This is a genomic window from Demequina soli (assembly GCF_000971195.1).
GTDB classification, from domain to species: Bacteria; Actinomycetota; Actinomycetes; order Actinomycetales; family Demequinaceae; genus Demequina; species Demequina soli.
On record NZ_BBLZ01000001.1, the window covers coordinates 1 to 111,659 of the forward strand.

The following is a 111,659-nucleotide window of genomic DNA, read 5'->3' on the forward strand; positions in this document are numbered from 1 at the left end:
TGCCTCAGACAGCCACCCTCGACGCAGATCAAGGGAGATACCAGGGTGGATAACCCGAACAACCGCCAGGGGCTGGGGACATCAGCACCCACGCCAACTCACCAGGGACGATGCGCGCCGGCCCGGGCGCGCCGCCCGGGTGAGGCGTCAGCCCTGCTTGCGGAACAGCTCCGCGGCGTGGCGGAGCGCCCTGCGCGCCTCCGCCTTGTCCTTGACCGCGTCGTACGCGTAGGCGAGGTGGAACCAGGCGGTCCAGCTGTCGGGCTCGAGCTCGACGCCGGCGCGGGCGACCTCGTAGATGTCGTGGGCCGCCTCGTCGGTGAGCCGGCCGGTGGGCGTGCGCGCGCCGTCGTGGAGCGGCAGCCGCCCCTCGGCCTCGAGGCGCGTGGACATGCGCTGCACGGTCACGCCGGTGCGCCACTCGTGCACCAGGAACCACACCGCGATGACCGGCAGGATCATCACGAGCACGCCGAGGGCCTTCGCGATGGCGCCCGGCGCGCCCAGCAGCGCGATCGCGATGTTGCCGACGAACCCGATGAGCAGCGCGAGCAGCACGGTGGTGGCGACCGCCGCGAGGAAGGCGGGCCGGCGCATCACGCTCACAGCGACATGTAGCGGTCGAGACCGACGGTGAGCCCCGGGCGGCCGCCGACCTCGCGCACGCCGAGGAGCACGCCGGGCATGAAGCTGATGCGGTCGAAGCTGTCGGTGCGGAGGGTGAGCTGCTCGCCCGGGTTGCCCAGCAGCACCTCCTCGTGCGCGACCAGGCCGCGCAGGCGTACGGCGTGGATGTGGACGCCGTCGACCACGGCGCCGCGGGCGCCGTCCGGGTCGTGCGTGGTGGCGTCGGGCGACGGACCCAGGCCCGCGGCGGCGCGCGCGGCGGCGATCCCCGCGGCCGTGTGGACCGCGGTGCCCGACGGCGCATCGACCTTGTCGGGGTGATGCAGCTCGACGATCTCGACCGACTCGAAGTAGCGGGCGGCCGCGGCGGAGAAGCGCATCGCGAGCACGGCGCCGAGCGAGAAGTTCGGGGCGATGAGGACGCCCACCTCGGGCCGCTCGCGCAGGTGCTCCTCCACGCGGGCGAGCGACTCGGCGGTCCAGCCGGTGGTGCCGACGACCGCGTGGATGCCGGCGTCGATGAGCGCGTGGACGTTCGCCTCGGTCGCGCTCGGAACCGTGAAGTCGACGGCCACATGAGCGCCCACGCGGCCCGCCTCGGCGAGGTCGTCGCCGTGGTCGAGGGAGGCGACCAGCGCGAGGTCGGGGGCGCCGCCGACGGCGTCCACGACGTGGGAACCCATGCGCCCGGAGGCGCCCAGCACGGCGACGTTGATCATGCGTCGAGCGTACCGGGCGCCCCCGAGGGATCCGTCACGGGCGGGCCCGCGTCAGCCGTTCGGGCCGCCGGGGAACTGGCCCCCGCCGGGGAGCTGACCGCCGCCCGGGAACTGCATCTGCTGGTCGGACTGGGTGGACGACGAGTCGGAGCTCAGCCCGCCCAGGAGGCCGCCGGACGAGTCGCCCGGCGAGTCGCCGCTCGTGAGCTGCTGGGTGAGGTCCGCGAGGACCACCGCGTCGCCCTTCTCGAGCCCGGAGGTGACCTCGGTGTAGACGGCTCCCACGGCCCCGGTCTCGATCGGGGTCTGCGTCGCGGTGCCGTCCGCGCCCACCACCTGGACCGTCGCGGCGCCGCCCGCATCGGCGATCGCGGACGTCGGCACCACCAGCACGCCCTTCGCCGCGGCGACCGTGATCGACAGCCGCGTGGCGGCGCCGATGCGGATCTCGACGCCCGGGTCCGGCACGGCGACCGTGACCGTGTAGGCCTGCATGAACGAGTTGCCGGAGTTCACGTGGCTCACGCTCGAGACCGAGCCGGCGACGGTGGTCCCCGAGGCGGTGAGAGTCAGCTCCGCGTCCTGGCCGACCGCGAGCAGCTGCGCGTCCGTGAGGTCCACCGAGAGGGTCACCAGGTACGCGTTGTCCGCGACGATCGTGATGGCCGTCGTCGTGTCCCCCGCGGTCACCGCGTCGCCCGCCACGACGCCGACGGCCACGACGGTGCCCGCGACCGGCGCCGCCACCGTCGCGTACTCCGCCTGCTGCCGCGCCACGGTGAGCGCGGCCTGCGCGGAGGTGATGTCGGCCTTGTCGGCGAGGATGTCGGCGGCGCTGGGCGCGGTGGACGATGCGGTCGCACCTCCCCCGCTCGTCGCGCCCTGGGTGCCCGTCGAGGAGTCGCCGGTGCCGCCGAGGGCCGTGCCGTCGCCCGTGCCCGCGGCGCCTCCCGGCATCGTGGCGTCACCCGCGCCCGTGGCCCCGGTGTCGGTGCCGGTGTCGGTGCCGCCCATCGTGCCGCTCGGGGCCTGCGTCGTGCCGTCGCCGGTGCCGCCCGCCTGGCCGCCGGTGGTCCCTCCGGCGGATCCGGTGGGCGTGTCGGTCGAGCCGCCGGTCGAGCCGCCCGTGCCGCCGGATCCGTCCGTCGCGTCCGCCGCGACGAGCGCCTCCTGGAGCGCCGCGACGGCGGCGTCGACGTCCTGGGACAGGTCCATGAGCGTGGACTGCGCGTCGATCGACTCCTGCGACGCCGCGAGGGCCGCCGCGGTGGCCTCCTGACACGCCGCGAGGGCGGCGGCAGTGTCGCTCGTGCCCGTGTCGGCGGTCCCCGTGTCGCCCGAGTCGGTCCCGTCGGCCCCGTCCGACGCCGTGTCGGTGCCGGCGTCGGCGCTCGTGAAGGCGGCGCACGTCTCCTGCGCGTCGGCCGAGGCCTGCTGCGCGGCCTCGAGGAGCGTCTGGGCGACGTCGTACTGGGCGAGCAGCGCGTCCTGGGCGGAGACCAGCGCCGCCCGCGCCCGAGCGACGGGGTCCGCGTCCGTGGTCGTCGCGGCGACGGGCGCGGCGAGCAGGGTGACGGCCGCAACCTCGGTGGCCGCGACGGTCGCCATGGTGGCGTCCGTGGCATCCGTGGCTGTCGAGGTGGAGTACGACGCCGACGACGCGCTGGTCGACGAGCTCGACGAGCTCGAGGTGTCGCCGCTCTGGGCGTCGAGGTCGTCCGCGAGCGCCTGCTGGGCGTTCGCGAGCGCGTCCTCGGCCTCGCTCACCGCATCGTCGAGGTCGCCCGAGTCGAGCCGCGCGAGCACGTCGCCGGCCTCGACCGTGTCGCCCACGCCGACCTTGACCTTTGCGACGGTGCCGTCGACCTGGAACGTCGCGTCGTAGCGGCTGGCCGACTCGATGGAGCCGATCTCGCTGAGCGTCTGCGTGACGTCCCCGGTCGAGGCCTCCGCGGTGCGGTATGTCGCCGACGAGGACGAGGCGCCGCTCACCACGATGACGCCGGCCACGCCCGCGATCGCGACGGGCACGGCGACGAGCCGCAGCCGCGTGCGCCGGAGGGTCCCGCTCACGACTGCCCGCTCGTGTCGGTCGAGCCGCCCGGCATCGCGCCGCGGTCCCCGCCCCGGAAGCCGCCGCGGCCGCCGAAACCGGTCGTCGAAACGCAGCCGGCGTCGCCCGCGTCGAACACGTACACGGTGGTGGCGTCGTAGCCGCCGGAGCTGTCGGCCTCGCCGCCCGCCGTCATGCACATGCCGACGGTCACGGCGTCCGCGTCCGCCGCCTCGGTGCCGGTGATCGCGGTGTCCGCGCCCACCGTCACCGTGGTCGCGGTGCCGTCGGAGGCCTCGACCACCAGCGCATCGTCCTTCACGGAGGTGACGGTGCCCGCGACGATGCTCGAGGGGTCGAAGCCGCCCGACGGCATCGCGTCGCCCGTCTGCGTGCCGTCCCCGGCGAGCGCGGGTGCGCCGCTGGGCAGGTCCGTGGGCATCTCTCCGTCGGTCGGCATGCCGCTGGGCATGTCGGTGGGCATCTGCCCGTCGCCGCCGGGGCCGCCGCCCATGCCGCCGAGGCCCGTCGCGCAGGTGCCGTCGTCGGCGGCGTCGGTGACGGTGATCGTGGTGGCGGTGTCGTCGTCGCCGAGCATCGCGACCACGCACTGACCGCCGGCGACGTCCCCGAGCGCGAGGTCGACCTGCCGCGTGAACGCGGTGTCGGAGCCGAAGCGGACCGCCGTCTGCGACGATCCGTCCTGCACCTGAGCGGTGCCGTCGGAGACGTACGCGATCTCGCCGGTCACGCCGGAGGGCTGACGGTCGCCGCCCTGTCCACCGGGGACGCTGCCGAGCACGGCATCGCCCGAGGACGATGCGTCGGGCTGGCTCTCCGCCGCGCCGCCGGACGAGCATCCGGCGAGCAGCACCGAGCCGCACAGCGCCGCCGTGAGGGTGATCCGGGTCTTGTTCATGTTGGCTGCTTCCTGTTCCTTGTGCTTCACGTTCACTGGTCCCGCAGGGCGTCGATGGGCGCGAGCCGCGCGGCGCGGGCCGCCGGGTACACGCCGAACACCGCGCCGATCCCCACCGCCACCACGACCGACACCACGAGCGCGAGGCCCGAGATGACGATGGTCGAGCCGAGCACCCCCGGCAGGCCGAGCGCGAGCCCGACGCCGATGACGACGCCGACCGCGCCGCCGCTGAGGCCGAGGATCATCGCCTCGATGAGGAACTGGTTGCGGATGTTCGCGGGGGCGGCGCCGAGCGCCTTCCGCAGGCCGATCTCGCGCGTCCGCTCCGTCACCGAGACGAGCATGATGTTCATCACGCCGATGCCGCCGACCAGCAGCGCGAGCGCCGCGATGCCCGTGAGCAGCACGGTGAGCTTCTGGTACACCGAGGTGGCGGCGTTGATGAGCGAATCCTGGACGTCGACGGTGAAGTCGGCGTCGTCGGCGGACGCGAGGCCGTGCAGATTGAGCAGGAGCGAGGTCGCCTCCTGCGAGGCGGCGCCGAGCACGTCGGACGAGACCGCCTTGATGTAGATGGTGTCGACGGACTCGCTCGCCGTGGTGGCGAGCGTGTCGATCATGGTGGTCATCGGCACCACCGCGAGGTCGTCGAGCGAGGTGTCGCCGGAGGATCCCGCCTCGGACAGCACGCCCACGACGTCGAAGGTCTCGCCGTCGATGGTGACCTGCTGGCCCACCACGGTGGTCGCGCCGAACAGCTCGACCGCGGTCTCCGAGCCGAGCACGATGACGTGCGCGCCGGAGGTCACGTCGTCGTCGGTGAAGAAGCTGCCGTAGAGGAGCTCGCGCGAGCGGACCGTCGGCCAGCTGGTCGTGGTCCCCGTGACCGTCGTGGTCCAGTTGCTCTCGCCGTACTCGAGCGACAGGCTCGAGGACTTCTCGGGCGCCACCGCATCGGCGTCGGGCACCACCACCTCGTTGCCGAGCGCCTCGGCGTCCGACAGGGTGAGGGTCTGGCCGCTGCCGAAGCCGCCGCGGACGCCGCTGGAGTCCGTCGACGATCCCGGGGACACGATGAGCAGGTCGGACCCGAGCGCGGCGATCTGCTCGCTCACGTCCTTCTGCGTGCCCAGGCCGAGCCCGACGGTGAGCACCACCGAGGCGATGCCGACGACGATGCCGAGCATCGTCAGGGCGGAGCGCATCTTGTGGGAGCGGACCGCCCGCCACGAGCTGCTGAGGAGGTCGGCGGGCCTCACTTGGCGATCTCCGTTCCCGCGCCGACGAACTGGCCGTCGGTCACGTTGTAGACGGTCTGGGCGCGGCGCGCGACGTCGCCCTCGTGGGTGATGAGGACGATGGTGCGGCCCTCCCCGTGGAGGTCGTCGAGCATGCCGAGCACGTCTTCGGTCGAGCGCGAGTCGAGGTTTCCCGTCGGCTCGTCGGCGAGCACGATCGCGGGCTCCGTGACGAGCGCGCGGGCGATCGCGACACGCTGCTGCTGGCCGCCCGAGAGCTGGCCCGGATGGTTGCGCCACCGGTCCCCCAGGCCCACGCGCTCGAGCGCGGCGAGGGCGCGCTCGCGGCGCTCGGCCGGCGCGACGCCCGCATAGATGAGCGGCAGCTCGACGTTGCCGAGCGCCGTGAGGCTCGCGAGCAGGTTGAACTGCTGGAACACGAAGCCGATGCGGCGGTTGCGGGCCGAGGCGAGCGCGACCTCGTCGAGGGTCGAGACGTCCTCGCCGGCGAGGATGTAGCTGCCGCTCGTGAGCACGTCGAGGCATCCGAGGATGTTCATCAGCGTGGACTTGCCGGAGCCCGAGGGCCCGACGATGGCGACGTACTCGCCCGGGAAGATCCTGCAGTCGATGCCGCGCAGGGCCTCGAACTCGATGTCCCCCGTGCGGTAGGTCTTGCGTGCCCCGGTGATCTCGATCACCGGGGAGGCGCCCGCGAGCGGGTCGCGTGTCGTGACGGTCATGCGGTTCCTTGTCGTCGTCGATGCGTGGGCGGCTCGCTGGGCCTACTGGCCCGGCAGCGCGCCCATGCCGCCGGGGAGCTGACCGCCGGTGGGCATCTCGCCGCCTCCCGGGAACGTGCCGTCCGTCGGGAGCTGCCCGTAGCCCTGCATCGTCTGGTCGGACCCGCTCGAGCCGTTGGACCCGCGCCCGGTGGTGACCGTCATGACGATCTGGTCGCCCTCCGCCAGCCCCGAGGTGATCTCGGTGTACTGGCCGACCGTGTCGCCCACGGTGACCTCGACCTGCGACTCCGTGCCCTCGGCGTCCACGACGGTGACGGTCGAGGTCCCGTCCGTCGTCGTGACCGCGTTGGCGGGCACGGCGAGCACGTCGACCTGGCGCAGGTAGACGATGTCCGCCGTCACCGACGTGCCCTCGTACAGTCCCGCGACGTCGCCGGTGACCTGGAGGTCGACGTCGTAGGTCGCCGTGCCCCCGGTGGTGGTGGGCAGGTTCGCGATGTCGGTGACGATCCCGTAGAACTCCTGGTCCACGTCGTCCGACGTGAACGTGACCTGGTCGCCCTTCTCGATCTCGGCGACCTCGGTCTCGTCGAGGCTCACGGTCACGGTCCACTCGTCCTGGCCGACGATCGTCACGCCGGTCGACGTGGAGGTGGACGATGCGGCGGTCGAGGAGCCGCCCATCGACGCGCCCCCGGTGGCGCCGCTCGAGCCGGTCGAGCCGGTCGAGCCGGATCCGGAGGACCCGGACGACACCACGTCGCCCACCTCGTAGGGCTGCTCGGTCACGAGGCCGTCGATGTCGGCGACGAGCTTCGCGTCGCTCATCGCGTCCTTCGCGTCGGCGACGTTCTGCTTGAGGACCTTGACCTGCGCGGTCGCGGCGGCGATCTGCGCGTCGCTCGCGTCGGAGCCGTCGGCCGCGTCCTCGAGGTTGGACAGCGTCGCCCGGGCCTGCGCGAGGTCGGCCTGGGCGGACCGCAGCGAGGCGGTGAGCTGAAGGGTGTCGATCGTGGCGATCACGTCGCCCTTCTTCACCGTGTCGCCCGCCTCGACGTCGACCTTGGTCACCTTGCCCGAGGCCGCGAACGCGAGCGAGTCCGACTTCACGGCCGCGAGCGAGCCCGTCGCGGACACCGACTGCTCGAGCGTCTGCAGCCCGACCGTCACCGTCTGCTGCTGCGCGGCGCCGTCCATCGCGGAGGCCGCCTGCGCATCGTCACCCCCGGTGCCCCACAGGGCGAAGGCGCCGGCGCAGATGCCGGCTCCGCCGACCGCCGCGCCGAGAGGGATGCCCCACGTGCGTACGCGGGTCCACCTGGTCGTGTTCTTGGGCATCGTCCGTCCGTTCGATCATCAACGTGTCGATGCGAAGGTATGGACGGACCCTGGGAGTTCGCTGGGAGGTGTGTAAGGGCAGCATAAGCACCCGCCGGGACCCACCCCGGCGAGGCCGACGCCCCTGGTATCAGGCGGGGCCGACGCGGACGGAGACGCGCTCGCGGGAGGCGATGTCGGCGGCCAGCGCGCGCACCTGATCGGCGGTGACGGCGTGCACGTCGTCGAGCATCTCGGAGATGGACCACAGGTCGCCGAAGACCAGCTCGGCCTTGCCCAGCCGGGACATCCGCGAGTACGAGTCCTCGAGGCGCAGCACCATCGAGCCGGCGATCTGACCCTTGGCGCGCTCGTGCTCGCCCGCGGTGACACCGTCGGCCATGCGCTCGAGCTCCAGCGCCATGAGCCGCTCGACCTCGTCCGCCTTGGCGGACGTGCACGCGCCGTAGACGCCGAAGACGCCCGTCTCCGTGCTGGGCGAGCCGAACGAGTACACCGCGTACGTGAGCCCGCGCTTCTCGCGGATCTCCTGGAACAGGCGCGAGCTCATGCCGCCGCCGAGGATCGCGTTGTAGACCGCCAGGACGCTGCGGCGGTCGTCCGTCGCGGAGAAGCCGCGCGTGCCGAGCAGCACGTGGGCCTGCTCGAGCTCGTGGCGCGTGATGCGGACCTGCGGGGTGAGGGTGGCCTCGACCGGCGCGAAGCGGTCGCGCCGCCCGACCGGCACCGCGCCGTCGGCGAGGTCCCAGCCGCCGGCGACCAGCGCATCGGCCACCAGCCTGCACACGGCGTCGTGGTCCACTCCCCCGGCGGCCGTGATGATGAGCCCCTCGGGACGGTAGTGCTCCTGGTAGTGCGCCCAGACGGCGTCGCGCGTGACCGCCTCGATGATCTCCGGCGTGCCGCCGATGGGCCGGCCGAGGACGTGGCCCCCGAGGACCGCCTCGGTGAACCGCTCGTGGATGACGTCGCCCGGGTCGTCCTCGTTCATCGCGAGCTCCTCGAGGATCACCCCGCGCTCCATGTCGAAGTCGGCCTGGTCGAGGCGGGCGGAGGTGACCATGTCGAGGATGACGTCGATCGCCATCGGCAGGTCGGTGTCGATCACCCGCGCGTAGTAGCAGGTGTACTCCTTGCCCGTGAGGGCGTTGGACTCGCCGCCGACGCGGTCGAACTCCTCCGCGATGTCGAGGGCGCTGCGGCGGCCCGTGCCCTTGAACAGGAGGTGCTCGAGGAAGTGCGTGGAGCCGGCGTGCTCGGGGGCCTCGTCGCGCGAGCCGACCCCGACCCACGCGCCGAACGTCGCCGAGCGCATGCCGGGGATCTGCTCCGTGAGCACGCGCACGCCGCCCGGCAGGATCGTGCGGCGGATGACCGCGCCGTGGTCCTGCTCGATGGTGAGGTCGGAGCCGATCGCTCCGGCGTGCACGAGGGGAAGCATGTGAGGCATGAGGGCGAGCCTATCCGCGATTCGCAATGACGCTTGTGACGGATGTGACTGGGGCCACGCACGGTGGCGCGACCGCGGCCGGATCCCCAGCCCCGGTCTCAGCCCGCGCCCCGGCCCAATCACACCTGTCACATCTGTCATTGGGAATCGCCGAAGGGCGGCCGGGTCTCCCCGACCGCCCTTCGAGCGGAACTACCAGAAGCGCCTACGCCTCGACGGTCTCCTCGGCGGCGTCGGAGGAACCCTCCGCGCCCGCCTCCTCGACCACGCCGAGCGAGAGCTTGCCGCGCGGGTCGACCTCGGTGATCTCCACCTGGATCTTCTGACCCACGCCGAGCACGTCCTCGACGTTCTCGACGCGCTTGCCGCCGACGAGCTTGCGGATCTGCGAGATGTGCAGCAGGCCGTCCTTGCCGGGGCTGAGCGAGACGAACGCGCCGAACGCGACCGTCTTGACCACGGTGCCGACGAAGCGCTCGCCGACCTCGGGGACGTGCGGGTTCGCGATGGCGTTGACCGCGGCGCGCGCGGCCTCGGCCGACGGGCCGTCGGTGGCGCCGATGTACACGGTGCCGTCGTCCTCGATGGAGATGTCCGCGCCGGTGTCGTCCTGGATCTGGTTGATCATCTTGCCCTTGGGGCCGATGACCTCGCCGATCTTGTCGACGGGGATCTTCACCGCGATGACGCGCGGGGCGTGCGGGCTCATCTCGTCGGGCTCGGAGATGGCCTGCGCCATCACGCCGAGGATGTGGACGCGGGCGTCGTACGCCTGCGACAGCGCGCCGGCCAGGACCGAGGCGGGGATGCCGTCGAGCTTGGTGTCGAGCTGGATCGCGGTGACGAACTCGGAGGTACCGGCGACCTTGAAGTCCATGTCGCCGAACGCGTCCTCGGCGCCCAGGATGTCGGTGAGCGCCGCGTAGCGGGTCTCGCCGTCGACCGTGTCGGACACGAGGCCCATCGCGATGCCCGCGACGGGGGCCTTCAGCGGCACGCCCGCGTTGAGCATGGCGAGCGTCGAGGCGCACACCGAGCCCATCGAGGTCGAGCCGTTCGAGCCGAGCGCCTCCGACACCTCACGGATGGCGTAGGGGAAGTCCTCGCGCGACGGGAGCACCGGCACGAGGGCACGCTCGGCGAGCGCGCCGTGGCCGATCTCGCGACGCTTCGGGGAGCCCACGCGACCCGTCTCGCCGGTCGAGAACGGCGGGAAGTTGTAGTGGTGCATGTAGCGCTTGTGCGTCTCAGGCGAGAACGAGTCGATCTGCTGCTCCATCTTGAGCATGTTGAGCGTGGTGATGCCCATGATCTGGGTCTCGCCACGCTCGAAGATCGCGGAGCCGTGCACGCGGGGCACCACGGCGACCTCGGCCGACAGCGGGCGGATGTCCTTGAGGCCGCGGCCGTCGATGCGGACGCCGTCCTTGAGGATGCGCTGGCGGATGGTCTTCTTGGTGACCGCGCGGACGACCGCGGAGATCTCCTTCTCGCGACCGGCGAACTGCGCGTCGAACTGGTCGTGCGCGCCGTCCTTGATCTCGTCGAGGCGATTCTCGCGGGTCTGCTTGTCGGCGATCGTGAGCGCCTCGGCGAGGTCGCCCTCGATGGCGGGCGCGACGACCGAGTACAGGTCGTCCTGGTAGTCGAGGAAGCGCGGGAACTCCGCGGTCTCCTTGGCGGCCTGCTCGGCGACCTTGACCTGGGCCTCGCACAGGGCGCGGATGAACGGCTTCGCGGCCTCGAGGCCCTCGGCGACGACGGTCTCGGTGGGCGCCTGGGCACCCTCGGAGATGAGGTCGAACGCGTTCTCGGTGGCCTCGGCCTCGACCATCATGATGGCGACGTCGTCACCGACGACGCGGCCGGCGACGACCATGTTGAAGACCGCGTTCTCCATCTCCGACCAGCGCGGGAAGCACACCCACTGGCCCTCGATGAGCGCGATGCGCACGCCGCCGATGGGGCCCGAGAAGGGCAGGCCGGCGAGCTGGGTCGACATCGACGCGGCGTTGATCGCGATGACGTCGTACTGGTCGTCCGGGTGGATCGCGAGGACGTCGACGACGACCTGGATCTCGTTGCGCAGACCCGACACGAACGACGGGCGCAGCGGACGGTCGATGAGGCGGCACGTGAGGATGGCCTCGGTCGTGGGGCGGCCCTCGCGGCGGAAGAACGAGCCGGGGATCTTGCCGGCGGCGTACTGGCGCTCCTCGACGTCCACGGTCAGGGGGAAGAAGTCGAAGCCGTCGCGCGGCGCCTTGGAGGCGGTCGTCGCGGACAGCAGCATGGTCTCGCCGTCGAGGTAGGCGACGGCGGAGCCGGCGGCCTGCTTGGCGAGACGTCCCGTCTCGAACCGGACGGTGCGGGTGCCGAAGCGACCGTTGTCGATCGTGGCCTCGGCGAACTGGATCTCAGGACCCTCCATCAGGAGTTGCTCCTTGCCTATTCGTGGCAGGCAGGCGGATGCGGCTCACGCCGCGTCACTGATCGTCAGTCGAAACGCCCAGGACGATCCCCATCGAGGAGGGGGTTCTGGGGGTCACCACCGAGGATCAGCATCCGGCTGGCCTGCCAGGTTGTGTTGGTCGGCCCGGCGAACCGGACCGCGACAATCCTAACAGCAGGGAGGGACGATGCGGCGGTCGCGCGGGCGCGGCGGGCGACGTCCCCGCAGGGCCCGGGCCGCGCATCGTGCCCGGGTACGCGAAAGCCCGGCCGCTGCTACCCCTGAGGGGAGCGGCCGGGCAGACGCTGGGGTCGGCGTGCGCTGCTTAGCGGCGCAGGCCGAGACGCTCGATGAGCGAGCGGTAACGGTTGATGTCCGTCTTCGCGAGGTAGTTGAGGAGGTTGCGACGGCGGCCGACGAGGAGCAGGAGGCCACGACGCGAGTGGTGGTCGTGCTTGTGCTCCTTGAGGTGCTCCGTCAGGTCCTTGATGCGCTTGGTGAGGACCGCGACCTGGACCTCGGGAGAGCCGGTGTCGCCCTCGTGGGTCGCGTACTCGGCCATGATGGACTGCTTCACTGCTGCGTCGAGCGCCACTGTGATCTCTCTCTCGTTCGTTGCGCGGCGCAACCGGGCTTGTTCTCCGGTGCTCTGGGATCCGCGGCCGTTCTGACGGCGACTGTCAATGATACAGGAACGATGCGAGCCTCGCGAACGCGGGCCCCGGGACGATGCGTCGGCCGCCTACGCGTGCACGCCGAGCACGCCGCGGCACCAGTCGACGTCCTCCTCGAGCGCCGTGACGAGCGCGTCGAGCGAGCCGAAGTCGAGCATCGGCCGGCGCCACTCCACGAGGTCGAGCGCGACCTCCGCGTCGTAGAGGTCGATGCCCTCGCGGTCGATGACGAACGCCTCGATCCGCAGGTCCGTGCCGCCGACCGTGTAGTTCATGCCCAGGCTGATCGCCGCCGGCAGCCGCTCCCCCACGAGCGCCGCGGCCCGCGCGTTGCCGCCCACGTCGAGCACCGTGAGCCAGGCCGCGTAGACGCCGTGGCGCGGGATCATGCCCGCGGTGTGGTCGAGGTTGGCCGTCGGGAAGCCGATCTCCCGCCCCAGCTTGTCGCCGTGGATGACGGTGCCGCGGAGGCGGTGCTCGCGGCCCAGCACCTCGTTCGCGCCGGGCAGGTCGCCAGCCTCGAGCAGCTCGCGCACCCAGGTCGAGGACCAGCGGCGGCCGGACTCCGACACGGCGCACGCGTCGTCGATGATGTCGACGGCGAAGCCGAGGGCGTCGCCCAGCGCGCGCATCGTCGCCACGTCGCCGGCGTTGCCGCGCCCGAAGCGGGTGTCGCGGCCCACCACGACGCACGAGGCGCGCAGCCCGCGCACCAGGTAGTCCTCGACGAACTCCTCGGGGGTCTGGCGCGCGAAGTCCAGCGTGTAGCGGACCACGAGCACGCCGTCGAGCCCGGTCGCGGCGAGCCGCTCGAGCCGGTCGTCGAGGCCCGTGATGAGCTCGGGCCGGTGCGCGGGGTCGTGCACGGCCTTGGGGTGCGGGTCGAAGGTCATCGCGAGGGCGACGTGGCCGCGGGCGCGCGCGTCGGCGACCATGGCGCCGAGCACGGCCTGGTGGCCGCGGTGCACGCCGTCGAAGTTCCCCAGCGTCACCACGGACGGGCCGAGGTCGGGGATCTCCGCGAGCGAGCGCCAGACGTGCATGCCGGTCATTCTGCCGCAGGCGCGGCGGGGGACGATGCGGCGGCGGGCTCGAACACCACCAGCGGCTTCGCGCGTCCGGCCTTGGGCTCGACGATCGCGACGGCTCGGGGACCGGCGGCGATCGCGACGGTCGGGCCGTCCACGGACGCGTCGATCCACTGGCCGAAGCCGAGCGCGGCCGCCTCCCGATCGGACACCTCGACGACGGGAAGCGTCGCCGAGGCGGCCTCCGCGAGGCCCACGCGCGGCAGCTCCTCTCCCCCGTCGACGACGGCGCCGAGGTCCTCGAGCGTGCGCGCGAGGTCGAGCCCGATGCCGCCCACACGGGTGCGACGCAGCGCGGTGAGGTGGCCGCCGACGCCGAGCGCCGCGCCGAGGTCGCGGGCCAGGGCCCGCACGTAGGTCCCGGAGGACACCTCGACGCGCACGTCGACGTCGATGAGGCCGTCGTGGCGGCGGATGTCGAGCACGTCGAACGCGGCGACCGTGACGGGCCGCTCGGGCAGCTCGACGTCCTCGCCGCCGCGGACGCGGGCGTAGGCCCGCTTCCCGTCGACCTTGATGGCGCTGACGGCGCTGGGCCGCTGGAGGATGTCCCCCGTGAGCGGACCGATCGCGGAACGGATGGCCTCGTCCGTGACCGTGGACGCATCCACGGTCACGGTGACCTCTCCCTCCGCGTCGTCCGTCACGGTGGACTCCCCCAGCCGGACGGTCGCGTCGTACGCCTTGTCATGCCCGACGATGTACGTGAGCAGCTTGGTCGCACGACCGATGCCGACGACGAGCACGCCCGTCGCCATCGGGTCGAGCGTACCGGCATGGCCGACCTTCGACGTACGCGCCAGGCGCCGGACGCGCGCGACCACGTCGTGCGACGTCCAGCCCTGGGGCTTGTCGACGACGACGATGCCGGGCGTCGGCTCGGGGCCGCCGCGTCGTCCCATCGGCTAGCTCTCGTCCTCGTCCTGGTCCGCGTCCTCGGCGGGACGACGGTAGGGGTCGGCCTCGCCGGCGTAGTCCGCGGTCTCGCGCAGGCGCCTGAGCTCCTCGTCCCGCACGTGCGCCTCGTGGAGGGCACGGTCGAGGCTCGCCGCGGTCTCGGGGACCGCGTCGAGGTGGAACTCGAGCGTCGGCGTGAGGCGGATGCCGAGGCCCGAGCCCACGAGGGAACGCAGCCGGCCCTTGGCCTTCGCCAGGCCCTTGGCCGCGTCCTCCCGTGCAGCGTCGTCGCCCAGCACCGTGTAGAACACGGATGCCTGTTGGAGGTCGCCCGTCACACGGACGTCCGTGATCGTGACGAACTCCAGCCGGGGATCCTTGATCTCGGTCTGAAGCGCGCGGGCGACGATCTTCTTGATCGTGCCCGCGAGCTTCAGCGCACGTGCCTTGTCAGCCATCAGGACCTCGGGATCTCGACCATCTCGAAGGTCTCGATGATGTCACCGACCTGGATGTCGTTGAACTTGCCGAGCCCGATACCGCACTCGTAGCCGTCCTTGACCTCGGTCGCGTCGTCCTTGAAGCGGCGCAGCGTCTCGATCGTCGGCTCGCCGATGACGACGCCGTTGCGCACGACCTTCGCCTTGGCGTTGCGGCGGATCGTGCCGGTCCGCACGAGGCAGCCCGCGATGTTGCCGAACTTGGACGAACGGAAGATCTCCATGATCTCCGCGCCGCCGACCTGACGCTCCTCGAACTCGGGCTTGAGCATGCCCTTGAGGGACGCCTCGACGTCCTCGAGCGCGCGGTAGATGACCGAGTAGAAGCGCATGTCGACGCCCTCGCGGTCCGCGAGCTCCTGGACGCGCTCGGCCGGACGCACGTTGAAGCCGATGATGATCGCGTTGTCGACCGTCGCGAGGTTGACGTCGTTCTGCGTCACCGCACCGACGCCGCGGTGGATGATGCGCAGGTCGACCTCGTCGCCCACATCGATCTGGAGCAGCGCGTCCTCGAGCGCCTCGACGGCACCCGACACATCACCCTTGATGATGAGGTTGAGGGTGTCGACCTTGCCCTCCTCGAGGGCCTTGTTGAAGTCCTCGAGGGAGATGCGCTTGCGACGCTTCGCCAGCTGCGCGGCCCGCTCGGCGGCCTCGCGCTTCTCGGCGATCTGACGGGCGGTGCGGTCGTCCTCGGCCACCAGGAAGGTGTCGCCGGCGCGGGGCACCGACGTGAGGCCGATGACCATGACCGGACGGGCCGGGAGGGCCTCGGAGACCTGGTTGTCGTGCTCGTCGAACATCGCACGGACGCGGCCGTGGGCCGTGCCCGCGACGATCGCGTCGCCGACCTTCAGCGTGCCCGAGTTGACCAGGACGGTCGCCACGGCGCCGCGGCCCTTGTCGAGGTGCGCCTCGACGGCCACACCGCGGGCGTCCTTGTTCGGGTTCGCGCGCAGGTCCAGGCCCGCGTCGGCGGTGAGCAGGACGGCCTCGAGGAGGTCGTCGATGCCCATGCCCTTGAGCGCGGAGACGTCGACGAACATCGTGTCGCCGCCGTACTCCTCGGCCACGAGGTTGTACTCGGTGAGCTGCTGGCGGATCTTGGCCGGGTTCGCACCCTCCTTGTCCACCTTGTTCACCGCCACGACGATCGGCACGTTGGCCGCCTGCGCGTGGTTGAGCGCCTCGATGGTCTGGGGCATCACGCCGTCGTCCGCCGCGACCACGAGGATCGCGATGTCGGTGACCTGCGCACCACGGGCACGCATGGCGGTGAACGCCTCGTGACCCGGGGTGTCGATGAAGGTGATGGCGCGGTCGTTGCCCTCGTGCGTGGTGTGCACCTGGTACGCGCCGATGTGCTGGGTGATGCCGCCGGCCTCGCCGGAGATGACGTCCGACTTGCGGATGGCATCGAGCAGGCGGGTCTTTCCGTGGTCGACGTGACCCATGACGGTGACGACCGGCGGGCGAGCCTCGAGCTCCTCGTCGGTCTCCGCCGCGAGCTCCGCCTCCAGGTCGAGGCCGAAGTCCTCGAGCAGCTCGCGGTCCTCCTCCTCGGGGGACACGATCTGGATGACGTAGCCCAGCTCGCTGCCGAGGGCCTCGAACGTGCCCTCGTCGAGCGACTGCGTCGCGGTGGCCATCTCGCCCAGGTGGAACAGGACGGTCACGAGCGACGCGGGGTTGACATCGATCTTCTCGGCGAAGTCGCTGAGCGTCGCGCCGCGGCGCAGACGGATCAGGGTTGAGCCGTCGCCCCGCGGGATCTGCACGCCGCCGATCGACGGCGCAGCCTGCTGCTCGTACTCGGCCCGCTTCGCACGCTTCGACTTCCGGCCGCGCGCGGGCTTGCCGCCCGCACGACCGAACGCGCCTGCCGTGCCGCCGCCGCGACCGCGACCGCCGGGGGCCGGACGGCCGCCGGGGCCGCCGAAGCCGCCGGGACGGCCGGGACCGCCGGCACCCTGGCCGGGTGCACCGACGGGACGGGGGCCGAAGCCGCGACCCGGGGTGCCCGCGGGGGCACCGGGACGGGCGCCGCCGGGCGCGCCGGGACGACCCGGGGCACCGGCACCGGCGCCACCCGGGCGCGGGCCCGGACGGTTGGCCTGGAACGGGTTGTTGCCGCCCGGACGCGGACGGGGGCGCGGGCCCGCCGAACGGTCGCTGAACGGGTTGTTGCCCGCCGGGCGCGGACGCGGACGCGGCATGTCGCTGGGCAGCGGCACGTTCGGACGCGGGGCGCCGGGCTTCGGGGCGGCCTTGGCCGGGGCCTCGGATGCGGCGGCGGCCGCGGGGGCCTCCTGCTGCTTCTCCGCGGCGGGGGCAGGCTTGGGGCCGGGGCGGGGGGCGCCGGCCGGCTTGGCCGACGGCGCGGCGGGGGCCGCGGGGGCCTCAGCGGGCTTCTCCGCGACCGGCGCGGGCTTGGGGCCCGGCTTGGGCGCCGAGGTGCGCGCGGCTGCGGGGGTGGCGGCCGCGGCGGCAGGCTTGGCCTGGTCGCCGGCGGGCTTCGCCGTCGGGAAGGCGTCGCGCGCCTTGCGCACGACGGGGGCCTCCAGGGTGGAGGACGGACCCTTGACGTACTCGCCGAGCTCGTTGAGCTTGGTGATCAGGTCCTTGCTCGAGACTCCGAGCTCCTTCGCGATCTCGTGAACGCGGGGCTTTGCCACTTCTCTCCTGTCTCGGCTCGCCCAAGACAGGGTCGAGCCATCGTTACGGCTGGGTGCTCATCGTGAGATGCTCATCGCTGGGCCATGGGCTTTCATCCCGTCTGATTCGATGGTGGGCACGGTCCACGCTATCCGACCGCGAGGCCGGCGACGTCCAGGTCCTGCACCCGCAGCGCGCGTGGCAGGGCCCGTCGTCTCAGCGCCTGAGCGAGGCACTGGGGGTCGGGGTGCAACCAGGCTCCCCGGCCCGGCAGCCTGCGGGACTGGTCGACGACCGCACGGCCGTCCACCTGCACCACTCGCACAAGGACCGACCGAGACCCCCGTCCCCTGCAGCCGACGCACGTCCGCACCGGTCCCTGGGGAGCGGTGGCGGGGGCGCCGACGTCAACGGACGGATCTCTCGGCTCCACCATCTTAGCGGGTCCGGTCAGCGGCCGGAACCGGCGCGCCCGGGCACGTCCGGCTGCTCGTCGGAGCGGATGTCGATGCGCCACCCCGTGAGGCGGGCCGCGAGGCGGGCGTTCTGGCCCTCCTTGCCGATCGCCAGCGACAGGTGGAAGTCCGGCACGACCACGCGGGCGGCGCGCGCCTCCTCGTCCACCACGGTGACCGAGACCACGCGCGACGGGGACAGCGCGTTGCCGACGAACGTCGCCGGGTCGTCGTGCCAGTCGATGATGTCGATCTTCTCGCCGCGCAGCTCGCTCATGACGGCGCGCACGCGGGATCCCATCGGGCCGATGCACGCGCCCTTGGCGTTGACGCCCGGCACGGTCGCGCGGACCGCGATCTTGGTGCGGTGGCCCGCCTCGCGGGCGAGGCTCATGATCTCGACGGTGCCGTCGGCGATCTCGGGCACCTCGAGCTCGAAGAGCTTGCGCACCAGCCCGGGGTGCGTGCGCGACAGCGTGATCGACGGGCCCTTCTGCCCGCGCGAGATGTCGAGCACGAAGCCCTTGAGGCGCTCGCCGTGGACGTACACCTCGGTGGGGACCTGCTCGTGGGGCGGCAGGATCGCCTCGACGTCGCCCAGGTCGACGTGGACGTTCTTCGGGTCGGAGGACTGCTGGATCACGCCCGACACGATCTGGCCCTCGCGGCCGGCGTACTCGCCGAGCACCGCATCGTCCCCCGCCTGGCGCAGGCGCTGGAAGATGACCTGACGCGCCGTGGAGGTGGCGATGCGGCCGAAGTCCTTCGGGGTGTCGTCGAACTCGGGGAGCTCCATCGGGTCCTGGCCCTCCTCGACCTCCTCGCGGGCGAGGATCGTCACCTTGCCGGTGACGCGGTCGAGGTGCGCGCGGGCGTGACGGTACGCGCCGGGCGTCTTGTGATACGCGGAGACGAGCGCCTGCTCGATCGCGTCGACCAGCACGTCCAGACGGATGTCCTTCTCGCGCTCGAGGCCCCGCAGGGCCTGCATGTCGATGTCCATGTCCTACTACTCTCCCAGCCTCTTGAGCTCCACGACGATGCGACCGTCCGTCACCTGCGCGAGCGGCACGCGGCGCTCCTCGCCGTCGACGTCGAGCACGAGCTCATCGCCGTCGAGGTCGGTCAGGCGTCCCGTGAGGGCGCCCTCCGCGAGCCGCAGGTCGACCAGCCGCGTGCGGGCGCGCATGAAGTGGCGGCGCTCCGTCAGGACGCGGTCGGTTCCGGGGGTCGAGACCTCGAGGACGTACGGCGTGGAGGGCACGTTCGCCTCGTCGAGCGCGCTGCCGATCAGGCGGGAGGCCTCCGCGACGCGGTCGAGGTCGGCGCTGCCCACCTCGGTCTCGGGCAGGTCGACGGTGACGAGCACGCGCGAGCGCTTGCCCGCGGCCGTGACGTCCACCCCGTCGAGGACCAGCCCCGCGGCCTCCGCCGCCGGCGCGGCAAGCTCGATGATGCGGCTCGAGATGTCCATGGCATCGCCTCCCACGCGCGGCACGCGCTCCGTTACTGAAGTTCGGTCGGGAACATTCTAGGGCCCCTCCAGGGGCATGTCATGATGACGCCCATGGCGCCCCTCCCCTCCCGCATCGTCCGTGCCGCCGCGCTCGCCGGCGTCCTCGCCGTGGCGACCGCGGGCTGCGACGTGCGCCTCGAGACCCCGCCGATCGAGCGGCGCACGCCCACCCCGACCGTCGCGCTACGCGACGAGGCCGCGGTGCGCGAGCAGGCCGTCGCGGACGCCGCCGAGCCGGGCAGCGTCGAGGCGACGCTCGCGCCCGAGCGGCTCGCGGCGCTCGGCGGCGTGTACCTCGCGACCCCCGGGGCGACCCCCTCGCCCTCCGTCAGCCCGTCGGCGGCGCCCTCCCTCGCGGACACGGTGGAGGCCGCGATCACGGGTGCGCTCGACGGGGCGGACGCGGCGGACCAGGACGATCCGTCGCTCGCCGCGATGCTGCGCTCGATCGCCCTGTCGCACGCGGTGATCGCCGACGCCGCGGACGTCGCGGGCGCGGCGCCGCAGGAGCGCGCGATGCCGCACGTGGGCGACGATGCGGCCGGCCCATGGGCCCCCCATGACGGCACAGCCGTCTCGGCATCGCGGCTGGCCGAGCTCGCGGTCGCGCACGACCGCGCCGCGTTCGCGTACGAGGTCGCCGCGGCGAAGGCCTCGGGGAAGGAGCGCGAGCGGGCGCTCGCCCGCGAGCGGATCCATGCGCAGCGCGCCGCCGCGATCCTCGCGCTGCCCGGCGTCGAGGACGACCGCGCATCGCTGTACGACGTGCCGCCCGCCGGCATGGACACCCCGGCGGAGCGCGCGGCGAGCGAGATCGCGATCGAGACCGACCTGGCGGGCCGCTACGCCGCCCTCATCGACGGCGCCTCGACCGCGGACCTCGCGTGGATCCTCGACGCGTCCTACGACGCGTGGATGCAGGCCGCGTCCCTCACGGGATTCGACGCCACCACCATCCCGGCGCTGCCGGGGCTCGCGGTCCAGCCGTAGGGGTCGCCGAGCGGCCGTCCCCGCACGCAGCGACGGCCGCCACCCCCGAGGGTGACGGCCGTCGAGAACCAGGCGTCAGGCGCCCAGCGCCTCCCGGACGCGCTCCGCGACGGTGGCCGCCGCATCGTCCACGGGGAGCGCCTCGCTGGTGCCCGCGGCGCGGACCTTGAGCTCGACCTCGCCGTCCGCGAGGCCGCGACCGACCACGAGGATGAACGGCGCGCCGATGAGCTCGGCGTCCTTGAACTTCACGCCGGGCGAGACCTTGAAGCGGTCGTCGTAGCAGACCTCGATGCCGGCCGCCTCGAGCTCCGAGGCGAGGCGCGCGGAGGCCTCGAACACCGCATCGTCCTTGCCGGTGGCGACCACGTGGACCTGGTACGGGGCGACCTGGATGGGCCACGCGAGGCCGAGCTCGTCATGGTTGTTCTCGGCGAGCAGCGCGACCGCACGGGTCACGCCGATGCCGTACGAGCCCATCGTGACGACCTGCTGCTTGCCGTTCTCGTCGAGCACGCGCAGGTCGAGCGCCTCCGCGTACTTGCGTCCCAGCTGGAAGATGTGGCCGATCTCGACGCCGCGCGCGAGCTCGAGCGGGCCCGAGCCGTCGGGCGCCTCGTCGCCGGCGCGCACCTCGGCGCCCTCGATGACGCCGTCGGCGGTGAAGTCACGGCCTGCGGTGAGCTCGAACACGTGCCGGCCGGGCGCATCGGCACCGGTGATCCAGCGGGTGCCGGGGACGATGCGCGGGTCGAGCAGGTACGGGATCGCGGTGTCGTCCTCGTCGCCGCGGGCGACGCCCTCGGCGCGGGCCTGCGGGCCGAGCGCGCCGGGGCCGATGTAGCCCTTGACCAGCTCGGGGTGCTTGGCGAAGTCGGCCTCGGTGGCGGGCTCGACGGTCGCGGGCGACAGGGCCGCCTCGAGACGGGTCATGTCGGCCTCGCGGTCGCCGGGGATGCCGACGACGAGCAGCGTGCGCTCCCCCGTCGGTGACGCGAGCGCGAGCACGACGTTCTTGAGCGTGTCGGCGGCCGTCCAGGCGCGGTCGGCGCGCGGGTGCGCGACGTTCGCCACGTCGACGAGCGACGCGATCGTGGGCGTGTCGGGGGTGTCCTCGACGTGCGCCGCGGGAGCGTCGTCCCAGGTCAGCGCCGCGGGGACGGGCGTGGTGACGGCCTCGACGTTGGCGGCGTAGCCGCCGGGCGAGCGCACGAACGTGTCCTCGCCCACGACCGTCGGCGACAGGAACTCCTCGGACTTCGAGCCGCCCATCGCGCCGGACTGCGCCTGCACGATCACGTACTCGAGGCCCAGGCGGTCGAAGATCCGGATGTAGGCGTCGCGCTGCGCCTGGTACGACGCGTCGAGGCCGGCGTCGGAGATGTCGAACGAGTACGAGTCCTTCATGATGAACTCGCGGCCGCGCAGCAGGCCCGCGCGGGGGCGGGCCTCGTCGCGGTACTTGGTCTGGATCTGGTAGATCGTCAGCGGCAGGTCCTTGTAGGACGAGTACAGGTCCTTCACCAGCAGCGTGAACATCTCCTCGTGCGTGGGCGCGAGCAGGTAGTCGCCGCCCTTGCGGTCCTGGAGGCGGAAGAGGTTGGGACCGTACTCGGTCCACCGGTCGGTGGCCTCGTAGGGCTCGCGCGGCAGCAGCGCCGGGAAGTGCACCTCCTGGCCGCCCGCGGCGTCCATCTCCTCGCGCACGATCGCCTCGACCTTGGCGAGCACCTTGAGGCCCAGCGGCAGCCAGGTGTAGATGCCGGGGGCGGCGCGGCGGATGTAGCCGGCGCGGACGAGCAGCTTGTGCGACGCGACCTCGGCGTCGGCGGGGTCCTCGCGCAGCGTGCGGAGGAAGAGCGTGGACATGCGGAGCATGGGGTCAAGGGTATCGGGGACGATGCGTGACCCGCGCATCGTCCGGGCCGTCCTAGAACATCACCGTCGCGAAGGTGCCGACCTCGCGGAAGCCCACCGCGTCGTACGCGCGGATGGCGACGGGGTTGAAGTCGTTGACGTAGAGGCTCACGGTGGGCGCCAGCGTGGCCCGCACCGCGTCGATGACCGCGCCGAGGCCCGCGCGCGCGAGGCCCCGGCCCCGCAGGTCGGGGTGCACCCACACCCCCTGGAGCTGGGCCACCCCCCCGCCGAGCGCCCCGACCTCCGCCTTGAAGACCACCTGGCGACGGCCGTCGACCACGCCCATCTGAAGGTACGACCGGCCGGCGCGGATGAGGTGGCGCAGGCGCTCCTCGTAGCCGGCACGGCCGTGACGCATCGGGTCGTAGCCGACCTCCCCGATGAACATGTGGACGCACGCGGGCAGCAGCAGGTCGTAGTCGTCGAGGCTCGCCCGCCGCACGGCCTCGAGCGCGAGCCCGGCGCCGTCGATGCCGCCGACCCGGCGCGGCTCGCCGTCGATCGCCATCGACACCTGGCGGGCGCGCACCTCGCGGGCGGGCCCCCACCACGGCTCGACGCGGCCCCACAGGTCGAGCGTGACCTGCGCCGGGCCGACGAGCGCCGCGGGGCGCGTCAGCCGCGCGATGGCGGCGGCGGCCACCTCGGCGCGCAGCGCCTCGGCGTCCTCGTCGTCGTCCTCGGGCAGGACAGCCGTGAGGTTGGCGCCGTTCCACACGAGGCCCACCATCTCGGAGTGCAGGCCGGTGCGCCGGCGCACGGCCCACAGGGAGCCGGGCATGATGCCCGACGCCCGCGCGACCTCGAGATGCATGAGCGGCACCACGTGCGCCACCGGGTCGCGCCCGGCGAGCATCAGCGCGGCGTCGAGGTCGCGCCGCTGCAGGGGCGCGAGCGTGTGCTGCGCGCGCCTGAGCAGCGAGTCCGTCATGTCAGCTCGGGATCACCATGGGAGCGGCGCCCTCGACGGGCTCCATCGTCTCGGCGATCTTCATCGCCTCCTCGATGAGGGTCTCGACGATGTCCTTCTCGGGAACCGTCTTGACGACCTCGCCCTTGACGAAGATCTGGCCCTTGCCGTTGCCGGAGGCGACGCCCAGGTCGGCCTCGCGGGCCTCGCCCGGGCCGTTGACGACGCAGCCCATGACGGCGACGCGCAGCGGCACCTCCATGCCCTCGAGCCCCGCGGTGACCTTCTCCGCGAGCTCGTAGACGTCCACCTGGGCGCGGCCGCACGAGGGGCACGAGACGATCTCGAGCTTGCGCGGGCGCAGGTTGAGCGCCTGCAGGATCTGGATGCCGACCTTGACCTCCTCGACCGGAGGGGCGGACAGGGACACGCGGATGGTGTCGCCGATGCCCTGGCTCAGCAGCGCGCCGAACGCCGTCGCGGACTTGATGGTGCCCTGGAAGGCCGGGCCCGCCTCGGTCACACCGAGGTGGAGCGGCCAGTCGCCGCGCTCGGACAGCATCTCGTAGGCGCGCACCATGACGACCGGGTCGTTGTGCTTGACCGAGATCTTGAAGTCGTGGAAGCCGTGCTCCTCGAACAGGCTCGCCTCCCACACGGCGGACTCGACGAGCGCCTCGGGGGTGGCCTTGCCGTACTTGGCGAGCAGGCGCGGGTCCAGCGAACCGGCGTTGACGCCGATGCGGATCGACGTGCCGTGGTCCTTCGCCGCCTGCGCGATCTCCTTGACCTGGTCGTCGAACTTCTTGATGTTGCCCGGGTTGACGCGCACGGCGGCGCAGCCGGCCTCGATCGCGGCGAACACGTACTTCGGCTGGAAGTGGATGTCGGCGATCACGGGGATCTGCGACTTCCGCGCGATCGCGGGCAGCGCGTCCGCGTCGTCCTGCGTGGGGCACGCGACGCGCACGATGTCGCAGCCGGCCGCGGTGAGCTCCGCGATCTGCTGGAGGGTGGTGTTGACGTCGTGCGTCTTGGTGGTGCACATCGACTGCACGCTGATCGGCGCGTCGCCGCCCACGTCCACGGTGCCCACCTTGATCTTGCGCGTCTTGCGGCGCGGGTTGAGCACGGGTGCGGGCATGGCAGGCATGCCGAGTCCGATGGCTGTCACTGGTCCAGTATCTCCCAAGGTTGTGGCGGAACCGCCGTCACACCACGCTGACGGGCGCGACGATGTCCGCATAGATGAGGATGACGCCCATGACGAGGAGCAGGGCGAAGACGCCGTAGGCGAGGGGCATCATGCGGGCCACGTCCACCGGGGCCGGCCGCGGCAGGCCGCGCAGGCGCGCCCAGCCGTTCTTGATGCCCTGCCACACGGCAGAGGCCACGTGACCGCCGTCGAGCGGCACGAGCGGGATCATGTTGAAGACGAAGAGGGCGAGGTTGAGGCTGCCGACCAGCATGAGCATGTCGGCGACCCGGTCGACCATCGTGTAGCCCGAGACGTCCACCGAGGTGATGTCCCCCGCGACGCGGCCCACGCCCACGATCCCCATGACGGAGTCCGTGGTGCGCTCCTCGAGCCCGAGCGACGCGCGGGCGACGTGGTAGACGTTCTGCGGGAGGTGGATCACCACGCCGACCGTCTGGCTCAGCACGTCGCCGGTGTAGGCGACGCCGGCGCCGATGCCCTGGCGCTCCGTGACCGAGGTCGGGGCGATGCCGACGTAGCCGACCGTCTGGGTCTCGACGGTGCCGTCCGCCGCGGTGACCGGGTTGCCCTGGTCGTCGTAGACGGGGCGCTCGCGCGTGGCGGGCGTGAGCGGCACCTCGAGCGTCGAGCCGCCGCGGTCCACGGTGAGCGTGAGCTGCTCGCCCGCGCGGGGGGCGACGTACGCGGTGAACGCGTCCCACGTCGACACGGCCGTGCCGTCGACGGCGGTGATCGTGTCGCCGGCCTCGAGCCCGGCCTGGGACGCGGGCGAGGCGGGGTCGCCCGCCGCGCACGCGGTCGCGCCGGCCGCCGGCACGCAGTCCGTGACCTGCGCGATCGTCAGGGTCGGGTGGCCGGGGGTGCCGATGACGAACATCACGCCCGTGAAGATCAGCACCGCGATGAGCAGGTTGACGAGCGGGCCGCCAAGCATGACGATCGCCTTGCGCCACCAGGTGAGGTGGTAGAAGGCGCGGTGGTCCTCGCCCGGCAGGACCTCCTCGACGGAGGCCTCGCGGGTGTCGGCGATGAGCCGCGCGACGGCGCCGGTGCCGCGCACAGGCTTGACCGCCTCGGCGGGCGGGATCATGCCGACGAGCTTGACGTAGCCGCCCAGCGGGATCGCCTTGAACCCGTACTCGGTCTCCTTGCCGCGCCGCGACCACACCTTCGGGCCGAACCCGACGAAGTACTCGCTGACGCGCACGCCGAATCGCTTCGCGGGGATCATGTGCCCCAGCTCGTGCAGCGCGATCGAGATCAGCAGCCCCACGAGGAGCACGATCCAACCGATGACCTCAGCCACTGCTCCTACCTTCCCGCGCCCGTGATCGCGTCCCTCGCGCGTCGCCGAGCCCACGCCTCCGCATCGTCCACCGCCTCCAGTGTGACGGTGTCGGGGGCGTCGTACTCCTCCACAACGCGCCGGACGGTCTCGACGATCCCGAGGAACGGCAGCGCGCCGTCGACGAAGGCCTGGACGCACTCCTCGTTGGCGGCGTTGAACACCGCCGGGTGCAGGGACGATGCGGCCATCGCCGCGCGCATGAGGCGGATCGCGGGGAACGCGTCCTCGTCGAGCGGCTCGAAGGTCCAGGCCTGCGCCCGGGTCCAGTCGAGGCGCGGCGCGACGTCGGCGAGGCGGTCGGGCCAGCTCAGGCCGAGCGCGATGGGCAGGCGCATGTCGGGCGGGGACGCCTGCGCGATGGTCGCGCCGTCGACGAACTCGACCATCGAGTGGACGATCGACTGCGGGTGCACCACCACGTCGATGCGGTCCATGCCGATGCCGAACAGCAGGTGCGCCTCGGCGACCTCGAGCGCCTTGTTGACCATCGACGCCGAGTTGATCGTGACGACGGGCCCCATGTCCCAGTTGGGATGCGCGAGCGCGTCGGCGGGGGTGACGTCCGCGAGGGACGCGCGCGAGCGGCCGCGGAACGCGCCGCCGGAGGCCGTCACGACGAGCCGCCGCACCTCCCCATGGGCGCCGGAGCGCAGCGCCTGCGCGAGGGCCGAGTGCTCGGAGTCGACCGGAACGATCTGGTCGTCGCGCTGCTTCGCGGCGAGCACGAGGGCGCCGCCCGCGACGAGCGACTCCTTGTTGGCCAGCGCGAGGGTCGAGCCGGACTCGAGCGCCGCGAGGGTCGGGCGCAGGCCGACGGAGCCCGTCATGCCGTTGAGCACCACGTCGGCGCCGAGGCGCGCGGCCTCGACCACCGCATCGGCCCCTCCCCGCACCTCGATGCCGGGCAGCGCCGCGGCGATCTCGGCGACGGCCTCCTCGCGCGCGACGGCCACGTACCGGGGACGATGCGCACGGGCCTGGGCGATCACCGCGCCCGGGTCGTTGCCGCCGGCGGCGAGCGCGACCACGTCGAGGCGGTCGCCGTGGCGCGCGACGACGTCGAGGGCCTGGGTCCCGATGGAGCCCGTGGACCCGAGCAGGGAGACGGTGCGGGTCATCCCTCGGTGACGCCGAGGAGGATGTCGACCATGCGCGCGAGGAACGCGTCGACGGTCGCCTCGTCGTAGGCCTTCGTGCCGTGGGCGGTGCGGAAGGTCGCGCCGCGCACCTCGTCCGCGGTGAGCGGGGCGCCGCGGTCGAAGAACGCGGTCACGCGGCTCAGCAGGTCGTCGACGTCGCTCGCGCGGTAGCCGCTCGCCAGCGCGGACGGGTGCGCGAAGCGCTCGCCCACGGGGCGGCGCAGGCGCGGGTAGAGGGTCTGCGCGCGCTGCGCGAGCTCCTGCATCCAGGCGTCCGGCCCGTTGGCGCGGACGAAGGCCTCGCGCTGGCGGCCCACGAAGGCGCCCTCGAGGCGGTCGAGCGCGGCATCAACCGCGGCGGTGTCGTAGCCGCCGTGCTTGAGGTCGAACGCGGTGCGACGCACGTCGAGCGAGGCCATCTCCGCCTCGGCCTGGCCGGGGCCCTCGTACGCCGACCGGGCGTGGTCGAAGAACTCCTCGACCTGCTCGGGGTTGTAGCCCAGCTTGAGGGAACCCACCTTGGGGAACAGTGTCGTCATCACCTCTCCTTGATGGCCAGCTGGCCGCACGCGCCGTCGATGTCGCTGCCACGAGTATCCCTGATGGTGGTGGGGATCCCGTGCATCCGGAGGATGCGCACGAACTCGCGCTCGACCTTGGGATCCGACGCGGTCCACTTCGAGCCGGGCGTCGGGTTGAGCGGGATGGGGTTGACGTGGACCCAGCCGTCGCCGCGCGCGTTGAGCTTCTGCGCGAGCAGCTCGGCGCGGTGCGCGTGGTCGTTGATGTCACGGATGAGCGCGTACTCGATCGACACGCGACGCCCGGTCGCGTCGAAGTAGCGGCGCGCCGCGTCGAGCGCCTCGTCGACCTTCCAGCGCGCGTTGATGGGCACGAGGCTGTCGCGCAGCTCGTCGTCGGGCGCGTGGAGGCTCAGCGCGAGCGTGACGGGGATGCCCTCGCCAGCGAGGCGGTCGATGCCGGTGACGAGGCCCACGGTCGAGACGGTGACGTGGCGCGCGGACAGACCGAAGCCGTCCGGGGCGGGGCTCGTGAGCGCGCGCACCGCGGTCATGACCGCGTTGTAGTTCGCGAGGGGCTCGCCCATGCCCATGAAGACGACGTTGGACAGGCGGACCGGGTCGCCGCCGAGCTCGCCGTCGCGCGCCTGCTTGGCGGCGAGGCGGACCTGCTCGATGATCTCGCCCGCGGACAGGTTGCGGGTGAGGCCCATCTGGCCGGTCGCGCAGAACGGGCATGCCATGCCGCAGCCGGCCTGGCTCGTCACGCACAGCGTCGCGCGGTCGGGGTACTTCATCAGCACCGACTCGACCTTGGCGTTGTCGATGAGGTTCCACAGCGTCTTGACGGTCGCGCCGTCGTCGGCCGACAGCTGGGTGACGTGGCGCAGCAGCGGCGGGAACAGCTCGCCCGCGAGCGTGTCGCGCGCGGACGCGGGCAGGTCCGTCATGTCGGCCGGGTCCACCGTGAGGTGGTCGTAGTAGTGCGTCGCGAGCTGCTTGGCGCGGAACGAGGGCTGGCCGAGCTGCTTGAGCGCGTCCACCCGCTCCGCGGGGTCGAGGTCGGCGAAGTGCCGCGGGGGCTTGCCCCGACGCGGCGCGAGCATGGGCAGGGTCGGAAGGGTCATCAGGTCCCCAGGAGAAGTGCGAAGACGACGTAGGCGGCTGCCGCCGCCGGGAGCATCGAGTCGAGGCGGTCGAGCACGCCGCCATGACCCGGGATGGCGCTGGACATGTCCTTGACGGACAGGTCGCGCTTGAGGACGGACTCGGCGAGGTCGCCGAGCACCGCCGCGACGACGGCCGCGGCGCCGACCGCGGCGCCCACCCACCAGCGGCCGTCGAGCAGGACGAGGGCGAAGATCGAGGCGCCGGCGACGCCGAAGAAGGCGCCGCCGATCGCGCCCTCCCACGTCTTCTTGGGGCTCACGCGCTCGGCGAGCTTGTGGCGCCCGAAGAGCATGCCGGTGAACAGGGCGAACGTGTCGTTGAGGACCACCGCCGCGATGGTGATGAGGATCCGCTTCCAGCCCTCGCCGTCGTCCGCGCGCTCCATCAGCAGCATGAACGAGCCGAGGAAGGGGATCCACGTGAGGGTGAGGATGCTCACGAGCGAGTCGGACAGCGTGTTCTCGACGCGGTCGTCGACGATGCGCCAGGCCGCCACGCCCGCGGACGCGACGAGGAGCGCCACGACGAGGCCCTCTCCCCCGCCGAACCAGGTCGCGACGCCCATGCCCGCGGTGGCCATGAGGACGGGCGTGAGCGCGATGTGCATGCCGTGCTGCGCGAGGGCGTTGCGCCACTCCACCACGGCGGCCACGCAGAACCCGTAGATCGCGATGGCGAACACCAGCGGGTGCCACCACGCCGCGACCAGCGCGCCCACGGCGAGCACCACGCCCACCACGGTCGCGAGACCCAGGTTGCGTCCCGCGCGCGAGGCCGGCGCCGGCACCGCGTCCTCGAGGGGGACGCCGACGTCGACCGGGTCCACCGCATCGTCCTCACCGGCGGTGTGCGGCACCGCGAGGGACTCGGCGCGCGCGACCGCCGTCGCGACCTCGTCGGCCGCGTAGGAGACGGGCGCCGTCTCGGGCGCGTGCTCCACGGCGGCGTCGGCGGGACCCGCCAGCTCCACCTCGCCGGTCGCGAGGCCGGGGGGCCACACGCCCGTCGGGGCGTCCTGCGCGGGGTGCGCTTCGACCGCGTCGGCGTGCGCGCCCGGGTTCACGGGCGCGAAGAACTGCGGCGCGGCGGCGCCCTGGCCGACCGGCGTCGACGGGCGCTCGGAGGTGTCGGGGTCCGCCTCGTGGCGACGTCCCCACCTCATGAGACGCCCTGTCGCGCGGTCGCGTCAGGCATCAGACCGCGAGCAGCTCGCTCTCCTTGTGCGAGAGCAGGGCATCGATGGCGTCGACGTGCTTCTTGGTGAGCGCGTCGAGCTCCTTCTCCGCGCGCGAGCCCTCGTCCTCGCCGAACTCGCCGTCCTTGACGCCGGCGTCGATCGCGTCCTTGGCCTTGCGGCGCATGTTGCGGATCGTGACGCGGGACTCCTCGGCCTTGGTCTTGGCGAGCTTGACGTAGTCGCGGCGGCGCTCCTCGGTCAGCTGGGGCAGCACCACGCGCAGCACCTGGCCGTCGTCGGACGGGTTGACGCCGAGTTCCGAGTTCCGCAGCGCGGTCTCGATCTCCTTCTTGGCGCTCACGTCGTAGGGCGAGATCACGACGGTGCGGGCCTCGGTCACGTTGATCGACGCGAGCTGCTGGAGCGGGGTCGGGGCGCCGTAGTAGTCGACGGCGATGTTGGCGAACATCGCCGCGCTCGCCTGGCCGGTGCGGATGCCGGCGAAGTTGCTCTTCGCCACGTCCACGGCGTTGTCCATGTTCTCCTCGGCCTCGAGGAGGATCATCTCAGTCACGCTTGTCTCCTTACGGTGCGGCTCAGGCCGTCACCAGGGTTCCAATCCTCTCACCCAGGAGGGCGCGAGTCACATTTCCAGGGGTGTCGAGCCCGAACACCTGCATCGGCATGCGGTTGTCCATCGCGAGCGAGAACGCGGCGGCGTCCATCACCGCGAGGCGCTTCTGCAGCGCCTCCGCGTAGGTGACGGACTCGAGGCGCTGCGCGTCGGGATCCTTGCGCGGGTCGGCGGTGTAGACCGCGTCGACGCCGTTCTTGCCCATGAGGACCTCGGAGCAGCGGGTCTCGAGCGCGCGCTGGAGGGACACGGTGTCGGTCGAGAAGTACGGCATGCCGGCGCCGGCGCCGAAGATGACGACGCGGCCTTTCTCCATGTGACGGATGGCGCGCAGCGGCAGGTACGACTCGGCGACCTGGCCCATGGTGATGGCGGTCTGGACCCGCGTCGTGACGCCGGCCTGCTCGAGGAAGTCCTGCAGCGCGAGCGCGTTCATCACGGTGCCGAGCATGCCCATGTAGTCGGCGCGCGAGCGCTCCATGCCGCGCTCGGACAGCTCCGCGCCGCGGAAGAAGTTGCCGCCGCCCACGACGACGGCCACCTGGACACCCTGACGGACCGCATCGGCGATCTCGCGCGCGACGCGGCTGACGACGTCGGGGTCGAGGCCGAGCTGGCCGCCGCCGAACATCTCGCCGGAGAGCTTGAGAAGCACGCGGCGCGCCGCCGGGGCCCCCTTGCCTGTGATCAGATCGCTGGTCTCGGACAAGGGATTCCTCCTGACGGCGCGCCGCGCCTTGCTCAATATGTGGGGTTGCGGGGCAGGCTAGGCCTAGGCTCCCACACGGAAGCGGGCGAAGGCGACAACCGCGCCACCCGTCTCCGCGACGACCTTGCCGACCGTCGTCTTCGGGTCCTTGGCGAACGCCTGCTCGAGCAGGACGTTCTCCTTGAACCAGCCGTTGAGGCGACCCTCGATGATCTTCGGGAGCGCGGCCTCGGGCTTGCCCTCCGCACGCGAGACCTCCTCGGCGACGCGACGCTCGTTGGCGACGGTCTCCTCGGGGGCGTCCTCACGGGTGAGGTACGCGGGCGAGTAGGCGGCGGTGTGCATCGCGACGTCCTTGGCCACCGGGGCGGCCTTCTCGTCCGAGCCGACGAGGACGCCGACCTGGGCCGGGAGGTCCTTGTTGGTGCGGTGGAGGTACTCGGTCACGACCGGGGCCTCGATGCGCGCGACGCGGCGGAGCACGATCTTCTCGCCCAGCGTGCCGGCCGAGGCGTCGATGACGTCCTTGACGGTCTCGCCGTCGAGCGGGGCCGCGAGGGCCTCGTCGGCGTTCGAGGCGCCCGCGGCGACGACGGCCGCGAGGACCTTGTCGGCGAGCGCGAGGAACTTGTCGTTCTTCGCGACGAAGTCGGTCTCGGAGTTGAGCTCGAGGAGCGTGCCGACCTGGCCGCCGTCGACGTCCTGGATCGAGGTGACGACGAGGCCCTCGGAGGCCGAGCGGCCCTCGCGCTTCGCGACGCCCTTGAGGCCCTTCACGCGAAGGATCTCGACGGCCTTGTCGACGTTGCCGTCGGCCTCGTCGAGCGCCTTCTTGACGTCGAGCATGCCGGCACCCGTGCGCTCGCGGAGCGCCTGGATGTCAGCGACGGTGTAGTTCGCCATGTGATGCGTCCTTACTTCTCGTCGGCCGCGGCCTCGGGGGCCTCGGCGGCGGGGGTGGTGTCGGCCGCGGCCTCGTCCTTCGCACCGTCGAGGAGCTCCTGCTCCCACTCGGCGAGGGGCTCGGCGTCGGCGGAGTCCGCGGCACCGGCGTTGCCGCCGGCACGGAGGCGCAGGCCCTCGGCGACCGCGTCCGCGATCACGCGGGTGAGCAGGCCCACCGAGCGGATGGCGTCGTCGTTGCCGGGGATGCCGTACGAGACCTGGTCGGGGTCGCAGTTGGAGTCGAGGATGCCGACGACGGGGACGCCGAGCTTCTTCGCCTCGTCGACCGCGAGGTGCTCCTTGTTGGTGTCGACGATCCACACGACCGAGGGGACCTTGCCCATGTCGCGGATGCCGCCGAGGGTCTTGTCGAGCTTGTCCTTCTCGCGACGGAGGTTGAGCAGCTCCTTCTTGGTGCGGCCCGAGCCGGCGACGTCGTCGAAGTCGATCTCCTCGAGCTCCTTGAGGCGCGCGACGCGCTTGCTCACCGTCTGGAAGTTGGTGAGCATGCCGCCGAGCCAGCGCTCGTTCACGTAGGGCATGCCGACGCGCTTGGCCTGCTCGGCGATCTGCTCCTGCGCCTGGCGCTTGGTGCCGACGAACAGCACGGTGCCGCCGTGGGCGACGGTGTCGCGCACGAACGAGTAGGCCGCGTCGATCTTCGACAGCGACTGCTGGAGGTCGATGATGTAGATGCCGTTGCGCTCGGTGAAGATGAAGCGCTTCATCTTGGGGTTCCAGCGGCTGGTCTGGTGACCGAAGTGGACACCCGAGTCGAGCAGCTGGCGCATGGTCACGACGGCCATGGCACTTCCTTTCGCACGCGCGCCGCGCATGCTTGCTTTCGTGGCACCCGTGACGGGTGCCGGTTCGGTTGACGATGCGGGCCGGTCGGCTCGCATCCCTGGCGTCACCGCGGTCGGGCACCGATTGCTCGGACCTCGCCCTTCCGGCGCCTCCCTTGCGGGAGTCGTGTGACGCGCGACGTCATCCGGGCATGCCGGATGCGGGCTCAATCGTACCGGAGGGAGGGCCCCGTCGCGAATCGCGCCGATGTCCCCGACCCCGGGCGCCTGTCGGGCCGTCCACAGATCCCTCGCGGGGCCTCGCGGCGGGTCCCTCGCGGGGTCATCGTCGAGGCATGACACCAGGGTATCGGCGCGGCACGGCGGTGCTCGCCCTTGCCTGCGCGCTGCTCGGAGCGGCCGTCGGCGCGGCGGCCGCTCCCCTGCCGACGGTCACCCTCGCGGCTCCCGTGGCACCCCTGCGGGCCGTCTGGCTGTTCGACGCCCCGGCGCATCCGTGGTCCGCCGGCCATCGCGGGATCGACATCGCCGCGGATGTCGGACAGGAGGTGAGCGCGCCCGGCGCGGGCGTGGTGGCGTTCTCGGGGCGCGTGGTGGATCGCGGGGTCGTCACCGTCGACCACGGGGGCGGGGTGATGACGTCCCTCGAGCCGGTGGACGAGGCGCCGCCCACGGGCACCGTGGTCGCGCGCGGCTCTCCCCTGGGCGTGGTCGGGACCGAGCCCGGCCACTGCGCGCCGGAGACGTGCCTGCACTGGGGTGTGCGCGTGGACGGCGCGTACGTCGACCCGCTCGACCTGCTCGAGGGCTTCGGCCCGGTGGTGCTGCTGCCCCTGACAGGGGGCGGCGCGTCAGCCGGCGCCGCGGCGGGCGCCGACGGTCACGAGAACGCGCCCGAGCGGACCAGCGACTCGCGCAGCTTCTTGACGGCGGCGGAGTGGATCTGCGAGACGCGGGACTCCGTCACGCCGAGGATCTGGCCGATCTGCGCGAGCGTGAGGTTCTCGTAGTAGTACAGCCGGAGGACCTCCTGCTCGCGGTCGCGCACGCCCTGGACGGCGGCCGCGAGGAGCGTCACCGTCTCGCGGGCCTCGAGGCGCGTCGACGCGTGCGCCATCGCGGGCGAGCCGAGCGTCGGGATCGGCTGGGTGTCGGGCTCCGACGGCATGCCGTCGAGCGCCGCGACGTGCGACAGGGCCACCTGCGCGCGGACCGTGCGCACCTCGGACGTCGCCCAGCCGAGGTGGGCGGCGACGTCCTCGTCGGTGACGGGGCGCAGCAGCTCCTGCTCGAGGCTGCGGGTGGCGTGCTCGAGGATGCGGGCCTTGGAGCGGACGGACCGGGGCACCCAGTCCGACGCGCGCAGCTCGTCGATGATCGCGCCGCGGATGCGGGTCGAGGCGTAGGTCTCGAACTTGAAGCCGCGCTCCGGCTCGAACCGCTCGACGGCGTCGATGAGCCCGAACATGCCGTACGACACGAGGTCGCCGAGCTCGACGGTGTCGGGCAGCTTCGCGATCACGCGCGTGGCGACCTGCGTGACGAGCGGCGCGTAGTGCGTGATGAGCGCGTCGCGCGCCGCCTGACGGTCGGGGCCGCCGGCACGCAGCAGCTCCCACCAGGCGTGGGCGGCCGCGGACACCGCGGCGGGCGCCTCCGGCTCGGTCTCGGACAACAGGCTGGTCAGCTCGGACATGGTGGGCCCCCCTCTAGGCGCGCGGGTGTGCGAGGTGATAGGCGGCGCGAAGCCGCTCGGCGGAGACGTGCGTGTAGCGCTGCGTGGTGGCGAGGCTCGCGTGTCCGAGCACCTCCTGGACGCTGCGCAGGTCGGACCCGCCCGTGAGCAGGTGGGTGGCGGCGGTGTGGCGCAGCGCGTGCGGCGCGACCTCGTCGACGCCGGCCAGGCGGCACAGCTCGTGGACGGCCTCGCGCACCTGGCGCTGGTCGACGCGCTGGCCGCGGCGGCCGAGCATCAGCGCGGCGCCGGTCTCGGGCGAGACGAGCGCCGGCCGCCCGCGGGCGAGCCACTCGCGCATCGCGCCTGCGGCGGGCACCCCGAACGGCACGACCCGCTCCTTGTCGCCCTTGCCGACGACGCGCACGAGGCGCTCGTCGAGGTCGATGTCGGGCAGGTCGACGCCCGCGAGCTCACCCACGCGCATGCCGGTCGCGTAGAGCAGCTCGACGGCGGCCCAGTCGCGCAGGTGGATGGGGTCACCGTCGTCGGCGCGCGTGCGTGCCACGTCGAGCAGCGCCACCACGTCGGCCGCGGACAGCACCGTCGGGAGCACCGAGGCCGGGCGGGCCGAGGCCAGCCGCACGGCGGGGTTGGGCTGGATGCGGCCCGTGTCCGCGGCCCAGCCGAAGAACGCGCGGGCCGCGGCGCCGCGCCGGGCGAGCGTCGTGCGGCTCAGCCCCTCCCCGTCCATCGCGGCGAGCCACGTGCGCAGATCCGCGAGCGTGCATCGGGCGAGGGCCGCGTCGAGGCGACCCTCGGCGGCGCCGAGGTGGGCGGCCAGGCTCACGAGGTCGCCGAGGTAGGCGCGCACGGTGTTGCCCGAGAGGCCCCGCTCGTCGCGCAGGTGCCCCTCGAACGCGCCGAGCAGCTCGCTCGGGGAGGCATCCGTGGTGGCCATGGCGACACCTTGGCACCGTCACAGGAGTCAAATCAATACCTTGAGTCACATTTGTCACATCACCCCCATCAATCACTGACCCTTTGTACGAGATTGTCCGTTTTATCAGGGGTCTCGCGGGTCTCGGCACGGCTCCAGAGCCCTCGCGAGCGGGCCGCGAGGCCCCGGGCCGCGAGCCCCGCGAGGGCCGTCGCCGCCTCCGGGCCCGTGAGCCCCGACGCGAGCGCGATGGACTCGGCGGAGGCGCCGCGAGGCGGGATCGCCCCGTAGGCCTGACGCTCGGCAGCCGAGCCGAAGTCCGGGCCCTCGAGCGCATCGTCCTCCCCGAGCGCGTCTCCGAGCGACATCACCGCCTGAAGCACGTCGACGGGGGCGCTCATGAGGGTCGCGCCGGACTCGCGCACGAGCCGATGGCACCCCGCCGATGCCGCGGAGGTCAACGGCCCCGGGACGGCCAGCACGGGCCGGAGCATGTCGAGCGCGTGCCGCGCGGTGCTCAGCGCGCCCGAGCGCAGCGCGGCCTCGACCACCACGGTGGCGCCGGCCGCCGCGATCAGGCGGTTGCGGCTGAGGAAGCGCTGCCGGTGGGGCGCGAATCCGGGCGGCTGCTCGCTCACCACCGCCCCGGTGCGGATCACCCGCTCGAGCAGCAGGGCGTTGCCCGCGGGGTAGAGCCGGTCGACACCGCCGGCCAGCACGGCGATCGTCACCCCGTCGACGGCGAGCGCACCCCGGTGCGCGGCGGCGTCGATGCCGTACGCACCACCGCTCACCACCGCGATCCCCCGCTCGGCCGCGACCGCCGCCACGTCGCTCGCGACATGCTCCCCGTAGGCGGTCGCGGCACGCGAGCCGACGACCGCGACCGACCGCCCCCACGCCGCGTCCACGTCCGCGTCCCCGCGCACCCACAGCGCGTGCGGCTGCCGCGCCCCCATGACCTCGAGGGCGGCGGGCCAGCCGGGCGCGCCCCGGGCGATCACTCGCGCGCCTACGCACTCGGCCCGCTCGCGCAGCTCGGTGGGCCGCGCCGCGGCGAGGCGCGGCACCCACCGCTCGCGCGCCCGCAGGATCCGGTCGACGACGCGCGGCTCGCTCGCGAGCGTCGCGGTGGCCGCCACCGGGTCGTGCCCCGCCTCGCCTATCCATGCGAGCGCGCCCTCGTGGCCGAGCACGCTCACGAGCGCCCCGGCCTCCGCGTCGTCCGGCTCGGCGATCGCGCTCCACACCAGCGCGGCGTCGCCGGCGTCCATCACCGCACCCCCTCGCGCAGCCCGAGCGCCTGCGCGACGTGGTCGGTCCTCGGCGAGCCGGCGCCTTCGAGATCCGCGAGGGTCCACGCGAGCCGCAGCGCGCGGTCGAAGCCGCGCGCGGAGAGCGCGCCCCGGTCGACCGCGTGCCACAGCCCGGCGCAGGCCGCGCGGGACGTGACCTGCCGCAACCACGGACCGGGCACCTCCGCCGAGACCCGCCAGCCGTGAGGGGCGAGCCTCGCGGCTGCCGCCGCGCGCGCCCGGGCCACGCGTGCCGCCACCGCCGCGCTGCCCTCCCCCGGGCGGTCGGCTCGCGAGGCGGGCGGCACGTGCACCCGGATGTCGATCCGGTCGAGGAGCGGACCCGACAGGCGTCCGAGATAGCGCCGCCGCGCATCGGCCTTGCACGAGCAGCCCTCCCCGGTGCCGACGAACATGCCGCACGGGCAGGGGTTCGCCGCGAGCACGAGCTGGAAGCGGGCGGGGTACCGGGTGGCGCCGTGGGCGCGATGGAGCACGATCTCGCCGCGCTCGAGCGGCTGGCGCAGCGTGTCGAGCACACGCGTGGGGAACTCGGGTGCCTCGTCGAGGAACAGCACCCCGGCGTGCGCGAGCGACACCGCGCCGGGGCGCGCGAGCCCCGAGCCGCCGCCCACGATCGCGGCCGCGGACGCCGTGTGGTGCGGCGCCTCGAAGGGGGGCCGGCGCACGAGGCCCGAGGCGGCATCGAACGCCCCGGCGAGCGAGCGCACGGCGGTGACGCGCACCGCCTCGTCGTCGTCGAGGTCCGGCAGCACGCCGGGAAGGCGCTCCGCGAGCATCGTCTTGCCGGCGCCGGGCGGGCCCATGAGCAGCAGGTGGTGGCCGCCGGCGGCGGCGACCTCGAGCGCGAGCCGCGCGTCGTCCTGCCCGCGCACGTCCTCCAGGTCGGGCGGGACCTCGGGAGGCGTGCCCGCCGGCGCCCGGACCGTGACCTCCGACTCGGCGTGGGCGTCGGCCCCGAGCGCGCGCAGCACCGCGGCGAGCGCGACGGCGCCCGTGACGGCGGCGCCGGCCACCAGCGCGGCCTCGTCGGCGTTGCCTGCCGGCACCACCACGCGCCGGTGACCCGCGGCCACCGCCGCGGCGACCGCGGGCAGCACGCCGCGGACGGGACGCACGCGCCCGTCGAGCCCCAGCTCTCCCAGCAGCACGAGGCCGGCGGCGCGCGTCGCGTCCACCTCGCGCGCCGCGGCCAGCACCGCGACGGCGATCGCGAGATCCGTGGCCGGCCCGGACTTGGGCAGCGACGCGGGCGACAGGTTGACGGTGATGCGCTGCCGCGGCCACTCGACCCCCGACGACGCGACCGCCGCACGCACGCGGTCCTTCGCCTCGGCGAGCGACGCGTCGGGCAGCCCCACGATCGTGAACGCGGGCAGCCCGCGCGCCACGTGCGCCTCGACGTCGATCACGTGGCCGGCGAGGCCGGTGAGCACCACCGACCGGCAGCGGCCGATCATCCGACGCCCCGCACGTGCTCGATGACCGCGGCGCCGGCACGCGGGAGGGTCACCGCCACCACGTCGATGCGGACCGCAGGCCACGCGACGTCCTGGTCCGCGAGCCACTGTCCCGCGAGGAGCCGCAGCCGGCGCACCTTGGCCGGGGTGACGGCGGCGAGCGCGCCGCCGAACGCGTCCGACCGGCGGGTCTTGACCTCGACGAACACGAGCTCGCGGCCGTCGCGGGCCACGATGTCGAGCTCGCCGCGCGCGCACCGCCAGTTGCGCACCAGCACCTCCCAGCCGTCCTCGACCAGGCGTCTGGCGGCCACCTCCTCGCCGTAGCGCCCCACCGCGTCCTTGACCGCCATCGCGTCACCTCCGCGACCCACGCTGGACGATGCCCGGGTCCGGGTCACGCGCGGGCGACGGATCCGTGGAGGGCCGGGTGGGCGGCGGGGCCCGGGGACATCGGTGCGCCGCGCGCCCGACCCGGGCGCCGCATCGTCCCCGAGGACGGCGAAGGGCGGGGAGGATCGCTCCTCCCCGCCCCTGCGCGTGCGGACCGCGCTACGGACGCGCGGCGCCCGCCTCCTCGCACTCCTCGGCGCGCGGGTCGAGGAAGTCGGCGGTCGCGCCATCGACCTCGAGCGCCTCGGGCACGGCGTCCCTCGCGACGGTGGTGCGCAGCGGGATCTCCTTGACGAAGGCGAGCAGCACCACGCCGACGGCCGCGAGCGGCACCATGAGGAGGAAGGCCGGGGTCAGCGCGTCGTTGTAGGCGCCGACGATGACGTCGTGGATCTGGTCGGGCAGCTCGGCCACCACGGAGGGCGACAGCGAGTTGGTGCCGCCGCCGGACGCGAGGGCGTCGGCCGGCATGCGCTCGACCAGCAGGTCGAGCAGCCTCGTGGTGAACATCGACCCGACGATCGCGGTGCCGAGCGAGGCGCCCACCTGGCGGAAGTAGTTGTTGCCGGCGGTGGCCGTGCCGACCATGGTCAGCGGGAACGAGTTCTGCACCATGAGCACGATGGTCTGCATCGACATGCCCAGGCCGAGCCCCATGAGCGCGAGGTACGAGCACGTGATCCACACCGCGGTGTCGGCGGTGAGCGTCGAGAGCAGGTACTCCGAGCCGCACAGCACGGCCGCGCCGATCACGGGGTACCACTTGTAGCGGCCGGTCTTGGAGACGACGAAGCCGGTGGTGGTCGACGTGATGAGCATGACGAGCATCATCGGGGCGAGCAGCAGGCCCGCCTCGGTCGCGTTCACCGACGCGACCATCTGCAGGTACGTGGGCATGTAGCCGAGCACGCCGAACATGCCGATGCCGATGAACACGCCCGCGATGGTGGTGAGGTTGAAGGTGCGCGAGCGGAACAGGTGCAGCGGCATGACCGGCTCGGCGGCCCGGCGCTCGACCAGCACGAACGCGACGGCGGCGACCACGGCGGCCGCGATGAGCCCGATGATCTGGGCGGACGCCCACTCGTACGTGCGGCCGCCCAGGGACGTCACGAGGACGATGCACGAGGTGGCGACCGCGAGCAGCGCCATGCCGGCGACGTCGAGGCGGGGCTTCGCGCGGTCCGTGGGCGCGGGGTGGAGGAAGACCGCGGCCATGACGATCGCGAGGATGCCGAGCGGCACGTTGATCCACAGGCCCCAGCGCCACGTGAGGCTCTCGGTGAACCAGCCGCCGAGCAGCGGGCCGGCCACCGAGGCGACGGCGAACGCCGCGCCCATGATGCCCATGTACTTCCCGCGCTCGCGGGCGGGGACCACGTCGGCGATGATGGCCTGCGCGAGGATCATGAGGCCGCCTGCGCCGAGGCCCTGGATTGCGCGGGCCGCGATGAGCAGCGTCATGGTGCCGGCGAGCCCGCCCACGATCGAGCCCGCGACGAAGATCGCGATGGCGCCGATGAACAGGCCCTTGCGGCCGATGAGGTCGCCGATCTTGCCGTAGACCGGGATCACGATGGTCGACGCGAGGATGTAGGCCGTGGTGACCCACAGCATGTGGTCCACCCCGTCGAGCTCGCCCACGATGGTGGGCAGCGCGGTCGAGAAGATGGTCTGGCTCAGCGACGACAGCAGCATCGCAGTCATGAGGCCGATGAAGACGGGGATGACGTTGCGCGTGCCCGCGGGGGCCGATGCGCGCGTGTCCAAGGTGGCGGTCATTGATCACTTTCGGGTGGGGACGGGCACGGATCCCGACGCCTGCGGGTCGAGGACGACGCGGGCGCGAGCCGCGCCGTCACGTCGTGCATCGTCGGTATTCTTGCAGACTCTGCATTTTTGCGTCAAGTGCAGACGCGTGGTCCCCGGGTGCACGCAGGGGCCGGGACGGCGATCCGTCCCGGCCCCTGCGTGGATGCGGGTGCTACGCCTGCGTGGCGGCCGCCTCGCCAGCATCCGCCGCGGCGCCGACCGCGACCGGCCCGTCGGCGGGCTCGGGCGTCGGCGCGCCGGCGCCGCGGTCGAGCGTGGTGCGCAGCGGCACCTCCTTGACGAGCGCGAGGAGGCCGAGCGCGAGCAGCGCGAGCGGCACGATATAGAGGAACACCGGGGTGAGCGCGTCGTTGTACGCGCTCACGATGACGTCCTGCAGCTGCTGCGGCAGCTCCTGCACGGCCTCGGGCGTGAGGCTGTTCGCGCCGCCGCCCGCCGCCGCGCCCGCGGGCATGCGCTCGGTCAGCAGGTCCACGAGGTTGGAGGTGAAGATCGAGCCCACCACGGCGGCGCCGAGCGACGCGCCGATCTGGCGGAAGTAGTTGTTCGCCGCGGTGGCCGTGCCGACCATCGTGAGCGGGAACGTGTTCTGCACGATGAGCACGAGGGTCTGCATCTGCATGCCCAGCCCCAGGCCGAAGACCGCCAGGTACGCGCACGTCACCCAGATGGGCTGCGTCCACGACATGGTCGACAGCAGGAACATGCCCACCGCGATGATGCCCGAGCCGAGGATCGGGTAGACCTTGTAACGGCCCGTCCTGGACACGGCGCGGCCGACGATGATCGACGTGGGCAGCATCGCGCCCATCATCGGGATCATGAGCAGGCCCGCCGTGGTGGCGCTGACCTGCGCGACCATCTGGAGGTACGTGGGCATGTAGGCGAGCGTGCCGAACATCGCGATGCCGACGAGCAGGCCCGCGGCCGTCGTGAGGTTGAAGTTGCGCTCCGTGAAGAGCGTGAGCGGCATGATCGGCTCCGCGGCGCGGCGCTCGACCAGCACGAACAGCACGCCCGCGACCACGGTCAGCGCGATGAGGCCGAGGATGATCGGGTCGGACCAGTCGTAGGTGTTGCCGCCCCACGAGGTGAACAGCACGAGCGCGGCGGACGCGATCGCGATGAGCGCCATGCCCGCGAAGTCGACGCGCGGACGCGCGCGGTCCTCGGGGTTCGGGTGGAGGAAGACGATCGCCGAGAGGATCGCGAGCGCGCCCAGCGGCACGTTGATCCACAGGCACCACTGCCAGCCGATGGACTCGGTGAACCAGCCGCCGAGCAGCGGGCCGACGATCGAGGCGAGCGCGAACACGCCGCCCATGACGCCCATGTACTTGCCGCGCTCACGCGCCGGCACGATGTCCGCGATGATCGCCTGCGACAGGATCATGAGTCCGCCGCCGCCCAGGCCCTGGATGGCGCGGCCGACGATGAGCTCGGTCATGCCGCCGGCAAGCGCGCCCACGATGGAGCCGACGATGAAGATGGAGATCGCGGCGATGAACAGCGACTTGCGGCCGATGAGGTCGCCCAGCTTGCCGTAGACCGGCATCATGATCGTCGCCGCGAGGACGTACGCGGTGGTGACCCACAGCATGTGGTCCACGCCGTCGAGCTCGCCGACGATGGTGGGCAGGGCGGTGGAGAAGATCGTCTGGTCGAGGGCGGACAGCAGCATGGCCGTCATGAGCCCGACCAGGACCAGCAGGATGCCCCTGTGGTCGGTCGCGGGCGCGTGGGCGCGCGCGGACGTGGCGTCAGACATGGTCTCTCTTTCGGGGTGGGGACGGGGTGGCGCTCGCGCGCCGGACGATGCGAGGTGCCGGACGGGCGCGGGTGGCGCCATCGCGTCGGGCAACGGGACATCCTTGCAGACGCTGCAATTTTGCGTCAAGCGCACGCGAGGGGACGGTGCGCCGGCGCGGCGCGCATCGTCCCCACCCGTCCGCGGCGGGTCAGGCCTGCGCGGCCCCGCTGCGCTCCCCCACGTCGTCGCCGTCGTGGCGCTCGAGGTACGCGCTCGAGCCGCCGTCGACCTCGAAGGACTCGGGGACGGCGTCCTCGCGCGACGAGGTGCGCAGCGGCACCTCCGTGACGAACACGAGCAGCACCAGCGCGACCAGGGCGAGCGGCACGATCGCCAGGAACACGGGCGTGAGCGCGTCGTTGTAGGAGCCGATGATGATGTCCTGCGCCTGCTGCGGCAGGGTGCCGACGATCTCGGGCGTGATGCTGTTGGCCCCGTCGACCCCGCCCGCGGCGACGTCGGGCGGGATGCGCTCGGTGAGGAGCGACACGAGGTTGTTGGTGAAGACCGAGCCGACGATGGCCGCGCCGAGCGACGCGCCGATCTGGCGGAAGAAGTTGTTCGCCGCCGTCGCGGTGCCCACCATCGTGATGGGGAAGGTGTTCTGGACGATGAGCACGAGCGTCTGCATCATCATGCCGAGCCCCATGCCGAACACGGCGAGGTAGACGCACGTGAGCCACAGCCCCCGGTCGGGCGTCATGGTCGACAGCAGGAACAGACCGACCGCGACGATCGCCGAGCCGACGATCGGGTAGCGCTTGTAGCGCCCTGTCCGCGACACGGTGTTGCCCACGATGATCGAGGTGGGCAGCATCGCGCCCATCATGGGGATCATGAGCAGGCCCGCCTCCGTGGCGCCCACCTGGCCGACCATCTGCAGGTAGGTGGGCATGTAGGCGAGCGTGCCGAACATCGCGACGCCGATCATGAGGCCCGCGGCGGTCGTGAGGTTGAAGTTGCGCTCCCGGAACAGCAGCAGCGGCATCACGGGCTCGGCGGCGCGGCGCTCGACCAGCACGAACAGCACGCCGGCGACGACCGTGAGCGCGATGAGGCCCAGGATGACGGGGCTGGTCCACTCGTAGTGACCGCCTCCCCACGAGGTGAACAGCACGAGGGACGATGCGGCGATCGCCAGCAGGATCATGCCCGCCACGTCGAGCGTGGGGCGCCCGCGGTCCTGCGGGTTGGGGTGGAGGAAGATCGACACCGACAGGATCGCGACGAGGCCCAGCGGCACGTTGATCCACAGGCACCACTGCCAGCCGGGCCCGTCGGTGAACCAGCCCCCCAGCAGCGGGCCGACCACGGACGACACGGCGAACGCGGCGCCCATGAGCCCCATGTAGCGCGCCCGCTCGCGCGCCGGCACGATGTCGGCGATCACCGCCTGCGACAGGATCATGAGGCCGCCGCCGCCGAGGCCCTGGATCGCGCGGCCCGCGATGAGCTCGGGCATCGCCGTGGCGAGGGCGCCGACCACGGACCCGACGATGAAGACCGCGATCGCGCCGATGAACAGCGACTTGCGGCCGATGAGGTCGCCCAGCTTGCCGTACACGGGCATCATCACCGTCGCGGCGAGGATGTACGCCGTGGTCACCCACAGCATGTGGTCGACGCCGTCAAGCTCGCCCACGATGGTGGGCAGGGCCGTGGAGAAGATCGTCTGGTCGAGGGCGGACAGGAGCATGGCGGTCATGAGGCCGACCATGACGAGCAGGATCTCCCTGCGATCGGCCACGTGGGGCTGGGCGTGCTCGGGCGTCATACCAGCCATCCTGCGGCATGCGGCGCCATCGCGCCTGGTGAGGGCGCCGCGGCCGCGCGGTCCAGGCGCGCGCTACATCTGCACGATGCGGCGCACGCGCGCGAGCACCATGGCGATGGCCTCGTCGATGCTCGCGTCCGCGTCCTCGCGATCGAGCCACACGCGGCTCGCGATGGGGAACGCGCCGGTGACCACCGCGACCACGAGCTGCGCCTCCTCGGCGCGCTCCGTCGGCGCCGTCTCGGGGTGCTGCGCGGTCAGGCGACGCTCGACGATGCGGGTGAGCGCCTGGCGCTTGCCCGCCACCCTGGCGAGCTGGAGGCCCTGGAGCTCGGGCTCCTGCGCGAACAGGCGTCGGCGCATGAGGAAGATCTCGCGGTCGGGGTCGCTCGCGACGAAGCCCGTGGCGATGAGGTGGAGCAGCCCGTCGACGACGGACCCTCGCGCCTCGACGAAGGCCTCGATGTCGGCGTCGAGCAGGGGCGCCTGCGCGAGGCCGAGGAGCGCCCCCTCCTTCGTGCCGAAGTAGTTGAAGTACGTGCGCGGCGAGATGTCGCTCGCCTCGCAGATCATGTCCACCGTGACGTGGTCGACGCCGTGCGCGAGGGCGAGCTCGAGCGCGGCGCGCTCGACGCGCCGGGTGCGGCGCGCGCGGTTGCGCTCGCGCAGGCCCGTCACGGGGGCGGAGGAGGACATGGCTGCATCATTGCAGACTCTGCACTTTCGCCTCAAGCGTCATAGGCCCGCCTGCCGCGTTCGCGGCACGGCTGCCGCCGCGGCTCAGCGGCCCCGCAGCTGGCGGATGTCGGGGAGGTCGTCGTCGCGGGCGAGCTCCTCGATGTTGACGTCCTTGAACGTCACGACGCGCACGTTGCGCACGAGGCGCGCGCTGCGGTAGACGTCCCAGACCCAGGCGTCGGCCATCGTCACCTCGAAGTAGATGTCGCCGCCGGACGCCTTGACCTGGAGGTCCACCTTGTTGCAGAGGTAGAAGCGGCGCTCGGTCTCGACGACGTACTGGAACAGCCCCACGACGTCCCTGTACTCGCGGTAGAGCGCGAGCTCCGCTTCGGTCTCGTAGTTCTCGAGGTCTTCGTGGCTCACCCGTCAATGATGGCGCGCGATGCCCCGGATGCGCCAATGCCGCGCCGGATCAGACCGCCCGGAACGGCAGCTTCCAGGAGACACGATGCAGCGGCGACGGCCCATGCGCGCGCAGCGCCTCGAGGTGGGAGTTGGCGCCGTAGCCCTTGTTGCTGTCCCACCCGTACTCGGGGTGGTCGACGTGCGCGAGCGCCATCATGGCGTCGCGCTCGACCTTGGCCAGCACGGACGCGGCGGCGATCGACGCGCACGCCCGGTCGCCCTTGACGACCATGGTCACCGGGGGCGCGGCCCAGTCGTCGGCGTGGTCGGAGAACAGGTCCGCGGGCGGCGGGGTGAGCCAGTCGTGGGTGCCGTCGAGCAGCACGGCGTCGACGGGGACCGGGATGGCGTCGAGCGCGCGCCGCGCGGCGAGGCGCAGCGCGGCGACGATGCCGACCTCGTCGATCTCGGCGGCGCTCGCGTGGCCGACGGCGCGCGCGGCACCGAAGGCGCGAAGAGGCGCGATGAGCGCCTCGCGGCGCGCCGCGCTGAGGAGCTTGGAGTCGGTGAGGCCCTCGGGCCAGGCGTCGCAGCGCGTGAGCACGACGACGCCGACGCTGACCGGCCCGGCGAGGGCGCCGCGGCCCACCTCGTCGATGCCGGCGACGGCGTCGAGGCCGGCGTCCCACAGGGCGGCCTCGTGAAGGAGCGAGACCGTCATGTCAGGACCCGGTGGTCGCGGCCTGATCGCCGAAGGGGTTGCCGACGCCGCCGAAGCGGTCGAGGGGCCACACGATCGCGAACGTGGTGCCGACGACGTTGGCCTCGGGGACGGTGCCGCCGCCCGGGTCGCCCATGTGGGCGCGCGAGTCCAGGCTGTCGTCGCGGTTGTCGCCCATCACCCACAGGTAGCCCGCGGGGACCTCGACGCGGAAGGTGGTGCCGCACGGGCGCGCGCCGGGCGCGATGTAGTCCTCCTGGAGCGCGACGCCGTTGACCGTCACCTGGCCGTCGGGGTCGGTGCACTCGACGATGTCGCCGGGCAGGCCGATGACGCGCTTGACGAGGTGCTCTCCCGCGTCCTCGGGCAGCAGGCCGGTCCACGTGAGGACGTCCTTGACCACGAGGTGGAGGCCGGTCGCCTGGTCGGCGGGCTCGCCGAGCCAGTGGGCGGGGTCCTTGAAGACGACCACGTCGCCGCGACGCAGCGGCAGCGGGTCGGGGCGCCACTTGGTGACGAGGATCCGGTCGCCGACGTCGAGGGTGGGCACCATCGACGCGGACGGGATGAAGAACGACTGGAAGAAGAACGTCTTGATGAGCAGCGAGAGCAGCAGCGCGCTCACGACGACGACGACGATCTCCTTGACCCAGCCCCATGCACGACGGCCGGCGGACGGGGAACCGTCCGCCGGCGCGTCAGCGCTGGTCGCGATCTTAGTTCTCGCGCTTCTCGCGGATGCGAGCCGCCTTGCCGCGCAGGTTGCGCAGGTAGTACAGCTTCGCGCGGCGCACGTCACCACGACGCTCGACCTCGATCTTCTCGATGGTCGGGGTGTGGATCGGGAAGATGCGCTCGACGCCGACGCCGAACGAGATCTTACGGACCGTGAAGGTCTCGCCGATGCCCTGGCCCGCGCGGGCGATGACGACGCCCTGGAAGACCTGGACACGGGAGCGGTTGCCCTCGATGACCTTCACGTGCACCTTCACGGTGTCACCGGCGCGGAACGCCGGGACGTCGTCGCGGAGCTGGCCCGCGACCACGTTGTCAAGCTTCTGCATGACTGTCTCTCCTCGCACATGCCACAGGTCACGCGCGGTATCCGCCTTGCGGCGATCGTTGATGACCGGTGCGTCACGTGGTGCGCCGAACCCCCTGTGGCAGGTCCCGGCGCCGCACGCACCGAGGATCTATTCTGCCACACCGTGCCCGGACGATGCGAGGGCCCGGTGGTCCCGGCGCGTCACCAGGCGCCGTCGTCGCCCGAGGGCAGCAGGTCGGGCCGGCGCTCGCGCGTGCGGGCGAGCTGCTGCTCGTGGCGCCACTCGGTGATCCGGGCGTGGTGCCCGCTCAGCAGCACGTCGGGCACGTCGAGCCCGCGCCACGACTGGGGGCGCGTGTAGCTGGGGTACTCGAGCAGGCCGTCGGAGTGCGACTCCTCGACGATCGACTGCGCGTTGCCCATGAAGCCAGGGATGAGCCGCGTCACGGCCTCGATCATCGCGTAGGCCGCGACCTCTCCCCCGTTGAGCACGTAGTCACCGAGGCTCACCTCGAGCACCCGGTAGCCCGCCTCGAGGTAGTGCTCGGCGACGCGCGCGTCGATGCCCTCGTAGCGGCCGCACGCGAACACCAGCTGCTCGGCGTGGGACAGGTCCTGCGCGAGCGCCTGGGTGAAGCGCACGCCGGCGGGGCTGGGGACCACGAGCACGCCGGCGGGCCGCAGCACGTCGTCGAGCGCCTTGCCCCACACATCCGGCTTCATCACCATGCCGGCGCCGCCGCCGAACGGCGCGTCGTCGACCGTGCGGTGCACGTCGGCCGTGCCGTCGGCCTTGAACGCGGCGTAGTCGCGCAGGTCGTGGACGTGGGTCTCGACGAGCTCCGCCTGGCGCGCCTTGCCCAGCAGCGACACGTCGAGCACGCCGAAGAACTCCGGGAAGATCGTGACGACGTCGATGCGCATCCTCATGCCGACGTCTCCCCCGTGACCTCGGGCTCCTCGCCCGCGAGCAGGCCGTACGGCGGCGTGAGGACCACGCGGCCCGCCTCGACGTCGACCTCGGGCACGAACTCCTCGACGAACGGGATCATCGCGCGGTGGCCGCCGGGCTGCTTGACCACGAGCAGGTCCTGCGCGGGCATCGACAGCAGGTCGACGACCTCGCCGACCGCGGAGCCGTCGGGACGCACCGCCGCGAGCCCGACGAGCTGGTGGACGTACCAGGCGTCCTCCTCGTCGGACTCGTCGCCGTCGATGGTGAGCTCGACGCCGCGTGCCGCCTCGGCGGCCTCGCGGGTGGCGATCTCGGCGAAGCGGACGTACCAACGGCCTCCCTGGACGCGGACGTGGTCGACGGTGAGGGGCCCTGCGGCGGCGGGCTCGGTGTCGAGCACCTCGCCGGGAACCAGGCGGTCCTCGGGGATGTCGGTGCGCAGCTCGACCGACACCTCTCCCTTGAGCCCGTGGGCGCGGCCGATGCGGGCGACGGTCAATCTCATGACACCAGGGTACTTTCACCCCGGAGGTCGCCCTCCCCCGCGCTAGCGTGGAGCCACGTCGACAAGGGGAGCATCGCATGGCCGAGACCGCGGTCCGCCCGCCGGCGGTGCTGTTCGCCGTCATCCTCACGTGGGTCGCGGCCATCTCCGACCTCGCGACCGGCGCGGCGCTCGTGTGGCTGAGCCTCCACATGGGCGGGGTCGACCTGACCCTCACGGACTCCGAGCTGCGCGCGTACGCGTTCGCGCTCCTGGGTGTCGCGCTGCTCACGTGCGCCTTCGCGCTGGGCCTCGCGGCCGGCTCGCAGCTGTCGCGCGTGGTGGTCATGCTCATCATGGCGGCGCGCCTCGCGGGCGGTGTCTACGCGTCGAGCGTCATCGGCGACGCGCTGCGCTGGCAGACCAGCGGGCAGATGGTCGGCTCGCTGCTCATCATCCTCGCGCTCGCCACGCCGCGCGCGTTCGCCTACTTCCGGTCATCCTGAGAGCAGGCGCGATGCGCCTCTGACCGCGAGGGGGCGGCGATGGCCGGCAAGCGACCCGGATCCGTGACGTTCGTGGCGGCGCTCACCTGGCTGGTGGTGGTGGCCGACCTGGCGGCGGGCGTCGCGATGATCTGGCTGTACTACCACCCTGACCAGGTCGGCGGCTCGGTCGACTCCGCGAACCTGCTCTGGTACGGCATCACGACGCTGGTGATGGGCGCATTCACCGCGGCCGTCGCGGCGGGGCTCGCGATGGGCTCCCAGGGAGCGCGCTGGATCGTCATCCTGATGATGCTCGCGCGGATCGCGGGAGGCGCCTACGCGCTGAGCAAGGTGGGCGGCACGTTCGCGTGGCAGGCGGCGGGAGAGATCGTGATCGCGGTCGTCGTGATCGCGCTGCTCCTCGGCGCGCACGCCCGCGCCTGGTTCCGCGCCGTCCCCGCCTGACCCGCGCATCGTCCCGGCGCCCGGGAACGGGAAAGGCCCCCGCCCGACCAAGGTCGGGACGGGGGCCTCACGGCGTATGCCAGCGCTTATGCGACGTCCACGATGTTGACGCGGACGTCGTCGCGCGCGATGGCCTCGACGACCGTCCGGATCGCCGTCGCGGTGCGACCGCGGCGGCCGATGACCCGGGGAAGGTCGTCGGGGTGCACCACCACGTTGAGGGTGGTGCCGCGACGCCCGGAGCGCTCGGTCACGCGCACGTCGTCCGGGTTGCGGACGATGCTGCGGACCAGGAACTCGAGAGCGTCGACGACCATCGTCAGTTCTCCTCGGCGGGAGCCTCGGCGGCCTCGTCGGCGACCTCGGCGTCGGCGGCGGCAGCGGCGGCCTCCTCAGCCTTCGCGGCCTCCTTCTTGGCGGCGGCGTCGGCCTTCGCCTTCTCGGCGGCGTCCGCGTGAGCCTTGATGGCGTCGGCGGCGTCGGCCTTGGCGGAGGCACCCTTGACGGTGCTGACGCCCTTCTCACCCTTGAAGGTGGCCCAGTCGCCGGTCAGCTTGAGCAGCGCGCGGACCTGGTCGGTCGGCTGGGCGCCGACGGAGAGCCAGTGCTGCGCGCGCTCCGAGTCGATCTCGATGACCGAGGGCTCCTCGGTGGGGTGGTACTTGCCGATCTCCTCGATCGCACGGCCGTCGCGCTTGGTGCGCGAGTCCATGACGACGACGCGGTAGAACGGGGCGCGCTTCTTGCCGAAGCGCTTGAGGCGGATCTTGACAGCCATGGCTGTTCTCCTTCTGAATTCGGTGTGAGCCGGATCGCCGCCCCCGGGGAATCACGGGAGAGCCGACCTGACAAGACGAATCGATGACGCGCGGGTAGAGGGCCGCGGTCACCAGCGACCCATTGTGCCAGACGGGACGATGCGCGACCAACCACGCGCCGGACGGCCGCGCCTCACCGGACGCTGGGCCACCCCGGGCTGGTCTGCGCATCGTACGTGCCGTCGTGGCGCCCGCCCGTCACGACCAGGACCTCGAGGCCGCGCTCGAGCGCGGGCGTGATGACGCGCGGCCCTCCCCCGCAGATCGCGGTGGCCCACGCGTCGCACTCCGTGAGGTCCCGGCCCGCGACCGAGACCTGCAGGTAGTGGCGCGCGACCTCGCCCGTGACGGGGTCCCAGATGTGGTCGACCACCTGCGCGCCGCCCGACGTGGCGAGCGCCGTGAACGCGCCGCCGAGCTCGACGACGTCGATCACCGGGGTGCCGGCCGGGTCGCCGGCGACGTGCGGGTCGGCGATGCCGATGCGCCGCGTGCGCGCGCCCGCGACGAGGATGTCGCCCGCGGCGCCCACCATCCAGTCGCTGGCCCTCGCCGCGCGCAGGTGCCGGCTCGCGTGGGCGACGGCCCAGCCCTTGACCAGGCCCGTCGGGTCCAGCACGCCGTCCTTGCGGCGCGCGTCGAACCCGCCCGCGGTGGCCTCGCGGTACCACTCGCACGCCTCGAGCACCTCGCGCAGCTCGTGCGGGGCCTCGTCGAGCGTGACGTCGCCGCGCAGGTAGCCGCTGAGGTACGAGTCGTCCTTCCACAGCGAGAACACCTCGTCGGCCCACACGAGCGCGCCGTGGAACTGCGCGACGGCGCCGTCGACCTCGAGCGGGTCCGGGTCGTCGAGCTCGATCACGAACGGCATCGCCATCGCGTGCACCGTGGTGCGGTACGTCTCGGTCGTCGTCACAGCCCTGCCTCCTCGAACGCGCCGCGCAGCGACTCGGTGAACGCGGGGGACGTGAACGACGCCCCCGAGACGGCCGCGACGTCCCACGTCTGCGCGGCGAGGACCTCGTCGCGCAGCGCGGGGATCGCGACCGCGTTGATCTGGACCGACTGGGCGTCGGGGGTGCCCGCGACCACGGCCTGGACGTCCGTCACCTGCCCGTCGGCGACGGTGATGCGGGCCTGGTAGTCGCCGCGCGCGTTGGTGACCACGGGACCGTCGTAGGTGGACGATGCGCCGGTCGCGCCCGCGGTGGCGCTCACCGTGGGCGTGGGGCTCGGGGTCGCGCCGGGCGTCGCGGACGCCGCGGGGCTCGACGGCGCGACGAGGTCGAGCGTGGGCAGCTCCTTGGGGGACGCGGCCCAGCCCGCCCCCACGATCGCGGCGCACCCGCCCGCGACCAGCACCGCCCTCGACCCGCGCATCGTCTAGCCCTTCGCCGCCTGGTCGAGCGCGCCCTGGATGGACTCCAGGAACGCGGGGGACGTGAACGAGGAGCCGGACACGGCCTCGACGTCGGCGCTCTGGGCCGCGAGGACCTTGTCGCGCAGCTCGGGGATCGCGCGCGTGTTGATCCGGGTCGACTCGGGGTCCTGGGTGCCCGCCTCGATGGCCTGCACGTCGGTGATGCGCCCGCCCTCGATGGTCACCTGGGCCTGGTAGCCGCCGCGGATGTTGGTCACGCGCGGCCCGTCGAACGTGCCGTCGCTGTAGTCGACGGCGGGCGCCGCGTCGCCCTCCGCGGAGGCGTCGCCCCCGCACGCGCTCAGCGCGGTCGCCGCCACCCCCGCGAACGCGAGCGCGCCCACCGTCCTGGTCATCGTCCTCATGCCCGTCCCCTCACCATCCGAACCTCTCGCGGTGGATCGCGCCCGCGGGCACGCCGGCCGCGCGCGCGTCGCGCTCCACCGCGTCGGCCCACGCGACGGGGCCGCACACGTACACGTCGCGCGCGGCGACGTCGGGCACGATACCGGCCAGGGTCTCCCCCGCCGCCGTGCCCCAGCCCGGGCCGCGCGGCCCCTCGAGGATCACGAGGCGGGCGCCGCGCTCGGCCGCGAGCGCCTCCACCTCGTCGAGCAGGGGCGCCTCGGCGCGCGAGCGCACGCGCCAGACGACGGTGCACGCGGGGTGGGCCTCGTCGAGCATCGCGCGGACCGGGGTGATGCCGATCCCCGACGCCACGAGCACGCAGCCCGACGCGGTCCGCGCGACCTCGGAGAACACGCCGAGCGGGCCCTCGACGAGGACCCGCGTGCCGACCTCGAGCCCGCGCACGGCTGCCGAGGCGTCGCCCGACGGCTTGACCGTGATGCGCAGCGCGTCGGGGCGTGGCGCGCGCGACAGCGACCACGGGTGGGCCTGGGTCCACCGCTCGCGGTCGAGGAAGCGCCACAGGAGGAACTGCCCGGGCCGGGCGCCCAGCCGGTCGAGGCCGCGCCCGCGCATCGTCACGCTCGTGGAGCCGTCCGGGTGGGTCTCGACCGCGGCGACGCGCAGGTCGTGGCGGCCGAGCAGCCACAGGGGACGGACGATGCGGAACGCCACGAAGGATCCGACCGCGAGCGCCCACAGCGCGAGCCAGAACCACCACGCCGCTCCCCCGGACCGGAATGTCGAGCCCTCGAGGAACTGGTGCGGCACCACGAGCGCGATCGCGGCGTAGACGAGCAGGTGGACCGCGTGCCAGCGCTCGTAGCGCCACCGCGAGCGGATCGCGACGAGGGACGTGGCGACCACGATCGCGAACAGGCCCAGGCCGGCCTGGGCGGCGGGGATGAACCACCCCAGCTGCCACAGCGCGGTGGTCTCGGCGAGGATCGAGCGGCCGTCGTAGCGGGCGCTCATCGCGAGGATGAGCCCGACGTGGACGAGCATGAGGACGAACGCGACCTTGCCCAGCCGCATGTGCACCGCGGCGGCGCGGTCGTGGCCCACGACGCGCTCGACGTAGGGCGCGCGCGAGATCAGGGTGATCTGGCTCAGCACCAGCACGGCGGCCACGATCCCGGCGACGCGGCCGAGCCCGTAGAGGTGGTCCACCGGCGCGGTCGCGAGCAGCCCGCCCGAGGCGACGAAGAACGCGACGCCCACCGCCGCCACGAGGTAGATCGCGGCCTCGAGGCCGTCGCGCCACCATCCGCGGCGGGCGGTGCGGCGCGCGTACGCCTCGACGGTGCTCACGGGGCCTCCGGGGGCTCGGGGACGGGTCTGCCGATGACACGAGGGAGCGCCGGCGTCGGTTCACGCCGGCGCACTCGCATCGTACGGCCTACCAGGCGAACTCCTCCGCATGCCGGCGGTCCTTGGGCACCCCGGCGCGCGCCGCATCGTCCATCACCGCGTCGACCCACGGCAGCGGGCCGCACGCGTAGACGTCGGCGTGCGCGATGCCGGGCACGAGGTCGGCGAGGCGGACGGGCATCGCGGCGGGCGACCAGCCGTCCCCGCGGCGGCCGGCGAGCACGTGGAGCGTGGCGCCGCGGGCGGCCGCCACCTCCTGGAGCTCGTCGAGGTGGGGGATCTCCGCCTCGGTGCTGGCGCGGACCACCACGGTGCAGCCGCCCGGGCGGATGTCCGCGCTCTCGAGCAGGGCGAGGATCGGGGTGATGCCGATGCCGGCGCCGGCGAGGACCAGATGGTCGCCGCCGCGCGCCTCATCGGTGAACACGCCGAGCGGACCCTCGACCATCACCCGGGTGCCGGGCTTGAGGTGGCGCAGCGCGGCCGACGAGTCGCCGAGCGGCTTGACCGTGATGCGCATCCACCCGTCGCGGGCGGCGCGGGACAGCGAGTACGGGTGCGCCTGGCCCCACATGCCCGGGGTGAGGAAGCGGAACAGGAAGAACTGGCCGCCCTTGCTGCCGAGCCTGCGCAGGTGACGGCCGTGCATCGCGATGACGGTCGAGCCGTCCGCGAGCGTGCCCACGGCGGCGACGCGGACGCGGTGGCGCAGGAAGCGCGTGAGGGGGCGCACCACGCGGTAGCCGATGAGGCCGACCACGGCCACGGTCCACAGCGTCATCCAGTACCACCACGCGAACCCCATGGTCATGAACGTCTCGCCGGAGGTGAGCTGGTGCGGGATGGACAGGCCGACCGCGACGTAGCTGAACAGGTGGACGGCGTGCCAGTCCTCGTACTTCCAGCGGCTGCGGACGATCGCGTAGGACGTGACGACCACCGCGACCAGCACGATGAAGCCGACGCTCGCCATGAACATGGGCCCGCCGTAGTGGATCGCGAACGTCCAGATCTGGTCGAGGATGCCGGTCTGCGTGGGCAGCGCGTAGCCCGCCACGAGCGTCGCGATGTGGGCGATGATGACGATGAAGCCGAGCCGCCCGAGCTGCGAGTGGATGCGCGCGGCACGGTCGTGGCCGACGCTGCGCTCGACCAGCGGGATGCGCGCGATGAGGATGAGCTGGGCCATGATCATCGTGGAGGCGGCGATGCCCGTGATGCGGCCGAACGTGATGAGCACGCCGGACAGGCTGCCCACGTCGACCGTGCCCGAGGCGAGCATGAGCGACACCCCGACGACGCCGGCGAGCCACGCGGAGGCCTCGAGCACGTCGCGGCGGCGGCCGGCCCGTGCGGAGCGGTCCTGGCGGTGCGCGACCTTGGGGTCGAGCGGACGGTGCGCCACGGCGGTCACGCGAGCCCCGCGGCCTGCATCGCGCTGGTCACCGCGTCCTCGACGGCCTGGGACGTGAAGCTCGCGCCCGACACGTAGCCGACGTTGGTGTCCTGCGCCTTGAGGATCGCGTCCTGGAGGACCGGGACCGCATAGCTGTTGATCTGCTGCGAGTGCGGATCGCTCTCGCCCTCCTGCAGCCAGGTGATGTCGGTCATCTGGCCGTCCGTGACCGTGATCTCGGCCTGGAAGGTGCCGTACCGGCTCGAGACGGCCTGGCCGTCGTACGTGCCCGACGCCGCCGCGCTGGAGGAGCTCGAGGACGAGCCGGAGCTCGACGAGCCGGAGCTCGACGACGTGTCGGGGCTCGAGGAGCTCGAGCTCGACGATCCGCTCGACGACCCGCTGGACGAGGAGCCCTGGCTCGCTGACGAGGACGTGGACGAGGACGAGCCCGACGACGTGGAGGCGTCCGAGGCGGTGCTCTGCTGGGTGGACGCGGACGACTGCGCGGTGGTGGTGTCGGGGTTGAGGAACCCCGACCCCATCACGGCACCTGCGGACAGGAGCGTCGCGGAGAGGCCGGTGACGATGATGCCGGAGGATCGCTTCATGGTCCTCATCTCACCGGGGCCGCCTGGGATGCCCCCCTGGGGATGCTGAGAGTTCGCTGAGAGCCGCTAGACCGGGTCGCCGCGCAGCACGATGTGCCGGGGCTCGGCGAGCGCCCGGATGTCCTCGCGCGGATCGCTCGCGTAGACGACGAGATCCGCGGAGGCGCCCTCCTCGAGGCCCGGGACGCCGAGGAAGTCGCGCGCGCGCCACGACGCCGACGCGACCACGTCCGCGGCGGGGATGCCGGCGGCGACCATGAGCGCGGCCTCGGCCGGCAGCGCGCCGTGGCCGATGGTGCCGCCCGCGTCGGTGCCGACCAGCAGGGGCACGCCGGCCTCGTGGAGGGCGCGGGCGTGCGCGAGACGCCGCTCGTGCATCGGCCGCATGCGCGCCGCATACGCCGGGAACCGCGCCTCGCCCTGATCCGCGTACGCCTCGAAGCGGGCGACCTGGAGCAGCGTCGGCACCACGGGGATGCCGCGGCGCGCGGCCTCGGCCATGTGGTCGGCCGTCATGCCGGTGCCGTGCTCGATGCAGTCGATGCCGCCGTCGAGCAGCGCGTCGAGCGTCTCGGTGGCGAAGGTGTGCGCGGTGACGCGGGCGCCCGCCTCGTGCGCCGCGGCGATGCCCTCGGCGAGCACGTCGGCGGGCCACAGCGGGGTGAGGTCGCCCACCTCACGATCGATCCAGTCGGCGATGATCTTGACCCAGCCGTCGCCCTTGCGCGCCTCCTCGGCCATGACGGCGGGCAGGTCGGCCACCTCGATCTCGCGGGCGTAGTGGCGCAGGTAGCGCTTGGGCCGCGCGATGAAGCGCCCCGCGCGGACGATGCGCGGGGCCGTGAGCACGTGGTCGAGGAACCGCGTGTCGGAGGGCGAGCCCGCGTCGCGGATCAGCAGCGTGCCGGCGTCCCGGTCGACGAGCGCCTGCTTGAGCGCGAGGTCCTCGTCGACCGCTCCCCCGCTGTCGAGACCGACGTGGCAGTGCACGTCGACCAGCCCGGGTACCACCCAGCCGTCGAACGTGTGCCGCGCGGCCTCCGCGGGCGCGTCGAAGGTGACGCGGCCGTCCACCACCCAGGCCTCGTCCCGCACGTCGTCGTCGCCGACGACCACGGGGCCCGAGAGGTGGATCGCCACGTCAGCGACCGAGGTACTTGGACAGGTCCGCGTTCAGCGCATCACGGTCGACGTCCTGGCCGCCCTGCTGCCCCAGCCCGAAGGCCGAGCCGGACGGGGCGGGCGCCGCCGCGGGGCGGTTGCGCGCATCGGCCTCCTGCTGGGCGCGCTTGGCCGGGTTGCCCGACTTGCCCTTCACCTTGCGCTGCGGCGCCTGCTTGCCCTTGGACTTCTTGCCGCCCGGCAGCCCGCCGAACGCGCCCGGGGCGCCGCCGCCCATGCCCGGCATCTGCGGCATGCCGCCGCCGCGGGACATGGCCCGCATCATCTGCTGCGCCTGCTCGAAGCGCTTGATGAGCGAGTTGATCTGGGCGACCTCGGTGCCGGAGCCGGCCGCGATGCGCGAACGGCGCGAGCCGTTGAGGATCTTGGGGTTGTCGCGCTCGGCGGGCGTCATCGACTGGATGATCGCCTCGGTGCGCACGAGCTCGCGCTCGTCGAAGTTCTCGATCTGGTCCCGGATCTGACCCATGCCCGGGAGCATGGTCAGCATCTTCTTCATCGAGCCCATGTTCTTGAGCTGCTGCATCTGGCTGAGGAAGTCCGCGAGCGTGAAGTCCTCGCCCTTGGTGACCTTCTCCGCCATCCGCTCGGCCTCGGCCTTGTCGAACGTGCGCTCGGCCTGCTCGATCAGCGTGAGGATGTCGCCCATGTCGAGGATGCGCGACGCCATGCGGTCCGGGTGGAACACCTCGAAGTCGTCGAGCTTCTCGCCGGTGGACGCGAACATGATCGGGCGGCCGGTGACCTCCGCCACGGACAGCGCGGCGCCGCCGCGCGCGTCGCCGTCGAGCTTGGTGAGCACCACACCCGTGAAGTCGACGCCCTCCTTGAAGGCGGTCGCCGTGTTGACGGCGTCCTGGCCGATCATCGCGTCGATGACGAACAGGACCTCGTCGGGATCGAGCGCGGCGCGGATGTCCGCGGCCTGGCGCATGAGCTCGGCGTCGATGCCGAGGCGGCCGGCGGTGTCGACGATCACGACGGAGTGCTGGCGGTGCTCGGCCTCGCGCATGCCGCCCTGGGCGACGGCGACGGGGTTGCCGCGCGGCGTCTCGTCCTCACGGGTGACGCCGGGCTCCGGGGCGTACACGGGCACTCCCGCACGCTCGCCGACCACCTGGAGCTGGGTGACCGCGTTGGGTCGCTGGAGGTCCGCCGCGACGAGCAGCGGGGTCTGGCCCTGCTGCTTGAGGTGGTGCGCGAGCTTGCCCGCGAGCGTGGTCTTGCCCGCGCCCTGGAGGCCCGCGAGCATGATCACGGTGGGGCCGGTCTTCGCGAGGCGCAGCTGACGGGCCTCGCCGCCGAGGATCGCGACGAGCTCCTCGTTGACGATCTTGACGACCTGCTGGCCGGGGTTGAGCGCGCCCGAGACCTCGGCGCCGAGCGCACGCTCGCGGATGTTCGAGGTGAAGGTGCGGACCACCGGGACGGCGACGTCCGCATCGAGCAGGGCCCGGCGGATCTCGCGGATGGTGCCGTCGATGTCCGCCTCGGTGAGGCGGCCCTTGCCCCGCAGGCTGCGGAACGTCTCTGTCAGGCGATCGGAGAGGTTGGCGAACACACTTATCCCTTCACAACGTGCCCACCAGACTACCGTGACGCGGGAGGCTCGCCGGAGGCCAGCGCCTGCCGCGCGCGCTCGGTGAGCGCGTCGACCAGCTGGGCGCGCCACGCGGTCCAGACCTTCGGGCCGGCGGCCTTCGAGTCGGCCTCCGTGAGCGCGCGCAGCACGTCGAGCAGCTCGCCGCGATGCTCGACCGCGTCCAGCAGCGCCGCGACCGTCGCCGGGTCGTCGGGGTCGCGCGTGGTCGCCAGGATCGACAGCGTGAGGTGCTCGCGCACGAGCAGCTCGACGTCGTGCGCCGTCTCGTCGGACAGGCCCATCCGGGCCGCGATCGGGGGGATGAGCGCCGCGCCGTCCGTGGAATGGTCCGTCGCTCCGGCGCGCTTGCCGATGTCGTGCACCAGCGAGGCGAACAGCAGCAGGTCCGAGCGGTGGACGCCGCGGCGATGCTTCGCGGCGATCGTCACGGTCTCGAGCATGTGGCGGTCCACCGTGTACACGTGGATCGGGCTGCGCTGCGGACGGTTGCGCACGCCCGCCCACTCGGGGATCCAGCGCACTGCGAAGCCGTGCAGGTCGAGCGCCTCCCAGACCGGCACGAGGTGCGCGCTCGAACGCAGCAGGTCGCGCAGGTAGGTGCGCGCCTCCGGCGGCCACGGCTCGGGCAGGTCGGGCGAGCGCTGCAGCGAGTCGAGCAGCGTCGGGGTGAACGTCAGCCCGGTGCCGGCGGCGGTCGCGGCGGCGCGCAGCGGCAGCAGCGCGTCCGACTCGGGCGCGTACCCCGGCGCGAGCGCGAGCTCGCCGTCGACGTCGATGAGCCCCTGGGCCACGGGGACGTGACGCGGGGCGGCCGCGCGGCGGCGCGCGAGGAAGGCGCGCGAGCCCACGCCCGAACGCTCGAGGGCGCGCCGCGCCCCGCGCTCCGTGGTGTCGAGCGCGAACGCGATGGTGCGTCCCGCCTCCGCGATCGCGGCGAGCAGGTCGTCGGGGTCGTGGTGGCCGAGGCGGGCCGCGACCTCCGGGGCGACGTGGCGGCCGAGCACGTGGACGCCGCGACCGGTCTCGAGCTGGAGCGCGTCGCGCACGTCCATGAGCAGGTCGCCGGCCGCGTCGACCCTCCCGTGCGGGCGGTCGGTGAGCCACGTGGCGGACAGCGCGGTGAGGCTGACGTAGTCGCGCAGCCCTCCCCTGGCCTCCTTGAGGTGCGGCTCGATGAGGTAGGCGAGCTCGCCGTGGCGCTCCGCGCGGGCGCGTGACGCGGCCAGCAGGTCGGGCAGGCGCTTGCGCGCGGCCGCCCGCCAGTCCTGGTAGATGTGGGTGCGCGCCTGCAGCAGCAGCTGCTCGTCGCCCGCGATGAGGTGGAGGTCGAGCAGGCCGGCGGCCGCCGCCAGGTCCTTCGAGGCGACCTGGCGGCACTCGGTGAGGGTGCGCGTCGAGTAGTCGAGCTCGAGGCCCGCGTCCCAGATGGGGTACCAGAGGCGCTGCGCGAGCTCCGCGACGGCCTCCTTCGAGTGCGTCGAGCCGTCGTGGAGGATCACGAGGTCGAGGTCGGACGCCGGCCCCGCGTCGCCGCGGCCCACGGACCCGACGGCGCCGAACGCGACGCCCTCGATCATGCCGTGGCTGTGGTCGTCCCAGTGCTCCTTGAGGTGCGCGAACACCAGGTCCGCCATCGCCTGGCGGCGCTCACGGCCGGTCAGCCCGCTCGTCGCGAGCTGCTCGGCCTGCTCCCTCCTCAGACGCTTGAGGTCCCGCACCCCACGGGGGTGCGGGACCTCAGCGCGGGAGCCGTCGCGGCTCTCCATATGTCCGGCGGTCTCCCTGCTTAGAGGGCGTCCGCGCCGTGCTCGCCGGTGCGGACACGGGCCACGTCGTCGACGGGGACGACCCAGACCTTGCCGTCACCGATCTTGCCGGTCTGCGCGGCCGAGACGATCGCCTCGGTCACGGTCGCGGCGTCGGCGTCGTCCACGAGGACCTCGAGACGCGTCTTCGGGACCAGGTCCACCGTGTACTCCGCGCCGCGGTAGACCTCGGTGTGGCCCTTCTGACGGCCGTAGCCGGCCGCCTCGGAGACGGTGACGCCCTTGACGCCCGCGGCCTCGAGGGCCGCACGGACCTCGTCGACGCGGTGGGGCTGGATGATCGCGGTGACCAGCTTCATTACTTCGCCTCCTCGTAAGCGGTCTCGCCGTGCTCGGCGAGGTCGATACCCTGCACCTCGACATCCTCGCTGACGCGCAGGCCGATCGTCGCCTTGAGCGCCCAGCCGATGATCAGCGTGAGGACGAACGAGTAGACGATGGCCACGAGCGCGCCGATGATCTGCGAGCCGAGCTGGGTCCACCCACCACCGTAGAACAGGCCGTTGAGGGCGCCGTCCGGGGCCCACGTGGTGCCCTCGTCGAGGTTCGCGAAGAAGCCGATGAGGACCGTGCCGAGCACACCGCCGACGAGGTGGACGCCCACGACGTCGAGCGAGTCGTCGTAGCCGAACTTGTACTTGAGGCCCACCGCCATGGCGCAGACGACGCCGGCGAGGAAGCCGATGACCAGCGCGCCCCAGGTGTCGACCGCGGCGGCGGCCGGCGTGATGGCGACGAGGCCGGCGACGACGCCGGACGCGGCACCGAGCGAGGTGGCGTGACCGTCACGGATCTTCTCGACGAGCAGCCAGCCGAGGATCGCGATCGCCGGGGCGACCGTGGTGTTGAGGAACGCGCGACCGGCGGTCGCGTCCGCACCGAACTCCGAGCCGGCGTTGAAGCCGAACCAGCCGAACCACAGGAGCGCCGCGCCGAGCATGACGAAGGGCAGGTTGTGGGGCTTGAAGGGCTCCTTGCCGAAGCCCTTGCGGGTGCCGAGCAGGAGGGCGAGCGCGAGACCGGCGATACCGGCGTTGATGTGGACGACCGTTCCACCGGCGAAGTCGATCACCGTGCTGGGCTCGAAGGAGCCGAGGAGGCCGCCGCCCCAGACGCCGTGGGCGATGGGGGTGTAGACCAGGGTGACCCACAGGACCGTGAAGATGGTCCAGGCCGAGAACTTCATGCGGTCGGCCACCGAGCCCGAGATGAGCGCGACGGTGATGATCGCGAAGGTCGCCTGGAAGGCGGCCATGACGAGCGCCGGGACGCCGGTGCCGGCGCCGAGGCCGTCACCATCGGCGAAGCCGTTGAGGCCCACCAGGCCCGACGGGCTGCCCACGAGGCCGCCCAGCGTGTCGGAGCCGAAGGCGAGGCCGTAGCCGTAGACGACCCACACGACGGCGATGGTGGCGATGCTGATGAAGCTCATCATCATCATGTTGAGCACGGACTTCGCGCGAACCATGCCTCCGTAGAAGAACGCCAGGGCAGGCGTCATCAGGAGGACAAGAGCGGTCGCAACGATCATCCACGCGGTGTTGCCGGTATCCAGCGCGAATTCCATTGTTTCTCTCCCTCCGCTGACCCCGTGGCCAGCGATGGAGCCAGACTTGCCGACAACTGTTTCCCCTGGACGACCCCCGTGTTTCGGGACGGTTACATCAAAGGGGCTCAGGTAAAAGGTGCGTTGCGCAGGCGGGACAAAGGGAACGATGCGCGCGCCGGGCACGTACCGGCGGCCCCGGCGGCGATAACGCCGTCAGTCGCCGAGGAGCGAGTCGACGAAGCCCTCCGCGTCGAACGGCGCGAGGTCGTCGGCGCCCTCGCCGAGGCCGACGAACTTCACCGGGACGCCCAGCTCGCGCTGGACGGCGAGGACGATGCCGCCCTTGGCGGTGCCGTCGAGCTTCGTCAGCACGATGCCGGTGAGCGGCGCGACCTGGCCGAACACGCGGGCCTGCGTGAGCCCGTTCTGGCCGGTGGTCGCGTCGAGGACGAGCAGCACCTCCGACGGCGGGGCGACCTTCGACACGACGCGCACGATCTTGCCCAGCTCGTCCATGAGGCCCTGCTTGTTCTGCAGGCGGCCCGCGGTGTCGACCAGCAGGATCTCGGCCTGGTCCGCGCGGGCGCGGTCGGCCGCCTCGAAGGCCACGGACGCGGGGTCGGCGCCGTCGACGTGCGAGCGCACCACCGGCACGCCCACGCGGGTGCCCCAGGTCTCGAGCTGGTCGGCGGCCGCGGCACGGAACGTGTCGGCGGCGCCGAGCACGACGGTGCGGCCCTCGGCGACGAGCACGCGCGCGAGCTTGCCGACGGTGGTGGTCTTGCCCACGCCGTTGACGCCGACGACGATCGCAGAGCGCAGCTCGCCGTCGCCCGCCTCGCCCAGCGCGAGGGAGCGGTCGAGCGACGGGTCGACCACGTCGAGCAGCGCCGCCTTCAGCAGCGCGCGGGGGTCGGCGTCGGGGTCGGCCTTGACGCGGTCCTTGAGGTCGTCGAGCAGCGCGTCGGTCGCGCCGGCGCCCACGTCCGCCATGAGGAGGGTCTCCTCGAGCTCGTCCCAGTCGTCGGCGGACAGCGAGCCGCGGCGGAAGATCGCCAGGAGGGACTGCCCGAAGCCCGTGCCGACGCGGCGGCGCAGGCGGCCGAAGCGGTGATCCACCGCCTCCGGCGTCTCGACGGCGGGCGCCTCCTCGACGGGGGCGGCCTCCTCGACCGGCGCCTCGACCGGCGCCTCGACGGCCTCCGCCACGGCCTCCTCGACGGTCGGCGCGGGGGCGACCGGCGCATCGTCCGCGCGCGGCGGCGCCTCCTTCGGCGGGGCCTGACGGCCCTTGCCGACGAGGGCGGCACCGACGCCGCCGAGCACCACGAGGCCCGCGACGATCGTCACGAGCAGGTCGTTGTCACCAGGGATCCACGAGATGTCCACGGGCACAGTCTGTCAGGTGGCCGGGCGCCGCGGGGAGGCCCGGACCCTCGCTCAGGCGCGGTGGCGGGCGGTGTGCGGGGTGACGACGTGGAGGGCCGCGGTGTCGCGCGCGAGCTCGCCGACCACGTCGAGCGTGGGGGCGGGACGGTCGACCTCGTCGTACAGGTGCTCGGTCACGGGCCTGCGCTCGTCGGCCCCGAGGATGAGGCGGACGACGCGGCGGCCCCGGCCCTCGGCCGCGAAGGCGGCGACGAAGACGATGGCGGCGACGAGGCCGCCGACAAGGAGGGTCCCCTCCATCGCGCTGAACATCAGGTGCTCTCCCGGCTCCCCGGCGCGGCGGCCGGACAAGTCATGACAAAGAGGGACAGGCGTCCCACGGGGAGAACGTGTCGGGGCGGCGGATGTTCCCGCCTCCGCGGCGAAGGGTGGTCTGCCAGGCGGGTCAGGCCGCGTCGTCGTCACGCAGGCGCTGGCTGATGACCGTGGTCACGCCGTCGCCGCGCATCGTCACGCCGTAGAGCGCGTCCGCGATCTCCATCGTGCGCTTCTGGTGCGTGATGACGATGAGCTGGGAGTCCTCCTGCAGCTCCTTGAAGATCTCCAGGAGCCGGCCCAGGTTGACGTCGTCGAGGGCGGCCTCGACCTCGTCCATCACGTAGAACGGGCTGGGGCGCGCCTTGAAGATCGACACGAGCAGCGCGACCGCGGTGAGCGAGCGCTCGCCGCCGGACAGGAGCGACAGCCGCTTGACCTTCTTGCCCGCGGGGCGCGCCTCGACCTCGATGCCCGTGGTGAGCATGTGCTCGGGGTCGGTGAGCACGAGCCGGCCCTCGCCGCCCGGGAACAGGCGCGGGAACACGCGGTCGAACTGCGCGGCCGTGTCCGCGAAGGCCTCCGCGAAGATCACCTCGACGCGCTCGTCGATCTCCTTGACGATCGTGAGGAGGTCCTCGCGCGAGCGCTTGATGTCGGCCAGCTGGTCGGTGAGGAACTTGTGGCGCTCCTCGAGCGCGGCGAACTCCTCGAGCGCGAGCGGGTTGACGCGGCCCAGCTGGTTCATCGCGCGCTCCGCCTGGCGCAGGCGCTTCTCCTGCTGCTCGCGGACGAACGGGACCGCCTCGGGCGCGGCGTCCGGGTCGTCGTCCGCCCCCTCCCCCACCACGGGCACGCCGAGGTGCGGGCCGTACTCCTCGACGAGCCGGTCGGGGTCCATGCCGAGCTCGTCGACCGCCCGGCGGCGCAGCTGCTCGAGGCGCACGTTCTGCTCGGCGCGCGCGACCTCGTCGCGGTGCGCGTCGTCGGTGAGGCGGGCGTGCTCGGTGGACAGCTCGTCGACGCTGCGGCGCACCTCGGCGAGGCGCGTGGTGCGCTCGGCACGCTCCGCCTCGACGGCGGCGCGCGCATCGTCCGCCTGCTGGACCGATGCGTCGATGAGGGCCAGGGCGTCGCGGCTGCCGGCGATGACCTCGCGCGCGGCCTGCGCCTGACGCTCCCGGCGGGCGGCGGCGGCCTCCGCGCGCACGCGCGCCTCCCGCTCCGCGATCGCGGCGCGCTCGAGGCTCTCCGCGCGGGCGGCGAGCGCGCGGGCGCGCTCCTCGGAGGTGCGCAGCGCGAGGCGCGCCTCGGTCTCCTTGGCACGGGCGGCGCGCGCGTTCACCTCGTCCTCGTCGCGGCGCTCCTGGGCCGCGCGGGTGTCGGCCTCGAACTGCTCGGGCTCCGCCTGCGCGGCGGCGAGGCGCTCGGCGAGGCTCTGCAGCTCGTCCTCGTCGGCCTGGAGGCGGCCGTGCGCCTGGTCGAGCTGGTCGGTGAAGCGCTCGGCCTCGGCCTTGGCGGCGCGCGTCTGGGCGCCCAGCTGGTGGAGCCGCTCGGCGACGGACGCCATGCGCGCGTCCGCCTCGTTGAGGCGCGCGAGCGTCCGCTCGTGGTGACCGCGGGCGTCGGCGTCGGCCGCCTCGGCCTCGCGCAGCCGCTGCTCGGTGCGCTCGACCTCGATCGCGGCGGCGTCGCGCTTGTCGCGCGCGTCGTCGAACGCGGCCTGCACGTGGATGACGCTGGGCGCGTCGCCGGCGCCGCCCGAGGCGGTGCGGCCGCCGAGCACGTCGCCGCGGCGGGTGACGGCGGTGACCTCGCGATGCGCGGTCACGAGCGCGCGCGCGGCGGCGAGGTCCTCGACGACGGCGACGCCCGCGACGAGCGCGCGCACCGTCGCGAGCAGGCCGGCGGGGCCGTCGACCAGGTCGGTGGCCCAGGCGGCGCCCGCGGGCAGGTCGATCGGCGGGTTGGTCGCGGTCGCGGCCGGGTCGGACACGAGGAAGCGGGCGCGCCCGGCGTCCTCGTCGCGCAGCCACCGGATCGCGTCGACGGCGTCCTCGACGGAGTCGACCGCGAGGGCGTCGGCGAGCGGGCCGAGCGCGGCCGCGATGGCGTCCTCCGCATCGTCCCTCACCTCGACGAGCGAGGCGACCGTGCCGACCACCGCGCGGGTGCCGCTCGCGAGGAGCGCGCCGGCGCCGTCCTTGCGCACGAGCGACAGCTCGAGGGCCTCGCCGCGCGCGGCCCAGGTGTCGCGCTCGCGCATGGCGGCGTGGAGGGCGTCCTTGAGCTCGGCGACCGCGGCCTTCGCCTTCTCCCATGCCTCGGTGGCGGCCTCGTGCTGGACGTCGAGGCCCTCCTCCCCCGGGTCGACGGCGGCGACGGACGTCTCGACGTGCTGGAACTCGGCGTTCGCATCGTGCGCGCGCTTCTCGGCGGCGGCGAGCTGGTCGCGGAGGCGGCCGATCTCGGCCTCGCCGGACTCGACCCGCGAGCGCTTGGCGGCGACCTGGCCGGCGAGGCGGGCGACGCCTTCGCGGCGGTCCGCGACGGAGCGCAGGAGGTTGGCGTGGTGGCGGTCGGACTGGAACGCGGCGTCCTCGGCGTCCTTGCGCGCCGCGATCGCGGCCTCGAGCGCGTCGGCCGCGGCGGCGACCTCCGCCTCGAGCTCGGCGCGCGCGACCCTGGCGCGCTCGACCTGCTCGTCCAGGTCGACCAGGTCCGTGGGCGGCGCCTCGCTCTGCGTCGAGCCGAGCATGCGCACGCGCTCATCGGCGAGGGTGGTCAGGTTGCGCAGCCGCTCGCGGATGGCGCTGAGGCGGTAGTAGATGTCGTTCGCCCGGGTCAGCGCGGGGGCGGCCTCCGCGGACTGACGCTCGAGCTCGGCGAGCATGGCGCGCGCCTCGGTGAGCGCCTGCTCGACGGTCGCGCGGCGCTCGAGCAGCGCCGTCTCGTCGGCCTGATCCTTGGACATGGACTCCGACAGCGTCGCGATGTCGTCGGCGAGCAGGCGCGACCGCGCGTCGCGGACGTCGATCTGGATGCGCTGGGCCTGACGCGCGACCTCGGCCTGCTTGCCCAGCGGGCCCAGCTGGCGGCGGATCTCCCCCGTGAGGTCCTGCACGCGGGTGAGGTTGGCCTGCATCGAGTCGAGCTTGCGCAGCGCCTTGTCCTTGCGGCGGCGGTGCTTGAGGATGCCGGCGGCCTCCTCGATGAAGTGGCGGCGCTCCTCGGGGGTCGCGCGCAGCACGGCGTCGAGCTGGCCCTGGCCCACGATGACGTGCATCTCCCGGCCGAGCCCCGAGTCGGACAGCAGGTCCTGGATGTCGAGCAGGCGGCACGCCGAGCCGTTGATGGCGTACTCGGAGCCGCCCGACCGGAACAGGGTGCGGCTGATCGTCACCTCGGTGTAGTCGATCGGCAGCGCGCCGTCGGTGTTGTCGATGGTGAGCGACACCTCGGCGCGGCCCAGCGGCGCGCGGCCGGACGTGCCCGCGAAGATGACGTCCGCCATCTGGCCGCCGCGCAGCGTCTTGGCGCCCTGCTCGCCCATCACCCACGCGAGCGCGTCGACCACGTTCGACTTGCCCGAGCCGTTCGGGCCGACCACACACGTGACGCCCGGCTCGAACTCGAGGGTGGTCGCCGACGCGAAGGACTTGAAGCCTCGCAGCGTCAGCGTCTTGAGATGCATGGGGCGAGTGTAGGGGAGCCGCTCCCGTGCTCGGGGGAGGCGCGTGGGCCTCCCCTCAAGAGGCGCGAGGCCGGCGCGGGACCATGCCCGGCCGGCCGTCGCATCGTCCCCGGTGAGGTCAGAGGCCGGGGAACCAGATCCCGATCTCGCGCTCGGCGGACTCCACCGAGTCGGAGCCGTGCACGATGTTCTGGATGACCGGCAGGTCCCACGTGCGCGCGAGGTCGCCGCGGATCGAGCCGGGCGCGGCGGTGGTGGGGTCGGTGGTGCCGGCGAGGACGCGGAAGCCCTCGATGACGCGCTGACCCTCGGCGACGACCGCGAGGACGGGGCCGGACAGCATGAACTCGACCAGCGGGTCGTAGAACGGCTTGCCGACGTGCTCGGCGTAGTGCTCGGCGAGCAGCTCGGGGGTGGCGAGGCGGAGCTCGACCGCCGCGAGGGTGTAGCCCTTCGCCTCGACCCGGCGGAGCACCTCCCCCGCGAGTCCGCGCTTCACGCCGTCGGGCTTGACCAGGATGAGGGTGCGTTCCGTCATGACCCGGAGCCTAGCGGGCGTGATCGCTCCGGCAGCGGATCGTGCGATCCTCGCGGCGGATCTCGGTCTACGGCTGCACCTGGTGCGACCTCGCGCATCGGCCCCGGGGCGGGCGCCCGGCGCCGATCGCATCATCCGATGCCGTCGACGCCGATGACCCCCGCGAGCCCGCACGATCCGATGCCGCGGGCCTCGGCACCCTCGTCACGGCGCCGCCGCCCACGAGCGTGACACCATAGGACCCGTGATCACGCTCGACGACTTCGACACGTACCCGGACTTCCCCCTCGAGGGGATCCTCTTCTACGACATCGCCCCCATCCTCGCGAGCCCCGAGCGCTTCCGCGAGGCGTGCATCCAGCTGATGCCGCCCACGGGGGCGCCGGTCGACATCGTCGCGGGCGTCGACGCGCGCGGGTTCATCTTCGCGCCGGTGGTCGCGCAGACGCTCGACGTCGGCATGGCGATGGTGCGCAAGAAGGGCAAGATGCCCGGCGTCGACCTGCTCGAGTCCTCCGCCACGATCGAGTACGGCGCGCGCGACCTCGCGGTCAGCGCGGGCTCGGTCGAGGGCCGCCACGTGCTCGTGATCGACGACGTGCTCGCGACCGGCGGCACCGCCCGCGCGGTCGCGGAGATGCTCGAGCGCGGCGGCGCCACCTCGGTCCGCTTCAGCTTCCTCATCGAGATCGGCGGGCTCGACGGCCGCGCCGCGCTCGAGGGCTACGACGTCACCTCGGTCGTCGTCGTCTGAGGGGACGATGCGCCGACCGGGTCCCTAGCGGCGGTACCCGGTCGCCCAGCGCACGCCGAGCAGGACCAGCGGCACGAGCGCGAGGGTCGCGAACGACACCTCGTACGCGATGAAGCCCTGGCTGATCTCCATCGGCACCGGGTCCTGCTCGCGCAGGTAGCCCGCGTGGACGGCGATCCCCGTGACGAGGGCCGCGCCGGAGAACACGATGATCGCCACGAGGAACCACGGCGGCAGCTGGCGCGTCTCCGGGTGCGCGTGCAGGAACCGTGACCAGCGGGTCAGCGCGTAGAACAGCGACGCGTAGAGCAGCAGCAGGCCCACGAACATCAGGCCGTACACGGGCAACGACGGCCGCCCGAGGCCCGCGGACGCGTTGAGCGACGCGTGCTCGAGCTGCCAGAAGATGAGGCCGAGGCCGAGCACGCCCAGCGCAAGCGCGGCGCCCATGCGCCACAGGAAGCCGCTCACGCCGGCTCGCCGCCGACGGCCTCCCCGCCGCCCGCCTGGGGCGCCTCGGCGGCGGCCCGCTCGGCCCGCTCGCGGTCGATCCGGGTGCCCAGCCGCAGGCCCACGATCCACGTGAGCAGGAAGCACACGCCCACCACGCCGATGGTCGAGTCGAGGAACCAGCCGAGCACCATCGGGACCTGCAGCGCCCACCCGAGCCACCGGCCCCAGCGCGTGGCCTGCTTCCCTGCCGCGTAGCCGAAGCCCACGATGAGCAGCAGGCCCCCACCCCACAGGACGGCGCCCGGGATGTCGACCTCCCCCGCGCGGTCGAGCCCCCACAGCGCGAGCAGGGTGAACAGCGCGGCGAGCGCCTGCAGCCCGAGCACGGCCTGGCAGAAGGTCAGCGTCGCGGAGCGCTGCGGTCGCGCGCCCGTGGGCTGCGGCTGCGGCTGCGCGGTCATCGGGCGCGCCCCTGGCCCTTGCGGCGGTCCGCGCTGGTGAGCATGCGTGCCTCCGCGACGAGCGTGATCGAGCCGACCACGAGCACGCCGGCGCCGAGGTCGTTGTCGCGCTCGGAGCGCTGGACCGCGGCGTCGAGCGCGTCCGGCAGCGAGTCCGCGGCGGTGACGCGCTCCTCGCCGAAGATCTCGGCGGCCAGGCTCGCGAGCCTGTCCACGGGGATGGCGCGCGGGGAGGACGATGCGGTGATCACCACGTGCGCGAGCGCGGGCTCGAGCGCGGCGAGGATGCCCTCGGCGTCCTTGTCGTCGAGGATGCCGACCACGCCCACGAGCGTCTCGAAGGCGAACGACTCCTCGATCGCGTCGACCATCGCGTCGATGCCGTGCGGGTTGTGCGCGGCGTCGACGAGGATGAGCGGCGACGTGCGGACCGCCTCGAGGCGGCCGGGGGAGGTCACGGCCGCGAAGGCCGCCTCGACGGTGTCGCCGGCGAGGGACATGGGTGCGCCGTCGCCGAGCAGCAGCTCGGTCGCGGCGAGCGCGAGCAGCGCGTTGTGCGCCTGGTGGGCGCCGTAGAGCGGCACCAACAGGTCGGCGTAGGTGGCGGCCGGGGTGCGCAGCGTGACGAGCTGACCGCCCACGCCGGGCTGGCGCTCGACCACCTCGAGCTGCGAGCCCTCCCAGTACGCGGACGCGCCGCGCTCCGCGACGGCAGCCTCGAGCACGGGCAGCACCGCGGTCGACTGCTCGGAGATCACGACGGCGGCGCCGTCCTTGATGATGCCGGACTTCTCGGAGGCGATGTCGGCGAGCGTGTCGCCGAGCCACTGCTGGTGGTCCAGGCCGATGGGCGTGATGACCGCGACGGCGCCGTCGGCGACGTTGGTCGCGTCCCACACGCCGCCCATGCCGACCTCGATCACCGCGACGTCGACCGGGGCGTCCGCGAACGCGGCGTACGCGAGCACGGTGAGGACCTCGAAGAAGCTCATGCGCGGGCCGCCGGCCTCGACGGAGCGCGCGTCGACCAGGTGGAGGATCGGCGCGACCTCGAGCCACAGACGCACGAAGGCCTCGCGCGAGATGGGCTCGCCGTCGACCTGGATGCGCTCGCGCACCGAGCTGAGGTGGGGCGACGTGAACAGGCCGGTGCGGAGCCCGTGCTCGCGCACGAGCGCCTCCGCCATCCGCGCGGTCGAGGTCTTCCCGTTGGTGCCGGTGAGGTGGATCACCTTGAAGGCGTGCTGTGGGCTGCCCAGCAGGTCGCACGCGTCGCGGACGCGGTCGATCGTGGGCTCGAAGTCGTGCTCGGGGTTCCGGGAGACGATGTGCGCGTAGATCTCGCGCTCGGCCTCCTCGAGGCTCAGGCCACCGAGGTCAAGGTCGGTCATGGCTCAAGTGTGTCATGTCGCCGTGAAGCGACGATGCGGCGGTCACCCCCGCTCGGGCGACCGCCGCATCGTGCTCGGACGGGTCAGGCGGGGACGGCCCCGGCGCCGCCCGCGTCGTCGACGCGCCGGCGGTCGTCGGCGGCCTCGACCGGGGCGTCCGCGGCGTCCGCGGCGGCGACGACGGTCTCCGCGTCGACGGTCACGGGCATGTGGGTCGCCTGCAGGTGCTGGCGCGCCTCGGCCACGAGGGTGATCGAGCCGGCGATGAGCACGCCCGCCTCCCCCTCGGCCTCGCCCGCGAGCGTGGTGGCCATCTGCACCGCGTCGGGCACCGACGGCGCGACGCGCACGCGGTGGGCGCCGAAGATCGCGCGGGCCCGCTCGGCGAGCTCCTCCGCCTCCGAGGCGCGGCGCGACCGGGTCTGGGTGATGATCACCTCGTCCATGAGGCCGGCGAGCCCCGCGAGGATGCCGTCGGCATCCTTGTCGGCGAGCACCGCGACCACGCCGTACAGGCGGTCGAAGGTGAAGGTCTCGCGCAGCGTGTCGGCGAGGGCCGCGATGCCGTGCGGGTTGTGCGCGGCGTCGACGACCACGGTCGGCTCGGCGGACACGACCTCCATGCGGCCCGGCGAGGTGGCGCCCGCGAAGCCGCGGGCCACGGCGGGAAGGCTCAGCGCGCGCGGCACGCCGGCGCCCATGAACGCCTCGCACGCGGCGAGCGCGATGAGCGCGTTCTGCGCCTGGAACTCGCCGTGCAGCGGCACGAATACGTCGACGTAGTTGCGCGACGCGGTACGCATCGTCACGACCTGGCCGCCGGGGACCACGCGGCGGGACGCGACGGACATGTGCGCCCCCTCCCAGAACACGGAGGCCTGGCGCTGCGCGGCGGCGGCGACGATGATCTGCGCCGCCTCGTCCTTCTGCAGCGCGCTCACGACGGTCGCGCCGGGCTTGATGATGCCCGACTTCTCGTGGGCGACGCCGGGCAGGCCGCCGACGAAGTACTTGTCGTGGTCGCGCGCCATGGGCGTGAGGACGGCGACGCGGCCGTCCGCGACGTTGGTGGCGTCGCGCAGGCCGCCGATGCCGACCTCGAGCACGAGCGCGTCGACGCCGGCGTCCGCGTAGGCGACGAAGCCGAGGACCGTGAGGACCTCGAAGAAGCTCATGCGCGGACCGCCGCGCTGGAGCGACGCCTGGTCGACGGCGTGGATCGCGGGCGACACCTGCTGCCACAGGCGCACGAGGGCGTCCTGCGCGAGGGGCGCGCCGTCGATCATGATGCGCTCGCGCAGCGTGGTGAGGTGCGGCGACGTGAACAGGCCCGTCGAGAGGCCGTGGGCGCGCAGGACCGACTCGATCATGCGGCTCGTGGAGGTCTTCCCGTTGGTGCCGGTCACATGGATGATGTCCAGCCCGCGATGGGGGTCGCCGAGGAGCGAGAGCGCCTGCGTGACGCGTAGGAGCTTGGCCTCATGGTCGGCCTCGGGAATGCGGGCGAAGATGTGCGCGTCGATCTCGCGCTCGGCCTCGGTGAGGCTCAGTTCGGGGAAGACATCCGTTGTCACGAGAAGCAATTGTGCGGCACGTTCCGGGGTGCTCGTGACACGTTTTTCCACGCACCTCCCGGCATCCGATGACACGCGAGGATACCAGGCATATCACCGCTATTTCGGGCGTGTTTCGCGACACTTCGCGACACGCCGGTGCGCGACACGCCGCCCCGGGCGCCGGGACGGCCTCCGGACGGCCCCGACGGGGCCCCGCGCCGCCGCACGGGGCCGCCCTCGCCCATGCACGGACCGCGCCCCGCGGCGGAAAAACGTGACGAACCCCCGAAGCGGTGCGATACCAGGCATCACGATCGCGTAAGCACGCACGGAAATGCCGTGACAGGGGCCGCCGGGCGCTGTATGTTGTCTCGACGGTTGCCGCACATGCTGAGGGGGATTGCGTGACCGAGTCGATGGAGCCTGCGCGCGACCAGCCGGTCGCGGGGTGGTACGTCGACCCGTTCGATGCGGGTGCGACGCGCTACTGGGACGGCGCCGCCTGGACCGCCCACACGCGGCCGCTCGAGGTGGAGCCGGAGCCCGCGCCTGCCCGCAAGCACCGCATCGGCCTCGCGGCCGTGCTGGGCGTGATCGCGTGGGTGCTGCTGCTGGGCATCGCGCTGGTCGCGATCGCGGCGATCGCCCAGCGGGACCAGATGCGTGCGCACGACTCGTCCGACGGCGCCGGCGAGGTCGTGACGTCGGCCGCGGCTCCCGCGCGTTCGGCGGCGGGCGTCGACCTCGCCGCGCTCGGCGCGCGGGTGTCCGCCCCCATGGCCGCGTACGCGGACGTCACCTGCTGACGGCGCCCTCGGCCACGGGGGCGGGAGCCGCATCGTCACCCGCCTCGAAGAGGCGGGTCGAGAGGTAGCGGTCGCCGCGGTCGCACGCGATGAACACCACGGTCGACCCCGGCTCCTCCGCCGCGATCTCGAGCGCGATCGCGGCCGCGCCTCCCGAGCTCATGCCCACGAGCAGGCCCTCCCGGCGGGCCAGCGCGCGCGTGGTGGCGACGGCCCGCTCCTCGGTGACGGTGCGCACCTCGGCGATGTGGGTCGGGTCGTACACGCGCGGCAGGTACTCGGCGGGCCACGCGCGGATGCCCGGGATGCGCGCGCCGTCCGCGGGCTGGACGCCCACGACGCGCACGTGCGGCGCGAGGGCATGCAGACCCCGCGACAGGCCCGTCACGGTGCCCGTGGTGCCCATCGACGACACGACGTGGGTGACGGTGCCGCGGGTCTGCTCCCAGATCTCCGGGCCGGTGCCCACCTCGTGGGCGCGCGGGTTGGCGGGGTTGGAGAACTGGTCGAGCCGCACCGCGCCCGTCTCCGCCGCGATCCGCTCCGCGGTGTCGCGGGCGAGCTCCATGCCGCCCGCCGCATCGGTCTCGACCACCTCGGCGCCGTAGGCCGTCATCGACAGCGCCCGCTCGCGCGACGAGCCCGCGGGCATCACGAGCACCATGCGGTAGCCCTTGACGGCGGCCGCCGCCGCGAGCGCGATGCCCGTGTTCCCGCTCGTCGCCTCGACCAGCGTCGCCCCGGGGACGATGCGGCCGTCGCGTTCGGCGGCGTCGATCATCGAGAACGCCGGCCGGTCCTTGACGGAGCCGGCGGGGTTGTCGCCCTCGAGCTTGGCGAGCACCATCCCGCCGCCGGCGACGGGCAGCCGCTGGAGGCGCACGATCGGCGTGCGGCCGACCAGCTCGGCGAGGGTCGGGGGCGCGAAGGGCGTGTCCATGCGCACCATCATGCGGCAATACCCCTGCTCTCCCCGGATCCTCCCGCGCGCGCTACGGTGGCCGAGGAGGTTCCCATGCCCGCTCTCGTCGTCTGCCGCGGCGCCGCCGCCGGCCAACCCGGGGGCGGCGCGCGCCTCGTGGACCCCGACAGCGCCATCGTCACGGCCACCGACGCGGGGCTCACGCGCGGCGACGGCGTGTTCGAGACGGTAGGCGTGCACGACGGGCGCATGCACGACCTCGAGCCTCACCTCGAGCGCCTCGCGCAGTCGGCGGCGATGCTCGACCTGCCCGCGCCCGACACCGGCGAGATGAGGGACGCGATCGCGCTCGCGGTGCGGACCCTGCTCGAGTCGCTGCCCGGCACGCCGCCGACGGCCCTGGCGAAGGTCGTGTACACCCGCGGCCCCGACCACGGCCCGGGCGCCGGGCGACCCACGGGCTTCGTCTATGCCGACGTGTTCCCCGACGTCTCGCGCGAGCGCGCCGAGGGCGTCGCGGTCATCACGCTCGACCGCGGCTACCCGCGCGGCGTCGGCGAGCACGCGCCGTGGCTGCTCGCGGGCGCGAAGACGCTGTCCTACGCGATCAACATGGCAGCCGAGCGGCACGCCAAGGCGCGCGGCGCGCAGGACGCGATCCTCACCACCACGGACGGGTACGTGCTCGAGGCGCCCCGCGCGAGCGTGCTGGCGCGCCTGGGCGATTCGCTGGTCACCCCCGCCACCGAGGGCGGCCTGCTGCACGGCACGGCGCAGCGCGCGGCCTTCGCGTCGTTCGGCGCGCGCGGGCTCGCGTGCTCCTACCGCGACCTCACGGTGGCCGAGCTCGAGTCCGCCGACGCCGTGTGGCTGACCGACTCGGTGCAGCTGCTGCGCCCGGTCCGCGAGCTCGACGGGCGCTCGCTCGTGGTCGACGCCGGGCTGACCGCCGCCGTCAACGCCGACCTGCTCGCGGGCGGCTGAGCCCGAGCGATCGCACGGTGCGCGCGGCCCTCCTCCACACGGATTCTGCACCTCTCGGCCAGCGACCAGGGACGATGCGCGCGAAAGGTCACGATTCGCGCCGCCCGAGCGCCTCGTGTGTGGGCCAGCGCATCGGCGCGCGGGGCGGCTACTCCCCCGTCGCCACCGGGCGGCCCTGGTGCGACCACGCGGACCACGAGCCCGCGTAGAGCGCCGCGGGGATGCCCGCGATCTCGAGCGCGGCGATCTGGTGCGCCGCGGTCACGCCGGAGCCGCAGTACGTCGCGACCTGCGTGTCCGCGCCGACGCCAAGGCCCGCGAAGCGGACCACGAGCTCCTCGCGCGACAGGAACGTGCCGTCCGCCGCGACGTTCCCCGTGGTGGGCGCGTTGATCGCGCCCGGGATGTGCCCGGCGACGGGGTCCATGGGCTCGACCTCGCCGCGGAAGCGCTCGCCCGCGCGCGCGTCGAGCAGCGCGCCGTGGCGCGGCCACCCCTCCGCGCCGTCCGCGTCGACCACCGGCATGCCGCCCCAGCCGAGCGTCACCGTGCCGAGCGCCGGCTCGACCGTCCCGGCCTCGACCTCGAGGCCCGCCGCGGCCCACGCCGCGAACCCGCCGTCGAGGATCCGGACGTTGGCGACGCCGGCGTGGCGCAGCAGCCACCAGGCGCGCGCCGCGCCGAAGCCGTGGCCGGCGTCGTAGACCACCACGTCCTCGCCGTCGCGCATGCCCCAGCGGCGGGCCGCCTCCTGGAACGCCTCGGGTGTCGGGAGCGGGTGGCGACCCTCGCGCGGGTCGCCGATGTCGGCGAGCTCGGTGTCGAGGTCGACGTAGACCGCGCCCGACAGGTGCCCGGCCGCGTGATCGTCGAGGCCGTTCGGCTTGGCGAGCGACCAGCGGACGTCGAGCAGACGCGGGGGCGCGAACGATGCGAGCGCCGCGGCGAGCTCGGACGGCGAGATGAGCACGGTCATGGGTTCCTCCTCCGGTCCGGACACTACCGACCGGATCTGCTGGGCACGGTCTCGACCCCGACACGCCGGCGGTTCGGGGCGACACGCCGGTCATCACCGGCGTGTCGCCCGCGAAACCGTGCGGAGCGGATCGGGGGTCGGGGATTGGTCGCTGGCTAGGCCTTCGCCACCGCGATGGCCTGCTCGCCCTCGCGGACCTCGACGGAGACCGCGAGCACCTCGCCCGCGATGAGGGCCTCGTGCGTCGCGACGGCGGCGACGCGCGCGGCGGGCACCGTGAGCGACAGCACGATGCGGTCGGACACGTTGAGCCCCGCGCTCTTCCTCTCGTCCTGGATCGCGCGGATGAGGTCGCGGGCGAAGCCCTCGGCCTCGAGCTCGGGCGTGATGGCGGTGTGCAGGAGCACGAACCCGCCGCCGGGCAGCACCGACGCCGCCGTCTCGCCGTCGGCGTCACCGCCGATCACGGTCGCGAGCTCGTACTCGCCCTCGACCAGCGCGATGCCGCCGGAGACCACCTCGCCGGAGGCGGACTCCGACCAGTCGCCGGTCTTCGAGCCCTTGATCGCGGCCTGCACGTCCTTGCCGATGCGCGGGCCGGCCGCGCGGGCGTTGACGGTGAGGCGGCGCTCGACCGGGTTCGCGGCGGTGAACGCCTCGACGGTGACGGACGCGACCGCCTTGACGTTGAGCTCGGACGCGATGAGGCCCACGTATGGGCGCAGCTCCTCGGGCGACGGCACCGCGACCTCGAGCGCGGTCAACGGCTGGCGGACGCGGATCTGCTCCTTCTTGCGCAGCGCGTGGGCCGAGGACACGACCTCGCGCACCTGGTCCATCACGCCGCCCAGCGACGAGTCCGCCCACGCGGCGGGCGCGACCGGGTAGTCGGTGAGGTGCACCGAGCGCTCGCCCGTGAGGCCGCGGTAGATCTCCTCGGAGATGAGCGGCAGCAGCGGCGCCGCGAGGCGCGTGAGCGTCACGAGCACCGTGTACAGCGTGTCGAACGCGTCCTGGTCCTCCTCCCAGAACCGGTCGCGCTGGGTGCGCACGTACCAGTTGGTGAGCAGGTCCATGTAGACGCGCAGCGACTCGGACGCGCCGGGCACGTCGAACGCCTCCATCTGCCCGGTCACCTCGGAGACCAGCTCCGCGGTCTTGGCCAGCACATACCTGTCCATCACGGGCAGCGACGCGACCCGCGCATCGTCCACGTGCACGCCCAGGACCCCTTCCCCGCCGCGAGCGGCGCCCGCGTACAGCGTGAAGAAGTAGTACGTGGACCACAGCGGCAGCAGCACCTGGCGGACGCCCTCGCGGATGCCCTCCTCGGTGACGATGAGGTTGCCGCCGCGCAGGATCGGCGACGACATGAGGAACCAGCGCATCGCGTCGGAGCCGTCGCGGTGGAACACCTCGTTGACGTCCGGGTAGTTGCGCAGCGACTTGGACATCTTGCGGCCGTCCGAGCCCAGGACGATCCCGTGCGAGACGCACGTCTTGAACGCCGGGCGGTCGAACAGCGCCGTCGCGAGGACGTGCATGACGTAGAACCAGCCGCGGGTCTGGCCGATGTACTCGACGATGAAGTCCGCCGGGTTGTGCGTGTCGAACCAGTCGCGGTTGTCGAACGGGTAGTGCACCTGGGCGAACGGCATCGACGCGGAGTCGAACCACACGTCGAAGACGTCGCTGATGCGGCGCATCGTCGCCTTCCCGGACGGGTCGTCGGGGTTGGGGCGAGTGAGGTCGTCGATGAAGGGACGATGCAGGTTGGGCTCGCACTTGTCGTCCAGCGGGAGCGTGCCGAAGTCGCGCTCGAGCTCCTTGAGCGAGCCGTACACGTCGGTGCGCGGGAACGCCGGGTCGTCCGAGACCCACACCGGGATCGGGGTGCCGAAGTAGCGGTTGCGCGAGATGGACCAGTCGCGCGCGCCCTCGAGCCACTTGCCGAACTGGCCGTGCTTGATGTGCTCGGGCACCCAGGTGATGTCCTCGTTGAGCTCGACCATGCGGTCGCGGAACTCCGTGACGCGGATGAACCACGAGCCCACCGCGCGGTAGATCAGGGGGTTGCGGCAGCGCCAGCAGTGCGGGTAGCTGTGGTCGTAGGTCTCGTGGCGCAGGACGATGCCCGCCGCCTTGAGGTCGGCGATCACGTGCGGGTTCGCCTCGAACACCTGCTGGCCCTCGTACTGCGGGAACTCCGCCGTGAAGCGGCCCTTCGAGTCGATCGGGATGACGGGCTCGATGCCGGCCTCCTGGCACACGGCCATGTCGTCCTCGCCGAAGGCAGGCGCGAGGTGGACGATGCCGGTGCCGTCCTCGGTGGACACGTAGTCCGCGGGGAGCACCTGGTGGACGTTGTCGCGGTCCGCGTAGGTCGCGAACGGTGCGGCGTAGCGCAGCCCCGCGAGCTCGCGGCCGAGCACGTCGCCGACGATGCGCGCGTGGTCGGGGGTGGCCTCCTCGCCCGGGGCGGGCAGCGCGCCGAGCTCGCGGGCGTAGGACGCGACGCGGGCCTTCGCGAGCACGATGCGGCGGCCGGCGAACGCCGACGCCTCGCCCGGCTCGACGATCACGTACTCGATGTCCGGGCCCACGGCCGCGGCGAGGTTGGACGGCAGGGTCCACGGCGTGGTGGTCCACACGATCAGCGACGCGCCGTCCAGGTCCGCGGACACGGACTCGCCGTTCAGCAGCGGGAACAGCACGGTCAGCGCCGGGTCCTGGCGCATCGCGTAGACGTCGTCGTCCATGCGCAGCTCGTGGTTGGACAGCGGGGTCTCGTCGCGCCAGCAGTACGGCAGCACGCGGAAGCCCTCGTAGGCGAGGCCCTTGTCGTACAGGGACTTGAAGGCCCAGATGACGGACTCCATGAAGGTCACGTCGAGCGTCTTGTAGTCGTTCTCGAAGTCGACCCAGCGCGCCTGGCGGGTGACGTACTGCTCCCACTCCTTGGTGTACCTCAGCACCGACTGCTGGCACGCGTCGTTGAACGCCGCGATGCCCATCTCCTCGATCTGGGACTTGTCGGTGATGCCGAGGATGCGCTCCGCCTCGAGCTCCGCGGGCAGGCCGTGCGTGTCCCAGCCGAAGCGACGCTCGACGCGCCTGCCGCGCATCGTCTCGAAGCGCGGGACCACGTCCTTGGCGTACCCCGTCAGCAGGTGGCCGTAGTGCGGCAGGCCGTTCGCGAAGGGCGGGCCGTCGTAGAAGACGAACTCGTTGTTGCCCTCGTCGGTGCGCGCGGGACGGTTGTCGATCGACGCCTGGAAGGTCTTGTCGGCCTCCCAGTACGCCAGCACGTCCGTCTCGATCGACGGCAGGTGCGGCGACGGCGGCACCTCGGCGTGGGCGCCCTGCTCGGAGCTGCGGTGAAGGGGGTAGCGCGCGGCGGTCATGAGGTCCTCGTGTGGTGGTCCTGGCGTGTCTCTCGTGCGAGGACGCCCCGCCCCGAGGGACGATGCGCGGTACCACCCCGCTTGCCTCCCCACCCGGGCGGGCGGAGGGGCCTCTCATGATCGCTGTGACGGGCTGCCCGTGCGGGTCTACTGAGGCCGAGGCCTGTTCTTCCGCAAGCTCTCCGGTGATGGCCGGGTCGACGCTGCTGCGTCCCAGTGTAGGGCAGGCGTCCCGCGGCTCACAGCGGCCCGAGCGCGGCACGGACGGCCTCGCGGAGGGACGATGCGTCGGGCCGCCGGAGCACGGCACCGACGTGCCGGTCGGGGCGCACCACCGCGACGTCGCCGCGGTAGAGGCGCGTGCCGGGCGGCGGGCTCTCGACGCGCACGGCCGTCGGGCCCGCGGGAGGCGCGGGCGGGTCGCACGCGACCGCGAGCACGAACGCCCGACCCGGCTCGAGGGCTGTGGCTCCGAGGTCCGGCACGCGCCGGCCCACGGGACCGGTGCGCTGGCCCGCGCGCAGCCGCACGACGTCCGCGGGCCGGTACCGCAGGTCGCGCATCGTGAGCCGGCGCGCGAGGGCGCGCGTGAACCACGGCAGCCGCGTGGCGGCGCGCAGCGCGAGGAAGGCGGGCGGGCGCAGCCACGGCGGGGTGCGGAACTCGAGCAGCCCGTTGAGGCGCGCGCGGCGGGCCACCGTGTCCGCGATCCGCTCGCGCTCGCGCGCGTACCCGTCGAGCATCGCGTCGGCGGCGGCGTGGTCGCCCGTGTCCTCGGCGCGCAGCGCGGCGGCGAGGGACCACGCGAGGCACTCGGCGTCCTGAAGGCCCTGGTTCATGCCCTGCCCGCCCGCGGGAGACACGAGGTGCGCGGCGTCACCGGCCAGCAGCACGCGGGGCGCGGCCCGGAAGGACGGCACCCGCGCCTGGTAGGCGGCGGTCCGGCTCTCCCACACGACGCGGACCGGATGGTCGCCGAAGATCGTGCGCGCCAACTCCTCGGCGGGCTCGGGGACCGTGCCGCGCCGCGCGGCGATGACGCGCCAGCGGCCGCCGTCGAGCCGGATGGCGGCGAGCAGGCCGGGGCGGTCGGCCGCGAGCAGCACCGGCGGCAGGTGCCCGCCGCCGTCGACGTCCACGTCGCACACGAGCAGCGCGACGTCGAGCGCCTCGCCCTCCTGGCGCGCCCCCACCGCCTCGCGCACCCGCGAGCGCGCGCCGTCGGCGCCCACCACGTACGCGGCGCGCATGCTCAGCCGGTCGCCGTCGGGCCACGCGAGGCCGACGGTGACGCCCGCATCGTCCGCCCGCACCTCGACCACCTCGCCGCGCACCGTGCGGATCAGGCCGGACGCGGCGACGGCGGCGCGCAGGACGGCCTCCGTGGCCGGCTGCGGCAGGACCACGAGGCCCGGACGCGCGCCCCCGGTCCCTTGCGCGCGGAGGTCGACCCGGAAGATCGGCCGGCCGGTCGCGACGGCCACCGGCGCGAGCACCTCGCGCGGCTCGCCCGCCGCGACGACGGCATCGGCGAGGCCCCACGCGTCGAGGGCGTCGAGGGTGCGCCCCCAGGCGCCGAACGCCTTGGACTCGGCGGACGGCTCGGCCCGGCGCTCGACCAGCACGGAGCGCACGCCGTGGTGGGCCAGCCCGAGCGCGACGGCCATGCCGACGGGCCCCGCGCCCACCACGATCACCCGCTCGCCGTCCGCCGTCACCCGCCGACCACCTCCCCTCCCCATTGAGCCACGGGCGGCCGCGCCGGACCGGTCGGCTCGCCCGGCACGCCGGGCGTTGCGGGGGCACACTGGTGGCGAGCGGCGCCGCCCATGCGCGCCGGACGCCGCACGTCCCCCCAGGCGCGCAGGAGGCGATCATGCTCAAGGACAGCACCGCGACGGCCTGCTTCTCCACGGACTCCAAGGCGCGAGCCAAGGAGTTCTACGTCGACACGCTCGACATCCCGCTCTTCATGGAGACCGACGACACGATCGTGCTGCAGTTCGCGGACGGCACCCGCGCGCTCATCTACGAGAAGGAGGACCACGTCCCCGCCGCCCACACCGTGCTGGTGCTGTCGGGCAAGGACGTCGAGGACGAGGTCGGCCAGCTCAAGGCGCGCGGCATCGAGATCGCGGACCTGGACTTCACCGACCCCGACGGGATCGCTCGCGACGACGCGATGCCGCCGACCGCGTGGTTCCAGGACCCCGCGGGCAACTGGATCGCCGTCGGCGAGATGCCGGCATGAGCGGCGACGGCTCGGCGCTCGGCGGCGCGGCCGCGTTCGGGAGCTTCTCCACGGACTCGGTCGAGGCGGCGCGCGGCTTCTACGCCGACACGCTCGGGCTGGACGTCGAGCACCACGACGACGAGGGCATGGGGCCGATGCTGCGCCTGCGCCACCCGGGCGGCGGGTCGACGCTCATCTATCAGAAGGACGACCACCAGCCCGCGACGCACACGGTGCTCAACTTCGCGGTCGACGACTTCGAGTCCACGATGGAGAGGCTGCGCGGGCGCGGCGTCGCGTTCGCGCAGCTGCCGTGGACCGACGAGGACGGGGTCGCGCGCGACCCCGAGGGGCGCTCCCCCACGATCGCCTGGTTCAAGGACCCCGCCGACAACTGGATCGCGGTGATGGAGGCCGACGGGGAGTCCTGACCATGCATCGACCCTGGTGATGGGTAGGTTCGTGGCATGACCGACCTGACCGCGCTCGCCGACGAGTACTACGCCTACGTGATGGGGCTCAGCCCCCTGGGCCTCATGTGGGACGGACGCCTCGAGCACCTGGCCGAGTGGGACGACGTCTCGGTCGAGGGCCGTGCGGCCGCTCACGAGCGCCTCATGGCCTTCGCGAGCGCCGCCGAGGCGCTCGACCCGGGCGAGGACCTCCAGGTGCTCGCGCTGCGCGACTCGATCGCCTCCCACGCCCGCTCGACGGCGCTCGAGCTCGCGTGGGCGCCCGAGCTGCGCCACCTCAACCCGACCATCGGGGCGTGGGAGGACGTGCTCTCGTTCATCGACGCGTTCCCGCTGCGCACCGCCGAGCACGGCGCCGACTACCTCGCCAAGCTCGAGGGGCTGGGGAGCTTCCTCGACTCGCTGCTCGACGTCGCCGAGGCCGCGGCGGACGAGGGCCGCGTCGCGCTCGCGCGCCACCTGCGCGACACCGCGGCGTCCGCCACCGCGTACCTGACGGCCGCGCGGGGCGGCGACGACCGGATGTGCGCGCAGGCCGCGCCGACCGCACTGGACGATGCGGCGCGCGCCGCATGGTCCGACGCGCGCGACGCGCTGGTCGCCTCCGACGTGCATCCCGGGGTCGAGCGGTTCGCGGCGCGGCTGCTGGCGCTGGCCTCGCGCGGGGCGTCGGACGAGGCCCCGGGACTCGTGCACGTGCCCGGCGGCGCAGCCGTCTACCGGGACCGCATGTGGGCGCACCTGCAGCTCGACGTGACGCCCGAGGAGGTCCACGAGCTGGGGCTGCGGCAGGTCGCGGCGCTCGAGGACGAGTACCGCGCGATCGCGGGGCCGCTGCTCGGCACCACCGACATCGCGGAGATCTACGCGCGCCTGCGCGACGACGAGTCCCTGCGCTACGCCTCCGCGGACGCCGTGATCGCGGACGCGACGGCGGCCCTCGCCCGGGCGACCGAGGCGGCGCCCGCGTGGTTCTCCCGGCTGCCCCACGCATCGTGCACCGGGCATGCGACGGACTTCGGGGCGATGGCCTACTACTCCGCTCCCGTGCCCGAGGCGGGCAAGGGCGGCGACTTCTACTTCAAGACGTCGGACCCGCACGCGTGGGCGACGTACGAGCTCGAGGCGATCGCGTTCCACGAGGCCGTGCCCGGCCACCACCTCCAGTGCGCGCTGCACGCCGAGGACGAGTCGCTGCACCGCCTCCAGCGCGAGCTCGGCAGCACCGCCTACGGCGAGGGTTGGGGGCTGTACACCGAGCGGCTCGCCGACGAGATGGGCCTGTACTCCTCGGAGCTGTCGCGCGTGGGGATGCTCAGCGCGGACTCGCTGCGCGCGTGCAGGCTCGTGGTCGACACCGGCATCCACGCGCTCGGCTGGAGCCGCGACCGAGCGATCGACTACTGCCTCGCCCACTCCCCCCTCGACCGGCACCACGTCGAGCAGGAGGTCGACCGCTACATCGGGCTGCCCGGGCAGGCGCTCGCCTACATGATCGGGCGGCTCGAGATCCTCGCGATCCGGGCGGAGGCCGAGCGCCGGCCCGGGTTCGACATCCGCGACTTCCACGCGGCCGTGCTGGGCTACGGCGCGGTGCCGCTCACGACCCTGCGGCGGCTCGTGCTGGGGTGAGCGGCGCATCGTCCCGCGACCGCCCGCACTTCCTTAGCGGTGTGCCAACTTTTACAACTAGGCGGAGCATGCCTACGCTTGACGCCTCATGTCGTTCCGTACCCGTCTCGCCGCGCTCGCCGTCCTCGCCCCCCTGTCGCTGACCGCGTGCGCCCAGGGCGCCGCGAGCGACCCGTCCTCGACGCCCGAGCGCATCGTCTCCGGCACCACGTCGACGAGCGAGCCGAGCCCCTCGGCGACGCCCGAGGACGTCGGCGGGCCCGCGACCGCGGCGGTCACCGACCAGTCCGTCGTCGCGACCGGGCTGAGCTCGCCGTGGGACCTCGAGCTCCTGGCAGACGGGTCGTTCCTGGTGTCGGAGCGCGACACCGCCGCGATCAAGCACGTGCGCGCGGGCGTGGCGACGGCGCTCAACGGGCCGGGCGCCGAGGCGCTGCGCGGGATGGTCGACGCGTCCGGTGAGGGCGGCCTGCTGGGCATCGCGGTGCTCGAGGGCGACACCTCGTACCTGTACGCGTACGTCACGCGCGCGGACGACAACGCGGTGGTCCGCATGGCGCTCAACGGCGACCTCCTGGGCCAGCCCACCACCATCATCGACGGCATCCCCAAGGCGAAGGCCGACAACGGCGGCCGCATCGCGTTCGGCCCCGACGGTCACCTCTACGTCGCGACGGGAGACGCCGGCCGCGAGGAGCGGGCGCGCGACAGCTCCGCGCTCGCGGGCAAGATCCTGCGCGTGGTCGCGAACGGCGGCGACAAGGACGGCACGGCCGCCAAGGGCAACCCGTGGGGCAACCGCGTGTGGTCGCTCGGGCACCGCAACGTCGAGGGCCTCGCGTGGGTCGCCGACGGGCGCATGTACGCGAGCGAGCTGGGCGCGGACGCGTGGGACGAGCTCAACCTCATCGAGTCCGGCGCCGACTACGGCTGGCCCGCGTCGGAGGGCCAGGACGGGCTGCCGATCGACGGGGTCACCGCGCCGGTGGTCTCGTGGTCGCCCAACGAGGCGTCGCCGTCGGGTGTCGCCGCCACCCACGAGGCCGTCTACGTGGCGTCCCTCAAGGGCGAGCGGCTGTGGCGCGTGCCGCTGACCGCGGAGGGCACCGGCGACCCGCAGGTGATCCTCGACGGCCTCGGGCGCATCCGCGATGTGGCGGCCGCCGCGGACGGCAGCCTCTACGTGCTGACCGACAACACCGACAGCCGCGGCAAGCCCACCCAGGGCGACGACCGCGTGGTGCGCATCACCGTCGGCTGATCCTCCGACGGGTCCGCGGGCGGGTTCCGCCTAGATCGGTTCCGGCTAGATCGGTTCCGGGAGCAGGCCGGCGAGGTCGTGCGTGCCGTCCTCACGCATCGGCACGCGTGTCGCGGCGACCACCGCGGCGCGCTGAAGCGGGCCGTAGAGGTGCGGGAAGTCGTCGTCGGCGTCGGGCACGTGGTCGAACTGGATGCGGGAGTCGACCCGCGCGGGGTCGACGCGCAGCAGCACGACGTCGCGGCCGCGATAGAACGAGTCGGCGACGCCCTGGGCCTGACGAGCGAGCGACATGTGGATGAACCCCTCCTCGGCGAGGGTCCTTCCGATCGTCGAGACCGTGTACGGCTCGTCGGGGTGCGCGTCCCAGTCCTCGGCCAGGGCCAGGTGGTAGACGTGGGGGATCTCGAGCATGCCCCCAGGTTGGCACGGGGCGGGGCCGCGTGCAGGGCGTCGATCGTGGCTCAGGTGAGCGGGCCCTCCACCAGGTGCGCGCGCGGGTGCAGCACCTCGAGGTCGATGCCGGGTGAGACGGTCGCGATCGTGGTGTCGAAGTCGGCCCACGCTCCCCCGGCGACGCGCCACTGCCCCGACCAGAGCGTCTCGAGGATGACTGTCGCGCTGTCGAGCGCGCGGCCGTAGGCGTGCGTGATGGTCGCGTTCGGGTAGGCGGCGCCGGGGTCGTCGGTGGTGGTGCTGTCGCCGTCGCCCCACGACCAGGTGAACCGCGACGGCGTCGCGCGGATCTCGACCTGCGCGCCCAGCAGGACCGCGGCGTGATCGCGGACGGCGGCGTCGGCGAAGGCGATGGTGGGGACCGTCGCGATCACCTGGCCGGTGCCCGGCTGGAGCGTGACGGCGGGGGCGTCGAGGTGGAGCGAGGTCCACTCGTGCTCGATGAGCGCGAGGAGGTCGGACTCGGCGGGGCAGGTGTACCAGGTTGCCAACGCCCATGGCCCCCATGTCGCATCCGACAGGAGCGTGCGGTACCAAAGCGGAAGAATCGGATTCATGCCCGCGGGGCATGCGATGGCATCGGCCGCCATCGGCGTACAGGCCCCTTCCGATTCCATCGGTGTCGACATATTGCAAGCTGGCGCTCGAAGATAGTCGACCGCGACCGGCGCGGAAATGGGTGCCACCGCACCGCCAGAGTCTGTGCCAGAACTCGCAGTGCCATCGGCGGTGAACGTGTCGTTCGACTGCGATCCGCGCCCGCCCCACTCAGCACCGTCCACAACGGACGGAGACGGGCTTGGCTCCGTTACCTCGCCGACGACCGGAGTTGCCAAGACTGCGAGCCCAAAGGCGACAAGGGCGCCAATCATGATTCCTCGTTCACTGCGACTCCGGTGACGCGCCAGGCCTCGCCGACGCGCTGCAGTTCAAGAGCAAAGACGGCGGGACCCGCAACTTCAGCCACCGACTCAGCACCGGACGCGTCGACGAGCAGTGCTGCTGCAACGTCCGCGGTGGCTTGATAGACAGCACCATGGCCAGTTAGGTGCGCTCGGATGGTGGGCTCACGAACCTTGATTTCTCCACCCTGCGCGACGAAACCCTGGTCTTGAACGCGGCCTTGGTTCACGAGCGCATCCGCGCAATAACCGCAACTATCGCCAGAGAGCGCGTTCCAAGCGCGCGTGTCTCCCGTCTGAAACATCACTGCGTACTGCTCAAGAAAGAACCGTGCGGTCACCATTGCTCCGACGAGATCTGACCGGTTCGCACCCTCCGGCATGAGCGCGAACAGCTCCTCATTCGTGAGCGGCTCCATCGCAACCTGCGACACCGATGCCACGGGCGAGGGCGACGCCGACACCGACGCCACCGGAGTGGCTGACACGGTCGGCACGTCCGTCACGATCGGCCCCGGCTCCCCCGTGCACCCGGCCGCGAGCACGACTGCACCCGCTGCCATGGCCGCCGCGACCGCGCGGCGCGCCACCCGCCCCCCTGGGATGAACCGCATGAAAGGCAAGTTATCGGACAAAACCGCCTGGCAGAAGAGCCTGCCCAGACTTTGTGGACGAATCGCTGAACATCAACTTTGAGATCCGACCCCGACAAACCCGTCGCGTTCCGCGGAATTCCTCAAAGTTGAGCTCGAGGCAGCCCGAGGCCGCCCGCCGGCCCCCTAAGCCGACCGCCGCTTCCCCACCCCGGGCACGAACTTGCCCGTGCGCTCCGCGTACTCCGCGTAGCCTGCATAGGTCCGGGCCAGGTACGCCTCCTCGATGCGGGTCTTCGCCTCGAAGAACGCCCCGAGCACCACTGTCGCGACCAGCGCCCACAGCTTGCCCGTCGCGACGGACATGCCGAGCGCGATCGCCATCACACCCGAGTACATCGGGTGGCGCACATAGCCATAGATGCCGCCCGCGGCCAGGCCGGCCCCGTTGGGCGTGGGCATGGGGGTGAGCGCGCGGCCCAGGTCCTTGCCGGACCAGAACATGCCCAGCGCGCCCAGCAGGATCAGCGTCGTGCCCGCCCACCACGAGCCCTGCACATGCGGGCCGTCGAGGAACGCCGTGAGCGCCACCGCGAGGAACAGCACCCCCTGCAGCGTGACCAGGACAAGCCCGAGCAGGCGTCCGTTCTGAGGCGTAGGCACCGCGCCAGGCTACCCGTCGCGCCGCTGGCGAACGTAGGACTCGGCGGCCTCCGCGGCATCGGACACCACCGGCTGGTGCGCGTCGATCCACGCGTCGACGGTCTCCCACCACTCGTACAGCCACCGCTCGCGGGCCTCGCGCCCCTCGGGCACGGTCGCCATGTCCGCGGTCCAGCCCTTGAGGACGATGCGCTTGTCCACCGGCAGCTCGCGCCACACGTCCGCGACGGTCGACAGGCGCTCGAGCCCGGTGTGGGCGACCACCATGACCACGGCGTCCGGCCGGGCCTCCATCGCCGCGAGCACGCCGCCCGGGTGCGGCGGCATGACGTGCGGCATGGCCTCGGCCCGGTCGGCCAGCTCGTCCAGCCCGGACGAGCGCAGCGCCGCGATCCGCCGCGCGCGTCGGCGCGGGGTCGCGTTGGCCCCCTCGGGGAAGATCAGCAACGCGCCGCTGTCCCCCAGCCGGCCCGCGAGCGCGGCGATGGCCTCGGTGCCGCCGGGCGCGCCCACCGCGCGGTGCCGCCGCGGCGTGAGGAACTGCGACGGGATGCGGTGGAGCAGGATGTCGATCGCGGGATCCCACTGCAGCGTGTCCTTGAGCACGATCGCGGGCGCCCGCCCGAACCGGTTGAGCAGCGCGTCCACGATGATGAACGAGTCCCCCGGCCCGGCGTGCCGCGACACCACGATGAGCGGATGGCCGAGCCCGATCCGGTCGAGGTCGGCGTCCTCCATCTCGATCTCGAGCCGCAACGTCCACCGCCCCTGCGAGAACAGCACCCGCATGGCGGTGCGCGCGAGGGCGATGTGGTTCCGCTGCGACGCCTCCGAGCGGATCCGCGTGCCGAACCCGTGCCACACCCATAGCCCCGCAAGCGCAAGCACGCACGCGGCGTCCCACAGGAGGTAGAAGCCCGCGAGCCACACCACGCGCGTGATCCGCAGCCGCCCCGGGAGGGCGAGGCTCACCACCGCCGCGATGATCACGAGGTACCAGACCGCCACCGGCAGCCACACGAACGCGAGCAGCACGATCGCCGGCGCGAGCACCACGCGACGCACCCAGCGCGGTGGGAGCCTCCACCAGTGGGTGCGGCGGCGCGGCCGGGCCTCCTCCCCCGACGCGGGGGACGATGCGCCGCTCACGTTCCCGTCCTGACCCCGGCGAGGTAGTCGGCCGTGGCGGCACGCGCGGCCTCGATGCGCGCGTGGGTGCGGTCGAGGCTGCGGTAGGCGCTCAGGCGCTCGTCGCCGGGCTGGCGGCCGCCGTACGGCAGCACGTGGAGCTCGACGGACGGCGGGACGGACGCGCGCTCGCGCTGGAAGCGGTGGCGGCGCGAGATCTCGAAGGCGATGCGTGCGACGTCGGCGGGCTTGCGCGGCGGCTCGAGCGGCTCCTCGATGCGGCCCACCTGGAGGACGTAGATGGTGGTGGCGCCGCGCGCGACCGCCTCGCCCACCGGGATGGAGTTGACGATCCCGCCGTCGACGAAGTGCTCGCCGTCGATCACGGTGGGCGGCAGCGCGGCCGGGACCGAGGCGGAGGCCATCACCGCGTCGACCACGGAGCCCGTGTCGAACCAATGCTCGGACGCGCGCTCGATCGACGCGGCGCACACCGCGAGCGGCACCTCGAGGTCCTCGAAGCGCGTGCGCGCGCCGATCACCCCCGCCACGAGACCCCGCAGCGCCTCGGGATTGTTGAGGTGCGTGCGGTGCTTGGCGAGGCGCCGCAGCTGGCGGTACAGCGACTCGCCGTAGATGGCGCCCGCGGTGGGGGACGCCCACGTCTGCTCGAGCCGGTCGACCACGCGCAGGGTCGGGTCCTGCGCGACGGCGGCGCCGTTGATCGCGCCGATCGAGGTGCCCACCACCAGCTGCGGGACCACGCCCGCCTCGAGCAGCGCGCGCAGCATGCCCACCTCGGTGGCGCCGCGCACGCCGCCGCCTCCCAGCACGAATGCGACGGTCATGGCCCCAGGCTAGGCCCCTGATCCCGCCCGGGTGGGAGCACGCCGCCCCATCCCCGCGCATCGTCGCTCCGAACCCGGGGCATGATCACCCTCATCGTCGTCGGCCTCGTCTCGGGCGTCATCACCGCGATCAGCCCGTGCGTCCTGCCGGTGCTGCCCGCGATCCTCACCAGCTCGATCCAGGACGGGGCGCGCAACCGGCGCCGCCCGCTCGTCGTGGTGGGCGGGCTGGTGACGAGCTTCGCCGTGTTCACCCTGCTCGGCGGGATCCTGCTCGCGAGCCTCGGGCTGCCCGACGACCTGCTGCGGTGGATCGGGATCGGCGTGCTCGCGCTCGTGGGGCTCGGCCTCGCGATCCCACCGCTGGGCGAGCTGCTGCAACGGCCGTTCGAGCGGGTGCGGCCGGCCAGGATGGACCGCGACGGCAACGGGTACGTCATGGGCCTCGCGCTGGGGCTCGTGTTCGTGCCGTGCGCGGGGCCCATCCTCGCCTCGATCACCGTGCTCGCCGCGACCAACGGCGTGAGCTGGGGCCTCGTCGCGCTGACGCTCGCGTTCAGCGCCGGCATCGCGATCCCGCTGCTCGCGTTCGGGCTGGCGGGTCAGGCGATCTTCGGGCGCATCAAGGCCGTCCGCGAGCGCCTCCAGCTCATCCGCATGATCTCGGGCGTGGTGCTCCTCGCGACCGCGCTCGTGATCGCGACCAACGTCGCCGAGCCGCTGCAGCGCCTCGTGCCGTCGTGGCTCGCGGGCGTGCAGACCTCGATCGAGGACAACAGCGGCGTGCGCGGCCAGCTGGACACCCTGGCCGGCCGCTCCGACGCGACCGCCACGGGCGACCAGCTCACCTTCGACCAGTGCTCCCAGGACCCGTCGACGCTCCACGACTGCGGCCCCGCACGGGACCTCACCGGCATCACCGCGTGGCTCAACACCGACGGCGGCCAGCCGCTCGACCTCGCCGACCTCAAGGGCCGCGTGGTGCTCGTCGACTTCTGGACCTACAGCTGCATCAACTGCCAGCGCACCTTCCCCTACCTCGAGGCGTGGGACCAGCGCTACCGCGCGGACGGGCTCACGATCATCGGCGTGCACACCCCGGAGTTCGCCTTCGAGAAGGTCACCTCGAACGTCGCGAGCGCCGCGAAGCGCTACGGGATCGCGTACCCGATCGCGATCGACGACAAGTACGCCACATGGAACGCGTGGGACCAGCGCTTCTGGCCCGCGCACTACCTCATCGACCAGACGGGCGAGGTGCGGCAGGTGCACTACGGCGAGGGCTCGTACGCCGAGACCGAGAAGCTCATCCAGCAGCTCCTCAAGGCCCCGGCCCAGGCCCCGGTCAGCGTCGACACCGGCGGCCACACGTCGGGCCGCACGCCCGAGACCTACCTCGGCTACGCGCGCGGCGGCCCGGCCAACGCCGACTACCCGCGCGACAAGGCGCACGACTTCGGCACCGGCATCGCCCCCGCACGCGACGAGGTGAGCTTCTCCGGCACCTGGACCATCGCCGACGAGCACGCGACCGCCGGCGCGGGCGCGAGCCTCGACCTCAACTTCTACGCGTCCGACGCGCACCTCGTGCTCGCGGGCGAGGGCACCGTCACCGCGACGCTCGCGGACGACCCGTCCTACCGCAAGGTGATCCACGTCAGCGGCACGCCGGACCTCTACACGCTGTGGTCGGGCACCCCGCTCGAGCACACGCTGCACCTCGAGCTCTCGAAGGGCGTCGAGGCCTACGCCTTCACCTTCGGATGACCCATCCGCGCCCCGTCACGCGCCGAACCAGCACCGACGGACCCCGCCCCGGAGGTCCGCGACAAGGGAGGAATCATGAATCGGATGCGCACCCTCGCCGTGCCGGGCCTGGCCCTGCTCGCCGCGACCGCCCTCGCCGCGTGCGGCGACACGACCCCGTCCTCGTCGACGTCCCCGACGGGCGACACGATGATGGAGCACAGCACGTCCCCGTCGCCGATGATGTCGGACGACTCGAGCATGAGCGGCGACGACATGATGAGCACGTCGCCGAGCCCCGACACGATGATGTCGGACGGCTCGACGATGATGGACGACGAGGGCTGACGGGCCCGGGGACGATGCGGAGGTCCAGGTGAGCGCACGGCGGCGCGACCCGCTGCGGGCGGTGCCCGCGGACGGTGACCCGCACGCCCCCGACGCCGACGGGCTCGACCCGCTCGGGTCGGCGCTCGTCCGCGCCGGGCGCGGCGATCAGGCCGCGTTCGAGGAGGTCTACGACGCCCTCGCCGGCACGGTGCACGGCCTGGCCCTGCGCATCGTCCGCGACCCGCAGCTCGCGGAGGATGTCGCGCAGGAGGCGCTCGTCGAGGCGTGGCGCCTGGCCGCCCGCTTCCGGCCCGACCGAGGCTCGGCGCGCGCCTGGGTCCTCACCATCGCCCACCGCCGCGCCGTCGACCGGGTGCGCTCCGAGCAGTCCCACGCGGACCGCCTGCTCGCCCACGGCGCACGCCACACCGCGACCGTGGAGGAGCCCGAGACCGTGGTCGAGACGATGGACGCCCAGTGGCGCGCAGCGCGCGTGCGCCGGGGCCTGGCGACGCTCACCCCGCTCCAGCGCGAGGCGCTCGAGCTCACGTACTTCAAGGGCTACACCAACCGGCAGCTGGCGGAGTCGCTCGGGATCCCCCTGGGCACCGCGAAGGCGCGCATCCGCGACGCCGTGATCCGGCTGCGCGACACCTGGGAGGCGACGCGATGACCGACAACGTGCACGCCCTCATCGGCGCCTACGCCGTGGACGCGGTGACGCCCGCCGAGCGCGCCGAGTTCGAGGCGCACCTCGGGGGGTGCGAGGACTGCAGCCTCGAGCTGACCGGCCTGCGCGAGGCCACCGCGACGCTTGCCGGCGCCGCCGACGCCCCCGCCCCGGCCGGGCTGCGCGCCCGCGTCCTCGAGGAGGTCGGGCGCACCGCGCAGGTCCCGCCCGCGGTGGACGATGCGCCGGCGGCCGAGGCGCCGCCCGCACCCGCGCATCGTCCCTGGTGGACACGCATGGCGGTGGCGGCCGTCGCGGCGCTCGTGCTCGCGGTGGGCGGGCTGGTCGGCTCGACGCTCGTGAGCGAGCGCCAGCACCAGCTCGCGCTCGAGAAGGACGTGATGATGGTGACCACGGCGCCCGACGCGCACGCGATGGACCTGTCGCTGGGCGCGTCGCACCTGGTGATGAGCGACCGCATGGGCTCGGTGGCGGCGATGGGCGACCACGTCCCGATGCCCGACGCCGGCATGGAGTACCAGCTGTGGGCCGTGATGGACGACGGCTCGATGCACGCCGGGCCGACGTTCATGCCCGGCTCCGACGGGTCGTTCATGACGGTGATGGACATGTCGATGGACGGGGTCGCCGCGTTCGCGGTGACGGAGGAGCCGCACGGCGGCTCGACGGAGCCGTCGTCGGACCCGATCGCGGAGGTCGCGCTCTAGGGAGGGTCAGTCGTCGCCGTCGGGGTGCGCGCCGCGCAGCTGGACGGAGATCTGCTCGGCGTCGAGGACGCGCATCGCGTCGCCCAGCGCCTCCGAGCCGTACGTGCCGACGGCGCGGACCTCGAGCAGCCGCTCGCGCTGCGCCTCGATGATCGCGAGGCGCAGGTCGAGGAACTGGGCGCCGTAGTCGAGCGTCTCCTGGTCCTCGGCGCGCGCGTGCACGATCGCGCGGCGCACGGCCGCCGTGATGCGCGGGTCGAACTCGTGCCCGTCGCGGTCGCGGCGCGACTCGTCCGCGAGGACCTCGTCGGCGACGCCGGCGAGCAGGTCACGCAGCTCGACGCGGTCCCGCTCGTCGTGCACGGACTCCCCCGTCACGCCGAGCCTGCGCGCGACCCACGGCAGCGTCGCGCCCTGGAGGATGAGCGACCCGGCCGCGACCACGAACGCCACGAGCACGAGCGTGGACCGCAGCGGCGTGTCCGAGGGCAGCGTCTGCGCGGCCGCCACGGTGATCGCCCCGCGCATGCCGGCCCACACCAGCACGCCGCCCTCGCGCCACCCCAGCGGCCGGTTCTCCAGGTAGTCGGCGTACGCCGTGTGCTGCTCGACGCGGCGCGCGAACGCCTCCCGCTTCGCGGGGTCCGGGTGCGCCTCGGCGCGCTCGACGAGCCCCTCGACGCGCTCTTGGCGTGCCCGGACCGTGCGGGCGCGGCGGCCGACCGCGAGGATGAGCGGCGCCACGTAGAGCACGCGGATGACGAGCACCGCGGCGAGCGCGGCGACACCCAGCGCGACCGCCTTCCACACGGAGCCGTGGGTCTCGTGCACGTCCGTCACGAGGGTGGTGAGCTCGAGGCCGAGCAGGAGGAACACCACGCCCTCGAGGATCAGCTCCGCGGTGTGCCAGTTGGCGCGCTCCGAGATCCGGTCGGCGGGGCGCAGGTACAGGGGCGCGCGGTAGCCTGCCACGAGTCCGGCGACCACCGCGGCGACGAGGCCCGACGCGCCGAGCAGCTCGGCCGGCACGGCCGCGAGGAACGGCGCGACGAAGCTGATGGCGGTGCTGTTGGCGGCGCCGGGCACCCAGCGGCGCAGCCGCACGTTGAGCTCGCCCGCGACCAGGCCCACCACCACGGCGACCACGACGGCGCTCGCGAAGTCCCAGGTCGCGGCGCCGATGCTCATGGTCGCGACGGCCGCGGCGACCATCGTGCGCATGAGCACGAGCGCGGTCGCGTCGTTGAACATCGACTCCGCCTCGAGCACGGTCACCACGCGCGGGGACACCCCGAGCTTCTTGATGATCTGCACGGCGACGGCGTCGGTGGGGCTCACCACCGCGCCGAGGGCGCCGCCGATCGCGAACCCGATGCCGGGGATGAGCGCCATGAAGAAGAAGCCCATGAGGATCGCGCTCACGAGCACGAGCGCGATCGAGAGGCTGCTGATCGAGCGGAAGTCGCGGCGGAACTCGGTGGCCGGGAGCGACACGGCCGCCGAGTACAGCAGGGGCGGGATGATGCCCAGGAGGATCAGGTCCGGGTCGACCTCGACCTCGGGCACCGCGGGGATGAGGCTGACAGCGACCCCGAGCAGCACGAGCAGCAGCGGCGCCGCGACACGCAGGCGGGGCGCGATCGAGTTGACCCCCACGATCGCGATCACCCCGATCACGGCGAGCAGCAGCACCTCATCCATGCGACCTCCCTGGCAGCGGGCGACCGCCCGTGCCCCCAGCCAACCATCGACGGCACCCGTCGCGCGAGCGGCGCGACGGCCTCGGGTCGCGCGGGGCGGTCGGTGGCGAGAGGATGAACCATGGCCGAGATCCTCCTCTTCCACCACGCCATGGGCCTCACCGAAGGGCTCCTCGCCTTCGCGGACCGCCTGCGTGCGGACGGCCACACGGTCCACTGCCCCGACTGCTACGCCGGCACCACCTTCGACAACCCCGATGACGGCGTGAAGTTCGCCCAGGCCGTCGGGCACGATGCGCTGCAGGAGGCCGCGCACAGCGCGGCGCGGCGTCATCGCAGCGCGGACGTGGTGATCGGCTACTCGCTGGGGGCCATGCAGGCGCAGCTGCTCGCGCAGGACCGCCGCCGCTTCCGGGCATGCCTGCTGGTCGGGGGTGCGCTGCCGCCCGCCGCGCTGGGCGGCGTGTGGCGCCACGAGGTGGCCCTCCAGGTCCACCTGGCCGACCCGGACGAGTGGATCGACCCCCACGAGGTCGAGGCGCTGCTCTATCACGCGCCCCACGCGCGCATCTACCGCTACACCGGCAAGGACCACCTGTTCATGGACCGCTCTCTCGCGGACTACGACGCCGATGCGGCGGACCTGTTCGAGGCGCGCACGACGGCGTGGCTGGCCGACCTCGACGAGAACCTCCGCGCCCGCCAGATGGTCTGACTCAGGCGCTGCGGAGCATCCTTCTCACGCGCTCGAGGGCCGCGTCGAGCACCGCCTCGCGCTCCTCGCGGGTCCACAGGCGCATCGGCTCGGGCTCGGGATCCCACAGGCCGTCGATGTCGTCGCGGCGCGGCGGCCACGGCAGCCAGCGCTCGCCGTGGCGCACGCGCTGGCTCTGCTTGAGCGCGTCGATGCGCTCCTTGTCGGCGGCGTGGCGCGGCTCGCGGCTGTAGTTGGCGGCGGCGCCGCCCACGATGGTGATCTCGATGCCGTCGGTCCATGAGTAGCGCTCCTGGAAGCGGCCGTCGACCACCGCGAACACGAGGTCCTCGAGGGCCTGCGCGCTGTCCGCGAGCGTCTCGTCGCACGCGTCGCAGCCGCACTCGGGGGCCCGTGCCTCGCCGGCGGCGCCCATGGCGACGACGATCGACGGGAACGTCGTCTCGGCGATCACGAGCGGCGCGCAGCCGGCCAGCCGCGGCAGCAGCGTGACGGCGCGCACGACGCGCACCTGGCCCTGCTCGGCGCTGCGGACGGTGTCCGGCGCATCGTCCGGCAGCCCCTCGGTGCGGCGCACGTCCACGTCGTACGTGCGCTCGAGGTGGTCGACGATCGCGTCGGCGACGTCGACGAGCGGCGCGAAGCGCTCGGGATGACGCGTGCGCGAGTAGGTGCGCTCGGGAGGCCCGTCGACACCCCAGCGGGAGCCGTACGGGATCGCGTTGCCGTCCGGGTCGGTGAAGACCAGATCCGGAAGCTCGGGTCTGACGTACACGTTTGCAGGCTACAAGGCGTCAGGCGCCGCGAGGCGTGAGCGGCTCGGTGACGTCGGCGATTCGCGCGTCGAGCGCCTCGACCAGCTGCTGCGTGTCGACGGTCGCGGCGACGCCGTGCGCGCCCGCGCCGATCGACACCGGGCCCTCGCGGGACACGATGAGCGCGTCGGCGATGACGGGCCACGGCCGGCCCGTCGCGGGGTCGCCCAGCGAGCCGAACGGAGTGATGGTGCCGCGCTCGTAGCCCGTAACCTCGCGCGCGACGCCCTTGTCCGGCATCGAGATGCGGTTGACGTCGAGCAGGGCGCGCATCTTGGGCCAGCTGATCTCGCGGTCGCCGGGCACCAGGACGAACAGGTACTGGCCCTCGGCGCGTCGCACCACGAGCGTCTTGAGGATCTGGCGGGGGTCCAGGCCGCGCACCTCGGCGGCCTCCTCGAGCGAGCGGACGGGCCCGTGGACCGTGACCTCGTGCTCGAGGCCCAGGTCCGCGAGCGCACGCAGGGCCGGGGTGTCGGGGGCGGCCATCAGTCGCCCACGTACTTCGTGCCGGTCGCGTCGGGCCCCTGCGGGGAGACGAACGCGAGCCGGGCGATGCCCCTCACGGCGCCGATGAACCACTCGGCGATCATCTCGTCCGCCTCGCCCTCGACGCCGGAGAACGCCGCGACCATGCCGTGGCGGACCACGCCGCCCGGGTAGACGATGTCGCCCGCCGTGTACAGGTGCGGCTGGTCCATCCGCACGCGGGACGTGTCGAGGCCGGTGCGCTCGGCCACCTTCGCCTTGGCGACGGCGTACCCGTAGGTCTTCGCCTCGGTGTCGCCGATGCTCCCGGTCCACAGGATCGTGCCCGGCCTCGCCGGGTCCATCACCACCAGGTCGCCGACCGCGTCGCGGATCACGCCGGTCGCGGCGGCCCTCTCGATCGCGGGTCGCACCAGGTCCCAGGCCTGGGCGCACAGCTCGGGGGTGAGCCCTGTGAACATCGTGAGTCCCTTCTCGCGGTGCCCCCACGCTAGCGCGACGGGACGATGCGGGGGACGGGTCGGGCGCTCAGCCCCCGTACTGGGCGAGGTAGTCCATCGCGGCGGGGCCGTTCCACGTGAGGGAGGCCGGCGGCTCGGGGCGCGGCGCGAAGAAGCCGTTGGTGAACTCGCTGCCCACCAGCACCGGCGAGGTGCCGGCGGCGAAGCTCGGCGCGACGTCCGTGACGTACCAGTGCGAGAACGCCTCGACGCCCTTGTGGAACACCCCGAAGGTGACCACCCACCACAGCGCGTAGAGGATCGCGGCGCCCATGAACAGCTGGATGACCACGTCGATCCAGGCGATCCCGGTGGCGCCGACCGCCCGGCCGCGGGTCCGGGCGTGCGAACGCGTGCGAACGGGCCTGCGCCCGCCCAACGGGACGGGGTGTCGCAGGCCCCAGGTGCCGACCGAAATGTGCGGAACTGTCACGATTTACCCCCATCTCCCATGGGACGCCATGGCCATGATTCGCGCAACCGGAGCACGGTTACGGTCATTCCAATCACAGGTAAAGACGCGGAAAACACGCGGGGTGTGGAGGCGGCCCCGACGATTCGCCCGCGGACCGCTGGCGCTAGGCTCGGCGGGTCGGATGGAACGCGGAGGGGGCCGGGGCATGGACATGGACAAGGGCGTGGACGTCACGCCGGTGATCCCTCTCAAGGACGCCCCCGGCGAGCGCGCGGCGTGGGGGCGGCCCGCGTGGCAGGTCGCGGCGTGGATGCTCGCGGAGTGGCTGCTCGTGACCAACGCGGTCCAGCCGTCGTCGCGCCTGAGGGTGGCGACGCTGCGGGCGTTCGGCGCGACCATCGGCGAGGGCGTGATCTTCCGTCAGCGCACGCGCGTGAAGTTCCCGTGGAAGCTCACGGTCGGCGACGACTGCTGGATCGGCGAGGGCGTCTGGATCCACAACCAGGACGACGTCACCATCGGCCACGACGTGGTGGTGTCGCAGGACACCATGATCACCACGGGCAGCCACGCCCACCGCCGCGACATGGCCCTCATCACGCGCCCCGTGGTGATCGAGCCGGGCGCCTGGGTGACGTCGCGGTGCATCGTCACGGGCGGCGTCACGCTCGGCCGCTCGTGCCTGGTCTCCCCCGCCTCGGTGGTGATGCGCGACGTCCCGGCCGGGCGCATCGTCTCCGGCAACCCCGCGCAGGACTCCGGACCGCGGTTCCGCGACGGGGACCGCCCGGCGTAGTCAGCCCTCGACGTCCTCGTCGACCCAGTCGAGCGAGCGGGCGACGGCCTTGCGCCAGTTGCGGTAGAGCCGTTCCGACTCGCGGCGCGGCATGGTCGCGTGCCAGCGACGCGCCTCGTGCCACTGGTCGCGCACCTCGTCCTGGTCGGCCCAGAAGCCGACCGCGAGGCCCGCGCAGTAGGCCGCCCCGAGCGCCGTCGTCTCGGTGATCGCGGGTCGGACGATGTCGATGCCGAGCACGTCCGCGAGGAACTGCATGAGCAGCTCGTTCGACGTCATGCCGCCGTCGACGTTGAGGGCGCGCAGCGGCACGCCCGCGTCCGCCTCCCCCGCCCGGACCACGTCCCGGGTCTGAAACGCGGTGGCCTCGAGCACGGCGCGCGCGAGGTGAGCCTTGGTCACGTACTGCGTGAGGCCCGTGACGGTGCCGCGCGCGTCGGGCCGCCAGTAGGGCGCGAACAGGCCCGAGAACGCGGGGACGATGTACGCCCCGCCGTTGTCGGGCACCGTCGCCGCGAGCGCCTCGATGTCGCCGGCCTCCTGGATGGTGCCGAAGTTGTCGCGCAGCCACTGCACCAGCGCGCCCGTGACCGCGATGGAGCCCTCGAGCGCGTAGTGCGGGCGGCCGCCGCCCAGCTGGTACGCCACGGTGGTGAGCAGGCCGTGATCGCTGCGCACCGGCTCGTACCCGGTGTTGACCAGGAGGAACGCGCCGGTGCCGTAGGTGCCCTTGGACTCCCCCTCGTGGAAGGCGGCCTGGCCGAAGGTCGCGGCCTGCTGGTCGCCGATGATGCCCGCGATGGGGACCTCGCGCAGCAGGGAGTGGCCGCCGACGTGGCCGTAAACCTCGGACGAGCTGCGGATCTCGGGCAGCAGCGCGCGCGGGATGTTCAACATGTTGAGCATCTCGTCGGACCACTCCAGGGTGCGCAGGTCCATCAGCAGGGTGCGCGACGCGTTGGTGACGTCGGTGACGTGGACCGCGCCGTCGGTGAGCTTCCACGCGAGCCACGTGTCGGGCGTCCCGAAGGCGAGCTCGCCGGACTCGGCGGCGTCGCGCGCGCCGGGCACGTGGTCGAGGATCCACGCGATCTTGGTGGCGGAGAAGTAGGTGGCGAGCGGCAGCCCGGTGATGTCGCGGAACCGGTCGACGCCGCCGTCGTGCGCGAGCGCGTCGACCATCGGCTGCGTGCGGGTGTCCTGCCACACGATGGCGGGGTGGATGGGCTCGCCGGTCGCGCGGTCCCACACGATGGTGGTCTCGCGCTGGTTGGTCAGCCCCACCGCGGCGATGTCGTGCCGCGTGATGTCGGCCTGCGAGAGTGCCTCGCCGACCACCAGGCGCGCGTTGGTCCAGATCTCCTCCGGGTCGTGCTCCACCCAGCCGGCGCGCGGCAGGATCTGGCGGTGCTCGCGATTGCCCTGGGAGACGATGCGCCCATCGTGGTCGAACACGATCGCGCGGGTCGACGTGGTGCCCTGGTCGATCGCGATGATGTGCTGCGCCATGCTGCTCAACCTACGCGCTCGCCGGGCGAACGTCCTGCTAGGTGAGGCTCAGTGGCGGCGCGCCCGCACCGCCCGCACGAGGCCCACCGCCCACAGCGGCAAGATCACGCCGAGCGTCACCGCGAGCTGATCGAGCCCGTCGTCCGAGCCCGGGAGCCCGCGGAAGAGCCACATGAACCACGCCGTGACCGCGAGCGCAAGCAGCGCCACGCCGTTGACCATCGCCACCGAGCGGTTGTGCCCGTCCATCGTCGCCTCCCGCGTGCGGTCCCGTCCGCCGTCGAGACTCCCTCGCCCGCGGGCCTGTCTCAAGACCTCACTTGTGGGGGCAGCGGAGCGTTTGCCGCGCATCGTGCCCGGGCGGACCATGGAGGGAGGTCCCCACTCCCATCCCCCCGGAAGGAGCGGATCATGACCGGCATCAAGGAGGCCGCCGAGGCCTTCCTCCAGCACACGCGGATCGCCGTCACCGGCGTGTCCCGGACCCCCGGATCGCATGGCTCGAACGCCGTGTTCCAGCGGCTGCGCGAGCGCGGCTACGAGGCCTTCCCCATCAACCCGAACGCCGAGACGGTCGAGGGCGTGCCGGCGTACGCGTCGCTCGCGGCGGTGCCCGGCGGGGTCGAGGCCGTCGTCATCGGCACCCGCCCCGAACGCGCGATGGACTCCATGAAGGAGGCGCACGCGCTCGGCATCACCGACGTGTGGATGCACCGCGGGCCCGGCGGCGGCAGCGTGGACGATGCGGCGGCGGCCTGGGGACGCGAGCACGGCATCCACGTGATCGACGGCGGGTGTCCGTGCATGTTCGGCCCCACGGCCGACGGCGGCCACAAGGTCATGTGCACCTTTCTGAAGATGTCGGGCAACGTGCCCCGAAAGGTGTGAATCCGGGCGCGAAGGTGCAGGTATCGCTGCGATCTCCCCCATAAATGGGGGCATGCGCGGCTGCACGCGGCGTCGCTACGGTCGAGGCATGCGCGCGCTGAAGGACGACATCCAGCTGGACCTCGGTGATGAGAACGTGTGGATGTGGGCGTGGGTGTTCGCGGCCATGCTCAGCACCGGGATCGTCGCGGGCAGCATCTTCGCCGTCGACGGCCTCAACGAGTGGGGCGAGCCCGCGCGGCTGTTCCACTGGGGCGCGTTCTTCATCGGCGCGCTCGCGGGAGGGGTCGGCGCGATCCCCGTCATGGTCGGCTTCCGCGTCGCGGGCGGCATCATGGTCAACCTCGGGCTGCAGGCGCGGTACTCCAAGCGCATCGCCCGCGCGATCGAGGACGACGACGTCCCGGCCCCCGCCGCTTCGGCCGCCGACACGGACGGCGGGGACCTCCCCCGCGTCTGATTCTCGGGCGCATCCCTTGTCCCGCGCCGCGTGCGGAGCGAGACTCGTGGGCGGGAGGCGCATCATGGCTCACGGCGACATCACCCACATCGACATCCCGGTCACCGACCTCGCGGCGGCGCAGGGCTTCTACTCGACGCTCTTCGGATGGCAGATCTCGGCGCCGCCGGGCTTCGAGGACTACCCGATGTGGCGAGCACCGAACCAGATCAGCGGGGGTGGGCTCGCGCCGCGCGACGGCGAGTTCACCCAGCCGCGGTCGTACGTCGAGGTCGACGAGATCGACGACACGCTCGCCCTCGTGGTCGCCAACGGCGGCACCGTCACCCGGCCGAAGTCGGAGATCACCCCGACGAGCTGGTGGGCCGCGTTCCGCGACCCCGACGGCAACGATGTGGGGCTCTACCAGGGCATCACCGAGGTCTGAGGCGCCGGGCCCCGCCCCGGCGCTGCACCTCTCCACACAGGAATGGCAGTCGCCCTCCCTCAACTCCCGGTTCGCGACGGGAAGTGCAGCGGAGAACGTTCACATCGCGCGCGTCGTGTGGAGAGGCGCAACGGGACGATGCGCGCCCCGGTTCAGGCGAGGCGGCGCGGGCCGCTGCCCGCCATCAGTCGGTGCAACGCCAGCACGGCGCCGGGGGTCGCGACGGCCACGCCGAGCGCGACGACCACCACCGGCATGCCGTGCAGCAGGAGCGAGCCGAGGGTCGCGAGCACGATCGCGCCGACGAAGACGGCGATGACCGCGAGCACGGCGCGCAGCAGCTCCAACATGACGACTCCCGAGGGGTGGAGGACTCCGTCCACGGTCGCCCCGCGGAGCCGGGCGGACAAGCCACCACTTGTGGGGGCGGCGGGCTGTGGACGACCGGTGGGAGGACGGATCCCCGGCGTAGGTTCGTCGCGAGGGCATCGGCACGAGCCGTGCGCCGGCGGGAGGGGGTTCGCACGATGCCGACGGGACGCGAGCACGACGACGGCTGGGTCTCCGTCGAGCTCCTCGGCGTGGAGCACGACGTCTGGTCCGGGGGCTGGCCCGCGCGGTCCGACGCGCCGACTGTGGTCTTCGTCGGCTCGACGCTCACCCCCGACGAGCTCCTGCCCGTCGCACGTCTGCTGGCCACGGATGGCTCCCTGCGCATCGCCTCCTACCGCCGACGATCACTCGGCTCGATCCGCCACGAGGCGCGCGACGTGGTCGAGCTGCTCGACGAGCTCTGGGTCGAGCAGGCCACCGTCGTCGGGGTCTCCTACTCGGCCCTGGTCGCGCTCCAGGCCGCGGCCGATGCGCCCCATCGGGTCGAGCGCGTCGTGGCGATCGAACCGCCCGCGCTGCACGGGCAGTACGTCGAGGACTTCCGCGCGGCATGCCGCGACGTCGTCGCGGACACGGAGAGCGATGGCGTCGCCGCGGCCGGCGCGCGGTTCATGACCACGCTCATGGGACCGCTGTGGAGCATCGACCTCGAGGAGCTGCTCCCCGGCTCGCACGACAGGTTCATCGCGGACGCGGCGCAGTTCCTCACGTGCGACATCCCGACGCTGCTCCGCGCCGACTTCGACGAGGACGACGCCGCGCGGATCACGATGCCGACGCTTCCGCTCGGCGGCGGCGCGAGCACCCCGTGGTTCGCCGACGAGATCGAGGCGCTGGCCGCCTGGCTCCCGAGGGCGACGCGCGTCACGATCCCCGGCGCGGACCACTCGCTCGCCCTCACGCATCCGCGCGAGCTCGCGGACGCCATCCGAGAGTTCCTCACGGGCTGACTCCCGTCTCGCATCGTCGCCGCCGACCGCTGTCACACCCCGCCGCTAGTCTCGCGGCATGCGCCTGCTCCACACCTCCGACTGGCACATCGGCCGCACGTTCCACGGACACTCGACCGACGAGCACCTCGCGATCGTGCTCGCCGCGATCGCGCGCGCCGTCGAGGAGCACCGCATCGACGCCGTGATCGTCGCCGGCGACGTGTTCGACACCTCGACCCCCAAGGGCGAGGCCTTCACCATGCTCAATGACGCCGTCGCGGCGATCCGCGAGGCGGGCGCGACGGTGATCCTCACGTCCGGCAACCACGACGGGCCCGCGCGCCTGGGCCACATGGCGCGCTTCGCGGCGTTCGGCGGCGTGCACGTGCTCGCGGACCTCGGTGCGCTCGCCACGCCGGTCGTGATCCCGGACGCCGACGGCGACGTGCTCGTCTATGGCATCCCCTACCCGCATCCCGAGTTCCTGCGCGCCGCGTTCCCGGCCTTCACCGGCACCACGCAGGCGGCCGCGCACGCCTTCGCGATGGACCTGATCAGGGACGATGCAGCGGCCCGGACCGCGGGAGCCCCTCCCCGGTACGTGGTCGCGGCGCACACGTTCTGCTCCGGCGAGGCCGGCGAGACCCACGACACGGTCGAGGACTCCGGCCGCGCCGAGGAGCGCGACATCTCCCGCGGCGGCCTCGACGTGGTGCCGCCCGCGACGTTCGACGGGCCGGACTACGTCGCGCTCGGCCACATCCACTCGCGCGCGGCCCTCGCGCCGCGCCTGCGCTACTCGGGCGCCCCGCTGCGCTTCTCCTTCGGGGAGATCGCGAGCGCCAAGGGCGCGTGGATCGTGGACATCGGGGCGCCCGGCACCGAGCCCGCGGTGGAGTGGCTCGAGCTGCCGACCCCGCGCGCGGCCGTCCGGCTCGAGGGGACGCTCGACGACCTCCTCGCCCCGGGCGCCCACCCCGAGGCGGTCGATGCCTGGGTCGACGTCGTGCTCACCGACGACCTGCGCCCCCGCGACGCGATGCGCCGCATCCAGGAGGTGTACGCGCACGCGGTGACGCTCACGCATCGTCCCGCGAACGTCGCCGACCACGGCACCGCCACCTACTCCGAGCGCACGCGCGGCAAGTCCGACGCGGAGCTGGTCGAGGCGTTCCTCGAGTTCACGCGCAACGGCCACGGGGCAAGCGAGGGCGAGGACGCGCTGATCGCCGACGCCCTCGGCGCGCTCGAGGCCAAGGAGGCGACCCGATGAAGGCGATCAGCCTCACGCTCGAGGGCTTCGGGCCCTACCTCGCACGCCAGGACGTCGACTTCACGGCCTTCGACGCCGACCGCCTCTTCGTCATCACGGGCAAGACCGGCGCCGGGAAGTCGACCATCCTCGACGCGATCACGTTCGCGCTGTACGGCGACGTGCCCCGCTACGACGGCACCAGGTCCACCGCCCGCAGCCACTTCTGCACGCCCGACGACCCGACCGAGGTGACGCTCGTGTTCGAGGTCGGCACCGCGCGGTACAAGATCACGCGCTCCCCCGAGTTCGAGCGGCCCAAGGCGCGCGGGACCGGCACCACCACCGAGAAGCCGGCCGCCAAGCTATGGCGATGGGAGGGTGGCGACTGGGACCCGATCGCGATGGCACCGCGCGAGGTCGGGCACGAGATCGGCGGCATCATGCAGCTGACCTCCGACCAGTTCCTGCAGGTGATCCTCCTGGCACAGGGCCGGTTCGCGGAGTTCCTGCAGTCGTCGACCGACTCGCGGCTGAAGCTGCTGCGCTCGCTCTTCGGCACCCAGCGCTTCGAGGACCTCACCGCGTCCCTTCGCGACCTCGCACGCACGCGGTACCGCGCGATCGAGGCCGCCGACGCCGAGCTCGAGGTGGTCCTGCGCAACGCCGCGACCGTCGCCGGAGTAGAGGCGCCCGGCACCGGCGAGGGCGACGCGTGGCTCCTCACGGTGGACGATGCGCTGCGCGCCGCCGCGGCTACCCTCGCCGAGGCGTCCGAGACGGCGGGCACCGCCGCGTCGGCCGCGCGCGAGGCCCTCGTCGAGGCGCGTCGCGTCGAGGCCGAGCGCACCCGGCTCGCGACGGCCCGGGCGCGGGTGACCGAGCTCGAGGCGGGCGCCGAGGCGCACGCCGACGACGTGACCCGGCGGGACCTCGCGCGAAGGGCGGCACCTGCGGCCGCGCCGCTCGCGGCCACGGCCCGCTCCGCCGGCGCCTTGTCGGACGCCCGGGCCGCCCGCGGCACGGCCCTCGCGGGTGCGGACTCGCTGACGGACGCCACGATCGACCAGCTGCGCGAGCGCGCGAGCGCCCTCGCCACCGAGCGCGGATCGCTCGCGACCGCGCTCGAGGCCGAACGGTCGCTGCCCGCGCGGGCGGCCGCCGCGACCGCCGCGACCGCCGGTGCGGCCTCCGCGACGGCGGCGCGCGACGCCACCCAGACCCGGATCGACGCCCTGCCCGAGCGCGAGCGCGAGCTCCGCGAGAGGCTCGGCGCGGTGGCGACCGCCGCCGCCCGACTCGAGGACCTCGAGGCCGCGGTGACGCGCGCCAGCAAGGCGGTCGCGGCACACGAGCGGCTCGTCACGCTCGACGCGGCCCTCGCCACCGCTCGCGAGCGCGAGGCGACCGAGTCCGGCGCGCGGAAGACGGCGGTCGACCTCCACGACGCCCTGCTCCAGCGCCGCGTGCGCTCGCAGGCGGCGCACCTGGCGGCGACACTCGTCGACGGCGAGCCGTGCGCGGTGTGCGGCGCGACCGCCCACCCCTCGCCCGCCCGACCCACCGACGAGCATGTGACCGACGACCAGGTCGAGGCCGCGGACGCCGCCGCCAAGGCCGCGACCGCGACGTTCGAGCGAGCGCAGGCGGCAGCCGCCGAGGCGCACACCGCCGCCGAGGTTGCCCGCACCGAGGCCGGCGAGGGCACCCGCGACACAGCCGCCACGGAGCTGACCCGCGCACGCGAGGCGGTCGCGCTCGCCTCCGAGGGCGCCGCCACGCAGGCGAGCGTCGAGGCCGAGCTGGCGTCGCTCGACGCGCTCGCCGTCACGCTCAAGGAGGATCTCGCGGTGAAGGCGGCCGGCGTCGAGTCGGCGCAGGCGCGCGCGGCCGAGGCGGGCGCCGCACTCGAGGCGGCCCGCGCATCGTCCACCGAGGCGCGGGGCGAGCACCCGACGGTGGCGGCGCGCGCGGCCACCCTGGACGCGGAGGCGGCGACCGTGGACGCGGTCGCGCGCGCGACGGAGACCCTCGACGCGGCCGAGCGCGCCGACGCCGACGCCCGCGCGGCGCTCGCCGCGGCGCTGGACGAGGCGGGCTTCGCCGAGGCCGACGAGGCGCGGGCGGCGACGCTCCCGGCGGGCGAGCTCGCGGAGCTGGAGGCGCGCATCGTCGCGCGGGAGTCGGATCTGGCGGGTGCCAGGGCGGTCGTCGCGGAGCTGGCGAGCGCCGACCTGCCGGCCGAGCCGGCCGACCTCGCGGCGCTGGTCGCCGCGTCGACGGAGGCCGACGCCGCGGCGAAGGAGGCGGCGCGCACGCACGCCGCCGCCGAGAGCCGGGCGACGCAGTTCGCGGCGCTCGCCGCGCGCTACCGCGACAAGGCGGCCGAGACCGCGGAGGCGCGCGAGCGGCACGCCGTGGTCGAGACGCTCGCGGCGACGCTCGAGGGCAACCCGCCGAACGAGCGGCGGATGCGGCTGGAGTCGTTCGTGCTGGCGGCGCGGCTGGAGGAGATCGTGGCGGCCGCGAACGCGCGGCTCGTGGTCATGTCGAACGGCCAGTACCTGCTGGAGTACGACGACTCGGCGCAGTTCCGCAATCGGCAGACCGGGCTCGAGCTGCGCGTCGCGGACGCGCACACCGGGCAGTCGCGGTCGACCCGCTCGCTGTCGGGCGGCGAGACGTTCCTCGCGTCGCTCGCGCTGGCGCTGGGGCTCGCGGAGACGGTGACGGCGGCGGCGGGCGGCATCCAGCTCGACACGATCTTCATCGACGAGGGCTTCGGCTCGCTCGACGGGGACACGCTCGAGATCGCGATGTCGACGCTCGACGACCTGCGGGACGCGGGTCGAACCGTCGGCCTCATCTCGCACGTCGAGGCGATGAAGGAGGCCATCCCGGCCAAGCTCGAGGTGACGAAGGCGGCGGACGGGTCGAGCCGCGTGGCGGTCAGGACCGGCGCGGAGGGCTAGAGCTCGCCGAAGGGATAGCGCACCGTCGCGAAGGGCCACGAGCGATCGAGCCACGCGGGCACGAAGGCGCGCACCGCATCGTCCAGGCCGACCGGCGCGTTCACGCCCACCCACCACGAGACGTCGGCGGCGGGCGCCTCGAGATCCGGGCCCGGTTCGGCGGGATCGATGTAGAGGCAGCCCCACAGGCGTGACTCGTCGGCCGCGAGGATCGCGTAGTTGAAGGACTCGTGACGGACCGTCTCCTCCGCGTGGCGCGCGAGGTCGGCGCGGTCGGCCTCGGCGCTCATGTCGGCGGGCGGCCAGCCCCACGCGGCGCCGTACTTGGCCCACAGCATCGCCTGGCTCCCCATGACGGCCGGCATGTCGATCGCGAGATCGTCGGGGCTGATCGGGCGCGCGTGGGCGTCGGAGGTGAGGGACACACGCAGCGGGTGCTCGAAGCCCTCAGGCAGCCATCCGGTCATCGGGGGTCCTCTCGCATTCGGCTCGACGCGGGTCACCCTGTCGCCGCCGGCGGCCCGCGTCAAGCGCTGACGACGGACGAGATCCCTGCCAGACTCGAGGTGACGGGTCAACGGTGACGGGGTCATGGACAGGCATCTCTACTCGGACGAGTCGAAGGTCGACGGCTTCCGCTTCGCGGGCGCCGCGGTCGACGTCGACGACCTGGCCCGCGTGCGCCGCGAGGTCCTCGACTGGCGGGTCGGCGACTCCCGCCGCTGGCACACCTCCAAGGAGCGGCCCGACGCGCGCGAGCGCGCGCTGCGGCGGCTCATCAGGCTGGCGGGGCGCGTGGACATCGTGATCGTCGAGCACGCGAAGACCCACCCCGAGTTCGTCGCGCGAGAGGCGTGCGTCGACGCGCTCGCGCGGTGGGCCTCCGCGCACGAGGTCAGCGAGTGGGTGCTCGAGCAGGACGCCCCGGTCGAGTACCGCGACCGGCGGACCGTCGCGGGGTTGATGCGGGCCGGACAGATCCGCCGCTTCGCGTACCGGCACGCGGCGGCCGTCGAGGAGCCGCTGCTGTGGATCGCCGACTTCGCGGCCTGGCTGTGGACCAAGGGCGGCGCGGACCGCGCCGCGATCGAGCCGCTCGTGGTGCACCACGAGGTGCTCGCGCCGAACCTCGCCGACGCGGCGTGACCGGCGCGGGAACCGGCCCGGACAGCGTGAGACCCGGCTGACCGACCATCCGGACGGCTACCGGGTCCACTGCTTGGAACTACTGCCCCTCGCTACCTCCATTGTCCCACCGGCGCGAGGGGCGGGCAACGATGCGCCGGTCACGTCCACCTAGAGACGCGCGACGTGCCCGGCGACACGCTCAGCGAAACGGTGGCAGCCGGCCGAGCGGAAGCGCCCGGGAAGGTCGCTCGCGGGATCCTTGCCCCGCCAGTACTCCCATTGGCGCGCCACCATGCGATGCACCCCGGCGGGCGCGGAGTCGTCGGCCAGCATCAGGAAGTCGTCGGCCGAGAGGATGTCGTATGGGAGTCTGTCGACGATCGACTCAGGCAGCTCGAGGAAGTCCCGGTCGTCGGTGACCAGCAGGTCGACCCCGCCGGCTACCGCGGCCGCGTGCACGTGAAGGTCGTCGGCATCGGTCAGCCCCTGAAGAGGGACGATCGGATAGTCGGAGATGCGCTCGGACATCGACGCTGCAAGCAGGTCGCGCAGCCTCGCGACCACCGTGCCGTTCAGGCCGGGGTTCGACCGACGCACGTGGTACAGGGCCTCGGCCAGGATGTCCTCGGTCCAGCAGGTGGAGAACATCCCGGGCTGTTCGACCTGGGCGATCAGGATCGCATCCCGCAGGGTCCGCGACACCAGGATGTTGGCGTCGAGCAGGACCCGGGTAAGCATGCGCGCACGCTATCGCGCGCATCCGACATCACCCGATGTCGAGGTCATCCTCCAATGCCAGCAGATCGTCCAGCGCGCGTCGCTGGGCACGCAGACGGCTCTTGCGAAGCGCGACCACGTCGGCGGTCATGACGCGGGTGTGCGTGCCCACCTTGTGCGACCGTAGCTCGCCGGACCGCACGAGCTTCATCAGGCTGGTGCGGCTGATCCCCAGCTGCTCCGCCGCAACCGTCGTCGTCAGCTCGGGCGGCATCGTCCCGACCGTCACCGTGTGGCCCTCCGCCACCTCGCGCAGCACCGTCGACAGGAACCGCGCGAACGCCGGGGTGAGGTCCGGAGCGCCGTCGACCGCATCCGGACGCGACGACAGGGACTCCTCCAAGAACGTCACGAGCCTCTGCGCCTCGACGCGCTCGCTCTCGTTCGCGAATACCGTAGTGCTCCCGGGCTCGGTCATGATGCACCCCTCCTCGCCGCTACAAGTTGCAAGTGTCCTACACGACACTTATAAGTGCAACATCAGACATCGCCCGGGAGTCTCAACCCAACGCCTCCAGGTCGCCGTCGAGCACGTGGACCTGCCGGTGCCCGACGCCCAGGGTGTCGGCGTGCCACCGGGCGCGGGCACGATGCGCCGCCCACCCGAGCGCGACCGCCACCAGAGCGCCGGTCACCGCACCCTCGAGCACCGCCCACGCCACGTAGTGCTGCGCGAGCGCACCGAAGGAGACTCCTGCCAGCGCGCCGGGTGCGCCCAGCGCGTAGATCCCCATCAGCACCAGGGACGACGCGATCACGCTCGCGACGCCCGCGAGGCCGGCCGCGCCCGCACGGAGGGCATCGCCGGGCGCCGCCCCCCGCAGGCGCCCGGCGAGCACAACCGCGCCGCGGTACGCGCACCAGCCGGCGAGGATCCCCACGACCCCCATCACCAGCACGTTCGCGCCGAGCGCCGTCACTCCCCCGTCGCCCCACAGAAGAGCCTCCGCCACGAGCGCGCCCGCCATCGCGATCAGGGCGAGCCAAGGTCCGAGCGCGATCGCCAGCAGCGTGCCCCCGATGACGTGGCCCGTGAGCGAGCCGCTGGAGTTCAGCGGGAGGTCGAGCAGGTGCGCGATGAGCACCCCGCCCGCGCCCGCGACGGCCGCGCCGAGACGCGGCCGGCCGTGGCGCATCGTCCACCCGGCATATGTCACCGCGCCGAGGGCGGCCACGCCGGCGCCGATGGTGATCGTGGGGTCGAGGACCCCGTCCTGGATGTGCATGATCGTCTCCTCTCAGGAGAGCACGGCGCCTATGACAGGACCGCCGCGGGGCCCGAGAACGCGAGGCGGTTGACCGTCTCGAGCTGCTGGGCGGTGGCCTGACGCAGCCTGGCCAGGCGCGTGGACCCGATCCAGTCGCAGATCCAGTCCCAGTGCATGGCGACGTGGTCGCCGGGGCGGACGGCGGGCGCGAGCGCACGGCCGTCGCGGCGGATGCGGACCGGGTCGGCGGTGGGCGGGGCGAGCGTGAGCTGGCGGCCGTCCCACGCGAGGTGGCGGCTCTCGACGATCGCGATGTCACCGTCGATCGCGAGCACCTCTCCCCCGCGGATGCGGCACCTGTCGAGGACCGTGAGCGGCCCCTCGACGTGGCCGTGGCGCAGCAGCCCGACCCACGGGTACACGGCGAACACGTGGAAGTTGTGGTGCGGGGTGCCGCCGGCGGCGACGCCTGCGACCAGGCGTTCGAACTCGAGCCGGGTCAGGCGCGGCCGGAACCGCTCCTCGAGGCTGCGCGCGAAGGGCGCGCCGCCGCAGTGGTCGAGCACGGGCCCGCCGAGCCAGTACGCCTCGACGACCACCGGGTCGAGCGGGGCGCGGCCCAGGCACTCCCCGATGAGCTCGAGGTACGGCCACGCACCCTCGAAGGCGCGCGCGACCTCCTCGAGCTCGGGCCCGGAGTCGCGGGCGTCGACGCGTTCAAGGAGCTCGTCGGCGCGGTCGGGGCCGCAGTAGCCGAGGTCGTTGGGCGGGAAGGCATACCTCCCGAACATGAGCGCTCCGGCCTCGGGCGGCAGGGCCTCGGGGTGCGCGGACGGTCGACGATGCTGGGTGTCGGTCATGTGACGGCCCTCCCGGGCAGTCGGGGGGCGAGCCACACGAGCAGCCCGCCCGCCGCGAGGAGAATCAGCCAGGGCGCCTGGGCCGCGAGGGGTGCGGCGTCGAGCGCTCCGGCCAGGATCGCGGTCACCAGCGCCCCCAGCACGAGGACCGCGGTGACGTCGACGGCCGGCGCCAGCGCGAGCGCGTGGTGCCAGGTGGCGACGTAGCCGGCGAGGAGCACGCCGGTGAGAAGGACCCAGCCCCACTGGGACGCGGTGGCGGGCAGCGCATCGTCCAGGCGGCCGGTGAGGCCGCACCAGGCGAGGAGCGCGACCGTGCCGCCGCCCATGCGGGCGAGGGCCGTGGTCCACGGGGTGAGGTCGGCGAGGAGGCGCTTGGTCACGACCACCTCGACGGCCCAGAGAAGGGTCGCGGCGGCGATCATGGTGGTGCCGGGGTCGGCGACCAGGCTGACGCCGCCCCCGGCAAGCCCGAGCTGCGCGACGACCAGCAGGCCGATCGCGCCGAGGTGCCACCACGTGAGCCGCTCCTTGAGCACCACGACGGCGATGAGCGCGACCCACACGACCAGCGTCTTGTGAATGAAGGCGGCCTGCGTCGAGGCGGTGGTGGCGAGGCCCTCGAAGAACAGCACGAACGGCACGGCGCCGCCGAGGATCGCGATGT

At 73.0% G+C, this 111,659-nt stretch carries 113 protein-coding genes and 1 pseudogene (1 of these 114 running past the window's edge); 25 read left to right on the plus strand and 89 right to left on the minus strand.

Annotation, left to right across the window (positions count from 1 at the left end; genetic code table 11):
* Window positions 1-147: 147 nt before the first annotated feature.
* From AOM04_RS00005 to rimP, 17 genes are all read right to left on the minus strand, one after another.
* Window positions 148-606 carry a hypothetical protein gene (locus tag AOM04_RS00005; protein WP_062460460.1) on the minus strand — a complete coding sequence of 153 codons (459 nt, stop codon included), beginning with the start codon at window positions 604-606 and terminating at the stop codon, window positions 148-150.
* A complete protein-coding gene (gene dapB, locus AOM04_RS00010) occupies window positions 603-1,346 on the minus strand; it encodes a 4-hydroxy-tetrahydrodipicolinate reductase (protein ID WP_062460462.1) in 744 nt (247 codons plus the stop codon). Before dapB ends, AOM04_RS00005 begins: the two co-directional genes overlap by 4 nt.
* A 51-nt stretch (window positions 1,347-1,397) precedes the next feature.
* Window positions 1,398-3,419: an efflux RND transporter periplasmic adaptor subunit gene (locus AOM04_RS00015; protein WP_062460465.1), complete on the minus strand. Its 2,022-nt coding sequence runs from the start codon at window positions 3,417-3,419 to the stop codon at window positions 1,398-1,400.
* The gene (locus tag AOM04_RS14715; RefSeq protein ID WP_062460468.1) at window positions 3,416-4,318 is read right to left on the minus strand and encodes a hypothetical protein; all 903 of its coding nucleotides are present in this window, start codon (window positions 4,316-4,318) and stop codon (window positions 3,416-3,418) included. Before AOM04_RS14715 ends, AOM04_RS00015 begins: the two co-directional genes overlap by 4 nt.
* A 32-nt stretch (window positions 4,319-4,350) precedes the next feature.
* Window positions 4,351-5,580 carry an ABC transporter permease gene (locus AOM04_RS00025; RefSeq protein ID WP_228373563.1) on the minus strand — a complete coding sequence of 410 codons (1,230 nt, stop codon included), beginning with the start codon at window positions 5,578-5,580 and terminating at the stop codon, window positions 4,351-4,353.
* Entirely contained in the window at window positions 5,577-6,302 is a 726-nt protein-coding gene (locus AOM04_RS00030) for an ABC transporter ATP-binding protein (RefSeq protein WP_062460472.1), read from the minus strand. The genes AOM04_RS00025 and AOM04_RS00030 overlap by 4 nt, the downstream gene beginning before the upstream one ends.
* A 42-nt stretch (window positions 6,303-6,344) precedes the next feature.
* Window positions 6,345-7,643, minus strand: a complete 1,299-nt coding sequence (locus tag AOM04_RS00035; RefSeq protein ID WP_062460475.1) for an efflux RND transporter periplasmic adaptor subunit — start codon at window positions 7,641-7,643, stop codon at window positions 6,345-6,347.
* Between the two features lie 130 nt (window positions 7,644-7,773).
* Complete coding sequence (locus tag AOM04_RS00040; RefSeq protein WP_062460478.1) at window positions 7,774-9,093, minus strand: M16 family metallopeptidase; 1,320 nt, start codon at window positions 9,091-9,093, stop codon at window positions 7,774-7,776.
* A 205-nt stretch (window positions 9,094-9,298) separates the two neighbouring features.
* Window positions 9,299-11,524, minus strand: a complete 2,226-nt coding sequence (locus AOM04_RS00045) for a polyribonucleotide nucleotidyltransferase (RefSeq protein ID WP_062460482.1) — start codon at window positions 11,522-11,524, stop codon at window positions 9,299-9,301.
* A 346-nt stretch (window positions 11,525-11,870) separates the two neighbouring features.
* Window positions 11,871-12,140, minus strand: coding sequence for a 30S ribosomal protein S15 (rpsO, locus tag AOM04_RS00050; RefSeq protein WP_062460485.1), 270 nt, complete (start codon window positions 12,138-12,140; stop codon window positions 11,871-11,873).
* Window positions 12,141-12,287: 147 nt separating this feature from the next.
* Complete coding sequence (locus tag AOM04_RS00055; protein ID WP_062460488.1) at window positions 12,288-13,262, minus strand: bifunctional riboflavin kinase/FAD synthetase; 975 nt, start codon at window positions 13,260-13,262, stop codon at window positions 12,288-12,290.
* A gap of 5 nt (window positions 13,263-13,267) precedes the next feature.
* Entirely contained in the window at window positions 13,268-14,209 is a 942-nt protein-coding gene (truB, locus tag AOM04_RS00060) for a tRNA pseudouridine(55) synthase TruB (protein ID WP_062460491.1), read from the minus strand.
* A gap of 3 nt (window positions 14,210-14,212) precedes the next feature.
* Window positions 14,213-14,662: a 30S ribosome-binding factor RbfA gene (gene rbfA, locus AOM04_RS00065; RefSeq protein WP_062460495.1), complete on the minus strand. Its 450-nt coding sequence runs from the start codon at window positions 14,660-14,662 to the stop codon at window positions 14,213-14,215.
* Entirely contained in the window at window positions 14,662-17,382 is a 2,721-nt protein-coding gene (gene infB, locus AOM04_RS00070; RefSeq protein WP_062460498.1) for a translation initiation factor IF-2, read from the minus strand. Before infB ends, rbfA begins: the two co-directional genes overlap by 1 nt.
* Before the next feature lie 128 nt (window positions 17,383-17,510).
* Window positions 17,511-17,798: a YlxR family protein gene (locus tag AOM04_RS14140; RefSeq protein WP_082104233.1), complete on the minus strand. Its 288-nt coding sequence runs from the start codon at window positions 17,796-17,798 to the stop codon at window positions 17,511-17,513.
* A gap of 14 nt (window positions 17,799-17,812) precedes the next feature.
* On the minus strand, window positions 17,813-18,820 hold the full coding sequence (gene nusA / locus AOM04_RS00075; protein ID WP_062460501.1) for a transcription termination factor NusA: 1,008 nt from the start codon (window positions 18,818-18,820) through the stop codon (window positions 17,813-17,815).
* Between the two features lie 6 nt (window positions 18,821-18,826).
* Window positions 18,827-19,291, minus strand: coding sequence for a ribosome maturation factor RimP (gene rimP, locus AOM04_RS00080; protein ID WP_062462208.1), 465 nt, complete (start codon window positions 19,289-19,291; stop codon window positions 18,827-18,829).
* A 93-nt stretch (window positions 19,292-19,384) separates the two neighbouring features.
* Here rimP and AOM04_RS00085 point away from each other — a divergent pair, with 93 nt between their 5' ends.
* The gene (locus AOM04_RS00085) at window positions 19,385-20,323 is read left to right on the plus strand and encodes a DUF4439 domain-containing protein (RefSeq protein ID WP_062460504.1); all 939 of its coding nucleotides are present in this window, start codon (window positions 19,385-19,387) and stop codon (window positions 20,321-20,323) included.
* A 75-nt stretch (window positions 20,324-20,398) separates the two neighbouring features.
* On the opposite strand, the gene AOM04_RS00090 is transcribed toward AOM04_RS00085, so the two are convergent.
* From AOM04_RS00090 to rpsB, 12 genes are all read right to left on the minus strand, one after another.
* Window positions 20,399-22,192, minus strand: a complete 1,794-nt coding sequence (locus AOM04_RS00090) for a proline--tRNA ligase (protein ID WP_062462211.1) — start codon at window positions 22,190-22,192, stop codon at window positions 20,399-20,401.
* A gap of 61 nt (window positions 22,193-22,253) precedes the next feature.
* Complete coding sequence (locus tag AOM04_RS00095; protein WP_062460507.1) at window positions 22,254-23,174, minus strand: GNAT family N-acetyltransferase; 921 nt, start codon at window positions 23,172-23,174, stop codon at window positions 22,254-22,256.
* A 1-nt stretch (window position 23,175) separates the two neighbouring features.
* Window positions 23,176-24,327 (minus strand): flavodoxin-dependent (E)-4-hydroxy-3-methylbut-2-enyl-diphosphate synthase, encoded by a 1,152-nt coding sequence (gene ispG / locus AOM04_RS00100; protein WP_228373564.1) that lies wholly within the window; start codon window positions 24,325-24,327, stop codon window positions 23,176-23,178.
* A gap of 37 nt (window positions 24,328-24,364) precedes the next feature.
* Entirely contained in the window at window positions 24,365-25,678 is a 1,314-nt protein-coding gene (locus AOM04_RS00105) for a M50 family metallopeptidase (RefSeq protein WP_062462217.1), read from the minus strand.
* Window positions 25,679-25,683: 5 nt separating this feature from the next.
* Window positions 25,684-26,838, minus strand: coding sequence for a 1-deoxy-D-xylulose-5-phosphate reductoisomerase (gene dxr / locus AOM04_RS00110; protein ID WP_062460510.1), 1,155 nt, complete (start codon window positions 26,836-26,838; stop codon window positions 25,684-25,686).
* Window positions 26,835-27,398: a DivIVA domain-containing protein gene (locus tag AOM04_RS00115; protein WP_062460513.1), complete on the minus strand. Its 564-nt coding sequence runs from the start codon at window positions 27,396-27,398 to the stop codon at window positions 26,835-26,837. Before AOM04_RS00115 ends, dxr begins: the two co-directional genes overlap by 4 nt.
* Window positions 27,398-28,507, minus strand: a complete 1,110-nt coding sequence (gene rlmN, locus AOM04_RS00120; protein WP_062460516.1) for a dual-specificity RNA methyltransferase RlmN — start codon at window positions 28,505-28,507, stop codon at window positions 27,398-27,400. The genes AOM04_RS00115 and rlmN overlap by 1 nt, the downstream gene beginning before the upstream one ends.
* Entirely contained in the window at window positions 28,507-29,712 is a 1,206-nt protein-coding gene (locus tag AOM04_RS00125; protein WP_062460519.1) for a phosphatidate cytidylyltransferase, read from the minus strand. The genes rlmN and AOM04_RS00125 overlap by 1 nt, the downstream gene beginning before the upstream one ends.
* A gap of 31 nt (window positions 29,713-29,743) precedes the next feature.
* Entirely contained in the window at window positions 29,744-30,301 is a 558-nt protein-coding gene (gene frr, locus AOM04_RS00130) for a ribosome recycling factor (protein WP_062460522.1), read from the minus strand.
* A 22-nt stretch (window positions 30,302-30,323) separates the two neighbouring features.
* Complete coding sequence (gene pyrH, locus AOM04_RS00135) at window positions 30,324-31,016, minus strand: UMP kinase (protein WP_439645047.1); 693 nt, start codon at window positions 31,014-31,016, stop codon at window positions 30,324-30,326.
* Window positions 31,017-31,133: 117 nt separating this feature from the next.
* A complete protein-coding gene (gene tsf, locus AOM04_RS00140) occupies window positions 31,134-31,973 on the minus strand; it encodes a translation elongation factor Ts (protein WP_062460527.1) in 840 nt (279 codons plus the stop codon).
* An 11-nt stretch (window positions 31,974-31,984) separates the two neighbouring features.
* The gene (rpsB, locus tag AOM04_RS00145) at window positions 31,985-32,821 is read right to left on the minus strand and encodes a 30S ribosomal protein S2 (protein ID WP_062460530.1); all 837 of its coding nucleotides are present in this window, start codon (window positions 32,819-32,821) and stop codon (window positions 31,985-31,987) included.
* A gap of 335 nt (window positions 32,822-33,156) precedes the next feature.
* On the opposite strand from rpsB, the pseudogene AOM04_RS14145 reads away from it, so the two are divergent.
* A pseudogene (locus AOM04_RS14145) lies at window positions 33,157-33,600 on the plus strand (peptidoglycan DD-metalloendopeptidase family protein); the annotation flags it as partial.
* Between the two features lie 101 nt (window positions 33,601-33,701).
* Here AOM04_RS14145 and AOM04_RS14910 read toward each other — a convergent pair.
* The 15 genes from AOM04_RS14910 to rimM all read right to left on the minus strand — a co-directional run bounded on the left by AOM04_RS14910 (window position 33,702) and on the right by rimM (window position 48,334).
* Complete coding sequence (locus AOM04_RS14910) at window positions 33,702-34,517, minus strand: FliA/WhiG family RNA polymerase sigma factor (protein ID WP_062460532.1); 816 nt, start codon at window positions 34,515-34,517, stop codon at window positions 33,702-33,704.
* 13 nt (window positions 34,518-34,530) lie between these two features.
* Complete coding sequence (locus AOM04_RS00155) at window positions 34,531-35,457, minus strand: tyrosine recombinase XerC (RefSeq protein WP_062460535.1); 927 nt, start codon at window positions 35,455-35,457, stop codon at window positions 34,531-34,533.
* 68 nt (window positions 35,458-35,525) lie between these two features.
* Complete coding sequence (dprA, locus tag AOM04_RS00160; protein WP_062460538.1) at window positions 35,526-36,710, minus strand: DNA-processing protein DprA; 1,185 nt, start codon at window positions 36,708-36,710, stop codon at window positions 35,526-35,528.
* Entirely contained in the window at window positions 36,710-38,212 is a 1,503-nt protein-coding gene (locus AOM04_RS00165) for a YifB family Mg chelatase-like AAA ATPase (RefSeq protein WP_062460541.1), read from the minus strand. Before AOM04_RS00165 ends, dprA begins: the two co-directional genes overlap by 1 nt.
* Window positions 38,209-38,565: a YraN family protein gene (locus AOM04_RS00170; RefSeq protein WP_062460544.1), complete on the minus strand. Its 357-nt coding sequence runs from the start codon at window positions 38,563-38,565 to the stop codon at window positions 38,209-38,211. The genes AOM04_RS00165 and AOM04_RS00170 overlap by 4 nt, the downstream gene beginning before the upstream one ends.
* 199 nt (window positions 38,566-38,764) lie before the next feature.
* Window positions 38,765-40,387 carry an MDR family MFS transporter gene (locus AOM04_RS00175; RefSeq protein ID WP_082104236.1) on the minus strand — a complete coding sequence of 541 codons (1,623 nt, stop codon included), beginning with the start codon at window positions 40,385-40,387 and terminating at the stop codon, window positions 38,765-38,767.
* A 202-nt stretch (window positions 40,388-40,589) separates the two neighbouring features.
* Entirely contained in the window at window positions 40,590-42,206 is a 1,617-nt protein-coding gene (locus AOM04_RS00180) for an MDR family MFS transporter (protein WP_062460547.1), read from the minus strand.
* 190 nt (window positions 42,207-42,396) lie between these two features.
* Window positions 42,397-44,022, minus strand: coding sequence for an MDR family MFS transporter (locus tag AOM04_RS00185; protein ID WP_082104237.1), 1,626 nt, complete (start codon window positions 44,020-44,022; stop codon window positions 42,397-42,399).
* A 72-nt stretch (window positions 44,023-44,094) separates the two neighbouring features.
* Window positions 44,095-44,718, minus strand: a complete 624-nt coding sequence (locus tag AOM04_RS00190; protein WP_062460553.1) for a TetR/AcrR family transcriptional regulator — start codon at window positions 44,716-44,718, stop codon at window positions 44,095-44,097.
* 84 nt (window positions 44,719-44,802) lie between these two features.
* Window positions 44,803-45,126, minus strand: a complete 324-nt coding sequence (locus AOM04_RS00195; protein ID WP_062460556.1) for a DUF2469 domain-containing protein — start codon at window positions 45,124-45,126, stop codon at window positions 44,803-44,805.
* Window positions 45,127-45,175: 49 nt separating this feature from the next.
* Window positions 45,176-45,829, minus strand: coding sequence for a ribonuclease HII (gene rnhB, locus AOM04_RS00200; protein WP_062460559.1), 654 nt, complete (start codon window positions 45,827-45,829; stop codon window positions 45,176-45,178).
* 1 nt (window position 45,830) lies between these two features.
* Complete coding sequence (gene lepB / locus AOM04_RS00205; protein ID WP_267127735.1) at window positions 45,831-46,454, minus strand: signal peptidase I; 624 nt, start codon at window positions 46,452-46,454, stop codon at window positions 45,831-45,833.
* Window positions 46,455-46,545: 91 nt separating this feature from the next.
* A complete protein-coding gene (rplS, locus tag AOM04_RS00210; RefSeq protein ID WP_062460562.1) occupies window positions 46,546-46,893 on the minus strand; it encodes a 50S ribosomal protein L19 in 348 nt (115 codons plus the stop codon).
* A 182-nt stretch (window positions 46,894-47,075) separates the two neighbouring features.
* Entirely contained in the window at window positions 47,076-47,798 is a 723-nt protein-coding gene (gene trmD / locus AOM04_RS00215; RefSeq protein ID WP_062460564.1) for a tRNA (guanosine(37)-N1)-methyltransferase TrmD, read from the minus strand.
* 2 nt (window positions 47,799-47,800) lie between these two features.
* Window positions 47,801-48,334, minus strand: coding sequence for a ribosome maturation factor RimM (gene rimM / locus AOM04_RS00220; RefSeq protein WP_062460568.1), 534 nt, complete (start codon window positions 48,332-48,334; stop codon window positions 47,801-47,803).
* 77 nt (window positions 48,335-48,411) lie between these two features.
* Here rimM and AOM04_RS00225 point away from each other — a divergent pair, with 77 nt between their 5' ends.
* Together AOM04_RS00225 and AOM04_RS00230 are read left to right on the plus strand one after the other, a co-directional pair.
* Window positions 48,412-48,819, plus strand: a complete 408-nt coding sequence (locus AOM04_RS00225; protein WP_062460572.1) for a hypothetical protein — start codon at window positions 48,412-48,414, stop codon at window positions 48,817-48,819.
* Window positions 48,820-48,858: 39 nt separating this feature from the next.
* Window positions 48,859-49,266, plus strand: coding sequence for a hypothetical protein (locus tag AOM04_RS00230; protein ID WP_062460575.1), 408 nt, complete (start codon window positions 48,859-48,861; stop codon window positions 49,264-49,266).
* Between the two features lie 86 nt (window positions 49,267-49,352).
* On the opposite strand, the gene AOM04_RS00235 is transcribed toward AOM04_RS00230, so the two are convergent.
* The 8 genes from AOM04_RS00235 to AOM04_RS14720 form a co-directional block, all read right to left on the minus strand.
* A complete protein-coding gene (locus AOM04_RS00235; RefSeq protein ID WP_062287270.1) occupies window positions 49,353-49,583 on the minus strand; it encodes a KH domain-containing protein in 231 nt (76 codons plus the stop codon).
* A gap of 2 nt (window positions 49,584-49,585) precedes the next feature.
* Window positions 49,586-50,044 (minus strand): 30S ribosomal protein S16, encoded by a 459-nt coding sequence (rpsP, locus tag AOM04_RS00240; protein ID WP_062460578.1) that lies wholly within the window; start codon window positions 50,042-50,044, stop codon window positions 49,586-49,588.
* Window positions 50,045-50,217: 173 nt separating this feature from the next.
* Entirely contained in the window at window positions 50,218-51,000 is a 783-nt protein-coding gene (locus tag AOM04_RS00245) for an FAD:protein FMN transferase (protein WP_062460581.1), read from the minus strand.
* On the minus strand, window positions 50,997-51,464 hold the full coding sequence (locus AOM04_RS00250; RefSeq protein ID WP_156160538.1) for an FMN-binding protein: 468 nt from the start codon (window positions 51,462-51,464) through the stop codon (window positions 50,997-50,999). The genes AOM04_RS00245 and AOM04_RS00250 overlap by 4 nt, the downstream gene beginning before the upstream one ends.
* A gap of 3 nt (window positions 51,465-51,467) precedes the next feature.
* The gene (locus AOM04_RS00255) at window positions 51,468-51,869 is read right to left on the minus strand and encodes an FMN-binding protein (RefSeq protein WP_156160539.1); all 402 of its coding nucleotides are present in this window, start codon (window positions 51,867-51,869) and stop codon (window positions 51,468-51,470) included.
* Between the two features lie 10 nt (window positions 51,870-51,879).
* On the minus strand, window positions 51,880-53,223 hold the full coding sequence (locus AOM04_RS00260; protein WP_062460591.1) for a ferredoxin reductase family protein: 1,344 nt from the start codon (window positions 53,221-53,223) through the stop codon (window positions 51,880-51,882).
* 88 nt (window positions 53,224-53,311) lie between these two features.
* Entirely contained in the window at window positions 53,312-54,697 is a 1,386-nt protein-coding gene (locus tag AOM04_RS00265) for a ferredoxin reductase family protein (protein ID WP_062460594.1), read from the minus strand.
* Window positions 54,694-54,894, minus strand: a complete 201-nt coding sequence (locus AOM04_RS14720) for an FMN-binding protein (protein ID WP_062460597.1) — start codon at window positions 54,892-54,894, stop codon at window positions 54,694-54,696. Before AOM04_RS14720 ends, AOM04_RS00265 begins: the two co-directional genes overlap by 4 nt.
* Here AOM04_RS14720 and AOM04_RS14725 point away from each other — a divergent pair.
* Window positions 54,884-55,339, plus strand: coding sequence for a hypothetical protein (locus tag AOM04_RS14725; RefSeq protein ID WP_169816386.1), 456 nt, complete (start codon window positions 54,884-54,886; stop codon window positions 55,337-55,339). The two genes, AOM04_RS14720 and AOM04_RS14725, sit on opposite strands and share 11 nt — an antisense overlap.
* Window positions 55,340-55,356: 17 nt before the next feature.
* Here the strand turns inward: AOM04_RS14725 and AOM04_RS00280 are convergent, their stop codons facing one another.
* The 9 genes from AOM04_RS00280 to ndk form a co-directional block, all read right to left on the minus strand.
* A complete protein-coding gene (locus AOM04_RS00280) occupies window positions 55,357-56,430 on the minus strand; it encodes an amidohydrolase family protein (protein WP_062460603.1) in 1,074 nt (357 codons plus the stop codon).
* A 1-nt stretch (window position 56,431) separates the two neighbouring features.
* The gene (gene ffh / locus AOM04_RS00285) at window positions 56,432-58,033 is read right to left on the minus strand and encodes a signal recognition particle protein (protein ID WP_062460607.1); all 1,602 of its coding nucleotides are present in this window, start codon (window positions 58,031-58,033) and stop codon (window positions 56,432-56,434) included.
* A 29-nt stretch (window positions 58,034-58,062) separates the two neighbouring features.
* Window positions 58,063-59,793 carry a [protein-PII] uridylyltransferase family protein gene (locus AOM04_RS00290; protein ID WP_228373566.1) on the minus strand — a complete coding sequence of 577 codons (1,731 nt, stop codon included), beginning with the start codon at window positions 59,791-59,793 and terminating at the stop codon, window positions 58,063-58,065.
* 68 nt (window positions 59,794-59,861) lie between these two features.
* Window positions 59,862-60,200 carry a P-II family nitrogen regulator gene (locus AOM04_RS00295; protein ID WP_042215355.1) on the minus strand — a complete coding sequence of 113 codons (339 nt, stop codon included), beginning with the start codon at window positions 60,198-60,200 and terminating at the stop codon, window positions 59,862-59,864.
* Window positions 60,200-61,468 (minus strand): ammonium transporter, encoded by a 1,269-nt coding sequence (locus AOM04_RS00300; protein ID WP_062460612.1) that lies wholly within the window; start codon window positions 61,466-61,468, stop codon window positions 60,200-60,202. The genes AOM04_RS00295 and AOM04_RS00300 overlap by 1 nt, the downstream gene beginning before the upstream one ends.
* Before the next feature lie 195 nt (window positions 61,469-61,663).
* Window positions 61,664-62,839, minus strand: coding sequence for a signal recognition particle-docking protein FtsY (gene ftsY, locus AOM04_RS00305; RefSeq protein WP_228373567.1), 1,176 nt, complete (start codon window positions 62,837-62,839; stop codon window positions 61,664-61,666).
* Window positions 62,840-62,890: 51 nt separating this feature from the next.
* Window positions 62,891-63,139, minus strand: a complete 249-nt coding sequence (locus AOM04_RS00310; protein WP_062460615.1) for a hypothetical protein — start codon at window positions 63,137-63,139, stop codon at window positions 62,891-62,893.
* Window positions 63,140-63,284: 145 nt separating this feature from the next.
* A complete protein-coding gene (gene smc / locus AOM04_RS00315; protein ID WP_062460618.1) occupies window positions 63,285-66,848 on the minus strand; it encodes a chromosome segregation protein SMC in 3,564 nt (1,187 codons plus the stop codon).
* A gap of 118 nt (window positions 66,849-66,966) precedes the next feature.
* Window positions 66,967-67,386: a nucleoside-diphosphate kinase gene (gene ndk / locus AOM04_RS00320; protein WP_062460621.1), complete on the minus strand. Its 420-nt coding sequence runs from the start codon at window positions 67,384-67,386 to the stop codon at window positions 66,967-66,969.
* Between the two features lie 244 nt (window positions 67,387-67,630).
* Between ndk and AOM04_RS00325 the strand changes: the two genes are divergently transcribed.
* The gene (locus tag AOM04_RS00325) at window positions 67,631-68,140 is read left to right on the plus strand and encodes an adenine phosphoribosyltransferase (protein WP_169816387.1); all 510 of its coding nucleotides are present in this window, start codon (window positions 67,631-67,633) and stop codon (window positions 68,138-68,140) included.
* Between the two features lie 24 nt (window positions 68,141-68,164).
* Here the strand turns inward: AOM04_RS00325 and AOM04_RS00330 are convergent, their stop codons facing one another.
* The 4 genes from AOM04_RS00330 to AOM04_RS00345 form a co-directional block, all read right to left on the minus strand.
* Window positions 68,165-68,611 carry a hypothetical protein gene (locus AOM04_RS00330; RefSeq protein WP_062460627.1) on the minus strand — a complete coding sequence of 149 codons (447 nt, stop codon included), beginning with the start codon at window positions 68,609-68,611 and terminating at the stop codon, window positions 68,165-68,167.
* On the minus strand, window positions 68,608-69,054 hold the full coding sequence (locus AOM04_RS00335; protein ID WP_062460630.1) for a DUF4233 domain-containing protein: 447 nt from the start codon (window positions 69,052-69,054) through the stop codon (window positions 68,608-68,610). Before AOM04_RS00335 ends, AOM04_RS00330 begins: the two co-directional genes overlap by 4 nt.
* Window positions 69,051-70,445 (minus strand): bifunctional folylpolyglutamate synthase/dihydrofolate synthase, encoded by a 1,395-nt coding sequence (locus tag AOM04_RS00340; protein WP_062460633.1) that lies wholly within the window; start codon window positions 70,443-70,445, stop codon window positions 69,051-69,053. The genes AOM04_RS00335 and AOM04_RS00340 overlap by 4 nt, the downstream gene beginning before the upstream one ends.
* Before the next feature lie 83 nt (window positions 70,446-70,528).
* Window positions 70,529-72,019, minus strand: coding sequence for a bifunctional folylpolyglutamate synthase/dihydrofolate synthase (locus AOM04_RS00345; protein WP_169816388.1), 1,491 nt, complete (start codon window positions 72,017-72,019; stop codon window positions 70,529-70,531).
* A gap of 386 nt (window positions 72,020-72,405) precedes the next feature.
* Between AOM04_RS00345 and AOM04_RS00350 the strand changes: the two genes are divergently transcribed.
* The gene (locus AOM04_RS00350) at window positions 72,406-72,807 is read left to right on the plus strand and encodes a DUF2510 domain-containing protein (protein WP_062460635.1); all 402 of its coding nucleotides are present in this window, start codon (window positions 72,406-72,408) and stop codon (window positions 72,805-72,807) included.
* Here the strand turns inward: AOM04_RS00350 and cysM are convergent.
* The gene (cysM, locus tag AOM04_RS00355) at window positions 72,797-73,747 is read right to left on the minus strand and encodes a cysteine synthase CysM (protein WP_062462226.1); all 951 of its coding nucleotides are present in this window, start codon (window positions 73,745-73,747) and stop codon (window positions 72,797-72,799) included. The two genes, AOM04_RS00350 and cysM, sit on opposite strands and share 11 nt — an antisense overlap.
* A 75-nt stretch (window positions 73,748-73,822) precedes the next feature.
* On the opposite strand from cysM, the gene AOM04_RS00360 reads away from it, so the two are divergent.
* Window positions 73,823-74,713: an aminodeoxychorismate lyase gene (locus tag AOM04_RS00360; RefSeq protein WP_062460638.1), complete on the plus strand. Its 891-nt coding sequence runs from the start codon at window positions 73,823-73,825 to the stop codon at window positions 74,711-74,713.
* Window positions 74,714-74,861: 148 nt separating this feature from the next.
* Here the strand turns inward: AOM04_RS00360 and AOM04_RS00365 are convergent, their stop codons facing one another.
* The 3 genes from AOM04_RS00365 to AOM04_RS00375 form a co-directional block, all read right to left on the minus strand.
* Window positions 74,862-75,689, minus strand: a complete 828-nt coding sequence (locus AOM04_RS00365) for a sulfurtransferase (RefSeq protein WP_062460641.1) — start codon at window positions 75,687-75,689, stop codon at window positions 74,862-74,864.
* A 155-nt stretch (window positions 75,690-75,844) separates the two neighbouring features.
* Window positions 75,845-79,093 carry an isoleucine--tRNA ligase gene (gene ileS / locus AOM04_RS00370; RefSeq protein ID WP_062460644.1) on the minus strand — a complete coding sequence of 1,083 codons (3,249 nt, stop codon included), beginning with the start codon at window positions 79,091-79,093 and terminating at the stop codon, window positions 75,845-75,847.
* Window positions 79,094-79,332: 239 nt separating this feature from the next.
* Complete coding sequence (locus tag AOM04_RS00375; protein ID WP_062460647.1) at window positions 79,333-80,811, minus strand: FAD-dependent oxidoreductase; 1,479 nt, start codon at window positions 80,809-80,811, stop codon at window positions 79,333-79,335.
* Between the two features lie 158 nt (window positions 80,812-80,969).
* Between AOM04_RS00375 and AOM04_RS00380 the strand changes: the two genes are divergently transcribed.
* The 4 genes from AOM04_RS00380 to AOM04_RS00395 all read left to right on the plus strand — a co-directional run bounded on the left by AOM04_RS00380 (window position 80,970) and on the right by AOM04_RS00395 (window position 84,692).
* Entirely contained in the window at window positions 80,970-81,344 is a 375-nt protein-coding gene (locus tag AOM04_RS00380) for a VOC family protein (protein ID WP_062460650.1), read from the plus strand.
* Complete coding sequence (locus tag AOM04_RS00385) at window positions 81,341-81,757, plus strand: VOC family protein (RefSeq protein WP_062460653.1); 417 nt, start codon at window positions 81,341-81,343, stop codon at window positions 81,755-81,757. Before AOM04_RS00380 ends, AOM04_RS00385 begins: the two co-directional genes overlap by 4 nt.
* A gap of 36 nt (window positions 81,758-81,793) precedes the next feature.
* Window positions 81,794-83,431 carry a DUF885 domain-containing protein gene (locus AOM04_RS00390; protein ID WP_062460657.1) on the plus strand — a complete coding sequence of 546 codons (1,638 nt, stop codon included), beginning with the start codon at window positions 81,794-81,796 and terminating at the stop codon, window positions 83,429-83,431.
* 88 nt (window positions 83,432-83,519) lie between these two features.
* Complete coding sequence (locus AOM04_RS00395) at window positions 83,520-84,692, plus strand: PQQ-dependent sugar dehydrogenase (RefSeq protein WP_062460660.1); 1,173 nt, start codon at window positions 83,520-83,522, stop codon at window positions 84,690-84,692.
* A 45-nt stretch (window positions 84,693-84,737) separates the two neighbouring features.
* On the opposite strand, the gene AOM04_RS00400 is transcribed toward AOM04_RS00395, so the two are convergent.
* From AOM04_RS00400 to AOM04_RS00425, 6 genes are all read right to left on the minus strand, one after another.
* Window positions 84,738-85,106 (minus strand): DUF952 domain-containing protein, encoded by a 369-nt coding sequence (locus AOM04_RS00400; protein ID WP_082104243.1) that lies wholly within the window; start codon window positions 85,104-85,106, stop codon window positions 84,738-84,740.
* Window positions 85,107-85,156: 50 nt separating this feature from the next.
* Window positions 85,157-85,639, minus strand: a complete 483-nt coding sequence (locus AOM04_RS00405) for a hypothetical protein (RefSeq protein WP_062460663.1) — start codon at window positions 85,637-85,639, stop codon at window positions 85,157-85,159.
* A 377-nt stretch (window positions 85,640-86,016) separates the two neighbouring features.
* Window positions 86,017-86,664: a DUF6318 family protein gene (locus AOM04_RS00410; RefSeq protein ID WP_062460666.1), complete on the minus strand. Its 648-nt coding sequence runs from the start codon at window positions 86,662-86,664 to the stop codon at window positions 86,017-86,019.
* Window positions 86,665-86,829: 165 nt separating this feature from the next.
* Window positions 86,830-87,306: a methyltransferase family protein gene (locus AOM04_RS00415; RefSeq protein WP_062460669.1), complete on the minus strand. Its 477-nt coding sequence runs from the start codon at window positions 87,304-87,306 to the stop codon at window positions 86,830-86,832.
* A gap of 9 nt (window positions 87,307-87,315) precedes the next feature.
* Window positions 87,316-88,455, minus strand: a complete 1,140-nt coding sequence (locus tag AOM04_RS00420) for a 1-acyl-sn-glycerol-3-phosphate acyltransferase (RefSeq protein WP_082104244.1) — start codon at window positions 88,453-88,455, stop codon at window positions 87,316-87,318.
* Window positions 88,452-89,282: a patatin-like phospholipase family protein gene (locus tag AOM04_RS00425; protein WP_062460676.1), complete on the minus strand. Its 831-nt coding sequence runs from the start codon at window positions 89,280-89,282 to the stop codon at window positions 88,452-88,454. The genes AOM04_RS00420 and AOM04_RS00425 overlap by 4 nt, the downstream gene beginning before the upstream one ends.
* Window positions 89,283-89,363: 81 nt before the next feature.
* Between AOM04_RS00425 and AOM04_RS00430 the strand changes: the two genes are divergently transcribed.
* From AOM04_RS00430 to AOM04_RS00445, 4 genes are all read left to right on the plus strand, one after another.
* Complete coding sequence (locus tag AOM04_RS00430) at window positions 89,364-91,049, plus strand: cytochrome c biogenesis protein DipZ (RefSeq protein WP_062460679.1); 1,686 nt, start codon at window positions 89,364-89,366, stop codon at window positions 91,047-91,049.
* 75 nt (window positions 91,050-91,124) lie between these two features.
* Complete coding sequence (locus AOM04_RS00435; protein WP_156160543.1) at window positions 91,125-91,376, plus strand: hypothetical protein; 252 nt, start codon at window positions 91,125-91,127, stop codon at window positions 91,374-91,376.
* Between the two features lie 28 nt (window positions 91,377-91,404).
* Window positions 91,405-92,031 carry a sigma-70 family RNA polymerase sigma factor gene (locus AOM04_RS00440; protein WP_228373568.1) on the plus strand — a complete coding sequence of 209 codons (627 nt, stop codon included), beginning with the start codon at window positions 91,405-91,407 and terminating at the stop codon, window positions 92,029-92,031.
* Complete coding sequence (locus tag AOM04_RS00445) at window positions 92,028-92,756, plus strand: anti-sigma factor (protein ID WP_062460685.1); 729 nt, start codon at window positions 92,028-92,030, stop codon at window positions 92,754-92,756. The genes AOM04_RS00440 and AOM04_RS00445 overlap by 4 nt, the downstream gene beginning before the upstream one ends.
* Window positions 92,757-92,762: 6 nt before the next feature.
* Here AOM04_RS00445 and AOM04_RS00450 read toward each other — a convergent pair whose 3' ends face one another.
* The gene (locus AOM04_RS00450) at window positions 92,763-94,457 is read right to left on the minus strand and encodes a cation:proton antiporter (protein ID WP_062460688.1); all 1,695 of its coding nucleotides are present in this window, start codon (window positions 94,455-94,457) and stop codon (window positions 92,763-92,765) included.
* A 120-nt stretch (window positions 94,458-94,577) separates the two neighbouring features.
* Here AOM04_RS00450 and AOM04_RS00455 point away from each other — a divergent pair, with 120 nt between their 5' ends.
* A complete protein-coding gene (locus AOM04_RS00455) occupies window positions 94,578-95,171 on the plus strand; it encodes a dienelactone hydrolase family protein (protein WP_062460691.1) in 594 nt (197 codons plus the stop codon).
* A gap of 1 nt (window position 95,172) precedes the next feature.
* Here AOM04_RS00455 and AOM04_RS00460 read toward each other — a convergent pair whose 3' ends face one another.
* The 4 genes from AOM04_RS00460 to AOM04_RS00475 form a co-directional block, all read right to left on the minus strand.
* Entirely contained in the window at window positions 95,173-95,946 is a 774-nt protein-coding gene (locus AOM04_RS00460; RefSeq protein WP_062460694.1) for a DUF6226 family protein, read from the minus strand.
* 19 nt (window positions 95,947-95,965) lie between these two features.
* Window positions 95,966-96,475 carry an aminoacyl-tRNA deacylase gene (locus AOM04_RS00465; RefSeq protein ID WP_062460697.1) on the minus strand — a complete coding sequence of 170 codons (510 nt, stop codon included), beginning with the start codon at window positions 96,473-96,475 and terminating at the stop codon, window positions 95,966-95,968.
* Window positions 96,475-96,936 carry a hypothetical protein gene (locus AOM04_RS00470; RefSeq protein WP_062460700.1) on the minus strand — a complete coding sequence of 154 codons (462 nt, stop codon included), beginning with the start codon at window positions 96,934-96,936 and terminating at the stop codon, window positions 96,475-96,477. Before AOM04_RS00470 ends, AOM04_RS00465 begins: the two co-directional genes overlap by 1 nt.
* 67 nt (window positions 96,937-97,003) lie before the next feature.
* Window positions 97,004-97,267: a hypothetical protein gene (locus tag AOM04_RS00475; protein WP_062460703.1), complete on the minus strand. Its 264-nt coding sequence runs from the start codon at window positions 97,265-97,267 to the stop codon at window positions 97,004-97,006.
* A gap of 328 nt (window positions 97,268-97,595) precedes the next feature.
* Between AOM04_RS00475 and AOM04_RS00480 the strand changes: the two genes are divergently transcribed.
* Window positions 97,596-98,186: an LbetaH domain-containing protein gene (locus AOM04_RS00480; RefSeq protein ID WP_156160544.1), complete on the plus strand. Its 591-nt coding sequence runs from the start codon at window positions 97,596-97,598 to the stop codon at window positions 98,184-98,186.
* Here the strand turns inward: AOM04_RS00480 and glpK are convergent, their stop codons facing one another.
* Together glpK and AOM04_RS00490 are read right to left on the minus strand one after the other, a co-directional pair.
* Window positions 98,187-99,695 carry a glycerol kinase GlpK gene (glpK, locus tag AOM04_RS00485; RefSeq protein ID WP_062460706.1) on the minus strand — a complete coding sequence of 503 codons (1,509 nt, stop codon included), beginning with the start codon at window positions 99,693-99,695 and terminating at the stop codon, window positions 98,187-98,189. It lies immediately after the preceding gene.
* Between the two features lie 48 nt (window positions 99,696-99,743).
* Window positions 99,744-99,944, minus strand: coding sequence for a hypothetical protein (locus tag AOM04_RS00490; RefSeq protein WP_062460708.1), 201 nt, complete (start codon window positions 99,942-99,944; stop codon window positions 99,744-99,746).
* Between the two features lie 162 nt (window positions 99,945-100,106).
* On the opposite strand from AOM04_RS00490, the gene AOM04_RS00495 reads away from it, so the two are divergent.
* The 3 genes from AOM04_RS00495 to AOM04_RS00505 all read left to right on the plus strand — a co-directional run bounded on the left by AOM04_RS00495 (window position 100,107) and on the right by AOM04_RS00505 (window position 101,470).
* Complete coding sequence (locus AOM04_RS00495) at window positions 100,107-100,583, plus strand: CoA-binding protein (RefSeq protein ID WP_062460711.1); 477 nt, start codon at window positions 100,107-100,109, stop codon at window positions 100,581-100,583.
* 88 nt (window positions 100,584-100,671) lie between these two features.
* A complete protein-coding gene (locus tag AOM04_RS00500; protein ID WP_062460713.1) occupies window positions 100,672-101,043 on the plus strand; it encodes a hypothetical protein in 372 nt (123 codons plus the stop codon).
* Between the two features lie 64 nt (window positions 101,044-101,107).
* A complete protein-coding gene (locus AOM04_RS00505) occupies window positions 101,108-101,470 on the plus strand; it encodes a VOC family protein (RefSeq protein WP_062460716.1) in 363 nt (120 codons plus the stop codon).
* A 152-nt stretch (window positions 101,471-101,622) separates the two neighbouring features.
* On the opposite strand, the gene AOM04_RS00510 is transcribed toward AOM04_RS00505, so the two are convergent.
* Entirely contained in the window at window positions 101,623-101,820 is a 198-nt protein-coding gene (locus AOM04_RS00510) for a hypothetical protein (RefSeq protein ID WP_062460718.1), read from the minus strand.
* 177 nt (window positions 101,821-101,997) lie between these two features.
* Here AOM04_RS00510 and AOM04_RS00515 point away from each other — a divergent pair, with 177 nt between their 5' ends.
* The 3 genes from AOM04_RS00515 to AOM04_RS00525 are packed head-to-tail and all read left to right on the plus strand — an operon-like array spanning window position 101,998 to window position 107,019.
* The gene (locus tag AOM04_RS00515; protein ID WP_062460721.1) at window positions 101,998-102,813 is read left to right on the plus strand and encodes an alpha/beta fold hydrolase; all 816 of its coding nucleotides are present in this window, start codon (window positions 101,998-102,000) and stop codon (window positions 102,811-102,813) included.
* Between the two features lie 58 nt (window positions 102,814-102,871).
* Complete coding sequence (locus AOM04_RS00520; protein ID WP_062460724.1) at window positions 102,872-104,068, plus strand: exonuclease SbcCD subunit D; 1,197 nt, start codon at window positions 102,872-102,874, stop codon at window positions 104,066-104,068.
* The gene (locus AOM04_RS00525) at window positions 104,065-107,019 is read left to right on the plus strand and encodes an AAA family ATPase (protein ID WP_062460727.1); all 2,955 of its coding nucleotides are present in this window, start codon (window positions 104,065-104,067) and stop codon (window positions 107,017-107,019) included. The genes AOM04_RS00520 and AOM04_RS00525 overlap by 4 nt, the downstream gene beginning before the upstream one ends.
* Here the strand turns inward: AOM04_RS00525 and AOM04_RS00530 are convergent.
* Window positions 107,016-107,486, minus strand: coding sequence for a hypothetical protein (locus tag AOM04_RS00530; RefSeq protein WP_062460730.1), 471 nt, complete (start codon window positions 107,484-107,486; stop codon window positions 107,016-107,018). The two genes, AOM04_RS00525 and AOM04_RS00530, sit on opposite strands and share 4 nt — an antisense overlap.
* Before the next feature lie 124 nt (window positions 107,487-107,610).
* Here AOM04_RS00530 and AOM04_RS00535 point away from each other — a divergent pair, with 124 nt between their 5' ends.
* The gene (locus tag AOM04_RS00535; RefSeq protein ID WP_062460733.1) at window positions 107,611-108,165 is read left to right on the plus strand and encodes a hypothetical protein; all 555 of its coding nucleotides are present in this window, start codon (window positions 107,611-107,613) and stop codon (window positions 108,163-108,165) included.
* Window positions 108,166-108,315: 150 nt separating this feature from the next.
* Here AOM04_RS00535 and AOM04_RS00540 read toward each other — a convergent pair whose 3' ends face one another.
* The 5 genes from AOM04_RS00540 to AOM04_RS00560 form a co-directional block, all read right to left on the minus strand.
* Window positions 108,316-108,885 (minus strand): PIN domain-containing protein, encoded by a 570-nt coding sequence (locus tag AOM04_RS00540; RefSeq protein ID WP_062460736.1) that lies wholly within the window; start codon window positions 108,883-108,885, stop codon window positions 108,316-108,318.
* A gap of 28 nt (window positions 108,886-108,913) precedes the next feature.
* On the minus strand, window positions 108,914-109,342 hold the full coding sequence (locus AOM04_RS00545) for a helix-turn-helix domain-containing protein (protein WP_082104245.1): 429 nt from the start codon (window positions 109,340-109,342) through the stop codon (window positions 108,914-108,916).
* Window positions 109,343-109,424: 82 nt separating this feature from the next.
* Window positions 109,425-110,150, minus strand: a complete 726-nt coding sequence (locus tag AOM04_RS00550) for an energy-coupling factor ABC transporter permease (RefSeq protein ID WP_062460739.1) — start codon at window positions 110,148-110,150, stop codon at window positions 109,425-109,427.
* Between the two features lie 29 nt (window positions 110,151-110,179).
* On the minus strand, window positions 110,180-110,992 hold the full coding sequence (locus AOM04_RS00555) for a DUF6390 family protein (RefSeq protein ID WP_062460742.1): 813 nt from the start codon (window positions 110,990-110,992) through the stop codon (window positions 110,180-110,182).
* Window positions 110,989-111,659, minus strand: partial view of a DMT family transporter gene (locus AOM04_RS00560; protein ID WP_062460746.1) — the 3' portion only. Its footprint extends 247 nt past the window's final position; the window shows 671 of its 918 coding nt (coding positions 248-918); its start codon lies beyond the right edge, outside the window; it ends in the stop codon at window positions 110,989-110,991. Before AOM04_RS00560 ends, AOM04_RS00555 begins: the two co-directional genes overlap by 4 nt.

What these genes read in the sequence shown, in the direction of transcription:
- AOM04_RS00470 (WP_062460700.1), bottom strand. Translation starts at nt 96,936, where the DNA reads ATGTTCACAGGGCTCACCCCCGAGCTGTGCGCCCAGGCCTGGGACCTG.
- cysM (WP_062462226.1), bottom strand. Translation starts at nt 73,747, where the DNA reads ATGGACACGCCCTTCGCGCCCCCGACCCTCGCCGAGCTGGTCGGCCGC.
- ileS (WP_062460644.1), bottom strand. Translation starts at nt 79,093, where the DNA reads ATGACCGCCGCGCGCTACCCCCTTCACCGCAGCTCCGAGCAGGGCGCC.
- AOM04_RS00555 (WP_062460742.1), bottom strand. Translation starts at nt 110,992, where the DNA reads ATGACCGACACCCAGCATCGTCGACCGTCCGCGCACCCCGAGGCCCTG.
- AOM04_RS00115 (WP_062460513.1), bottom strand. Translation starts at nt 27,398, where the DNA reads ATGACGACACTGTTCCCCAAGGTGGGTTCCCTCAAGCTGGGCTACAAC.
- AOM04_RS00335 (WP_062460630.1), bottom strand. Translation starts at nt 69,054, where the DNA reads ATGACCGCGCAGCCGCAGCCGCAGCCCACGGGCGCGCGACCGCAGCGC.
- AOM04_RS00360 (WP_062460638.1), top strand. Translation starts at nt 73,823, where the DNA reads ATGCCCGCTCTCGTCGTCTGCCGCGGCGCCGCCGCCGGCCAACCCGGG.
- AOM04_RS00380 (WP_062460650.1), top strand. Translation starts at nt 80,970, where the DNA reads ATGCTCAAGGACAGCACCGCGACGGCCTGCTTCTCCACGGACTCCAAG.
- AOM04_RS00255 (WP_156160539.1), bottom strand. Translation starts at nt 51,869, where the DNA reads ATGAGGACGATGACCAGGACGGTGGGCGCGCTCGCGTTCGCGGGGGTG.
- AOM04_RS00495 (WP_062460711.1), top strand. Translation starts at nt 100,107, where the DNA reads ATGACCGGCATCAAGGAGGCCGCCGAGGCCTTCCTCCAGCACACGCGG.
- AOM04_RS00385 (WP_062460653.1), top strand. Translation starts at nt 81,341, where the DNA reads ATGAGCGGCGACGGCTCGGCGCTCGGCGGCGCGGCCGCGTTCGGGAGC.
- tsf (WP_062460527.1), bottom strand. Translation starts at nt 31,973, where the DNA reads ATGGCGAACTACACCGTCGCTGACATCCAGGCGCTCCGCGAGCGCACG.
- AOM04_RS00035 (WP_062460475.1), bottom strand. Translation starts at nt 7,643, where the DNA reads ATGCCCAAGAACACGACCAGGTGGACCCGCGTACGCACGTGGGGCATC.
- AOM04_RS00490 (WP_062460708.1), bottom strand. Translation starts at nt 99,944, where the DNA reads ATGGACGGGCACAACCGCTCGGTGGCGATGGTCAACGGCGTGGCGCTG.
- AOM04_RS14140 (WP_082104233.1), bottom strand. Translation starts at nt 17,798, where the DNA reads ATGGTGGAGCCGAGAGATCCGTCCGTTGACGTCGGCGCCCCCGCCACC.
- AOM04_RS00090 (WP_062462211.1), bottom strand. Translation starts at nt 22,192, where the DNA reads ATGTCCACGCTCTTCCTCCGCACGCTGCGCGAGGACCCCGCCGACGCC.
- AOM04_RS00045 (WP_062460482.1), bottom strand. Translation starts at nt 11,524, where the DNA reads ATGGAGGGTCCTGAGATCCAGTTCGCCGAGGCCACGATCGACAACGGT.
- AOM04_RS00095 (WP_062460507.1), bottom strand. Translation starts at nt 23,174, where the DNA reads ATGACGGACTCGCTGCTCAGGCGCGCGCAGCACACGCTCGCGCCCCTG.
- AOM04_RS00465 (WP_062460697.1), bottom strand. Translation starts at nt 96,475, where the DNA reads ATGGCCGCCCCCGACACCCCGGCCCTGCGTGCGCTCGCGGACCTGGGC.
- AOM04_RS00185 (WP_082104237.1), bottom strand. Translation starts at nt 44,022, where the DNA reads ATGACGCCCGAGCACGCCCAGCCCCACGTGGCCGATCGCAGGGAGATC.
- AOM04_RS00235 (WP_062287270.1), bottom strand. Translation starts at nt 49,583, where the DNA reads ATGGTCGTCGACGCTCTCGAGTTCCTGGTCCGCAGCATCGTCCGCAAC.
- AOM04_RS00155 (WP_062460535.1), bottom strand. Translation starts at nt 35,457, where the DNA reads ATGGCCACCACGGATGCCTCCCCGAGCGAGCTGCTCGGCGCGTTCGAG.
- AOM04_RS14720 (WP_062460597.1), bottom strand. Translation starts at nt 54,894, where the DNA reads ATGACCGACATCACCTGGCTGCAGGAGGGCGAGAGCGATCCGCACTCG.
- rlmN (WP_062460516.1), bottom strand. Translation starts at nt 28,507, where the DNA reads ATGACCCTTCCGACCCTGCCCATGCTCGCGCCGCGTCGGGGCAAGCCC.
- AOM04_RS00125 (WP_062460519.1), bottom strand. Translation starts at nt 29,712, where the DNA reads ATGAGGTGGGGACGTCGCCACGAGGCGGACCCCGACACCTCCGAGCGC.
- AOM04_RS00535 (WP_062460733.1), top strand. Translation starts at nt 107,611, where the DNA reads ATGGACAGGCATCTCTACTCGGACGAGTCGAAGGTCGACGGCTTCCGC.
- AOM04_RS14715 (WP_062460468.1), bottom strand. Translation starts at nt 4,318, where the DNA reads ATGAACAAGACCCGGATCACCCTCACGGCGGCGCTGTGCGGCTCGGTG.
- AOM04_RS00295 (WP_042215355.1), bottom strand. Translation starts at nt 60,200, where the DNA reads ATGAAGCTGGTCACCGCGATCATCCAGCCCCACCGCGTCGACGAGGTC.
- smc (WP_062460618.1), bottom strand. Translation starts at nt 66,848, where the DNA reads ATGCATCTCAAGACGCTGACGCTGCGAGGCTTCAAGTCCTTCGCGTCG.
- dapB (WP_062460462.1), bottom strand. Translation starts at nt 1,346, where the DNA reads ATGATCAACGTCGCCGTGCTGGGCGCCTCCGGGCGCATGGGTTCCCAC.
- rplS (WP_062460562.1), bottom strand. Translation starts at nt 46,893, where the DNA reads ATGCAGAAGCTTGACAACGTGGTCGCGGGCCAGCTCCGCGACGACGTC.
- rimM (WP_062460568.1), bottom strand. Translation starts at nt 48,334, where the DNA reads ATGAGATTGACCGTCGCCCGCATCGGCCGCGCCCACGGGCTCAAGGGA.
- AOM04_RS00510 (WP_062460718.1), bottom strand. Translation starts at nt 101,820, where the DNA reads ATGTTGGAGCTGCTGCGCGCCGTGCTCGCGGTCATCGCCGTCTTCGTC.
- AOM04_RS00225 (WP_062460572.1), top strand. Translation starts at nt 48,412, where the DNA reads ATGGCCGAGACCGCGGTCCGCCCGCCGGCGGTGCTGTTCGCCGTCATC.
- AOM04_RS00175 (WP_082104236.1), bottom strand. Translation starts at nt 40,387, where the DNA reads ATGACCGCCACCTTGGACACGCGCGCATCGGCCCCCGCGGGCACGCGC.
- AOM04_RS00455 (WP_062460691.1), top strand. Translation starts at nt 94,578, where the DNA reads ATGGCCGAGATCCTCCTCTTCCACCACGCCATGGGCCTCACCGAAGGG.
- AOM04_RS00545 (WP_082104245.1), bottom strand. Translation starts at nt 109,342, where the DNA reads ATGACCGAGCCCGGGAGCACTACGGTATTCGCGAACGAGAGCGAGCGC.
- AOM04_RS00425 (WP_062460676.1), bottom strand. Translation starts at nt 89,282, where the DNA reads ATGACCGTCGCATTCGTGCTGGGAGGCGGCGGCGTGCGCGGCGCCACC.
- dxr (WP_062460510.1), bottom strand. Translation starts at nt 26,838, where the DNA reads ATGACCCGCACCGTCTCCCTGCTCGGGTCCACGGGCTCCATCGGGACC.
- AOM04_RS00395 (WP_062460660.1), top strand. Translation starts at nt 83,520, where the DNA reads ATGTCGTTCCGTACCCGTCTCGCCGCGCTCGCCGTCCTCGCCCCCCTG.
- AOM04_RS00040 (WP_062460478.1), bottom strand. Translation starts at nt 9,093, where the DNA reads ATGCCTCACATGCTTCCCCTCGTGCACGCCGGAGCGATCGGCTCCGAC.
- AOM04_RS00400 (WP_082104243.1), bottom strand. Translation starts at nt 85,106, where the DNA reads ATGCTCGAGATCCCCCACGTCTACCACCTGGCCCTGGCCGAGGACTGG.
- AOM04_RS00180 (WP_062460547.1), bottom strand. Translation starts at nt 42,206, where the DNA reads ATGTCTGACGCCACGTCCGCGCGCGCCCACGCGCCCGCGACCGACCAC.
- rpsB (WP_062460530.1), bottom strand. Translation starts at nt 32,821, where the DNA reads ATGGCCGTCGTGACCATGCGCCAGCTGCTCGACTCGGGTGTCCACTTC.
- AOM04_RS00390 (WP_062460657.1), top strand. Translation starts at nt 81,794, where the DNA reads ATGACCGACCTGACCGCGCTCGCCGACGAGTACTACGCCTACGTGATG.
- AOM04_RS00230 (WP_062460575.1), top strand. Translation starts at nt 48,859, where the DNA reads ATGGCCGGCAAGCGACCCGGATCCGTGACGTTCGTGGCGGCGCTCACC.
- AOM04_RS00450 (WP_062460688.1), bottom strand. Translation starts at nt 94,457, where the DNA reads ATGGATGAGGTGCTGCTGCTCGCCGTGATCGGGGTGATCGCGATCGTG.
- AOM04_RS00530 (WP_062460730.1), bottom strand. Translation starts at nt 107,486, where the DNA reads ATGACCGGATGGCTGCCTGAGGGCTTCGAGCACCCGCTGCGTGTGTCC.
- AOM04_RS00170 (WP_062460544.1), bottom strand. Translation starts at nt 38,565, where the DNA reads ATGGCGGTCAAGGACGCGGTGGGGCGCTACGGCGAGGAGGTGGCCGCC.
- ndk (WP_062460621.1), bottom strand. Translation starts at nt 67,386, where the DNA reads ATGACGGAACGCACCCTCATCCTGGTCAAGCCCGACGGCGTGAAGCGC.
- rbfA (WP_062460495.1), bottom strand. Translation starts at nt 14,662, where the DNA reads ATGGCTGACAAGGCACGTGCGCTGAAGCTCGCGGGCACGATCAAGAAG.
- AOM04_RS00430 (WP_062460679.1), top strand. Translation starts at nt 89,364, where the DNA reads ATGATCACCCTCATCGTCGTCGGCCTCGTCTCGGGCGTCATCACCGCG.
- rpsP (WP_062460578.1), bottom strand. Translation starts at nt 50,044, where the DNA reads ATGGCTGTCAAGATCCGCCTCAAGCGCTTCGGCAAGAAGCGCGCCCCG.
- AOM04_RS00525 (WP_062460727.1), top strand. Translation starts at nt 104,065, where the DNA reads ATGAAGGCGATCAGCCTCACGCTCGAGGGCTTCGGGCCCTACCTCGCA.
- AOM04_RS00085 (WP_062460504.1), top strand. Translation starts at nt 19,385, where the DNA reads ATGGCGCCCCTCCCCTCCCGCATCGTCCGTGCCGCCGCGCTCGCCGGC.
- AOM04_RS00410 (WP_062460666.1), bottom strand. Translation starts at nt 86,664, where the DNA reads ATGCGGTTCATCCCAGGGGGGCGGGTGGCGCGCCGCGCGGTCGCGGCG.
- rimP (WP_062462208.1), bottom strand. Translation starts at nt 19,291, where the DNA reads ATGGACATCTCGAGCCGCATCATCGAGCTTGCCGCGCCGGCGGCGGAG.
- AOM04_RS00550 (WP_062460739.1), bottom strand. Translation starts at nt 110,150, where the DNA reads ATGCACATCCAGGACGGGGTCCTCGACCCCACGATCACCATCGGCGCC.
- AOM04_RS00480 (WP_156160544.1), top strand. Translation starts at nt 97,596, where the DNA reads ATGGACATGGACAAGGGCGTGGACGTCACGCCGGTGATCCCTCTCAAG.
- AOM04_RS00515 (WP_062460721.1), top strand. Translation starts at nt 101,998, where the DNA reads ATGCCGACGGGACGCGAGCACGACGACGGCTGGGTCTCCGTCGAGCTC.
- AOM04_RS00365 (WP_062460641.1), bottom strand. Translation starts at nt 75,689, where the DNA reads ATGACCGTGCTCATCTCGCCGTCCGAGCTCGCCGCGGCGCTCGCATCG.
- AOM04_RS00505 (WP_062460716.1), top strand. Translation starts at nt 101,108, where the DNA reads ATGGCTCACGGCGACATCACCCACATCGACATCCCGGTCACCGACCTC.
- AOM04_RS00055 (WP_062460488.1), bottom strand. Translation starts at nt 13,262, where the DNA reads ATGCACGTCTGGCGCTCGCTCGCGGAGATCCCCGACCTCGGCCCGTCC.
- AOM04_RS00165 (WP_062460541.1), bottom strand. Translation starts at nt 38,212, where the DNA reads ATGATCGGCCGCTGCCGGTCGGTGGTGCTCACCGGCCTCGCCGGCCAC.
- dprA (WP_062460538.1), bottom strand. Translation starts at nt 36,710, where the DNA reads ATGGACGCCGGCGACGCCGCGCTGGTGTGGAGCGCGATCGCCGAGCCG.
- AOM04_RS00520 (WP_062460724.1), top strand. Translation starts at nt 102,872, where the DNA reads ATGCGCCTGCTCCACACCTCCGACTGGCACATCGGCCGCACGTTCCAC.
- AOM04_RS00500 (WP_062460713.1), top strand. Translation starts at nt 100,672, where the DNA reads ATGCGCGCGCTGAAGGACGACATCCAGCTGGACCTCGGTGATGAGAAC.
- glpK (WP_062460706.1), bottom strand. Translation starts at nt 99,695, where the DNA reads ATGGCGCAGCACATCATCGCGATCGACCAGGGCACCACGTCGACCCGC.
- AOM04_RS00540 (WP_062460736.1), bottom strand. Translation starts at nt 108,885, where the DNA reads ATGCTTACCCGGGTCCTGCTCGACGCCAACATCCTGGTGTCGCGGACC.
- nusA (WP_062460501.1), bottom strand. Translation starts at nt 18,820, where the DNA reads ATGGACATCGACATGCAGGCCCTGCGGGGCCTCGAGCGCGAGAAGGAC.
- AOM04_RS00435 (WP_156160543.1), top strand. Translation starts at nt 91,125, where the DNA reads ATGAATCGGATGCGCACCCTCGCCGTGCCGGGCCTGGCCCTGCTCGCC.
- truB (WP_062460491.1), bottom strand. Translation starts at nt 14,209, where the DNA reads ATGGGACGACGCGGCGGCCCCGAGCCGACGCCCGGCATCGTCGTCGTC.
- AOM04_RS00340 (WP_062460633.1), bottom strand. Translation starts at nt 70,445, where the DNA reads ATGACCGACCTTGACCTCGGTGGCCTGAGCCTCGAGGAGGCCGAGCGC.
- AOM04_RS00030 (WP_062460472.1), bottom strand. Translation starts at nt 6,302, where the DNA reads ATGACCGTCACGACACGCGACCCGCTCGCGGGCGCCTCCCCGGTGATC.
- AOM04_RS00445 (WP_062460685.1), top strand. Translation starts at nt 92,028, where the DNA reads ATGACCGACAACGTGCACGCCCTCATCGGCGCCTACGCCGTGGACGCG.
- AOM04_RS14910 (WP_062460532.1), bottom strand. Translation starts at nt 34,517, where the DNA reads ATGTCCGAGCTGACCAGCCTGTTGTCCGAGACCGAGCCGGAGGCGCCC.
- rnhB (WP_062460559.1), bottom strand. Translation starts at nt 45,829, where the DNA reads ATGACGGTCTCGCTCCTTCACGAGGCCGCCCTGTGGGACGCCGGCCTC.
- AOM04_RS00190 (WP_062460553.1), bottom strand. Translation starts at nt 44,718, where the DNA reads ATGTCCTCCTCCGCCCCCGTGACGGGCCTGCGCGAGCGCAACCGCGCG.
- AOM04_RS00310 (WP_062460615.1), bottom strand. Translation starts at nt 63,139, where the DNA reads ATGGAGGGGACCCTCCTTGTCGGCGGCCTCGTCGCCGCCATCGTCTTC.
- trmD (WP_062460564.1), bottom strand. Translation starts at nt 47,798, where the DNA reads ATGCGCATCGACGTCGTCACGATCTTCCCGGAGTTCTTCGGCGTGCTC.
- AOM04_RS00250 (WP_156160538.1), bottom strand. Translation starts at nt 51,464, where the DNA reads ATGCGCGGGTCGAGGGCGGTGCTGGTCGCGGGCGGGTGCGCCGCGATC.
- AOM04_RS14725 (WP_169816386.1), top strand. Translation starts at nt 54,884, where the DNA reads ATGTCGGTCATCTGGCCGTCCGTGACCGTGATCTCGGCCTGGAAGGTG.
- AOM04_RS00300 (WP_062460612.1), bottom strand. Translation starts at nt 61,468, where the DNA reads ATGGAATTCGCGCTGGATACCGGCAACACCGCGTGGATGATCGTTGCG.